Source organism: Rhizobium sp. 2MFCol3.1 (assembly GCF_000377565.1).
Taxonomy (GTDB): domain Bacteria; phylum Pseudomonadota; class Alphaproteobacteria; order Rhizobiales; family Rhizobiaceae; genus Rhizobium.
Genome location: NZ_KB898356.1, coordinates 55062 through 168155, shown reverse-complemented (window position 1 = coordinate 168155; position 113094 = coordinate 55062). Strand labels below are relative to the sequence as shown.

Annotated in this window: 109 protein-coding genes, 2 tRNA genes and 1 pseudogene (1 of these 112 cut by a window edge); 59 read left to right on the top strand and 53 right to left on the bottom strand. The window is 62.3% G+C overall.

Annotation, left to right across the window (positions count from 1 at the left end; all coding sequences use genetic code 11):
- From pstC to phoR, 3 genes are all read right to left on the bottom strand, one after another.
- A protein-coding gene (gene pstC / locus D460_RS0109470; RefSeq protein ID WP_026282966.1) for a phosphate ABC transporter permease subunit PstC crosses the window boundary here: on the bottom strand, window positions 1–398 show its 5' end (the start). 1084 nt of this gene lie to the left of the window's left edge; 398 of the gene's 1482 nt are visible here — the first part of the coding sequence; it begins with the start codon at window positions 396–398; its stop codon lies off the left edge, out of view.
- Window positions 399–551: 153 nt separating this feature from the next.
- A complete protein-coding gene (locus D460_RS0109465) occupies window positions 552–1586 on the bottom strand; it encodes a substrate-binding domain-containing protein (protein WP_018898302.1) in 1035 nt (344 codons plus the stop codon).
- Window positions 1587–1784: 198 nt separating this feature from the next.
- Window positions 1785–3056, bottom strand: coding sequence for a phosphate regulon sensor histidine kinase PhoR (gene phoR, locus D460_RS0109460; RefSeq protein WP_018898301.1), 1272 nt, complete (start codon window positions 3054–3056; stop codon window positions 1785–1787).
- Window positions 3057–3262: 206 nt separating this feature from the next.
- On the opposite strand from phoR, the gene ppk2 reads away from it, so the two are divergent.
- Window positions 3263–4144 carry a polyphosphate kinase 2 gene (ppk2, locus tag D460_RS0109455; protein WP_018898300.1) on the top strand — a complete coding sequence of 294 codons (882 nt, stop codon included), beginning with the start codon at window positions 3263–3265 and terminating at the stop codon, window positions 4142–4144.
- A gap of 40 nt (window positions 4145–4184) precedes the next feature.
- On the opposite strand, the gene D460_RS0109450 is transcribed toward ppk2, so the two are convergent.
- On the bottom strand, window positions 4185–5372 hold the full coding sequence (locus D460_RS0109450) for a hypothetical protein (protein ID WP_018898299.1): 1188 nt from the start codon (window positions 5370–5372) through the stop codon (window positions 4185–4187).
- A gap of 246 nt (window positions 5373–5618) precedes the next feature.
- Here D460_RS0109450 and D460_RS0109445 point away from each other — a divergent pair, with 246 nt between their 5' ends.
- Window positions 5619–6590: a nitronate monooxygenase family protein gene (locus tag D460_RS0109445; RefSeq protein WP_018898298.1), complete on the top strand. Its 972-nt coding sequence runs from the start codon at window positions 5619–5621 to the stop codon at window positions 6588–6590.
- A 131-nt stretch (window positions 6591–6721) separates the two neighbouring features.
- Window positions 6722–6797, top strand: a tRNA-Thr gene (locus D460_RS0109440).
- Between the two features lie 192 nt (window positions 6798–6989).
- Here the strand turns inward: D460_RS0109440 and D460_RS36725 are convergent.
- The 3 genes and pseudogenes from D460_RS36725 to D460_RS0109425 form a co-directional block, all read right to left on the bottom strand.
- Window positions 6990–7298, bottom strand: coding sequence for a flagellin (locus D460_RS36725; protein WP_280741328.1), 309 nt, complete (start codon window positions 7296–7298; stop codon window positions 6990–6992).
- A 1080-nt stretch (window positions 7299–8378) separates the two neighbouring features.
- Window positions 8379–8774, bottom strand: a pseudogene (locus D460_RS36720) (flagellin/flagellar hook associated protein); the annotation flags it as partial.
- 856 nt (window positions 8775–9630) lie between these two features.
- The gene (locus D460_RS0109425; protein WP_018898295.1) at window positions 9631–10542 is read right to left on the bottom strand and encodes a GntR family transcriptional regulator; all 912 of its coding nucleotides are present in this window, start codon (window positions 10540–10542) and stop codon (window positions 9631–9633) included.
- A 239-nt stretch (window positions 10543–10781) separates the two neighbouring features.
- On the opposite strand from D460_RS0109425, the gene D460_RS0109420 reads away from it, so the two are divergent.
- From D460_RS0109420 to D460_RS0109390, 7 genes are all read left to right on the top strand, one after another.
- Complete coding sequence (locus tag D460_RS0109420) at window positions 10782–12284, top strand: altronate dehydratase family protein (RefSeq protein ID WP_018898293.1); 1503 nt, start codon at window positions 10782–10784, stop codon at window positions 12282–12284.
- A 32-nt stretch (window positions 12285–12316) separates the two neighbouring features.
- A complete protein-coding gene (locus D460_RS0109415; protein ID WP_018898292.1) occupies window positions 12317–13336 on the top strand; it encodes an aldo/keto reductase in 1020 nt (339 codons plus the stop codon).
- A gap of 11 nt (window positions 13337–13347) precedes the next feature.
- Entirely contained in the window at window positions 13348–13794 is a 447-nt protein-coding gene (locus D460_RS0109410; protein WP_018898291.1) for an RbsD/FucU domain-containing protein, read from the top strand.
- Between the two features lie 350 nt (window positions 13795–14144).
- Complete coding sequence (locus D460_RS0109405; RefSeq protein WP_018898290.1) at window positions 14145–15131, top strand: ABC transporter substrate-binding protein; 987 nt, start codon at window positions 14145–14147, stop codon at window positions 15129–15131.
- Between the two features lie 118 nt (window positions 15132–15249).
- Window positions 15250–16800 (top strand): sugar ABC transporter ATP-binding protein, encoded by a 1551-nt coding sequence (locus tag D460_RS0109400; protein WP_018898289.1) that lies wholly within the window; start codon window positions 15250–15252, stop codon window positions 16798–16800.
- A gap of 23 nt (window positions 16801–16823) precedes the next feature.
- Complete coding sequence (locus D460_RS0109395; RefSeq protein WP_018898288.1) at window positions 16824–17798, top strand: ABC transporter permease; 975 nt, start codon at window positions 16824–16826, stop codon at window positions 17796–17798.
- Between the two features lie 60 nt (window positions 17799–17858).
- The gene (locus D460_RS0109390; RefSeq protein WP_018898287.1) at window positions 17859–18875 is read left to right on the top strand and encodes a zinc-binding alcohol dehydrogenase family protein; all 1017 of its coding nucleotides are present in this window, start codon (window positions 17859–17861) and stop codon (window positions 18873–18875) included.
- Here the strand turns inward: D460_RS0109390 and D460_RS0109385 are convergent.
- Complete coding sequence (locus tag D460_RS0109385) at window positions 18872–19594, bottom strand: copper homeostasis protein CutC (RefSeq protein ID WP_026282964.1); 723 nt, start codon at window positions 19592–19594, stop codon at window positions 18872–18874. The two genes, D460_RS0109390 and D460_RS0109385, sit on opposite strands and share 4 nt — an antisense overlap.
- Before the next feature lie 286 nt (window positions 19595–19880).
- Here D460_RS0109385 and D460_RS0109380 point away from each other — a divergent pair, with 286 nt between their 5' ends.
- The 6 genes from D460_RS0109380 (at window position 19881) to D460_RS0109355 (ending at window position 26611) form a co-directional block, all read left to right on the top strand.
- A complete protein-coding gene (locus D460_RS0109380) occupies window positions 19881–20789 on the top strand; it encodes an ABC transporter substrate-binding protein (protein WP_026282963.1) in 909 nt (302 codons plus the stop codon).
- Between the two features lie 64 nt (window positions 20790–20853).
- A complete protein-coding gene (locus D460_RS0109375; protein ID WP_018898284.1) occupies window positions 20854–22020 on the top strand; it encodes an ABC transporter permease in 1167 nt (388 codons plus the stop codon).
- Window positions 22017–22961, top strand: coding sequence for an ABC transporter ATP-binding protein (locus tag D460_RS0109370; protein ID WP_018898283.1), 945 nt, complete (start codon window positions 22017–22019; stop codon window positions 22959–22961). Before D460_RS0109375 ends, D460_RS0109370 begins: the two co-directional genes overlap by 4 nt.
- Complete coding sequence (locus tag D460_RS0109365; RefSeq protein ID WP_018898282.1) at window positions 22958–23707, top strand: ABC transporter permease; 750 nt, start codon at window positions 22958–22960, stop codon at window positions 23705–23707. Before D460_RS0109370 ends, D460_RS0109365 begins: the two co-directional genes overlap by 4 nt.
- Before the next feature lie 45 nt (window positions 23708–23752).
- Window positions 23753–24148 carry a VOC family protein gene (locus D460_RS0109360; RefSeq protein WP_026282962.1) on the top strand — a complete coding sequence of 132 codons (396 nt, stop codon included), beginning with the start codon at window positions 23753–23755 and terminating at the stop codon, window positions 24146–24148.
- Between the two features lie 9 nt (window positions 24149–24157).
- Complete coding sequence (locus tag D460_RS0109355; RefSeq protein ID WP_018898280.1) at window positions 24158–26611, top strand: glycoside hydrolase family 2 protein; 2454 nt, start codon at window positions 24158–24160, stop codon at window positions 26609–26611.
- A 111-nt stretch (window positions 26612–26722) separates the two neighbouring features.
- Here D460_RS0109355 and D460_RS0109350 read toward each other — a convergent pair whose 3' ends face one another.
- Window positions 26723–27115 (bottom strand): PRC-barrel domain-containing protein, encoded by a 393-nt coding sequence (locus tag D460_RS0109350; RefSeq protein ID WP_018898279.1) that lies wholly within the window; start codon window positions 27113–27115, stop codon window positions 26723–26725.
- Between the two features lie 270 nt (window positions 27116–27385).
- Between D460_RS0109350 and D460_RS0109345 the strand changes: the two genes are divergently transcribed.
- Both D460_RS0109345 and pgi read left to right on the top strand, forming a co-directional pair.
- A complete protein-coding gene (locus tag D460_RS0109345) occupies window positions 27386–29086 on the top strand; it encodes a long-chain fatty acid--CoA ligase (RefSeq protein WP_018898278.1) in 1701 nt (566 codons plus the stop codon).
- Between the two features lie 420 nt (window positions 29087–29506).
- Entirely contained in the window at window positions 29507–31132 is a 1626-nt protein-coding gene (pgi, locus tag D460_RS0109335; protein WP_018898277.1) for a glucose-6-phosphate isomerase, read from the top strand.
- Between the two features lie 97 nt (window positions 31133–31229).
- Here pgi and D460_RS36360 read toward each other — a convergent pair whose 3' ends face one another.
- Both D460_RS36360 and D460_RS0109325 read right to left on the bottom strand, forming a co-directional pair.
- The gene (locus D460_RS36360; RefSeq protein ID WP_018898276.1) at window positions 31230–31373 is read right to left on the bottom strand and encodes a hypothetical protein; all 144 of its coding nucleotides are present in this window, start codon (window positions 31371–31373) and stop codon (window positions 31230–31232) included.
- Window positions 31374–31469: 96 nt separating this feature from the next.
- Entirely contained in the window at window positions 31470–32333 is an 864-nt protein-coding gene (locus tag D460_RS0109325) for a DMT family transporter (RefSeq protein ID WP_018898275.1), read from the bottom strand.
- 90 nt (window positions 32334–32423) lie between these two features.
- Here D460_RS0109325 and D460_RS0109320 point away from each other — a divergent pair, with 90 nt between their 5' ends.
- Together D460_RS0109320 and D460_RS0109315 are read left to right on the top strand one after the other, a co-directional pair.
- Window positions 32424–33854 carry a PLP-dependent aminotransferase family protein gene (locus tag D460_RS0109320; protein WP_026282961.1) on the top strand — a complete coding sequence of 477 codons (1431 nt, stop codon included), beginning with the start codon at window positions 32424–32426 and terminating at the stop codon, window positions 33852–33854.
- 83 nt (window positions 33855–33937) lie between these two features.
- Entirely contained in the window at window positions 33938–34738 is an 801-nt protein-coding gene (locus D460_RS0109315; RefSeq protein ID WP_026282960.1) for an alpha/beta hydrolase, read from the top strand.
- Window positions 34739–34741: 3 nt separating this feature from the next.
- On the opposite strand, the gene D460_RS0109310 is transcribed toward D460_RS0109315, so the two are convergent.
- Together D460_RS0109310 and D460_RS0109305 are read right to left on the bottom strand one after the other, a co-directional pair.
- Window positions 34742–35668, bottom strand: coding sequence for a carbohydrate kinase (locus D460_RS0109310; RefSeq protein ID WP_026282959.1), 927 nt, complete (start codon window positions 35666–35668; stop codon window positions 34742–34744).
- 91 nt (window positions 35669–35759) lie between these two features.
- On the bottom strand, window positions 35760–36449 hold the full coding sequence (locus D460_RS0109305; protein WP_018898271.1) for an orotate phosphoribosyltransferase: 690 nt from the start codon (window positions 36447–36449) through the stop codon (window positions 35760–35762).
- Window positions 36450–36871: 422 nt separating this feature from the next.
- On the opposite strand from D460_RS0109305, the gene D460_RS0109300 reads away from it, so the two are divergent.
- Complete coding sequence (locus D460_RS0109300) at window positions 36872–37774, top strand: GGDEF domain-containing protein (RefSeq protein WP_018898270.1); 903 nt, start codon at window positions 36872–36874, stop codon at window positions 37772–37774.
- On the opposite strand, the gene D460_RS0109295 is transcribed toward D460_RS0109300, so the two are convergent.
- Window positions 37775–38431: a TetR family transcriptional regulator gene (locus tag D460_RS0109295; protein ID WP_018898269.1), complete on the bottom strand. Its 657-nt coding sequence runs from the start codon at window positions 38429–38431 to the stop codon at window positions 37775–37777.
- A gap of 115 nt (window positions 38432–38546) precedes the next feature.
- Here D460_RS0109295 and D460_RS0109290 point away from each other — a divergent pair, with 115 nt between their 5' ends.
- Both D460_RS0109290 and D460_RS0109285 read left to right on the top strand, forming a co-directional pair.
- Entirely contained in the window at window positions 38547–39029 is a 483-nt protein-coding gene (locus tag D460_RS0109290; protein ID WP_018898268.1) for an anthrone oxygenase family protein, read from the top strand.
- Window positions 39030–39119: 90 nt separating this feature from the next.
- Window positions 39120–40391, top strand: a complete 1272-nt coding sequence (locus D460_RS0109285) for an MgtC/SapB family protein (protein WP_018898267.1) — start codon at window positions 39120–39122, stop codon at window positions 40389–40391.
- 44 nt (window positions 40392–40435) lie between these two features.
- Here D460_RS0109285 and D460_RS0109280 read toward each other — a convergent pair whose 3' ends face one another.
- The 7 genes from D460_RS0109280 to D460_RS0109250 form a co-directional block, all read right to left on the bottom strand.
- Entirely contained in the window at window positions 40436–40978 is a 543-nt protein-coding gene (locus tag D460_RS0109280; protein ID WP_018898266.1) for a glyoxalase superfamily protein, read from the bottom strand.
- Window positions 40979–41166: 188 nt separating this feature from the next.
- Window positions 41167–42345, bottom strand: a complete 1179-nt coding sequence (locus tag D460_RS0109275) for a GGDEF domain-containing protein (protein ID WP_026282958.1) — start codon at window positions 42343–42345, stop codon at window positions 41167–41169.
- A 182-nt stretch (window positions 42346–42527) separates the two neighbouring features.
- A complete protein-coding gene (gene pyrC, locus D460_RS0109270) occupies window positions 42528–43568 on the bottom strand; it encodes a dihydroorotase (protein WP_018898264.1) in 1041 nt (346 codons plus the stop codon).
- A 104-nt stretch (window positions 43569–43672) separates the two neighbouring features.
- Complete coding sequence (locus tag D460_RS0109265) at window positions 43673–44299, bottom strand: nucleoside triphosphate hydrolase (protein ID WP_018898263.1); 627 nt, start codon at window positions 44297–44299, stop codon at window positions 43673–43675.
- A complete protein-coding gene (locus D460_RS0109260) occupies window positions 44296–45078 on the bottom strand; it encodes an ATP-binding cassette domain-containing protein (RefSeq protein WP_018898262.1) in 783 nt (260 codons plus the stop codon). The genes D460_RS0109265 and D460_RS0109260 overlap by 4 nt, the downstream gene beginning before the upstream one ends.
- The gene (locus D460_RS0109255) at window positions 45078–46157 is read right to left on the bottom strand and encodes an ABC transporter permease (RefSeq protein WP_018898261.1); all 1080 of its coding nucleotides are present in this window, start codon (window positions 46155–46157) and stop codon (window positions 45078–45080) included. Before D460_RS0109255 ends, D460_RS0109260 begins: the two co-directional genes overlap by 1 nt.
- A 265-nt stretch (window positions 46158–46422) precedes the next feature.
- The gene (locus D460_RS0109250) at window positions 46423–47448 is read right to left on the bottom strand and encodes a sugar ABC transporter substrate-binding protein (RefSeq protein WP_018898260.1); all 1026 of its coding nucleotides are present in this window, start codon (window positions 47446–47448) and stop codon (window positions 46423–46425) included.
- A gap of 233 nt (window positions 47449–47681) precedes the next feature.
- On the opposite strand from D460_RS0109250, the gene D460_RS0109245 reads away from it, so the two are divergent.
- Complete coding sequence (locus tag D460_RS0109245) at window positions 47682–48929, top strand: ROK family protein (protein WP_018898259.1); 1248 nt, start codon at window positions 47682–47684, stop codon at window positions 48927–48929.
- Entirely contained in the window at window positions 48913–49389 is a 477-nt protein-coding gene (locus D460_RS0109240) for an RbsD/FucU domain-containing protein (RefSeq protein ID WP_018898258.1), read from the top strand. Before D460_RS0109245 ends, D460_RS0109240 begins: the two co-directional genes overlap by 17 nt.
- A gap of 18 nt (window positions 49390–49407) precedes the next feature.
- Here D460_RS0109240 and D460_RS0109235 read toward each other — a convergent pair whose 3' ends face one another.
- Window positions 49408–50445 (bottom strand): 4-hydroxyproline epimerase, encoded by a 1038-nt coding sequence (locus D460_RS0109235; protein ID WP_018898257.1) that lies wholly within the window; start codon window positions 50443–50445, stop codon window positions 49408–49410.
- Between the two features lie 60 nt (window positions 50446–50505).
- Window positions 50506–51753 (bottom strand): FAD-binding oxidoreductase, encoded by a 1248-nt coding sequence (locus D460_RS0109230; protein ID WP_018898256.1) that lies wholly within the window; start codon window positions 51751–51753, stop codon window positions 50506–50508.
- Between the two features lie 190 nt (window positions 51754–51943).
- On the opposite strand from D460_RS0109230, the gene D460_RS0109225 reads away from it, so the two are divergent.
- Window positions 51944–52327 (top strand): hypothetical protein, encoded by a 384-nt coding sequence (locus D460_RS0109225; RefSeq protein ID WP_018898255.1) that lies wholly within the window; start codon window positions 51944–51946, stop codon window positions 52325–52327.
- A gap of 342 nt (window positions 52328–52669) precedes the next feature.
- Here the strand turns inward: D460_RS0109225 and D460_RS0109220 are convergent, their stop codons facing one another.
- Together D460_RS0109220 and D460_RS0109215 are read right to left on the bottom strand one after the other, a co-directional pair.
- Entirely contained in the window at window positions 52670–53041 is a 372-nt protein-coding gene (locus D460_RS0109220) for a hypothetical protein (protein ID WP_018898254.1), read from the bottom strand.
- 167 nt (window positions 53042–53208) lie between these two features.
- Complete coding sequence (locus D460_RS0109215) at window positions 53209–53535, bottom strand: hypothetical protein (protein WP_018898253.1); 327 nt, start codon at window positions 53533–53535, stop codon at window positions 53209–53211.
- A gap of 137 nt (window positions 53536–53672) precedes the next feature.
- Here D460_RS0109215 and D460_RS35885 point away from each other — a divergent pair, with 137 nt between their 5' ends.
- Window positions 53673–53882 carry a hypothetical protein gene (locus tag D460_RS35885; protein WP_026282957.1) on the top strand — a complete coding sequence of 70 codons (210 nt, stop codon included), beginning with the start codon at window positions 53673–53675 and terminating at the stop codon, window positions 53880–53882.
- Between the two features lie 31 nt (window positions 53883–53913).
- Here D460_RS35885 and D460_RS0109205 read toward each other — a convergent pair whose 3' ends face one another.
- From D460_RS0109205 to D460_RS0109185, 4 genes are all read right to left on the bottom strand, one after another.
- On the bottom strand, window positions 53914–54081 hold the full coding sequence (locus tag D460_RS0109205; protein ID WP_018898251.1) for a hypothetical protein: 168 nt from the start codon (window positions 54079–54081) through the stop codon (window positions 53914–53916).
- 493 nt (window positions 54082–54574) lie between these two features.
- Window positions 54575–54651 (bottom strand) — tRNA-Arg (locus D460_RS0109195).
- A 122-nt stretch (window positions 54652–54773) separates the two neighbouring features.
- Window positions 54774–56288, bottom strand: coding sequence for a HAMP domain-containing sensor histidine kinase (locus D460_RS0109190; protein WP_018898249.1), 1515 nt, complete (start codon window positions 56286–56288; stop codon window positions 54774–54776).
- A gap of 155 nt (window positions 56289–56443) precedes the next feature.
- Window positions 56444–58441, bottom strand: a complete 1998-nt coding sequence (locus tag D460_RS0109185) for a methyl-accepting chemotaxis protein (RefSeq protein ID WP_026282955.1) — start codon at window positions 58439–58441, stop codon at window positions 56444–56446.
- Window positions 58442–58890: 449 nt separating this feature from the next.
- Here D460_RS0109185 and rpmH point away from each other — a divergent pair, with 449 nt between their 5' ends.
- From rpmH to yihA, 4 genes are all read left to right on the top strand, one after another.
- Entirely contained in the window at window positions 58891–59025 is a 135-nt protein-coding gene (rpmH, locus tag D460_RS34995) for a 50S ribosomal protein L34 (protein ID WP_065689331.1), read from the top strand.
- Window positions 59026–59045: 20 nt separating this feature from the next.
- Window positions 59046–59447 carry a ribonuclease P protein component gene (gene rnpA / locus D460_RS34990; RefSeq protein ID WP_081619887.1) on the top strand — a complete coding sequence of 134 codons (402 nt, stop codon included), beginning with the start codon at window positions 59046–59048 and terminating at the stop codon, window positions 59445–59447.
- Window positions 59447–61234: a membrane protein insertase YidC gene (gene yidC / locus D460_RS0109175; RefSeq protein WP_018898246.1), complete on the top strand. Its 1788-nt coding sequence runs from the start codon at window positions 59447–59449 to the stop codon at window positions 61232–61234. Before rnpA ends, yidC begins: the two co-directional genes overlap by 1 nt.
- Before the next feature lie 141 nt (window positions 61235–61375).
- On the top strand, window positions 61376–62032 hold the full coding sequence (yihA, locus tag D460_RS0109170) for a ribosome biogenesis GTP-binding protein YihA/YsxC (RefSeq protein WP_018898245.1): 657 nt from the start codon (window positions 61376–61378) through the stop codon (window positions 62030–62032).
- 58 nt (window positions 62033–62090) lie between these two features.
- Here the strand turns inward: yihA and D460_RS0109165 are convergent, their stop codons facing one another.
- The 3 genes from D460_RS0109165 to D460_RS0109155 form a co-directional block, all read right to left on the bottom strand.
- Window positions 62091–62648 carry a fasciclin domain-containing protein gene (locus D460_RS0109165; RefSeq protein WP_018898244.1) on the bottom strand — a complete coding sequence of 186 codons (558 nt, stop codon included), beginning with the start codon at window positions 62646–62648 and terminating at the stop codon, window positions 62091–62093.
- A gap of 105 nt (window positions 62649–62753) precedes the next feature.
- On the bottom strand, window positions 62754–63482 hold the full coding sequence (locus D460_RS0109160; protein ID WP_018898243.1) for an anti-sigma factor: 729 nt from the start codon (window positions 63480–63482) through the stop codon (window positions 62754–62756).
- A complete protein-coding gene (locus D460_RS0109155) occupies window positions 63479–64018 on the bottom strand; it encodes a sigma-70 family RNA polymerase sigma factor (RefSeq protein ID WP_018898242.1) in 540 nt (179 codons plus the stop codon). The genes D460_RS0109160 and D460_RS0109155 overlap by 4 nt, the downstream gene beginning before the upstream one ends.
- 163 nt (window positions 64019–64181) lie before the next feature.
- Here D460_RS0109155 and argB point away from each other — a divergent pair, with 163 nt between their 5' ends.
- Window positions 64182–65069: an acetylglutamate kinase gene (argB, locus tag D460_RS0109150; RefSeq protein ID WP_018898241.1), complete on the top strand. Its 888-nt coding sequence runs from the start codon at window positions 64182–64184 to the stop codon at window positions 65067–65069.
- 195 nt (window positions 65070–65264) lie between these two features.
- Here the strand turns inward: argB and D460_RS0109145 are convergent, their stop codons facing one another.
- On the bottom strand, window positions 65265–66035 hold the full coding sequence (locus D460_RS0109145; RefSeq protein WP_018898240.1) for an isocitrate lyase/phosphoenolpyruvate mutase family protein: 771 nt from the start codon (window positions 66033–66035) through the stop codon (window positions 65265–65267).
- Window positions 66036–66155: 120 nt separating this feature from the next.
- On the opposite strand from D460_RS0109145, the gene D460_RS0109140 reads away from it, so the two are divergent.
- From D460_RS0109140 to D460_RS0109130, 3 genes are all read left to right on the top strand, one after another.
- Entirely contained in the window at window positions 66156–66875 is a 720-nt protein-coding gene (locus D460_RS0109140; RefSeq protein WP_026282954.1) for a pyrimidine 5'-nucleotidase, read from the top strand.
- Window positions 66876–66985: 110 nt separating this feature from the next.
- Window positions 66986–67627, top strand: a complete 642-nt coding sequence (locus tag D460_RS0109135) for an EF-hand domain-containing protein (RefSeq protein ID WP_018898238.1) — start codon at window positions 66986–66988, stop codon at window positions 67625–67627.
- Window positions 67628–67736: 109 nt separating this feature from the next.
- On the top strand, window positions 67737–68156 hold the full coding sequence (locus D460_RS0109130) for a DUF2442 domain-containing protein (protein WP_018898237.1): 420 nt from the start codon (window positions 67737–67739) through the stop codon (window positions 68154–68156).
- Between the two features lie 7 nt (window positions 68157–68163).
- Here the strand turns inward: D460_RS0109130 and D460_RS0109125 are convergent, their stop codons facing one another.
- On the bottom strand, window positions 68164–69030 hold the full coding sequence (locus D460_RS0109125; protein ID WP_018898236.1) for an LOG family protein: 867 nt from the start codon (window positions 69028–69030) through the stop codon (window positions 68164–68166).
- Between the two features lie 189 nt (window positions 69031–69219).
- Between D460_RS0109125 and dapD the strand changes: the two genes are divergently transcribed.
- The 3 genes from dapD to D460_RS0109110 all read left to right on the top strand — a co-directional run bounded on the left by dapD (window position 69220) and on the right by D460_RS0109110 (window position 72014).
- Window positions 69220–70080, top strand: a complete 861-nt coding sequence (gene dapD / locus D460_RS0109120) for a 2,3,4,5-tetrahydropyridine-2,6-dicarboxylate N-succinyltransferase (protein ID WP_018898235.1) — start codon at window positions 69220–69222, stop codon at window positions 70078–70080.
- A 157-nt stretch (window positions 70081–70237) separates the two neighbouring features.
- Window positions 70238–71431 (top strand): succinyl-diaminopimelate desuccinylase, encoded by a 1194-nt coding sequence (gene dapE, locus D460_RS0109115; protein ID WP_018898234.1) that lies wholly within the window; start codon window positions 70238–70240, stop codon window positions 71429–71431.
- Window positions 71418–72014: a hypothetical protein gene (locus D460_RS0109110; RefSeq protein WP_018898233.1), complete on the top strand. Its 597-nt coding sequence runs from the start codon at window positions 71418–71420 to the stop codon at window positions 72012–72014. Before dapE ends, D460_RS0109110 begins: the two co-directional genes overlap by 14 nt.
- Here D460_RS0109110 and D460_RS0109105 read toward each other — a convergent pair.
- The 9 genes from D460_RS0109105 to D460_RS0109065 all read right to left on the bottom strand — a co-directional run bounded on the left by D460_RS0109105 (window position 72011) and on the right by D460_RS0109065 (window position 77787).
- Window positions 72011–72472, bottom strand: coding sequence for a DUF2442 domain-containing protein (locus D460_RS0109105; protein ID WP_018898232.1), 462 nt, complete (start codon window positions 72470–72472; stop codon window positions 72011–72013). The two genes, D460_RS0109110 and D460_RS0109105, sit on opposite strands and share 4 nt — an antisense overlap.
- Window positions 72462–72692: a DUF4160 domain-containing protein gene (locus tag D460_RS0109100; RefSeq protein ID WP_026282952.1), complete on the bottom strand. Its 231-nt coding sequence runs from the start codon at window positions 72690–72692 to the stop codon at window positions 72462–72464. The genes D460_RS0109105 and D460_RS0109100 overlap by 11 nt, the downstream gene beginning before the upstream one ends.
- Window positions 72693–72769: 77 nt before the next feature.
- A complete protein-coding gene (arsC, locus tag D460_RS0109095; RefSeq protein ID WP_018898230.1) occupies window positions 72770–73171 on the bottom strand; it encodes an arsenate reductase (glutaredoxin) in 402 nt (133 codons plus the stop codon).
- On the bottom strand, window positions 73149–73955 hold the full coding sequence (gene truA / locus D460_RS0109090) for a tRNA pseudouridine(38-40) synthase TruA (RefSeq protein ID WP_018898229.1): 807 nt from the start codon (window positions 73953–73955) through the stop codon (window positions 73149–73151). The genes arsC and truA overlap by 23 nt, the downstream gene beginning before the upstream one ends.
- The gene (fmt, locus tag D460_RS0109085; RefSeq protein WP_018898228.1) at window positions 73955–74890 is read right to left on the bottom strand and encodes a methionyl-tRNA formyltransferase; all 936 of its coding nucleotides are present in this window, start codon (window positions 74888–74890) and stop codon (window positions 73955–73957) included. The genes truA and fmt overlap by 1 nt, the downstream gene beginning before the upstream one ends.
- 40 nt (window positions 74891–74930) lie before the next feature.
- Window positions 74931–75350, bottom strand: a complete 420-nt coding sequence (locus D460_RS0109080; RefSeq protein ID WP_018898227.1) for a type II toxin-antitoxin system VapC family toxin — start codon at window positions 75348–75350, stop codon at window positions 74931–74933.
- On the bottom strand, window positions 75347–75607 hold the full coding sequence (locus D460_RS0109075) for a hypothetical protein (RefSeq protein WP_018898226.1): 261 nt from the start codon (window positions 75605–75607) through the stop codon (window positions 75347–75349). Before D460_RS0109075 ends, D460_RS0109080 begins: the two co-directional genes overlap by 4 nt.
- 65 nt (window positions 75608–75672) lie before the next feature.
- Window positions 75673–76191 carry a peptide deformylase gene (gene def, locus D460_RS0109070; RefSeq protein ID WP_026282951.1) on the bottom strand — a complete coding sequence of 173 codons (519 nt, stop codon included), beginning with the start codon at window positions 76189–76191 and terminating at the stop codon, window positions 75673–75675.
- Window positions 76192–76287: 96 nt separating this feature from the next.
- Window positions 76288–77787, bottom strand: coding sequence for a globin-coupled sensor protein (locus D460_RS0109065; RefSeq protein WP_018898224.1), 1500 nt, complete (start codon window positions 77785–77787; stop codon window positions 76288–76290).
- Between the two features lie 196 nt (window positions 77788–77983).
- On the opposite strand from D460_RS0109065, the gene D460_RS0109060 reads away from it, so the two are divergent.
- The 3 genes from D460_RS0109060 to D460_RS0109050 all read left to right on the top strand — a co-directional run bounded on the left by D460_RS0109060 (window position 77984) and on the right by D460_RS0109050 (window position 82742).
- Window positions 77984–79207 (top strand): DNA recombination protein RmuC, encoded by a 1224-nt coding sequence (locus tag D460_RS0109060; RefSeq protein ID WP_018898223.1) that lies wholly within the window; start codon window positions 77984–77986, stop codon window positions 79205–79207.
- A 49-nt stretch (window positions 79208–79256) separates the two neighbouring features.
- Window positions 79257–80156, top strand: a complete 900-nt coding sequence (locus D460_RS0109055) for a ribokinase (protein WP_018898222.1) — start codon at window positions 79257–79259, stop codon at window positions 80154–80156.
- A gap of 225 nt (window positions 80157–80381) precedes the next feature.
- Window positions 80382–82742, top strand: a complete 2361-nt coding sequence (locus D460_RS0109050) for a methyl-accepting chemotaxis protein (RefSeq protein WP_018898221.1) — start codon at window positions 80382–80384, stop codon at window positions 82740–82742.
- A gap of 76 nt (window positions 82743–82818) precedes the next feature.
- Here the strand turns inward: D460_RS0109050 and ptsN are convergent, their stop codons facing one another.
- The 6 genes from ptsN to lptC form a co-directional block, all read right to left on the bottom strand.
- Window positions 82819–83283, bottom strand: coding sequence for a PTS IIA-like nitrogen regulatory protein PtsN (gene ptsN, locus D460_RS0109045; protein WP_018898220.1), 465 nt, complete (start codon window positions 83281–83283; stop codon window positions 82819–82821).
- A 62-nt stretch (window positions 83284–83345) separates the two neighbouring features.
- Window positions 83346–83921, bottom strand: coding sequence for a ribosome-associated translation inhibitor RaiA (raiA, locus tag D460_RS0109040; protein WP_026282950.1), 576 nt, complete (start codon window positions 83919–83921; stop codon window positions 83346–83348).
- A 256-nt stretch (window positions 83922–84177) separates the two neighbouring features.
- Window positions 84178–85743 (bottom strand): RNA polymerase factor sigma-54, encoded by a 1566-nt coding sequence (gene rpoN, locus D460_RS0109035; protein WP_018898218.1) that lies wholly within the window; start codon window positions 85741–85743, stop codon window positions 84178–84180.
- A gap of 178 nt (window positions 85744–85921) precedes the next feature.
- Complete coding sequence (gene lptB / locus D460_RS0109030) at window positions 85922–86704, bottom strand: LPS export ABC transporter ATP-binding protein (RefSeq protein ID WP_018898217.1); 783 nt, start codon at window positions 86702–86704, stop codon at window positions 85922–85924.
- A gap of 37 nt (window positions 86705–86741) precedes the next feature.
- A complete protein-coding gene (locus D460_RS0109025; protein WP_026282949.1) occupies window positions 86742–87359 on the bottom strand; it encodes an LptA/OstA family protein in 618 nt (205 codons plus the stop codon).
- An 11-nt stretch (window positions 87360–87370) separates the two neighbouring features.
- Window positions 87371–88036 carry an LPS export ABC transporter periplasmic protein LptC gene (lptC, locus tag D460_RS0109020; protein WP_018898215.1) on the bottom strand — a complete coding sequence of 222 codons (666 nt, stop codon included), beginning with the start codon at window positions 88034–88036 and terminating at the stop codon, window positions 87371–87373.
- Window positions 88037–88246: 210 nt separating this feature from the next.
- Here lptC and sppA point away from each other — a divergent pair, with 210 nt between their 5' ends.
- From sppA to D460_RS0108995, 5 genes are all read left to right on the top strand, one after another.
- Window positions 88247–89197: a signal peptide peptidase SppA gene (gene sppA / locus D460_RS0109015; protein ID WP_018898214.1), complete on the top strand. Its 951-nt coding sequence runs from the start codon at window positions 88247–88249 to the stop codon at window positions 89195–89197.
- Between the two features lie 29 nt (window positions 89198–89226).
- Window positions 89227–89526: an integration host factor subunit beta gene (locus D460_RS0109010; protein ID WP_018898213.1), complete on the top strand. Its 300-nt coding sequence runs from the start codon at window positions 89227–89229 to the stop codon at window positions 89524–89526.
- A gap of 120 nt (window positions 89527–89646) precedes the next feature.
- On the top strand, window positions 89647–89979 hold the full coding sequence (locus tag D460_RS0109005; protein ID WP_018898212.1) for a LapA family protein: 333 nt from the start codon (window positions 89647–89649) through the stop codon (window positions 89977–89979).
- Window positions 89979–90416 carry a GNAT family N-acetyltransferase gene (locus tag D460_RS0109000; RefSeq protein WP_018898211.1) on the top strand — a complete coding sequence of 146 codons (438 nt, stop codon included), beginning with the start codon at window positions 89979–89981 and terminating at the stop codon, window positions 90414–90416. The genes D460_RS0109005 and D460_RS0109000 overlap by 1 nt, the downstream gene beginning before the upstream one ends.
- Window positions 90417–90571: 155 nt before the next feature.
- A complete protein-coding gene (locus D460_RS0108995; protein ID WP_018898210.1) occupies window positions 90572–91477 on the top strand; it encodes a S1C family serine protease in 906 nt (301 codons plus the stop codon).
- A gap of 5 nt (window positions 91478–91482) precedes the next feature.
- Here the strand turns inward: D460_RS0108995 and D460_RS0108990 are convergent, their stop codons facing one another.
- Both D460_RS0108990 and D460_RS0108985 read right to left on the bottom strand, forming a co-directional pair.
- On the bottom strand, window positions 91483–91920 hold the full coding sequence (locus D460_RS0108990; protein ID WP_018898209.1) for a GNAT family N-acetyltransferase: 438 nt from the start codon (window positions 91918–91920) through the stop codon (window positions 91483–91485).
- Window positions 91921–91982: 62 nt separating this feature from the next.
- The gene (locus D460_RS0108985; RefSeq protein WP_018898208.1) at window positions 91983–92435 is read right to left on the bottom strand and encodes a carbon monoxide dehydrogenase subunit G; all 453 of its coding nucleotides are present in this window, start codon (window positions 92433–92435) and stop codon (window positions 91983–91985) included.
- Window positions 92436–92552: 117 nt separating this feature from the next.
- Between D460_RS0108985 and D460_RS0108975 the strand changes: the two genes are divergently transcribed.
- The 5 genes from D460_RS0108975 (at window position 92553) to D460_RS0108955 (ending at window position 98321) form a co-directional block, all read left to right on the top strand.
- Window positions 92553–93656 (top strand): class I SAM-dependent methyltransferase, encoded by a 1104-nt coding sequence (locus tag D460_RS0108975; RefSeq protein ID WP_018898207.1) that lies wholly within the window; start codon window positions 92553–92555, stop codon window positions 93654–93656.
- On the top strand, window positions 93653–94513 hold the full coding sequence (locus D460_RS0108970; RefSeq protein ID WP_018898206.1) for an RNA methyltransferase: 861 nt from the start codon (window positions 93653–93655) through the stop codon (window positions 94511–94513). Before D460_RS0108975 ends, D460_RS0108970 begins: the two co-directional genes overlap by 4 nt.
- Window positions 94510–95013 carry a signal peptidase II gene (lspA, locus tag D460_RS0108965; RefSeq protein ID WP_018898205.1) on the top strand — a complete coding sequence of 168 codons (504 nt, stop codon included), beginning with the start codon at window positions 94510–94512 and terminating at the stop codon, window positions 95011–95013. Before D460_RS0108970 ends, lspA begins: the two co-directional genes overlap by 4 nt.
- 55 nt (window positions 95014–95068) lie before the next feature.
- Window positions 95069–97336 (top strand): ATP-binding protein, encoded by a 2268-nt coding sequence (locus D460_RS0108960; protein ID WP_018898204.1) that lies wholly within the window; start codon window positions 95069–95071, stop codon window positions 97334–97336.
- Window positions 97337–97445: 109 nt separating this feature from the next.
- Window positions 97446–98321 carry a GNAT family N-acetyltransferase gene (locus tag D460_RS0108955; RefSeq protein WP_018898203.1) on the top strand — a complete coding sequence of 292 codons (876 nt, stop codon included), beginning with the start codon at window positions 97446–97448 and terminating at the stop codon, window positions 98319–98321.
- Window positions 98322–98516: 195 nt separating this feature from the next.
- Here D460_RS0108955 and D460_RS0108950 read toward each other — a convergent pair whose 3' ends face one another.
- The gene (locus tag D460_RS0108950; RefSeq protein WP_018898202.1) at window positions 98517–100799 is read right to left on the bottom strand and encodes an NADP-dependent malic enzyme; all 2283 of its coding nucleotides are present in this window, start codon (window positions 100797–100799) and stop codon (window positions 98517–98519) included.
- Between the two features lie 289 nt (window positions 100800–101088).
- On the opposite strand from D460_RS0108950, the gene mutS reads away from it, so the two are divergent.
- The 4 genes from mutS to murJ all read left to right on the top strand — a co-directional run bounded on the left by mutS (window position 101089) and on the right by murJ (window position 108741).
- On the top strand, window positions 101089–103821 hold the full coding sequence (mutS, locus tag D460_RS0108945) for a DNA mismatch repair protein MutS (RefSeq protein ID WP_026282948.1): 2733 nt from the start codon (window positions 101089–101091) through the stop codon (window positions 103819–103821).
- Between the two features lie 4 nt (window positions 103822–103825).
- Window positions 103826–104101, top strand: coding sequence for a hypothetical protein (locus tag D460_RS0108940; RefSeq protein ID WP_018898200.1), 276 nt, complete (start codon window positions 103826–103828; stop codon window positions 104099–104101).
- Between the two features lie 110 nt (window positions 104102–104211).
- On the top strand, window positions 104212–107109 hold the full coding sequence (locus D460_RS0108935; RefSeq protein WP_018898199.1) for a [protein-PII] uridylyltransferase: 2898 nt from the start codon (window positions 104212–104214) through the stop codon (window positions 107107–107109).
- Between the two features lie 48 nt (window positions 107110–107157).
- On the top strand, window positions 107158–108741 hold the full coding sequence (gene murJ, locus D460_RS0108930) for a murein biosynthesis integral membrane protein MurJ (protein ID WP_018898198.1): 1584 nt from the start codon (window positions 107158–107160) through the stop codon (window positions 108739–108741).
- Between the two features lie 20 nt (window positions 108742–108761).
- On the opposite strand, the gene D460_RS0108925 is transcribed toward murJ, so the two are convergent.
- On the bottom strand, window positions 108762–109190 hold the full coding sequence (locus D460_RS0108925; protein WP_026282947.1) for a DUF882 domain-containing protein: 429 nt from the start codon (window positions 109188–109190) through the stop codon (window positions 108762–108764).
- A gap of 968 nt (window positions 109191–110158) precedes the next feature.
- Between D460_RS0108925 and trpS the strand changes: the two genes are divergently transcribed.
- The 4 genes from trpS (at window position 110159) to D460_RS0108905 (ending at window position 113032) form a co-directional block, all read left to right on the top strand.
- Entirely contained in the window at window positions 110159–111223 is a 1065-nt protein-coding gene (gene trpS, locus D460_RS0108920) for a tryptophan--tRNA ligase (RefSeq protein ID WP_018898196.1), read from the top strand.
- A gap of 120 nt (window positions 111224–111343) precedes the next feature.
- Window positions 111344–111775 carry a cupin domain-containing protein gene (locus tag D460_RS0108915; protein WP_018898195.1) on the top strand — a complete coding sequence of 144 codons (432 nt, stop codon included), beginning with the start codon at window positions 111344–111346 and terminating at the stop codon, window positions 111773–111775.
- A gap of 88 nt (window positions 111776–111863) precedes the next feature.
- Window positions 111864–112355 (top strand): universal stress protein, encoded by a 492-nt coding sequence (locus D460_RS0108910; protein ID WP_026282946.1) that lies wholly within the window; start codon window positions 111864–111866, stop codon window positions 112353–112355.
- 110 nt (window positions 112356–112465) lie between these two features.
- Complete coding sequence (locus D460_RS0108905; RefSeq protein WP_018898193.1) at window positions 112466–113032, top strand: NifU family protein; 567 nt, start codon at window positions 112466–112468, stop codon at window positions 113030–113032.
- Window positions 113033–113094 lie beyond the last annotated feature (62 nt).

Here is a 113094-nt window from a genome sequence, read left to right as displayed (position 1 = left end):
AGCGGAACGCCCTTGGCGGCGAGCTTGGCCTGGAGACCGGCGGGATCGCCGACGCCTGCGGCAACGTCTTCGCTTGCGAGCTGAGGCAAACCGCGGGCGATGGCGCTGACCATGCCGTAGTTCAGGTTCTGCTGAGCCGCAGACTGAGCCTTGACGTCTTCGGGAAAGCCGCCGCGAACGGAGGATTCGATAATGGAGGGGCTGATCGCAAGCCAGGCGCACAAAACGATGAGCGCAGGCAGGATAGCCCAGATTGCGGCATAGGCACCGTAGTAGCCAGGCCGGGAGTGCAGCGCCGAGGATTTACCTCCGGCAAGCACCGTCGCGCGGCTGCGTGCTGCCACAAAGGCAACCGCGCCAAGCACAACGAGGCACAAGAGTAAGACGGATGTACTCATTCGTTAAGGTCCCCCAGGCCCTCGGCCCCCAAGAGCGAAACGGCGCTTCGGCCATCTCGGCTTCCAATCATGGAGTAGTTCAGCTTCACCGCCCCCTTAGAGCGGACAAAGGCGATGCCGGCGCGACCCTTTGGATCGCGCCGGCAAAGTTTATTACATGGTCTTGCCGTCTTCGACTGCCTTGCGGGTCGCTTCGCGCTCAGCGTCCGGAGCAGCAACCAGGCCGTACTCGACGAGCGGGCTGTCAGGGCCAACCATCTGGTCGGATACGAAGAAGTTTACGTATTCCTTCAGGCCCGGGATAACGCCCAGGTGAGCCTTCTTCACGTAGAAGAACAGCGGACGGGAAACCGGATAGGTGCCGTCAGCGATCGTTTCCGGGTTCGGAACGATACCCTTGACGGTAGCGACCTTCAGCTTGTCAGCGTTGTTTTCGTAGAAGGAGAGGCCGAATACGCCAACGCCGGTCTTGTTGGCAGCGATGCGTGCCAGCGTTTCCGGATAGTCGCCGTCGATGTCGACTGCAGCGCCGTCCTTACGAACTGCAACGCAAGCCTTGCTCTGGGCAGCCTTGTCAGCGATTTCCTTGGAGATCACGTCGAGGGCGCCGCTATCCTTGCAGCCAGCAGCGAGAACGTTCAGTTCGAACACTTCGCGGGTGCCGTGCTTTTCGCCTGGGATGTAGGCAGCGATATCAACAGCCGGGAGCTTCGAGTTGACTTCAGACCACTTCTTGTAGGGGTTTGCGACGAGCTTGCCGTCGACAACAACCTGAGCAGCGAGAGCCTTGTAGAGGTCGGCCGGCTCGTAAGCGACGTCAGGGTTGGACGAGTCGGTTGCGAAGACGATGCCGTCGTAGCCGATCTTGACTTCCTGGATGTCGGTAACGCCAGCGGTCTTGCAGGCTTCCAGTTCCTTGGCGTTGATCGGACGCGAAGCGTTGGCAACGTCGATCGTATCAGGGCCTACGCCCTTGCAGAATTCCTTGAGGCCAGCGCCCGTACCACCGGATTCAACGACCGGCGTCTTGAAGTCCTTGAAGGTTTCGCCGAAGGTTTCGGCAACGATCTTGGCGTAAGGCAGAACGGTGGACGAACCACTGACCTGGACCTGGTCGCGAGCAACAGCCGCGCCTGCGAAAGCGGCGGAAGCAGCAAGTGCAGCGACCGTGAGTTTAAAAGCGTTCATAATAGTCTCCCGGGCTTATAACTGTCTGGGTGGGGCCTGAACGGCCCTTTGACGGTGCCGTCTCTGTCAGCGGCACGCATTCTTTAGCCTCTGATGACAAGAGCTTTTATGTCAGTTCAGTGAAACATTTATGACAGTCTATGCAATTGAAATTCATAGATAAAATCATGACCCACAAAGACCGGACGGCCTTTTATGTCAAAACCGGACGGTAAAGCTCGTTCCCTTGCCGACCTCGGACTTGACGATCAGGCGGGCGCGGTGGCGCGTGAGGATGTGCTTGACGATGGCAAGCCCAAGGCCGGTGCCCTTCTTGGAGCGGCTATCCTCGATGCTGACGCGATAGAAGCGCTCCGTCAGGCGTGGCACGTGTTCGGCCGGGATACCCGGCCCCTTGTCGACGACGGTGACCTCGACGGGTCCGCTGGGGCCATTCTTCAGGAAGACCTCAACTAGTTTGCCTTCCTGGCCATACTTGCAGGCGTTTTCGATCAGGTTTTCAAACACCTGGACAAGCTCGTCGCGATCGCCCGCCACCTCGGCTCGGCCTTCCGGCAGGTGCAGCTGGATATCGACGCCGACATCATTGGCAAGAGGCAGAAGCGCATCCCGGACATGGCCGAGCAGAGGGACGAGATCCACCTTCTCATCCGGCGCGATATGCGACTTCAACTCCAGACGTGACAGGGACAAGAGGTCGTCGACCAAGCGGCTCATGCGCGTGGTCTGGTCGAACATGATGCCGAGGAAGCGTTCCTGCGCCTTGAAATCGCTTTTCGCCGGCCCCTGGATGGTTTCGATGAAGCCGCGCAACGAAGCGAGCGGCGTGCGCAGCTCGTGGCTGGCGTTGGCCACGAAATCCGAGCGCATGCGATCGATGCGGCGCACTTCCGATATGTCGCGGAAGGACAGGACAAACAGGCGCTCGCTTGCGCCATGGTTGGCACCGCCGACGGCGCCGAGCTCGACCGGCGAGCTGCGGACAATATAGACGCGCTCTGACGGCAGGCGTTCGGAGTGCTCGATCTGGTTCGGCGCGTTGGTGACGATGGTTTCGCGAACCATGTCGAGAATGCCTGGCGAGCGAAGGCGCGCCGAGATATGCGCACCGATGACCATCTCTCCGAAGGCTTTTTCAGCGGCGCGGTTCTGAAACAGCACGGAAGCATCGCCAGCCAGCACCATGACGGGAATGTCGAGCGCCGAAAGCGTCGCCGACACCTCGGGCAGAAGACTGCGCGCGGCCGGCTCTTCGATCTCGGACGCCGGCGGGGACGAGGCGACCCGGGGGCGCGGCTCGGACGAACACATGATGGCAAGCAGCATGATCGCCAGCAAGCCGAGCACGCCCCAGCCGTTCATGCCAGCGGTCACCGCAATGAAGGCAATCGCCAGTGCGACGAGAAGCACGAAGCTCTCCCGACGGAGCTTCGCCGCCAGTTTGGCCGTCCATGGCGTTTGCTGTTCCAAGTGCCCCTCGCGACGTCGATTCGTTCTTCGTTGGCTATCAAACTTCGCCTGATAGCGCTCTTTCATGACAGAATTTTACCGATGCCGCCAGCAAACCGACAATGCACCCCGACTGCGCACATAATTTTTACCGATGACGAGAGGTTTGATTTTCAAAAGGAAATATGTTCGCCTTGGCGGCTACGCACATACCGAGGAGGATCGCCATGTCGGAAGACGTCGAAAGCAGAGCAGTCGAACTGGATATCAGGGGCAAGAAGCGCGTCTTCGACGTGGACGATCCGGTGCTGCCCGACTGGGTGGACGAGGAGGCGCTGAAATCGGGCGACTTTCCCTATAACAAGAAGCTCAAGGAAGAAGAGTATCTTGAAGAGCTGAAGGCGCTTCAGATCGAGCTGGTGAAGGTGCAGTTCTGGCTGCAGGCGACCGGCAAGCGCGTGATGGCGCTGTTCGAAGGCCGCGACGCCGCCGGCAAGGGCGGCGCGATTTCCGCGTCTTCCGCGCACATGAACCCTCGCCTTGCACGCGTGGTGGCGCTGACCAAGCCCACCGACCGCGAGGCCGGGCAATGGTATTTCCAGCGCTACATCGCGCAGTTTCCGACGGCGGGCGAGTTCGTGCTCTTCGACCGCTCCTGGTACAACCGCGCCGGCGTCGAGCCGATCATGGGCTTCTGCACGCCGAAGCAATATGAGGATTTTCTCGCGCAGGCGCCGCAGATCGAGAAGGTGATCAGCCACGAGGGCATCTTCTTCTTCAAGTTCTACCTGGATATCGGCCGCGAGATGCAGCTGAAGCGGTTTCATGACCGCCGCCATGATCCCCGAAAGGTGTGGAAGCTGTCGTCGATGGATATCGCGGCGCTGACCAAGTGGGACGACTACAGTGAAAAGCGCGACCGGATGCTGAAGGAAACGCACACGGAATTCGCGCCCTGGACCGTGGTGCACGCCAACGACAAGCGCCGCGCCCGATTGAACCTAATCCGCCACATACTGAAGACCATCGATTACGACGGCAAGGACAAGGACGCTATCGGCAAGCTCGACGACAAGATCATCGGCCAGGGGCCGAAGTTCCTGAAGTGATCGTGGCCAAGCGTACTAACTGAGCGGGCTGCCGACCGCCTTATTGGCCGGGCAGGATGCGCACGGCGTAGAGGTTGATGCCCCTCGCCTTGCCGTCCACGTCGCTGTTGATCAAAAGCGTGCCGGCCGAGGTCGGCGCGAGCGAGCGATCGAAGCGAACCTGCAGGAGAACGTCCGACTTCTCGCGGTTGACCGTGAAGCGGTGACGGGCGCAATCGCCGAGCGACTGGAAATCGCATTCGACGGTGATCTGCGTGGGCTCATCGGAGGTCGATTGCAAAGTGACGGCGATCGTCGAGGATTTGCCGGCGAGTTGCTGCAGGATATCGGGCGGAACCGTAATTCCGACATTACCATCGGCGCCGGCGCTTTGCGAGGTGAGGCGGACCGCCGGACCATCGTTTTCGGCAATGCTCTCGACGCGCGACTGCGGACCTTTGACGATCTTGTTGGCATCCGACGGCTTGAAGATTTCGAGCCAGGCGGCGGAGAAGGAATTCTGCGGATCGATGACCGGCGCCTGGCTGGCGTCGCTGTCGGCCGTGTGATTGTCACTCGCGCCGTTGAAATCCTCCGGCGCGGTCGTGGCGGGCGGATTGGCGACGCTGGTATCGCGCTCGGCCGCCGTCATCAGCAGGCCTGATGTGTGCGCCCACCAGGCGCCCATGCCGATGAAGGCGAGCAGGACGCACCAGACGAGCAGACGCGAGAAGAACTTGCGCGGCTTGCGCCGGGCGACGGCGCGCTCGGGCCGGAAATCCATGTTGGCCGGCTTTTTCTCGGCCACGAAGGGTTCGGGAGCGGCCGCCAGATGATCGGCATCGCCGGCATGCAGGCCACCGAGGCCGGAGTCCTCTTCGTAGCGATTGTCGGCAACCATGACGTCAGGCGCCGGCGCGCGCGTTTCGCCGCCGATGGTGGGGCTGTCGAAATCGTCAGGCGCGCGAGGCGGTGGTGGTGGCGGGATATCGACCACCGGCGGCACCGGCACTTCGGGCGGCCCCTGGCGCGGGTGAAGGCGCTGTCGCTCCTCCGCCTCGATCATGTGGATCGTCGTTTCCAGGCGGTGGCGATGATGGGCAATCGCGTTGGTATCGGTGACGTCCTGCTTGCGCAGGCCGGCTTCCAGCGCCTGGCGCGCGGATTGATAGATCTTGGCTCGGACTTCGGGATTGTCGCGATCGGCATTGTCTAGCGCCGTTCTGATAGCCGTTTCTAATCCGCTCACGTCCGGTCCTTCGTGCTGATGACAGGCGTCATATGCTTAACAATATGCAACTGCGGTAGCGGCTGAGGCCGCAAACCGCAAGGCTGAGGCTGCCGACGGCGCCCGTTCAATAGGGGATAATACCGAAAGGCAGGCCTTTTTATAGAGCAACCGATGTTGGCGGAACCGCGACACGGTCTTTTCCTGGCGAAAACTCTCTGCTATCACATTGACGTTTTCGTAAACGTCAATTCTTCACGGTGACCCATGGCCCTGCCCTCGATCCTGACGCGAAACCTCAGACTGCCCGTGGTGGCCTCTCCGCTGTTCATCATTTCGCACCCGGCGCTGACGCTGGCGCAGTGCAAGGCGGGCGTGATCGGCGCGTTCCCGGCGCTCAACGCGCGGCCGGAGAGCCAGCTCGACGAATGGCTTGCGATGATGACCGAGGATCTCGCAGCGTACGACGCCGCCAATCCGGACCGGCCGGCCGCACCCTTCGCCGTCAACCAGATCGTCCACACGTCGAACAAGCGGCTGGAGCACGACCTGATGCTCTGTGTCAAATACAAGGTGCCGATCGTCATCTCCTCGCTCGGCGCGGTGCCCGAGGTGAACGCCGCCGTGCATTCCTATGGCGGCATCGTGCTGCATGACGTGATCAACAACCGGCACGCCAACTCGGCGATCCGCAAGGGCGCCGACGGGTTGATCGCGGTGGCGGCGGGTGCCGGCGGCCATGCGGGAACGCTCTCGCCGTTCGCGCTGGTGCAGGAGATCCGCGAATGGTTCGACGGCCCGCTTCTGCTTGCCGGCGCGATCGCCAATGGCGGCGCGATCCTGGCGGCGCAGGCGATGGGCGCCGACATGGCCTATATCGGAAGCCCCTTCATCGCCACCGACGAGGCGCGCGCCTCCGACGCCTACAAGCAGGCGATCGTCGAAGGCGCATCCGGCGATATCGTCTATTCCAACTACTTCACCGGCGTCGCCGGCAACTACCTGAAACCTTCAGTCAAGGCCGTTGGCCTCGACCCCGACAACCTGCCGGTCGCCGACGCCTCGAAGATGGATTTCGAACAGGCCGTGGGCGGCGCCAAGGCCTGGAAGGACATATGGGGCAGCGGCCAGGGCATCGGTGCCATCAAGGCCGTCGAACCCGTCGAGGCGCTCGTGGACCGCATGAAAAAGGAATATGACGCGGCGCGCGGCCGACTGGCGCTCCCCTCGCCGGCTTGAACGGCGCGGGGCATGTTTCCACAGCCGCGTTCTTTTTTGCCAAAGACGTGACAGGGCGCTTGAAATCTTCCGGCAATGCCTGTATCAGCGCCATGCAAATCGCGGGCCGAACACAAATCACCCGCCGGATTGCCGCTTTAGCTCAGGTGGTAGAGCACATCATTCGTAATGATGGGGTCGCAGGTTCGAGTCCTGCAAGCGGCACCATTTTTCTCTATGCCAACGTCAGATAGATATTACAGATCAGTCCTGTGACATAGATGACAAGCCCGTTCCACACGGGTTGCCATTGGTTTGCGGTGTTATCCGTTCGAGATCAGTATATCCGAGATCATAGCGGAGGAAGCTGACGAGCCAAATGGCTATGCCTTAGGTCGGAAGGAATAGCCGGCTAATTATTTAGCGAAACAGGCTTTGAATGAAGCTTGGCGTTGCATTCGCGATAGACAAGACTTGAATGGATAGCTGCTGTTGCGTCTGAAGGGCGGACAACCGCGAGGATTCTTCTTCCATGTCCGCGTCAACCAGCCGACCAACGCCGCTATCTATACTATCCATGAACCTGCTGGCAAAGTCGGTTTGCATCTCGATACCCTTCTGCAACGATCCGAGGACCGACGCCGCCGAAGTGATATCGCGCGTCACAATTTCGATGTAGCTGGTATACACGCCGACCATATCCGGGTTTGATGCGATATCGATGTCCATGAAGTTCAGGTCGGGCAGTGGCTCAATGCTCACGGAGATGTTGGTAAAGCCAATGGCTGTCTTGTAACCGGCTAGGCGATCGACGTCTTTGTCTGAGCGGACGGATATCGTGTTGCCGCCTGTGTTCTCGATGATCACGTCGGGCCAATCGCTGCTCATCAGCGATTGGAGCAGTGTCACCATCTCATCCGCAGTCTCGACCTTGCCGGTATCCTTGCCTAGCAGTTCGTTCACATAGGCTCGATCGAATGAATAGCTCTTGCGCGCGGCACCGTTGACGCCGAACGAAAAGCTCACCTCGACACCAGCTGGATTTTCACCATCCTTGTAGAGCGTGAACGGTTCAAAATTCAAATCATCCCAGGAACCGCGAGTACCCCAGTCGAAACTGTTGCCCAGCCCACCTGATCCAACGTTTTCGGTGAAATCGCTAATTTCGACATATGAACCAGCGAGGCCGGAGCGTTCCGTGGTCTGGATCCCTATCGCATCGACTTCGGGAATGTAACGTTGCAGGGGGGAACTCCAGACAGTGTATCCGTGCGCCACGGCGTCGACATTCTCTTGGCTCAGAGCATGTCCGATCACACCCATGTAATCGGTGTAGGTTGAAATCACACCGTTGAGGCTGGCTTTGTAGCCGTCGACCGTCGCTCGATTGATGGTCACTTGTTTTGTCGTACCGGCATTCAACGGCGCATCGACGTTGGCGGGATTGTCGGCGTCAACGGTCACCTTGAATGAGATCTGGTCCGCCGGGTCATCAAAGGTTATCGGGCCATCGAAATAGAATTTGACGTCGCCGGCAACGCCGTGGTTGGTGTTGGTCGTATCCATCCAGATCAGACCGTCATTGTCCATGTAGGTGTCGTAGTCCCTGATGCCGCCAAGCGTTCGCATCTTGCGCGAATCGGCCTCCAGAAGCCCGCCACCGTTGCTGTTAAAGAGCGCTATCTCGCCAAGATGGACCTCGCCGGTGGTTACCGACACATCGCCGGAAGCCGAACGTACAAAAGCCGTCGGTACGTTTACGACATCAAGCTCGGGGTCCTTTATATCCTCGACGTCGGCGCTGAGCCAATTCTGCCCACTGAAGGTTGCCGACTTCGAAATACCCAGGACCTGTTGCTTCAGTTGATCGAGCTCGTCCTGGATTTTCGTCTTGTCCACACCGTCCTCCGCAGCCGCCACGAGCTTGGCCTTAAACCGACCGAGCACCTCTACGACGGAATCCAGCCCCGCATAGGCGGTGTCGATCTTGGCAGCGGCAAGGCCCAACGCATCATGCACGGCCGACACGGCCGACCGGTCCGAGCGCATGGTCGTGGCGATCGACCAGTAAGCCGCGTTGTCGGCCGCCGTGGCGACACGCAGGCCGGTGGCGACGTGGTTTTGGGTGTCTTGCATCCCTGAGTTGATGGAGCGAAGTGTCTGAAGCGCAGCGACGGCTGACACGTTGGTAAGCAACGACGACATAAAAGGCCTCTAAATAAAACCTTGAATTAAAACGAAGAGCGTTACGACTGATTCTTACAGCCTATGGGTGCCAAACTAAGAAATTCGCGGTTAATAAAGTATGGATGTGATTAGCTAAATCTGATGAAAATGGCACAACTCGGGAGTTGTTCTTACGGCACTTGCGTAGAATTTCGCAAAAGCCGCGCTAACAAGTAGTTCACAAGAGCTTCTCAGATATTTCCGATAAAAAAACTTGGGAACTGAACCTGACAACAAGAATGCAGCCAGCGGAAAATATTGCGCGTCAGAACATAATTCGCTCTCACGATTTTGAGCTCTCATGCGCACCGTAAAGTGATGCGCCAAACGGCCACATCCCCAGAATTCGCGATACCGCGACGCATTGATGTCGCATATGAGTGCGATCGTCCTGAAACGTGATGGCGGTCGCGTTTGGATTGGGCGGGCCGTGTCATGAGGGGTCTGAGGCACGGCCCGCAACGCAACTGGGGAGAGCGCACATGTGGGATATCCTGACGATCTTGGGCATCTTCGGCCTGCTCTTCCTGGGGCGTGAGGCGCAGATCGTTTTTGCGAAGGCGCGCGCTTCCGGATGGAATGATTTTCCCCGGCGCTAAGCCGCTTGCGATCGAGCTTGCTCAGATCAGCCGAGACGAATGGCGCGGCAAGCGGTGCCTGCTCCCATTGCCTGATGCCAGCCTGCGAACCTCATCCGAATGAGCGAAGTGCAAGGCGGGGCGCGGGGTGGTAGGTTGAGCTGTCTCGTTGGTATTGCGTTATCGATTGTATTGAGTTCGCGAGACGTGGCCCGCCTTGAGCGGGCTTTTTTTCGCCTGCATGGTGCCGCACGGCACTATTTCGCGAGTGTTTCCCCGTCGGCCGAAGTCTGCGGCAAAGACTGCAGCAAGGTCTGGCGCGCGGAGCGCAGGTGCACCCTGCAGGCGGCGTCGATCGCGGCGGGATCGCCTGCTTCAAGGGCTGCGATATAATCCAGATGCTCGTGGATGGCGCGTTCGTTGCGCTGGCGGGCGAAGGCCTTGTTCCACTGGTAGTGATAGTGGAAGACGATGGCGATGGCGTCGTAGAAATCGGCGATGAAGCGGTTCTTCGCGGCACCATGGATCAGCAAATGGAAGCGCTCGTCGAGGGCTGAGAATTCCTTGTAGCGACCGTCGAGATCATCGAGCAGGGCGTGGTGCTCGGCCTTGATCTCCGCCAGCGCGCGCCAGGCCTCGTTATCCTGAGGCAGCCGGCCGAATTCGGCGGCGGAGTGGAGTTCGAACATCTCGCGCACTTCGGCAAGCTCCAGCGCGAATTCGCGGGTAAAACCCTTCAATATCCAGTGGCTGTTCGGCCGCTTCTCGATCAGCCCGAAACGCGAGAAGCGGATCAGGAACTCGCGTACGCTGGTCGTGCCGGTGCCGATGTCGCGGGCGAGTTCCAGCTCGTTGATCTGCGTGCCGGGGGCTGCATCGTCCGACAGGATGCGCTGCATGAAGCTGCGCTCGATGATGTTGTGCAGGGAATCGGTTTCTTCCGAGGGAAAGAGATCGGCCTCAGTCGGCGTGCGCAACACCACCTTCTGGCGCTTGTTCCAGCTGATGATGCCTTCCTCATCGAGCCGGGTCAGGATGGCGCGGGCGGTGCTGCGGCTGATGCCGAGCTTGGCGGCAATATCGGGCTCGGACGGCAGGGTCTCGTCGGCGCGCAGGGCCGCGACATAGCGATTATACGCTTCCTTGAAGACCGTGTTTTGCCGCGCCATGCACACCCCGCCTTGTTGCCCTGCGGCACACGGCGAAAGCCCGCGAATGGCGGGCGCCGGCGCGTGGCAGGAGCTTATCTCTCGGCGATCCTTATCTTATTTTGGATCGTCCGCGGCTGTTTGCCTCCCTCGTCCACAGGATCAATAATCCCGTTGACTTGAAAATGTTTATTGTAGATAAAAAACAAAAGCAATGCGCATTCGCCGATGCAGCGAGTGTTTCCCTAGGGAGAAGATCGTTGAAGAAAGAGCCTTGGATCATCCTGTCATCAGGCGACAATGTCGCGGTGGCCACGGCCCCGATCGCCGCCGGCGAGACGGTGGCAGGGATAACGACACTGGAGAAGATCGACCCCGGCCACAAGATCGCGCTGACAGACATCGCGCTCGGTCAGCCGGTGGTGAAGTACGGGCAGGCGATCGGGCGCACGACATCAGACGTCAAGGCCGGCCAGCACATCCATAGCCAGAACCTGCATTTCGAAAACGACCGCCTGGCCGCCACCGCCAATTCGGCGCCGGAAGAAGCGAGTCCGGCCGACCGCGCGCGCACCTTCATGGGCTACAAGCGCGCCGACGGGCGCTCGGCGACACGCAACTATATCGGCATCATCGCCAGCGTGAACTGTTCCACCACGGTCTGTCGCGCCATCGCCGACCAGGCCAACCGCACCATCCTGCCGCATTACGAGGGCATCGACGGTTTCGTGCCGATCGTGCATGACCAGGGCTGCGGCATGAGCTCGACGGGCGACGGCATGGCCGTTCTGCACCGGACACTTGCCGGCTATACGAGGCATGTGAATTTCGGCGGCGTGCTGATGATCGGGCTCGGTTGCGAGGTCAACCAGCTGACGCTCTACGGCCAGAGCGGGGCCGGCAATTCCAAGCGTCATTTCAACATTCAGGATGCCGGCGGATCGCGTCGCGCCGTCGAACGTGCCATGGGCATGCTGAAGGAAATCGCCGACGATGTCGGGCGCGAGCGGCGCGTGCCGCTGCCGATCAGCGATATCATCATCGGCATGCAGTGCGGCGGTTCCGACGGCTTCTCGGGCATCACCGCCAATCCGGCGCTTGGTGTCGCGGCCGATCTTCTGGCTGCTGCCGGCGGCACGGCGATCCTGTCGGAGACCTCCGAGATCTATGGCGCCGAGCATTTGCTTCGCAGCCGCGCGGTCAGCGAAGAGGTCGCCCGCAAGCTCGACGAGAAGATCGTCTGGTGGGAGAAATATGTGGCGATGCACGGCGCCTCGCTCGACAACAACCCCTCGCCCGGCAACAAGCGCGGCGGGCTGACCACCATCCTGGAAAAGTCGCTCGGCGCTGTCGCCAAGGGCGGGCGTTCGCCGCTGACGGCGGTTTATGGCTATGCCGAACGGGTGACCGCGCCCGGCCTCGTCTTCATGGACACGCCCGGCTACGATCCCGTCTCGGCCACCGGCCAGGTCGCGGGTGGAGCCAACATGATCGCGTTTACCACCGGCCGCGGCAGTTGCTTCGGCTGTCGCCCGGCACCATCGATCAAGCTCTCCAGCAATTCGGCGCTCTATGCCTCGATGGAAGAGGACATGGACATCGACTGCGGCACGATCGCCAGCGGCGATGCGACGATATCAGGCAAGGGGCGCGAGATCTTCGATCTGATCATCGATACGGCCTCGGGCAAGAAGACCAAGAGCGAGGAGTTCGGCTACGGCGATAACGAATTCGTGCCTTGGCATCTCGGAGCAACGCTTTAATCAATAACATCGACAGTCTTCAGGGAGGAATGATGAAGACGAGGAGGATCGGCCGGACCGAGCTTGAGGTGACCGAAGTGAGCTTCGGCGCCGCAGCCCTTGGCGGCCTCTACCGCGCCTGCCCGCGCGAACAGGCAATGCAAACGCTCGACGCGGCATGGGATAGCGGCATCCGCTATTTCGACGTAGCGCCCTGGTATGGATTGGGGCTCGGCGAGCGCCACGTCGGCGATTTCCTGCGCGGCAAACCGGAAAGCGAATGGGTGCTCTCCACCAAGGTCGGGCGGCTGCTGCGCCCGGTGCCGACGGGGACGGTTCCCGACTATTCCTACGTCGATCCGCTCTCCTTCGATGCCGATTACGACTACTCCTATGACGGCATCATGCGCTCGGTCGAATTCAGCTACGCACGGCTGGGGCTGAACCGGATCGATATCCTCTATGTCCACGATATCGGCGGCTATACGCATGGCGCGGCGAAGAATGCCGTCTATCTCAAGCAGTTCCTCGATACCGGTATCAAGGCGCTGGAAGAACTGAAGACATCGGGCGCGATCAAGGCCTTCGGGCTTGGCGTCAACGAGGTGCCCGTCTGCCTCGACGTGATGCGCAATGCCGATATCGACTGTATCCTGATGGCCGGGCGCTACACGCTGCTCGACCGATCGGCTGAAGCCGAACTGCTACCGCTCTGCCGCAAGAAGGGGACGTCGCTTGTGGTCGGCGGCGTCTTCAACTCCGGTATTCTCGCGACCGGTGCGGTGGCGGGGTCGAATTTCGACTATATGCCGGCGACCGAAGAGGTGCTCGCCAAGGTGCGCGGCATGGAAGCGGTCGCAGCCAAGAATGGTGTCGCGCTCGCCGCGCCGGCGCTGCAGTTCGCGCTGCGCGACCCGCTCGTCTCGTCGGTGCTGATCGGCACCGGCAAGGCATCCAGCGTGACGCGCAACATGGACCTGTTCTCACCGATTTTGCCGGAGACGATCTATCCGGAATTCGATAGCTTCACCCTCGTTGCGCCGCCACTCGGCGACGATGCTGTTCGCGTTTAAGGAAAAACAGAATGCTTAAAGGAATTCATCCCGTCCTCAGCCCCGACCTGTTGTGCGCCATCGCGCGCATGGGCCATGGGGACGAGATCGTCATCGCCGACGCCAACTTCCCGTCTTTTTCCATGGGCCCGGAAATGATCCGTGCCGATGGCGTCAGTGCCACGACCATGGCGGAAGCGATCCTGACGCATATGCCGCTCGATACGTTTGTGCCGGAATCGGCCTGGGTCATGGAAGTGGTGGGCGATCCGACCGCCGTGCCCGAAGTTTGCAAAGAATTTCAGACCATTGTGTCCAAGCGCGCAGGCGATTTCGGCATTTCGACGCTTGAGCGTTTTGCCTTCTACGAGCGGTCTCGCAAGGCAGCCTATATCGTCGCGACCACCGAGTTTCGGCTCTATGGCAACATCATCCTGAAGAAAGGCGTCGTGCTGCCGGAAGAGGTATTCTGGGGGTAAGGATAGAAACGGAATAAACGTTCCGTATTGACATTCACGCGGAACCTATGTTTCATAAATCGAACTCGATACCTTTTCGGCCGGATGTCTTGGAGGGACGTCTGGCCTTAGAGGAAAAGGCAACGAGACTGGGAATGGGGAGTTGCCGGCGCCTAGGTGCCGGCGGCTCGATCGATAAGCGAGTGCAGGACCGGTCCGGAAGGAGCCAAAGGGCTTACCCGGCGCCGTCTTGCAAACAAGGCAGGCCTCGGCTAGCTTCGACCTCGTAAATGTTTTTTATCGATAAAAGTCTCTCGTTCGCGTTCGCGAGAGATTTCCTGGAGGAAGAACGCACTTGGAGGAGAACCAACATGCGCATGAAGTCCATTCTTTCGCGTCGCACCTTTACCGCTCTCGCGGGCGCCGCCGTCATGGCGACAGCCGTGCCGATGCCGTCCTTTGCGGCAGACGTGACCATTCCGATTATCGTCAAGGACACCACGTCCTTCTACTGGCAGATCGTGCTGGCCGGTGCCCGCAAGGCAGGCCAGGATCTCGGCGTCAAGGTGCCGGAGCTTGGCGCACAGGCCGAGTCCGACGTGAACGGCCAGATCAGCATTCTTGAGAACGCCGTTGCCGGCAAGCCGGCCGCGATCGTCATCTCGCCGACCGAATTCAAGGCGCTGGGCAAGCCGATCGATGAAGCCGCCAAGTCCGTTCCGATCATCGGTATCGACTCCGGCGCGGATTCGAAGGCCTTCAAGTCGTTCCTCACCACCGATAACGTTCAGGGCGGCCGCATCGCAGCCGACGGCCTGGCCGCGGCGATCAAGGAAATGACCGGCAAGGAAGAAGGCGAAGTCGTCATCTTGACCAACCTGCCCGGCGTCGGCTCGCTCGAGCAGCGCCGCGAAGGCTTCCTCGATCAGCTGAAGACGAAGCATCCGGGCCTGAAGCTTATCGCCGACAAGTATGGTGACGGCCAGGCAACGACCGGCCTCAACATGATGACCGACCTGATCACCGCCAACCCGAACCTCGTGGGTGTGTTCGCTTCGAACCTCATCCTCGGCCAGGGCGTCGGCCAGGCGATCGCCGAAAACAAGCTCGGCGACAAGATCAAGGTCATCGCGTTTGACAGCGACGACAAGACGGTCGGCTTCCTGAAGGACGGCTCGCTTGCCGGCCTCGTGGTGCAGGATCCCTATCGCATGGGCTATGACGGCGTGAAGACCGCGCTTGCTGTATCCAAGGGCGAAAAGGTCGAGGAGAACGTCGATACCGGCGCCAACCTCGTAACCAAGGCCAACATGAGCGACCCGAAGATCGACGCTCTCTTGAACCCGAAGATCAAGTAACGACCTGACGAGCGCCGTGCGGGAGCGATCCCGCACGGCCCTTCTTCCCTTCGGCCGAACTCCTCAAGGGGAGCGGACGGCGAAGGACGACATGGTAATTCGCGAGGAGGAGACGCAAATGAGCCTGGAAGAGGTCAGTCATCGCCACGATGACAGCGCCAAGCTGAAGGAGGCGAACCGCGTACCCGCGGGTGCCCCGATCCTCGAACTCAAGGGATTGCAGAAGAATTACGGATATGTGCAGGCGCTGAAGCCGGCAACTGTCACCTTTCTTGCCGGAGAGATCCACGCGATCGTCGGCGAAAACGGCGCCGGCAAGTCGACGCTGATCAAGCTTCTGACCGGCGTCATCACCCGCACGGCCGGCGAAATCCACTGGTGCGGACACCCGGTCGCGCTGGCGACGCCCAACGAGGCGATCGCGCGCGGCATCAACGCAGTGCACCAGGAAGTGGTTCTGTGTCCGCATCTCAGCGTGGCGGCCAATCTTTTCCTCGGCGACGAGGTCAACCAATTCGGCCTAATGCGCAAGCGCGAGATGGAGAAGATGGCGCAGGCCGTTCTCAACGATCTCGGCTTCGGCCTGCCGGCCGGCGTTCCGCTTAGCGATCTCACGATCGGCCAGCAGCAGCTGGTTGCGACCGCGCGCGCGGCCATGCGCGGCACGCAGTTCCTGATCTTCGACGAGCCGACCGCTTATCTGACGCGCCAGGAATCGGCGCAGCTCTTCAAGCTCATCCGACGCCTGCAGAGCGAAGGTGTCACGATCGTCTACATCAGCCACCGCATGGAAGAAGTCTTCGAGCTGGCGGACCGCGTCTCGGTTCTGCGCGACGGCACCCATGTCGGAACGCGCATTATCGGCGAGACCAACGAGAACGAGCTGATCGCGCTGATGATCAACCGTTCGATCGAGCAGATCTATCACAAGGAAGAGATTGCGATCGGTGAGACCATCGTCGATGTGCGCGGCTTGTCCGGACCGGGCTTCGAGAACGTGTCGCTTTCGGTGAAAGCGGGACAGATCGTCGGCCTCTACGGCTTGATCGGCGCCGGGCGCAGCGAGTTCGCGCTCGGGCTATACGGCCGCGAGAAGACCACGGCCGGCGAAATCCACTGGATGGGCAAGAAGGTCAACATCAAGGACGAGCGCACAGCGATGGAGCTCGGTATCGCGCTGGCGCCGGAAAGTCGCCGCGACCAGGGCCTTTGCCTCAACCTGCCGATCGGCCTCAACATCAACCTGCCGGTCTTCAAGCGGCTGAGCAAGGGCCCCGTCATCAGCCACAGCGAGGAGACGCAGAACGCCGACCAGCAGATCCGCGACCTCGCGATCAAGACGCCCAGCCGGCGGGTGCTGGTGTCGGCGATGTCTGGTGGCAACCAGCAGAAGGTCGTCATCGGCAAGTGGCTGAGCCATGGGGCGCGGCTCTTCATCTTCGACGAACCGACCGTCGGCGTCGATGTCGGCACCAAGGCTGAAATCTACCGTCTGTTCGCCAAGCTTCTGAAGCAGGGCGCGGGGATCATTCTGATCTCCTCCTACCTGCCCGAGGTCTACGAACTGGCGGACCGGCTGCATGTGTTCCGCAGCGGCCAGCTCGTGGCCAGCCACGACTTCCACGCCGCCACGCATGAAGAAGTGCTGAGCGAAGCGATCGGCGTCTAAAAGAACAAGAGGGAGAGAGAAAAATGACCGTAACCCCCACCGAGATCGCCGCGCCACCGCCGCGCCGCAAGGTCAACATCCTGTTCGGCCTGACCCTGATCGGTCTTCTGGCCTTCCTGTGGATCCTGCTCGGCGTCGTCACCGCCAGCTTCTGGACGCCGCTCAATATCTCCAACCTGCTGCGCCAGGGCGCGATGACGGCGATCTTGGCGCTTGGCCAGACCTTCGTGATCATCACGGCCGGCATCGACCTTTCCGTCGGCGCGATTGTGGGCTTCTGTACGGTTATCCTGGCATGGTTGCTGCAGGCGGGCTTCCCGGTCTGGGCAGCGATCCTGATCACGCTTTTGATCGGCGTCGGCATCGGGGTGTTTCATGGCTTCGGCATCGTCAAGATGGGTCTGCCGCCCTTCATCATCACGCTGGCGACGCTGACGTCGCTGCGTGGCATCGGGCTTCTGATCACCAACGGCTCGACCATCAACATCGTCAACGAGCCCTTCACGAACTTCGCCCGCGCCGACTTCCTCGGCGTCCCGAGCCTGTTCTGGATGGTCGTGCTGGTCGCGATCCCCTCGTACATCTTCCTGCATCTCAGCCGCTGGGGCCGCTATCTCTTCGCGGTCGGCTCCAATCGCGAGGCAGCGCGCCTCTCGGGTGTCCGGGTCAATGCCATCATTTACATGGCCTACATCCTGTCGGCGACCTTCGCAGCCTTTGTCGGCGTGTTGCTCGCATCGCGTATCGCCATCGGCAACGCCACGCAGGCGGACGGTTGGGAACTGCAGGCAATCGCCTCGTCGGTCATCGGCGGCACCTCGCTGTTCGGCGCGGTCGGCTCCGTGCATGGTCCGCTGATCGGCGCCTTTATCCTGGCGACGATCAACAACGGCGCGAACCTGCTCAACGTCAACTCGTTCTGGCAGCGCATCATCACCGGCCTGCTGATCATCGTGATCGTCTACTTCGATCAGCTGCGCCGTCGCCGCAGCTCCTAAATGCCAATATTGGGGGCCGGCCACTCGCCGGCTTCCTTTCAATCGAATGCAGGAACCATCATGAAAGCCGTGCTTTGCCAACAACCGGGCGTTCTCGAGATCGTCGAGCGCCCCTCTCCCGGCACGCCTGAAGCCGGCTGGGCGCGGCTTGCCGTCAGTCATGTCGGCATCTGCGGCACCGACTATCACATCTTCGAGGGCAAGCATCCGTTTCTCGAATATCCGCGGGTGATGGGCCACGAGATCTCGGCAACCGTGGTGGAAACCGGTGTCGGCGTCGAGATCGCCGTTGGAACGCCTGTGATCGTCAACCCGTATATCTCCTGCGGCCGATGCGTCGCGTGCCGCAAGGACAAGGCGAATTGCTGCACCGACATCAAGGTCCTCGGCGTCCACACCGATGGGGCATTCTGCGAGGAGATCACGGTACCGGCGGGCAATCTCTATGCGGCGCAGGGGCTGAGCCTGGAAGCGGCGGCGACCGTGGAATTCCTGGCGATCGGGGCGCATGCCGTGCGTCGCTCGCTTTCGCCCACAGGCTCGCGCGCGCTCGTGATCGGCGCAGGCCCGATCGGCCTTGGGGCCGCGATCTTTTCGCGGATCGCCGGCCATAAGGTGACCTTGCTCGACACCAGTGCGGAGCGGCTGGAGATGGCCGCCGAGCGTTTCGGATTTACGTCAGGTATCGTCGCCAATGATGCAACGCTTGATGCGGTGAAGGCGAGGACCGGCGGGGATGGTTTCGACGTCGTTTTCGACGCGACCGGCTATGGCCCCTCGATGGAGAAGGCGTTCCAGTTCGTCGCGCATGGCGGCGCGCTGGTTCTGGTCAGCGTCGTGAAGGATGATATCCGCTTCTCCGACCCCGAGTTTCACAAGCGCGAAATGATGGTGATCGGTAGCCGAAACGCCACGCGGATCGACTTCGAGCACGTGGCGGCCTCGATCGCCAATGGCCTCGTGCCGGTGGATCGGTTGATCACCCACCGCACGACGCTCGCCGATGCGCCGCGCGATCTGGCGCGTTGGGCGCATGAAAAGAGCGGCCTGATCAAGGCCGTGATCAAGGTCGGCTAAAGACTGTCGATCGCCTCGCGCATCTGGCGCACGATGGACGCGTCCGTTCGGTTGGGCGACGCCGCCTCGAAGCCGAAGGCGACCGCGCGGGGATCAACGCTTGCAACGGGCGAGCTGCAGGAGCCGTGAATTTCGCGGGCACCCGTGGCGCGCAGGATCTGCGGCGCGTTGGCGGGGCGCACGCCGCTGCCCGGCATGATCGAGATCCGCCCGGCTGCCTTCTTCGTCAGCCGCGCCAATGTCTCCAGGCCATCGATGGCCTTGGGGATGCAGCCGGAGGTGAGGATGCGCTCGCAGCCGAGTTCGACGGCCTGCTCCAACGCGGCATCGGGATCGGGGACGAGATCGAAGGCGCGGTGCAGCGTCGAGCCGAGCCCTGCGGCGTGTGCCTTCAAGCGTCGCAGCAGCGGCATGTCGAGCGTGCCATCTGCAAGGTTTGCCCCAATGACCACACCGGCGAGGCCGAAGGCCCTGACGGCATCGATATCCGCCATCATCGCCGCTTCATCGCCGCTGTCGAACACGAAGGGGCCGGCATGCGGGCGGATCATCGCGTAGACGGGGATGGGGGCGGCAGCCGCCGCTTTCATCATGCCGGCGACGGGCGTCAGTCCGCCAATCTCAAGCGCCGAGCACAGTTCGATACGATCAGCGCCGCCTTCGATGGCCGCCGCCAGACCGCGCGGGCTATCCACGCATACCTCAAGCAAGATTGTCACGCTTTCCTCCCTCGTCATCTCATGATCGTCCAAGCCTGAGCCTTTCCTTCCGGTTAGCATCGCAGCATCGGATTTGCGAGCTGAGACTGGAATGCGATCGGCCACCGATCGATTGGACAGTGTCGTGAACAGTATTTTCGCAATCGCATCGATTTTTCAATCGTGCACACTATGTCAGTTACGCATTGGATCGGTCGCCGACAGTCCGCTGTCTTCGCCGGGGAGTTTCGAGCGGTTCGCCTTGCGCCAAGGCTTTCCGCGCCTTTGAAGGAATAAGGGGATGGTCATGCTGAAAAGAATAGCCCTTGCCGTATCGCTCTGCGCCCTGACGGCAGGTGCGGTGCAGGCCGCGGATGTCGTGGTGTCGTCGAAGATCGACACGGAGGGCACGCTGCTCGGCAACGTGATCGCGCTGGCGCTCAACGCCAACGGCATCAAGACGAAGGACCGCATCGCGCTCGGCGCCACGCCCGTGCTGCGCAAGGCGATCACCGCAGGCGAGATCGACATCTATCCCGAATACACAGGCAATGCCGGCTTCTTCTTCAACAAGCCCGACGATGCGGCCTGGAAGAATATCCAGCAGGGCTACGACATGGCCAAGAAGCTGGATTACGACGCCAACAAGATCGTTTGGCTGACGCCCTCGCCCGCCAACAACACATGGGCGATCGCCGTGCGCAACGACGTTGCCGGGAAAAACAACCTGAAGAGCATGTCCGATTTCGGCAAGTGGGTCGCCGGTGGCGGCGAAGCGAAGCTCGTGGCCTCGGCGGAATTCGTCAACACCGCCGGCGCACTGCCGGCGTTCCAGACGACCTACGGCTTCACGCTGAAGCCGGAGCAGGAAATCGTGCTCTCGGGCGGTGATACCGCCGCCACGATCAAGGCCGCAGCAGACCAGACGAACGGCGCCAATTCCGCGATGGTCTACGGCACGGATGGCGCGATCGAGGCCGCCGAGCTTACCGTCCTCGAAGACGACAAGAGCGTGCAGCAGGTCTATGCGCCGACGCCGATCATCCGCGAGGAGGTGCTGAAGGCCAACCCGAAGATCGAAGAAATCCTGGCGCCGATCTTCAAGAGCCTGACGGCCGACGAGCTGCGCAAGCTGAACGGCAAGATCCAGGTCGATGGCGAGCCGGCGAAGAGCGTTGCCGAGGCCTACCTGAAGGAAAAAGGCTTCCTGAAGTAATCGCCGACGCTCCGTATCCAGCGATGGATGCGGAGCCGTTTTCCTTCCAGGCTGGGATGGATCGATGGAAGAAACCTTAGCGGTCCGCAGACTGGACCGGCTCGGCGTCGTTCTCGTCGTCGCGGGCGTCGCGGCGGCGGCATTGCTGCCATTCATCTATGTGAAGGCGAACCGCATCGCATCGGGCAAGCCGATATTGCTGATGCAGCTTCTGGACCAGCCCTCCGCCATCATCCTCACCCTGCTCCTCGTTTTCTCGGCCTGCGCGGTGCTGTTTCTCGAAAACGCCTATGCGCGGCTTGCGATCTCGACGCTCTGTCTGGCGGCATTGCTGGCGGCGATCGGCTTCGTGGCGACGTCCTTTACGCCAGAGGGCAGCACGGCGGCGCGCATGACGCCGGGCGGCGGCTTCTGGGTGCTGCTTGCGGTTACATCGCTGATCATATCGGATGCGCTGGTGAAGGTGCGGCTGAAGCCGTGGATGCGGGTCGCGGCGCTCATCGCCTATGCGTGTCTGCTCGGCATTTTTCTATGGTCGGGGCTGCTCGACAGTCTCTCGATCATGCGCGAATTCGCCAATCGCGGCGACCAGTTCTGGGCCGAGGCATGGACGCATGTGCAGTTGGCCTTCGGGTCGCTGGCGATCTCGGTGGCGATCGGGCTGCCGCTTGGCATCGTCTGCTTCTGGGTGCCCAAGCTCCGGGCTGCGCTCTTGCAGGGGCTGAGCCTGATCCAGACGATCCCGAGCCTCGCGCTCTTCGGCCTTTTAATGTTGCCGCTCGGTTATCTCGCGGCGCATGTGCCGCTGGCGGCGGCGATCGGGATCAGCGGCATCGGCGCGGCACCCGCGCTAATCGCGCTGGTGCTCTATTCGCTGCTGCCGATCGTGGCCAATACCGTTGTCGGCCTCGAGGGCGTCGACCCCGCCGTGCGCGACGCAGCCGCCGGCATGGGGCTCACCCGTCGGCAGATTCTTACCGGCATCGACCTGCCGCTGGCGCTGCCGGTCATCCTCACGGGCATTCGCATCGTGCTGGTGCAGGCAATCGGGCTGGTGACGGTGGCGGCGCTGATCGGCGGTGGCGGGTTCGGCGTCTTCATCTTCCAGGGGCTAGGCCAGACGGCCATGGACCTCGTTCTTCTCGGCGCCGTGCCGACCGTCATCTTCGCCTTCTCTTCGGCCGTCATTCTCGATGCGGTCGCCGACAGCATACGGGGACCTGCCGCATGAGCATGATCGACATCCGCAACGTCACCAAGCGCTACGGCGATACGACCGTGGTCGACAATGTGTCGATGGCGGTCGAGAAGGGAGAGATCACCGTCATCGTCGGAACTTCGGGGTCCGGCAAGTCGACGCTGATCCGGATGATCAACCGGCTGGTGCCGATGACGTCTGGCGAAATCCGCGTCGGCGGGCGCAACGTGGCCGATGTGCCTGAGACGGAACTGCGTCGCAATATCGGCTACGTGATCCAGGGCAACGGCCTCTTTCCGCACCGCACAGTGGCGCAGAACATCGCGACGGTGCCGCAGCTGCTCAGCTGGGAGCGCGGCAGGATCGACGCCCGCGTCGATGAACTGCTCGGCCTCTTCAATCTCGACCCCAAATCCTTCGCCAAGAAATACCCGCATCAGCTTTCCGGCGGCGAACAGCAGCGCGTCGGCGTTGCGCGAGCGCTGGCGGCGGGGCCGGAGGTGCTGATCATGGACGAACCCTTCGGCGCGCTCGATCCCGTCATTCGCGGCAAGGCGCAGGACGATCTTCTGGCGATCCAGAAGCAGTTCGGCACGACCATCATTCTCGTTACCCACGACATGGACGAAGCCTTCCACCTCGGCAACCGGATCGCGGTGATGCGCGGCGGCAGGCTGCTGCAATATTCGACGCCGGAAAAGATCATCACCGAGCCCGCCGACCCCTTCGTGCAGCAGTTGACGGGAACGACCGACCGGGCGCTGAAGCGCATGTCGCTGCTGCCGCTGACATCGGGCATGGCGCCGGCCAAGGCCGGGCTCGACCATGGCTTGCCGCAATCGCTCAGCCTGCGCGACGCACTGGCCGAAATGATCTGGCAGGGGATCGACGAAGCCGCCGTTGAGAACGAGAAGAAGGCGGCGATCGGGTCGATCTCGATGTCTCACCTCCTGGAGCTGGGCCGTAAGGAATGAAGCTCCTCACCGCCAACCTCTTCCGCGTCGCGGCGCTGGCGCTGCTCCTGATCCTGTTGTTCCGGACGGAGTGGCTGTCCTTCCTGCTGACGCCGCTCACCAAGAACAACGCGCCGGCCGTATACACGCAAAGCAGCCTGCCGCTTCTGGCGCTCGGGCATCTGCAGCTGGTGCTGATCTCGATTGTCGGGAGCGCCGTGGTCGCCATTCTGGGCGGGGTCTTCGTGACGCGGCGGAGCGGCGCCGATTTCCTGCCGCTGTCGCGCGCCATCGCCAATGCCGGACAGACCTTTCCGCCGGTCGCGGTGCTGGCGCTGGCAGTGCCGGCCATGGGCTTCGGCGCCGGGCCGACGCTGGTGGCGCTGTTTCTCTACGGGCTGCTGCCGATCTTCGAAAACACCATTTCCGGCCTGCGGCAAGTCTCCCCCGCCGTGCTCGATGCCGCCGACGGCATGGGCATGAACCCGACGCAGCGGCTGTTTCAAGTGGAGCTGCCGCTGGCGCTGCCGCTGATCATCGAGGGCGTGAAGGTGGCGACCGTGATCAATATCGGAACGGCCACGATCGGCTCGACGGTGGCGGCCAAGGGGCTGGGGGAAGTGATCATCGCCGGGCTGATATCTGATAACACCGCCTTCATCCTGCAGGGCGGCCTGATCGTCGGGCTTATGGCGCTGTTGATTTATGATGCGGTGGGATTGGTGGAAAGCGCGATGACGCGAAGAATGGGCTTGCGCACCGCCTAAGGCAGCAGCTACCAAAGCGGCCTGATACGCACGATGGAGGCAGCCTTGGCCAAGATGATTCACTCGATGATCCGCGTTCTCGACGAAGCGCGCTCGGTCGAATTCTACGGCAAGGTCTTCGGGCTCGAGGTCGCCGACCGCATCGATTTCGACACCTTCACGCTGATCTATCTCAGCAACCGCGAGACCGGCTTCGAGCTGGAGTTGACCATCAACAAGGGCCGCGTTGAACCCTATAATCTCGGCGACGGCTACGGGCATCTGGCGGTGTCGGTCGACGAGGTCGCGGTCGAGCACAAGCGGCTGACGGAAGCCGGGCTCAATCCCGGCAAGCTTGTGGAACTCAACCGCGACGGCAAGCTGCTTGCCCTGTTCTTCTTCATCACCGATCCCGACGGCTACAAGATCGAAGTCCTGCAGCGCCACGGCCGCTACCTCTAAGAGAACCCGATGATTTCCAAGACAGACCTGCATACCGGCTGGACCCTCAACTGCAACGTTGCAGGAAAGCCTAATCTGCCGAAAACGGTGCCGGCGCATGTGCCCGGATGCGTGCATCTGGACCTGCTGGCAAGCCGGCTGATCCCCGACCCCTATGTGGACGTCAACGAGATCACCAATGACTGGATCGGCCGCGAGGACTGGACCTACAGTTGCCGCTTCGACGCATCGCCCGATGCCGATCTCGTGCAGGAGCTTGTCTTCGACGGGCTGGATACGGCGGCGACGATCTCGCTCAATGGCGAAGAGATCGGCCAGACGTTCAACATGCACCGCACCTACCGCTTCGCCGTTTCCGATCGGCTGAAGGCAGAGGGCAACGAGCTGGTCGTGACCTTCCGCTCGGCCTATGCCTATGGCGCGGAGATGGAAGCGCATTACGGCTACCGGCCGAACAACTATCCCGGCCCCGGCAACCTGATGCGCAAGATGGCCTGCAATTTCGGCTGGGACTGGGGACCGACGCTGGTGACGGCGGGGATATGGAAGCCGGTGCGGCTGGAGCGCTGGGCGAAGGCGCGGCTGGCCGAAACGCTGGTCTCGGCGACGCTTGCCGGTGGAGACGGGTTGGTGACTGTGCGGGCAAAGATCGCGCGCGCGGGTGACGCCGGCGACTGCCGCATCACGGCCAGCATCGGAGGCGTCACGCATAGCGAGATCGTCGAGACCGGGACCGACGAGGTCCGCTTCCAGGTGCGCGTGCCTTCGCCGCAAATCTGGTGGCCGCATCATCTCGGCGCGCAGCCGCTTTATCCGCTGCAAATCGAACTGCGCGACGGCGAGAGCGGTGAGTTGCTCGACGATTACGCCAAACAGATCGGCTTCCGCTCGGTGCGGCTCGACACCTCCGCGGACGAGCATGGCTCGGCCTTCACCTTCGTGATCAACGATGTGCCGCTGTTTCTCTGCGGCGCCAACTGGATCCCCGACGATTGCTTCCCATCGCGGGTCACGGCCGAGCGCTATGCTTCGCGGATCGACGAGGCGAAGGCCGCCAACATCAACCTTTTGCGGGTATGGGGCGGCGGTATCTTCGAGCGGGATGAATTCTACGAGGAGTGCGACCGCGTGGGCATGCTGGTGTGGCAGGATTTCCTGTTTGCCTGCGCCTCCTATCCCGAGGAAGAGCCGCTCCGTGGCGAGGTCGAGGCGGAGGTGCGCGACAACGTCGCGCGGCTGATGCCGCATCCCTCGCTGATCGTCTGGAACGGCAACAACGAGAATATCTGGGGCTTCGACGAGTGGGGCTGGCGGCCGATCATCAAGGAGGGCGAGAGCTGGGGGCTCGGCTACTATCTCGATATCCTGCCGGGGCTCTGCGCCGAGCTCGATCCCGAGCGACCCTACTACCCCGGCAGCCCCTATTCAGGCACGATGGAGATCGAGCCGAATGCAGATGCGCATGGGTGCAAGCACATCTGGGATGTGTGGAACGACGTGGGCTACGAGGTCTACCGCAACTATATCCCGCGCTTCTGCTCCGAATTCGGCTGGCAGGCGCCGCCCAACTGGGCGACGCTGGAAGAGAGCGTGCACGACGCGCCGCTGACGCCCGTCTCCAACGGCGTCTTCCATCATCAGAAGGCCACGCAAGGCAACGACAAACTGATCCGTGGGCTGGCCGGCCATCTGCCCGAGCCACTGACGATGGACGACTGGCATTTCGCCACGCAGCTGAACCAGGCGCGCGCCATCCGCTTCGCGGTCGAGCACATGCGCTCGCACCGCGACATCTGCAAGGGCGCGGTCGTCTGGCAGTTCAACGATTGCTGGCCGGTGACCTCCTGGGCGGCGCTGGATTCGGCCGGGCGGCGCAAGCCGCTGTGGTACGCGATGCGCCAGGCTTTCGATCCCCGGCTTCTGACGATCCAGCCGCGCGAAGGCGGGCTCGCCGCCGTTGCCGTCAACGAGCGGACGCTGTTCTGGCGGGCGAAGATTTCGGGCAAGCGGCTGCGGCTCGATGGAACCGTGCTTACCGAGTTCGAATTCTGGCGGCTGCTTTGCGACCGGTTCGAGGCGAAGGCATTCACGCTGCCTCGGGATATCGCGACCGCAGACGATCCAAACAACGAAGTGGTTGTCGTCGACATGCTGGACCGGCGGGCGTTTCACTATTTCGTCGAGGATATCGACCTCAAGCTGCCGAAGCCGGAGATGAGGATCGAGGTCAGCAAGCGGGAGGGCGGTTACGCGGTCGCGGTGACCGCCGTCAGCCTGCTGAAGGATCTCTGCCTGATGGCTGATCGGCTCGATCCGGATGCGGTGGTGGATACGATGCTGATCACGCTTCTGCCGGGCGAGACGCATGTGTTCGAGGTGGATACGCAGGCGGCGATCGGTGTGGCCGATATCGTGGTGGGGACGGTGCTGCGCTCGGCCAACGATCTCGTGTCCGCGGGTTGAACTAGGCCGGCGTAACTCATGCAAAAACCTCCGACTTTCGCCGGAGGTTTTTGTGGCCGTCGGTGGGTCCCGCACGCGGCGGGACCCTTCCTTTCCGGCCTCGCGGGAGACTTACATCCAGTAGGGCGGCACGCCGTAGTAATCGTAGACCCGGCGGCCGTTATCGTTGTACCAGGTGTCGTCATCATCCGCGTAGCTTGGCGCGCCTTCGATCTGTTCTTTGGTCAGATCGATGCGGTAGCCATCCAGCTGCGTATCGTAGGACAGCTTATCCCAGGGCAGCGGGTAGTGATCGTGACCGATGCCCATGAAGCCGCCGAAGCTCAGCACGGCATAAGCGACGCGGCCATCTCTCTTGCCGAGGATCAGGCGCTCGATCGAGCCGATGTGCTTGCCATCGGCGCCGTAGACGCGGGTGCCTTCCACACGGTCGCTGGCGATCAGCGAGTGCGTATCCTTGACGTTCGGGTCACGGAGGGTCTTGTCGTTGTCCTGTTGCAGCATGTCTCTACTCCCTTTCGGTTGGTTCCTCGTGCCTGGCGTTGTTCCTCGTGCCAAGCGTGTGAATTGAAAACGTCGCCCGCTGCCCGTTGTTCCCGAATTTGATCCGCAATTTTGGCGGGCGCCGCAATATTGACGTTTACGTCAAGGTTATTGTAGCCTGATGCTGCTTGAACCATTCGAGCAATGACATAAGCTGCCGTATTGGAGGATGGAGGATCATCCAATAGTTTCGACGGGCGCCCCGCCGGCAGCGACAGGGAGAGAGACACGATGAACAGCATTTCCGCCCATCCTGGCGGTGACAGGCCCGACAAGCCGTGGCTTGCCACCTATCCGGCGATCGTACCGGCCGAGCTTCCGGCGCTGGAATACGAATCACTGGCGGAGCTGCTTGAGAAATCCTGCGCGCGCTATGCCGACCGCATCGCCTTTTCCAGCATGGGCAAGACGCTCACCTACCGCCAGCTGGAAAGCCAGACGCGCAAGGTCGCGGCATGGCTGCAGGCAAGCGGACTGCAGAAGGGCGATCGCGTCGCGGTGATGATGCCGAACGTGCTGCAGAACCCGATCGCCGTCTATGGCATCCTGCGCGCCGGGCTCGTGGTGGTGAACGTCAACCCGCTCTATACGCCGCGCGAACTGGAGCATCAGCTGCGCGATGCCGGCGCCAAGGCGATCTTCGTTCTGGAAAACTTCGCCCATACCGTTCAGCAGGTGCTCGGCCATACCGATGTGCGCCATGTGGTCGTCACGTCGCTCGGCGAAATGCTGGGCACCAAGGGGCTGATCGTCAATCTTCTCGTGCGCAAGGTGAAGAAGCTCGTTCCCGCCTGGTCGATCCCCCGACACAAGACATTCAAGCAGGTGCTTGGTGAGGGTGACGGCGCGACGCTGAAGCCATCAGGTCTTGTCGGCAGCGATATCGCCTTCCTGCAATATACCGGCGGGACGACTGGCATCGCCAAGGGTGCGGTGCTCACGCACAAGAACCTGTTGTCGAACAAGCTGCAGCTGGAACTCTGGCTGAAATCCGCCTTCGAGAAGCGCCAGCGGCCGGATGTGCTAAACTTTCTCTGCGCGCTGCCGCTCTACCATATCTTCGCGCTGACGGTGAACTCGCTGATGGGCATGTCGCTTGGCGCCCATAATATTCTCGTCGCCAATCCGCGCGACATCCCTGCCCTCGTGCGCGAATTCTCGAAATCCAACGTCCACGTCTTCCCCGGGCTCAACACGCTGTTCAACGCGCTGATGAACAACCCGGAATTCGCCAAGGTCGATTTCTCCTCGCTGGTGATTTCACTGGGTGGCGGCATGGCCGTGCAGCGGCCGGTGGCCGAGCGCTGGCTGACGATCACCGGCAATCACATCACCGAGGGATACGGGCTTTCCGAGACGTCGCCCGTCGCCACCGCCAACCGCTTCGATTCGCCCGAGTTCACCGGCGCGATCGGCCTGCCGATCTCCTCCACGGATCTCGATATCCGCAACGAGGACGGCGCATCGCTGCCGCTCGGCGAAGTTGGCGAGATCTGCATTCGCGGGCCGCAGGTGATGGCCGGATACTGGAACAAGCCGGATGAGACGGCGCGCGCCATGACCCCCGACGGCTATTTCCGCACCGGCGACATGGGCTTCATGGATGCCCGCGGCTACACCAAGATCGTCGACCGCAAGAAGGACATGATCCTAGTCTCCGGCTTCAACGTCTATCCGAACGAGATCGAGGAAGTGGCGGCGATGCACCCGGGCATCCTGGAGGCTGCCGCCGTCGGTGTTGCGGACGGGCATTCCGGCGAGGCGGTGAAGCTCTTCGTGGTGCGCAAGGATCCCAACCTGACCGAGGCGGATGTGAAGGCGCACTGCGTGGCCAACCTCACCAACTACAAGCGGCCGCGCTTCATCGAGTTCCGCACCGAACTGCCGAAATCGCCGGTCGGCAAGATCCTGCGCAAGGATCTGCGCGCGTAATATTTTCGCAATTGAGCACAACCCAAAACTGTGCTGCTATCGCCTTGTTTTGAGGCAGAAGCAGCACAGGCCGCGGCGACGCGGCCTATCGGCGAGGATGGGCCGCGCCGACTTCGGCAAGAGCCTTGCCATCAGAACGGGAGGTGATGATATGTGGTTTCGACCGCTTAGCATCACGCTTACGGTAAGGAGAACCCGGACAAGCTGGTCAATCAGCGTCCGGGTCGCATTCCATACCTAAGTAAGCGCAGCAGGTGGAGTTACAGCTCCGCCTGCAACCTCTCCAATATAGCCTGACAGCGCTGCCGCATCAAGCGCGACGTGCGCACCCTTTTTATGAATAATTTCAGACATAACTTGATTTGCACCCGGTAAAGCGAATAGTTTCCGCGACCCTCACGCCCTGCAAAGGAGCCTCCCATGAATGCCATCGTCGACCAACTGAAAAGCACCGCGGCTGCCACCAAGGCCACCGATATCCGTGCTGCCTTCGCGGCCGATCCGAAACGCTTTTCGCGCTTCACCGCCTCGCTCGACGACCTCCTGATGGATTTCTCGAAGACGGCCGTGAACGACGAAGTGCTGGCCCTTCTGGTCAAGCTCGCCGAAACCGGCGGTGTCGAGGCCAAGCGCGACGAGATGTTCTCGGGCAAGGCGATCAACTTCACCGAAAACCGCGCCGTGCTGCACACGGCCCTTCGCAACCGCTCGAACACCCCGGTTCTCGTCGATGGCAAGGACGTGATGCCTGACGTCAATGGCGTGCTCGCCGCCATGGGCAAGTTTGCCGACGGCATTCGCTCGGGCGCGCTGAAGGGCGCGACCGGCAAGAAGATCACCGACGTCATCAACATCGGCATCGGCGGCTCCGACCTCGGCCCCGTGATGGCGACGCTGGCGCTGGCGCCTTATCACGACGGCCCGCGCGCGCATTTCGTTTCCAACATCGACGGCGCGCATATCGCCGACATCCTGAAGCTGGTGCAGCCGGAAACGACACTCTTCATCGTCGCATCCAAGACCTTCACCACCATCGAGACGATGACGAACGCCCAGACGGCGCGCAAGTTCGTTGCCGACGCGCTCGGTGAAGCCGCCATTCAGCATCACTTCGCAGCCGTTTCGACGGCGCTCGACAAGGTTGCCGCCTTCGGCATCGAGAGCGAGCGCGTGTTCGGCTTCTGGGATTGGGTCGGCGGTCGCTACTCGATCTGGTCGGCCATCGGCCTGCCGCTGATGATCGCTGTCGGTCCTGAGAACTTCGGCAAGTTCCTCGATGGCGCGCACTCGATCGACAACCACTTCCGCACGGCGCCGATCGCCAAGAACCTGCCGATCCTGCTCGGCCTGATCGGCTTCTACAATCGTAACGTTCTCGGCTACGCCACCCGCGCGATCCTGCCCTACGATCAGCGCCTGTCGCGCTTCCCTGCTTACCTGCAGCAGCTCGACATGGAATCGAACGGCAAGGGCGTCACGATCGACGGCACGCCGGTCGAAGGCAATTCCGGCCCTGTCGTCTGGGGCGAGCCCGGCACCAACGGCCAGCACGCCTTCTACCAGCTGATCCACCAGGGCACGAGCGTGATCCCGGCCGAGTTCATGATCGCCGCCAACGGCTTCGAGCCGGAGCTGCGCCACCAGCACCAGCTTTTGATGGCAAACTGCATCGCGCAGTCGGAAGCGCTGATGAAGGGCCGCACCTTCGAGGAAGCCAAGAAGCAGCTGACCGACAAGGGCATGGACGACAAGCAGGCCGATTTCATCGCGCCGCACCGCGTCTTCACCGGCAACCGCCCGTCGATCACCTTCGTTTACGACAAGCTGACGCCGTTCGCATTTGGTCGCCTCGTGGCGCTCTACGAGCACCGCGTCTTTGTCGAAGGCGTGCTGTTCCGCATCAACTCCTTCGACCAGTGGGGCGTCGAGCTCGGCAAGGAGCTGGCGACCGGCCTGCTGCCCGTCATCGAAGGCAAGGAAAGCGCTGCCGGCCACGATTCGTCGACGCAGGGCCTCGTTGCCGAACTGGCGAAGCTCGCGAAGTAACGAGCGCAACGTTCAAAAGACGCTCCCGTGGTGACCGCCGCGGGAGCGTTTTCTATTTGGTTGAGATGACTGCCCTCAGGACCACCCTTTTTGGCGGTCAGGGCCTGGCGCCCTTGCTTGAAGGTACGGTGCTCGCGGCCTGCTTGACCTGCGAGCCCGGCTGCGAGGCGACTGCCGGAGCGGACTTGTCTTTCTTCGGCTTGCGCGCTTCACGCGTGCCGCGGAGTTGACCCTTTGCCATTTCAAGCTCCCTGGTTGGGCCACATCAAAGGATGTGACGCCAAACAGCAGGCGCGCTTATGCGGCAAAATGCAAATCCATTCTCACCTGCAACGCCCTAGCGGGCGAACTTCTTGGCGCCGGCGACGCAGCCGACGATGGCGATGGTGACGACGAGCATGATCGGGCTCACCTGCTCATGCAGCAGCGTTGCCGCCAGGAGCAGGCCGAAGAAGGGCTGCAGCAGCTGCAACTGGCCGACACCGGCAATGCCGCCCTGCGCGAGGCCGCGATACCAGAAGAAGAAGCCGATCAGCATGCTGAACAGCGAGACATAGACGAGGCCCGCCCAGGCCGGTGTTTCGATCGCCGCGAAGGACGGCGGCAGATTGAAGAGCGCAAGCGCGAGCATGACGGGCAGCGAGAGAACCAGCGCCCAGGAGATGACCTGCCAGCCGCCGAGCCTGCGCGACAACTTGGCGCCCTCGGCATAGCCCAGCCCACAGGCGATGATGGCGGCGAGCATCAGGAGATCGCCGAGCGGGGCCGCGGTCACGCCTTGCGACAGGGCAAAGCCTGCGACCAGCGCGCTCCCCACGCAGGAGAATATCCAGAAGGCCGGCTGCGGACGCTCGCCGCCCCTGATGACGCCGAAGATCGCGGTCGAAAGCGGCAGCAGGCCGATGAAGACGATGGAGTGCGCCGAGGTGATGTGGGTGAGCGCCAGTGCGGTCAGCAGCGGAAAGCCGATGACGACGCCGAAGGCGACGATAACAAGCGACAGAAGATCGCTGGCCGCCGGCCGCTTTTCGCGAAACAGTACGAGCAGCGCCAGTGCGATCAGCCCGGCGATCGCCGCGCGGGCGACGGTCAGGAACACGGGATCGAACCCCATCACCGCCATGCGCGTCGCGGGCAGCGAGCCGCTGAAGATCAAGACACCGATAAAACCATTCAACCAACCGGCCGCCGTGCGGTCCATGGCACACTCCTTCACGATCAATAGCCATCTTATGATCCCTCGTGGCGTGGCCATGCCAGCTACGGTATGGTACGGTTCTGCCAAACTGTTATGCATCGGAGAGCAGTACGGATGGCTGACAATGTGATCGTCGGGACGACCCGCGTGGCGACGGTGATGAACACGATCAAGCAACGCATCGCCGGCCGCAGCCTGACGGCGGGGGCGAAGCTGCCTTCGGTGCGGGCGCTTGCGGGGTCGCTGAAGATTTCGACCTCGACCGTGGTCGAGGCCTATGAGCGGCTGGTCGCCGAGGGCGCGATCCTGTCGCGGCCGGGTTCCGGCTTCTACGTCGCAAACCAGGCGGCCCCCTTCGCGCTGTCTGAAGTCGGGCCACGGCTCGATCGCGAAATCGATCCGTTCTGGGTGTCGCGCCAGTCTCTCGAGGCGGGCGATATCGGGCTGAAGCCGGGCTGCGGCTGGCTGCCGCCCGCGTGGCTTCCCGAGGATGGCGTTCGACGCGCCGTGCGGGCGCTGGCGCGCGCCGATGGGCCGGTGCTGCTTGCATACGGATCGCCGCTCGGATTGCCGCCGCTCAGGCAGCTGATCGCGCGGCGTATGGCCGACAAGGGGATCGGCGCCTCGCCCGACCAGATCATCCTCACGGAATCAGGCATTCAGGCGATCGACCTGCTCTGCCGTTTTCTGATCGAGCCCGGCGATACCGTGATGGTCGACGATCCCTGCTATTTCAATTTCCACGCGCTGCTTCGCGCCCACCGCGCCAAGATTGTCAGCGTGCCTTATACGCCCTCCGGCCCCGATATCGAGGTCTTCGCCCGCGTGGTGGCCGAGCACCGGCCGAAGCTCTACGTGACCAATTCGGCGCTGCATAACCCGACCGGGGCGATCCTCTCGCCGGTGACGGCGCATCGGGTGCTGAAGATCGCCGAACAATTCGACCTGACGATCATCGAGGACGATATCTTTGCCGATTTCGAGCACGTCACGGCGCCGCGGCTCGCCGCCTTCGACGGGCTGGATCGCGTCATCCATATCGGCAGTTTCTCGAAGACGCTGTCGGCCTCGGCGCGCTGCGGCTTCATCGCCGCCAAGCCGGAGTGGATCGGCGGGCTGACGGATCTGAAGATCGCCACCTCGTTCGGCGGCGGGCGGCATGCGGCGCAGCTGGTCTTGAGCGTGCTCAGCGACGGGAGCTATCGCAAGCATATCGAGACACTGCGCAGCCGGCTATCGAAGACGATGTTCGAGGTCTCGGCCAAGCTCAAGAACCTCGGCATCGTGCCCTGGCTTGAGCCGCAGGCGGGGATGTTTCTGTGGTGCCGGCTGCCTGATGGCATCGACGCCGCCGATGTGGCGCGAGCGGCACTGGAGCGGGACGTGGTGCTGGCGCCGGGCAATGCGTTCAGCCTGTCGCAGACGGCGACGGACTTCATGCGGTTCAATGTTTCGCAGACGGAAGACCCGAAGGTCTTCGAAGTACTTCGCGAGGCCATGTGGGCGGCGCGAGGGAAAGCTTAGGTCGGGCGGCGCGGTGACTATTTCGGAGGAGGTGTCGAGATGGGGCCGCGTTATCCGTCTAGAGAGAATGAGGGATTGGGAGGATCGACATGACAGACGACGAGCTGGAGCGATTTGCAGCGCAGGGAGCGGAGGCGCTGCCTGACGGTGACGACGGGGTGGTTACGCATGACGGCGCCGATATCTGGTACAGCGCCTATGGTTCCGGGCCGGCTGTGATCCTGCTGCATGGCGGGCTTGGGAACAGCGGCAACTGGGGCTATCAGGTGCCGGCGCTGCTGCGATCAGGGCGGCGCGTGGTGGTGATCGACAGCCGTGGACACGGCCGCAGCACGCGGGATGAAAAGCCCTACACATACGAGCTGATGGCATCGGACGTGCTTGCGGTGATGAATCATCTGGAGATCGAGAAGGCAGCGCTTGTCGGCTGGAGCGATGGGGCGTGCACGGCGCTCATTCTCGCCGACAAGCACCCCGAGCGCGTCAACGGCGTGTTCTTCTTCGCCTGCAGCATGGATCCGTCGGGCGTAAAGCCCTTCGTGCCGACGCCGGTCATTGACCGCTGCTTCAATAGGCATCGGATGGATTACGAGGCGCTGTCGCCGACGCCGGACCAGTTCGACCGCTTCGTCGAGGATGTGAGCCTGATGATGTCGACCGAGCCGAATTATTCGGCCGCCGACCTGAACCGCATCCGCGTGCCGGTGGCGGTGGTGCTCGGCGACAAGGACGAGTTCATCAAGCCGGAGCATGCCGCGCATCTGGTGCGCAGCATTCCCGGCGCGACATTCGTTCCGCTTGAAGGCGTCAGCCACTTCGCGCCGCTGCAGCGGCCCGATGACTTCAATCGGACCGTGCTCGCGTTTCTTGACCAATTGGTGTGAGGCTTAGAGGCCGATTTCGTTGGCCCATGGCGGGTTGGCGCCGGCGCGGGAGACCGTGACGGCGGCGGCCTTGGCGCCGAGCGAGAGCGCGTTCTGAAGCGCGTTTTCGTCGAGCGAGGCGACCTGCGCCTTGGTGAGCAGGCCATCCATCTTCAGCGAGGCGAGAACGCCGGCATCGAACGTATCGCCGGCACCGACGGTGTCGACCACGGTGACGCGCTGGCTGGGGACGGTGACCTTGCGTTCACTCGTGTAGCCCGTCGCGCCCTCGGCGCCCTTGGTGATGACGACGAGCTTGGCGCCGTGCTGCAGCCAGTGGGCGGCGAGATCGTCATGGCTGCCTTCCATGCCGAACCATTCCAGGTCCTCGTCGGAGAACTTCAGGATATCGGACTTGGCGGCCATGCGCTTGATGCGCGCCATATGCGCCTGCTTGTCCTTGATGAAGCCGGGGCGGATGTTCGGGTCGAGCGAGATGACGCGCTCGGCCGCCTCGCGGTCTAGCAGCGCCTCGTAGGTTTCGCCGCACGGGCTGGGGATCAGGCTGATGGCGCCGAAGTGCAGCGCCTCGCAATCGTCGCCGAGAACAGGAAGGTCATCGGCGGTGATCATGCGGCCGGCGGTGCCCTCGTCATAGAAGGCGTAGGTCGCCTGGCCGTTGACCAGCTTGACGAAGGCGAGCGTCGAGGGGCGCTGCGCGATGGCGCAGAGGCTGAAGTCGACATTGCTCGCCTTCAGCGTATCGCAGAGGATTTCGCCCATCATGTCGTCGGCGAGACCGGTGAAGAAAGAAGTCTGAATGCCCAGGCGCCCGAGCGCGATCGCCGTGTTGAAGATGGCGCCGCCGGCATAGGGCGCGAAGCCCTTTTCGCCGAGCGTCGTCTCCCGCGGCAGCATGTCGATCAACGCTTCTCCACAGCACAAAATCATGTCCGTCTCCCAAGGGCATTACGATCTGTCGATGCCCAACTGGATTAGATAACTTCGTGGCAAAAGCAAAGCGCCGTGAGCAATTATTCACTCAAAGTGATGAAATACCACCGTTGCGGCCGGACCATGCGAGCGGCGCGTCAAGGAAGGATTCCACCTCGTTCAAGGTGTTCTGATCGAACAGCTGCTGCTCCTTGGCGACAGCCAGAACATCGCGCCATGTGGCGATGTAGTGCAGCTTGACCTTGCCGTCGGCGAAGCGCAGCGCGCCTTCGTCGAAGATGCCGTAGTAGAAGAGCGCGATGCCATGATCGACAATGCCGCCGGCGGCGCGCACTGCATCGATGAACTTGAACATGCTGCCGCCGGCCGTCGTCAGGTCCTCGATGACCAGCACGCGCGAACCCTCAGGCATGTTGCCCTCGATCTGGGCGTTGCGGCCGTGACCCTTCGGCTGCTTGCGGACATAGATCATCGGCAGGCTAAGGCGGTCGGCGAGCAGCGCCGCAAAGGGAATGCCCGCGGTTTCACCGCCGGCGATGCAATCGAACTTCTCGAAGCCCGCCTCGCGCAGCACGACGCTGGCGGCGAAATCCATCACCGTCGAGCGGACGCGCGGGAAGGAGAGAAGCTTGCGGCAGTCGATATAGACGGGGCTCGCCATGCCGGAGGCGAACTTGTAGGGCTTGGTGGCATTGAAGTGAACGGCCTTGATCTCCCAGAGCATCTTGGCCACCAGTTCGGCCATGACTTTGCGGTCGGTGAATGTTGCCTGGATCATCGTTCTCTCCTTCGCCGGGATCTTGTGCTCAAACTTATGGGCCAATAGCAGCAAGTGGGGCAAGTTTCCAGAACGCGAGCGGCTCAAACGCAAGAATGGCATTTGCACGCGCCTACGTTGCCGTTGGTGCCGCTTCTCGCTCTGTTAATTTCGTTGTGTCAGGACGCGGTGATTCACCAAAAGCGCGAGGCGCGCCGGGTGGCGAAAACCCTTGATGGTATTTCTTTTGCGGACAACTTAAATTTCCACAACCCATTCATAATTTTAGACATTCGTCATACGTATTGTTCGGCAGGCACTTGCATGGTGCCTAATGTCCTGCGGCCCTAAAGACATTCAAATTTGAATGATTTCATTAACAACGGGGTGAAACTTCCCGCGCCATTTTCCCAGCGCCCAAAGACACCATGAAGGAGTCCAGAATGCGCCTCACGAGGTTCACACCGTTCCAGCAGTTCAACCAATCGCTGACCCTCAAAATCTTCTCCATTTGCTTTGTCTCGACGCACGTGCCGCTTTTGGCGCTCGTCGTCTATCTCGTGACCGGCTTTCGGAGCGAGGCGATGCCTGTGCTTATCCTGGTGCTGGGAGCGACGCTGATCGGGACTGCCTTTTGCCTGGCCTGCGTCTGGGCGTTCATCCGGCCGCTGCACCAGATCGCCGGCGTGGTCGAGACCTACCGCTCCACCGGCGTCGTGAAGTCGGTGCGCAGCAAGCGCAAGGACGAGGTCGGGATCGTCACCAACGGGATCTCGATCCTGATCAAGGAACTCGACGCGACGCTGGCACAGCTGCGCCGCCAGGCGACAACGGACGTGCTGACCGGCCTCGGCAACCGCCGCTGGCTGAAGGATATCGGGGCGCTGGAGATTGCTCGCGCCGCGCGTGAGCGCACGCCGATCTCCGTCGTGGTCTTCGATCTCGATCACTTCAAGTCGATCAACGACCAGTTCGGCCACGATGTCGGCGACCAGGTGCTGGTCATGGCCGGTGCCACGATCCAGCACAATCTGCGGCCCTATGACATCGCGGCGCGCATCGGCGGCGAGGAGTTCTGCCTGGTCCTGCCGCGCACGGATATCGATGTAGCGGTCAACATCGCCAACAGGCTGCGCATGCAGTTCGAAAGCAAGGCCGTCGGCCCGTTGCCGGCAAAGCGCGTGACAGCAAGCTTTGGCGTCTATCGTGGCGATCCCGCCAGCGAAACGCTGAAATCCATGCTGACGGCGGCAGACAGGGAGCTCTATGCCGCCAAGAATGGTGGTCGCAACATGGTTCGCTCGGCGGTCTCGTTGTCGATCAGGGACGCGAAGATCCGTGCCTGATCACTCCGCTACCAATTCGCCGATATCGGCGGGCAGCATCTTCTTGTAGAGCGCGATTGCTGCCCGTCCCTCGTCCTCGCCCAACGCGGCGGCGTATCTGACCGCCGCCGCCAGGAGCTGCATGGCGAGCCTCGCAAGCGCGAGCAGCGCGGGCTTGCGGCGATCCGGATAGACCTGCTCCAGCACCGCGAGCAGCGCCTGGGCGTGAAACTCCATATCGTCAGCATCGATTTCCTGCAGCAGCCGATCCGCCTGCGTGGCGAACCATATGTCGCGCATGACGGGCTCGCTGCGAAAGAACGCGTGGTATTCGTCGGCGATCCGGCAGAGCGCCGCACGCAGCGTGGCGGCATCCGTTGCCTCCGCAAGCGCCGCGACCACGCAGGCGCGGCCCTCCTCGTTGAAGCGCTCGGCCAGCGTTGCGAAGATCGAGCTCCTATCCGGGAAATACTGATAGAGCGCGCCGAAGGAGAGATCGGCCTTTTCGACGATCTCGCTCATCTTCAGCGCATCGCTTCCCTTCGCCTCGATCAGTTGCGTGGCAACAGCGAGAATCTTTTCGAAGCGCTCGCGGCCTCTCTGCTGACGGGGAATGCGCCGGGGCTGCCTGATGGCGCCCGCCTTGGTTCGCGATCCCACAGCCGTTTCGTCCGCCATCTAACACTCCATTCCGGTTGACAGGAGAAATAAGAGAGTTTATCTCATTTTGCAAATGAGAGAGTTTCTCTGTTATTGGCTTTTGGCTTAGCAGCCAAAATGGGAGGTCATCGGCATGGTAATCATTCTCGTATTGGCGCTTGTCGCCGCCGCGATCGGCAGCGGGCTCGTCGCCGGCACATTCTTCGCGTTCTCGACTTTCGTGATGCCGGCGTTTTCGCGCATCCCGACGGAACAGGGGATCGCTGCGATGAACTCGATCAACGTCACGATCCTGCGATCGCCCTTCATGATGTTGTTCGTGCCGACGGCCATTCTCTGCCTGTTGATCGGGGTGCTCGCGGTGATGAGCTGGCGGGAGGGGGCGAGCCTCTGGATGCTCGCCGGCGCTATCATCTACATCGTTGCCTCCTTCGCCTCGACGATCATCTTCAACGTGCCGATGAACGATGCGCTGGGGCAGGTTTCCGGCAGCGGCCCGGAGGCCTCCGCGCTGTGGCAGAGCTACCTGCGCGACTGGACGTGGTGGAACCATGTGAGGACGGTGGCGTCGCTTCTGGCATCGGCCGCGTTCGTTCGGGCACTCATGCTGATCTGATCTCCCGCCCGAGCGGCAAAATCTCTAATGCGCCAATGGTTTCAGATGTTTGCGCTTGCTTAGCGGCGCGGCGGCGATATCGTGCAGGACATGGAACATATCGAAGTCTTCCGCCGTCTCGGCGTGGCGCTTGCCATCGGTCTGCTCGTCGGCGTCGAGCGGGGCTGGACCGAGCGGGACGTGCGCGTCGGCGGGCGCACCGCCGGACTTCGGACGTTCGGTCTCACCGGCTTTCTCGGCGGTATTGTCGGCACGCTGCAGCCGCTGACAGGCCCGTTCTTCCCAGCCACGATAGCGGTCCTTCTCGGGGTCGTCTATATCGCCGGCAAGTGGCAGGAGGCGATCGAGGACAAGGATTACGGCATCACCTCGATCATCGCGGCCCTTTGCGTCTTCGCGCTCGGCATGCTCGCCACGCTTGGCGATCTCATCACGGCGGGAGCCGGCGCGGTCGTGGTGACCGTCGTGCTCGCGGCCCGCACCAGTCTTCACGGTTTCCTGCAAGGGCTGACCTGGGTGGAGCTTAGGTCGGCGCTGATGCTGCTCGCCATGACCGTGATCGCGCTGCCGCTGCTGCCCGACAAGCCGCTCGATCCCTGGGGTGCTCTCAACCCCTATGCGCTCTGGCTTCTGACGATTACCATCGCGGCACTGTCCTTTGCCGGCTATGTGGCGATACGGCTCATGGGATCGAGCCGCGGGATACTGCTTGCAGGCGCTGCCGGCGGGCTCGTCTCGTCCACCGCGCTGACGCTCTCCTTCGCGCGCTATTCGATGGAGGCGCCGCAAGGGGCGCGGCATCTGGCGGCGGGTGCGGCGATTGCCGGCGCGCTTTCCTTCGCGCGCGTTCTCGTCATTGCGAGCGCGCTTTCGCTGAGCATGCTGGCGCCGCTTTCGTCGGCACTCGTACCCGCCATCATAGGCTTCCTGGCGACCAGCCTGTTTCTGGCCTGGCGATCAGGCTCAAGCACACAGGCGCCGGAGATCGGGCTGACCAATCCGTTCGAACTGAAGACGGTGATTTCCTTTGCGCTGCTGCTCGGCCTGATCAGCCTCGTCTCGAAGATGGCGACCGAATATGTCGGCGCGTCGGCGCTTTATGTCGTCGCCGCCATTTCGGGTCTTGTCGATGTGGACGCGATCACGCTCTCGACCGTGCGCCTCGTCGGCTCGGCGATCACCGCCACGACGGCGGCCGATGTCACGCTGATCGCCGTGTTCGTCAACATGGTCACCAAGGTCGCGCTGGCCTTTACGGCGGGCCGCCGCGAATATGCCGTGACGCTCGGCCTCGCCTCGGCGGTCGCCATCCTTTTCGGCGCGGTCGGCTATCTCTCGACGCGCGGGATTTGGGCTGTCTGAGGCGGCAGGCTTGCCCAGCATGCCGCCGCAGACCCTGCCGGCCTTTATCCGTCGTTGCGTTCGCAGAAGGTCAGGCGATTGTTGAAGGGATCGATGACCTCCATCTCCAATCCCCATGGCGCTTCCTGAAGCCCCGGCTTCATGTAGCGATAATCCTTGGCCGCCAGCTCCGCCTGAAAGGCGCGAACGCCTTTCACGGGAACGAAGGCCCTGGCGCCGGGGCTGGCGTCTCCGGAGTGCTCGCTGAGGTGCAGGATCATGCCGCTTCGCGAGACCTGGCAATAGAGCGGGAAATGTTCGCCGAAGCGGTGCTCCCAGTCGAGTGCGAAGCCCAGGAAACCGCAGTAGAACTCCTTGGCCTTGTCGACGTCGAAGATACGAAAGATCGGGATCGGCGGCTCTATGCCGACCGCTGGCGGCGGCGCCGTTGTCTGCTCGAGTTTCGCAGACAGGATGTTCCATTGTTCAAAGCCGAACTGGCGGGCGACGATCTCCAGCGTCTCGCTGTGAGAGAGATCGACATCGCGGTCGGCAAGTGCCTGGCGCAACGCCTTGGCCATCAGTTTCGCATCGCGAAAATCACGCATGTTGCATTCCCTTCGTTGGCGGCGAACAGGACGATCAGTGCCCGCGTCTGCTGACCCGTTCGCCATCAGTCGCCAAACAGCAAGGGATGTGAAGGATATGCGTGGATGCATTCACCATCGTGCTTTCGCACCGCGGGGCGGCTGGCTGCATCCGGCCAACCAGACCATACGAAGGGAATTGCCGACGATCAAGAGGCGGTGCGTGCGGTGTCCGTGGGGACTGCCTGCAGGTGGCTCGCGAGCTCGACCCGGTTGCGGCCGGCGCGCTTGGCGGCGTAGAGCGCCTTGTCGGCAGCGGTCAGCATGGCGTCGAATGGCAGCGGCTTGGTGCGGCCGGTGGCGACGCCGACGCTGACGGTGCATTTGCAGATCTCGCCGTCGATATCGAGCTCGCGCCCCTCGAAGGCCTTGCGGATGCGCTCGGCCACGACTTCGGCGCGGCCCGGCATCACCTCGTGCAAGACCATCGCGAACTCTTCACCGCCGAGGCGCGCAACCGTGTCGCTCAGCCGGCAGCTCGCGGTCAATTCGGCCGCGAAGACCTTCAGCACGCGGTCACCGACATCGTGACCGAAGTTGTCGTTGATCGATTTGAAGTGGTCGATGTCGAAGACCAGCACGGCCGTGGTCGGGCCCATGACGCCGGCGCCGTGGCGATCGAACAGAGCGCGGCGATTGAGCAGGCCGGTCAGCGGATCGGTTGCCGCGTCGATGCGGTGGCGGGCGGCCATGCGCCATTGGTGCAGGGCCAGCGACAGCGCGCCGATGCCGGTCATGCTGGCGATGCAGACGGCGAGGCTCAAATCCTCCGACCAGTTGTCGGGTGCCGCACCCAGCACAAGCTTGCCCTGATAGATCAGCACGGCGGCGCAGAGGACGAAAGAGAAGCCGGTCAGGCAGTAGAGGCTGGTGATGCCCGTCAGCGGGACGATCGCTTCGGCGCGGGCGCGCCAATACTGGTAGGCCGTGGCGAACATGAAGGAGGCGATGGCGATATTGTCCATGATGAAGGACAGACCGTCATAGCCGAGCAACATCGGCAATGCGGTCGCCACCACGGCCACGGCACCAAAGGCAGCGACACGCGCATGCGGCAATGTTCCTGTCCGGAACTGGCAGCCGGCACCCCAGACGATCGCGAAGCCGGGAAACAAAAGTGCAAAACAGATGGTGCCGACGATCGCATCAGGCGTGTCGACATAGATGCCATAGGCAAAGATGCCGCTGACGATCAGGATCAGGCCGACGCCACAGGCCAGCAGAAATGTTTCGGTCCGCCGGGCAATCCAGCTCGCCAATAAAGTAATGGCGAGACAAGTCGCCGAGACCGCCAACGCGGTCAGCAATGAATTATAGTCAAGCGTCATGCTTTGAACTTCGTGGCTTCTGCCGCGCTTTCGTTTTCAGAAAATGGAATTCGCCCGACAGCGAATGTGTTATCAATTTCGTTAAAAAAACATGTATTTAAAGCTTAGATGTTAGCGCAGTAACATATCTCGACGGATGCGCATCCTTCTTCCAGTAAAAAATGAGGGGTTTGCGAGCGCTATTAGCGCTCGACATCCCAATGAAGCGGGAACATGGGGTCGAATACCGTGACGGGACCGGCGCCGGTCTCGATCTTGGCAGGGAACGACACGAGCTCGGCGCGCTTCACAAGCGTTATTACTTCTTCGTTTATCGGAAGGCCGTACCAGGCCGGGCCATTCAACGAAGCGAAAGCTTCCAGTCTGTCGAGGGCATTGTCCTGTTCGAAGACGTGAGCAAGGCAGCTCATCGTGTTGATCGACGTATAGATGCCGGCGCAGCCGCAGCCGCATTCCTTCAGCGGATCGACATGCGGCGCGGAATCGGTGCCGAGGAAGAAGCGCGCGTCGCCGCTGGTGGCTGCCTGGCGCAGCGCGACACGATGGTGTTCGCGCTTGGCGACCGGCAGGCAGTAATAGTGCGGGCGAATGCCGCCAACGAGGATGGCGTTGCGGTTTATGATCAGGTGGTGGGTCGTGATCGAGCCGGCGAGGTTGCGCTCGGCCGACTTGATGTAATCGATGCCATCCTTGGTGGTGACGTGTTCCATCGTCACCTTCAGTTCCGGCAGGCGCTTGCGCAACGGGTCGAGCACGGTTTCGATGAAGACGGCTTCGCGATCGAAGATATCGACGTCCGATGTCGTGACTTCACCATGGACGCAAAGCGGCAGGCCGATCTTGGCCATGCGCTCGAGCACCGGCATGGCCTTGTCGATATCGCGCACGCCGCCATGCGAATTGGTGGTGGCGCCGGCGGGGTAGAGCTTGACGGCGGTGATCAGGCCGCTGGCCTTGCCCTTCTCCACATCATCCGGATCGGTGTGCTCGGTCAGATAGAGCGTCATCAGCGGCTCGAAGCGGTCGCCCTTCGGAAGTGCGGCCATGATGCGGCCGCGATAGGCCTCGGCATCCGCTGTCGTGACGACCGGCGGCACGAGGTTCGGCATGATGATGGCGCGGGCGAAGTCGCGGCTTGAATCGGCGATCACGCCTTCCAGCATCGCGCCATCACGCAAGTGAAGATGCCAATCATCGGGGCGGCGGATGGTGATCGATTGCATGACTTAAACTCCGGCAAGGCTGCGCTTTAGGGCTCAGCCTTGGGAATTACATCCAAGCATGGGGGATGGCAAATGGTTTGCCCATCGCTACCGGGCAAATGCGATCAGGCGATCTCGAGGGTGACGTCGGCGCGGCGGCGATTGCCGAGAATGAGGCGACCGTTCGGAAGGTCGTTCTCATAGACCTTGCGAGCAGACTCCTCCTCGCTCAGCTTGTAGCCGCGCCAGCGCGCCCACAGCCGCTCCTCCAGCACCTCGATCGGCGGGGCGAGCATGATCGAATAATCGAACACGCCTTCGAGCTCCGCCCACTTACCGAGGCTGAAAAGCAGGTAGTTGCCCTCGACGATGATGAAGCGGTGCTCCGGGCCGATGGGACGCGCCGAGGCGATGGCAAGCTCCCGCGAGCGATCGAACACCGGCACCAGCACTTCCTGATCGGCCAGGCGAACGGCGCGGATGATATCGAGGAAGCCGCGCACGTCGAAGGTCTCGGGGATGCCCTTGCGGGCAAGCTGGCCTCGCTCGATCAGGATGGCATTGTCCATGTGGAAACCATCCATCGGCAGCACCGCCGCCGTTTCGCCGCCGGCGCGCAAGGCGTCGGCGATGTGGTCTGCCATGGTGGATTTGCCGGCGCCGGGCGGGCCGGCGATAGCGATCAGAAAGCGCTTCTTGTCGCCGGCGCGGGCAAGAACCTCGCCGGCGATATCCTCGATCGTCATCGTCATGCGGCAACTGGCTCCGTAGGAACTGACTTGGCGCCGGTCATGAAGGCGACGGCATCCGACATTGTGTATTCCTTCGGATTGATCACCGTCAAGCGACGGCCGAGGCGGTGGATGTGGATGCGGTCGGCCACCTCGAAGACGTGCGGCATGTTGTGCGAGATCAGCACGATCGGGATGCCGCGCGAGCGGACGTCGAGGATGAGTTCCAGCACGCGCCGGCTTTCCTTGACGCCCAAGGCCGCCGTCGGCTCATCGAGAATGATGACCTTGGAGCCGAAGGCCGCCGCGCGGGCGACAGCCACGCCCTGGCGCTGACCGCCGGAGAGGGTCTCGACCGCCTGGTTGATGTTCTGGATGGTCATCAGGCCAAGCTCGGTGAGCTTCTGCCGCGCCATCTTTTCCATTGCGGAATGATCGAGCTTGCGCATGAACTTGCCCATGAAGCCCGGTTTGCGGATTTCGCGGCCGAGGAACATGTTGTCGGCGATGGAGAGCGCCGGCGACAGGGCAAGGTTCTGATAGACGGTCTCGATACCGGCCTTTCTGGCTTCCATCGGTGAATGGAAGTTGATCGGCTGGCCCTCGAGGCGGATCTCGCCTTCGTCGGGGCGGATGGCGCCGGAGATCGCCTTGATGAGCGAGGACTTGCCGGCGCCGTTATCACCGATCACCGCCAGGATTTCGCCCGGATAGAGATCGAAGTCGGCATGGTCGAGGGCGGTAACGCGGCCGTAGCGCTTGACGAGACCACGTGCCATGAGAAGGGGTTCGGTAGCCATCAGCCTGCTGCCTTTCTGATCCACTGGTCGATTGCGACGGCGACGATGATGAGTACGCCGATCAAGAGGTAGGTCCATTGCACGTCCGTGCCGAGCAGGCGCAGACCGAGCGAGAAGACGCCGACGATGAGCGCGCCGAACATCATGCCGAGAACGGAGCCGCGGCCGCCGAAGAGCGAGATGCCGCCGATCACCACCGCGGTGATGCTTTCGATGTTGGCGAACTGGCCGGCGGTGGGCGACACCGATCCGATGCGGCCGATGAGGGCCCAGCCGGCGAGCGCGCAGATTATGCCCGAGAGCACATAGACCGAGATCAGCATGCGCTTGACGTTGACACCCGACAGTTCGGCCGCCTCAGGATCGTCACCCACAGCGTAGAGATGGCGGCCCCAGGGCGTGTGGTTCAGCACATACCAGAGGAAGGCAACGAGCAGCACCATGGCGATGACGCCGTAGGTGAAGACCGCGCCGCCGATGCGGAAGGTATCACCGAAGAGCTGAAGGAGCGGCGCCGTGGTTTCGATTTCCTGGGCGCGGATCGTCTCGTTGGCGGAATAGAGGAAGTTCGTCGCCAGAACGATCTGCCACATGCCGAGCGTGACGATGAAGGGCGGCAGCTTCATGCGGGCGACGAGCCAACCATTGATGAAGCCGCAGAGCGCGCCGACGGCAAAGCCACAGAGGATCGCGAGTTCGACCGGAAGACCGTAGCGGAAGACGAACTGGCCCATGACGACCGAGGACAGCACCATGATGGCGCCGACCGAGAGATCGATGCCCGCCGTCATGATGACCAGCGTCTGCGCGGCGCCGACGATGCCCGTGATCGCCACCTGCTGAAGGATGAGCGTCAGCGAGAAGGCGGAGAAGAACTTGGTGCCCAACAGGGCGCCGAAGATGACCAGCGACAGCACGAGCACGATCAGCGATACCGCCGATGGGCTCGAATGCAGGAAATGCCGGAACTTTTGAAGGAAACTCTTGTCGTCCGTGTCGAACGAGGCGACGTCGGTCGAACTGTCCTTGAGGACTTTTTCGTAATCGTGATGCGGCGATGCCGCGGTTGGCTCACTCATGGATGTTCCTCCCGGAATCCTGTCCGCCGTGCGTGCGCGGGACGATTGCATGTGAGTGGTGGTCTTTCCCCAGGCCTGCCCTTCGGCCGCCTGGGGTCACAGTCGATGCATCGGGAAAGTCCCCCTCTGGCCTGCCGGCCATCTCCCCCACAAGGGGGGAGAAGACTTGCGGCACCCACCTGCCCCAGTCAGGGCTCAACGGGACCGGCCGGGTTAGACCCTCCCCCTTGTGGGGAGGGTTGGGAGGGGTCTTAAAGCCGATCGCTTAGCCCCAGCACTTGCCCAGGCCTTCCTTGGTGTCGATCGACTTGACGCCGGAGACCGGCTTGTCGGTAACGAGCGTCACGCCGGTGTCGAAGAAGTTCTTGCCTTCGGTCGGCTTCGGCTTTTCGCCGCTGTCGGCGAACTTCTTGATCGCCTCGATGCCAAGTGCTGCCATCTGCAGCGGATACTGCTGCGAGGTGGCGCCGATGACGCCGTCGGCGACGTTCTTGACACCCGGGCAACCGCCGTCGACGGAGACGATCAGCACGTCCTTCTCGCGGCCGACAGCCTTCAGCGCTTCATAGGCGCCGGCGGCAGCCGGTTCGTTGATGGTGTGGACGACGTTGATGGTCGGATCCTTCTGGAGAAGGTTTTCCATCGCGGTACGGCCGCCTTCTTCGTTGCCGTTGGTGATGTCGTGGCCGACGATGCGCTTGTCATCCTCGTCGCCGATCTTGTTCGGATCCTTCGGGTCGATACCGAAGCCCATCATGAAGCCCTGGTCACGCAGAACGTCGACCGACGGCTGCGACGGCGTCAGGTCGAGGAAGGCTACCTTGGCGTCCGCAGCCTTGTCGCCCAGCGTTTCCTTGGCCCACTGGCCGATCAGCTTGCCGGCGAGCAGATTGTCGGTGGCAAAGGTCATGTCGGCGCTGTCGATCGGTTCCAGCGGGGTGTCGAGCGCGATGACGAGCAGGCCGGCGTCGCGGGCCTTCTTCACGTTCGGCACGATGCCCTTGGTGTCGGAAGCGGCAATCAGGATACCCTTGGCGCCATCGGCGATGCAGGTTTCGATCGCGGCCACCTGGCTTTCACTGTCACCATCGATCTTGCCGGCATAGGACTTCAGGTTGACGCCGAGTTCCTTGGCCTTTGCGGTCGCGCCTTCCTTCATCTTGACGAAGAAGGGGTTGGTGTCGGTCTTGGTGATCAGGCAGGCGGAAACGTCCGCGGCCTTTGCGGGCGCCGAGAAGGCGACGCCGAGGGCCAGCGCGGCGAGCGCTGCGGAAAGCACTGATTTCTTCATTTACTCCTCCCAGAGTGTAGCCGGACCGCCCCATGGCTGGCCGGAATTTTAAAGCACGAACGCCGCCTTCGAATACCGCCGATGGCTTCCTCCAAGCCGTTTCGTGCTGTTTACGACGCTAATTAAGGGCGAAAGAATTTGGCTTGTCAATAAATAAATCCAATTGAATTATTAATTCCTTGTGGCATGCTCGGCGAAAATAACGCATAGGCCGATCAAGGGAGGAATGGCCAATGTCGTCGATGAGAGGTCCGGTTCACTTGCCGGCCCAGCTGCCTGGCGTCAGTCCGGCAGGCGGTGCGAACCAGGTTCGGGTTCGCGCATACAATGAAAGATTGGTGCTTTCGCTGGTGCGCCTTCATGGCGCCCAGTCGAAAGCGGATATCGCGCGCCGCACGGGCCTTTCGGCGCAAACCGTGTCGGTGATCATGCGCGTGCTGGAAAAGGAAGGGCTGCTTTCGCGCGGCGAGCCGGTCCGCGGACGCGTGGGGCAACCCTCGGTTCCGATGCGACTCAATCCCGATGCCGTCTATTCCTTCGGCGTGAAGATGGGGCGGCGCAGCGCCGATCTGGTGCTGATGGATTTCGTCGGCAAGATCCGCATGCAGCTGCATGTGACCTACGCCTACCCCCTGCCCGACCTGTTTCTGAACTTCATCGTGTCAGGTATTCAGGAGCTGGAAAGCCGGCTGAGCGACGACGAGCGCAGCCGGATCGCCGGCGTCGGCATCGCGGCACCTTTTGAGCTCTGGAACTGGGAAGAGGAAGTGGGCTCGCCCAAAGGCGCGATGGACGTCTGGCGCGATTACGACCTGCATGCCGAGGTGGCGGCGAGCCTCCCCTACCCCGTCTATCTGCAGAACGACGCGACCAGCGCCTGTGGCGCGGAACTCGTCTTCGGCATCGGTCCGCAACATCCCGATTTCGTCTATTTCTTCATCGGCTCCTTCATCGGCGGCGGCATCGTTTTGAACTCGGCCATCTTTTCCGGCCGCACCGGCACGGCCGGCGCGATCGGCCCGCTTCCCGTGCGCGGCAAGAACGGCGAGACGCTGCAGCTGCTCGAGGTCGCCTCGATCTTCGTGCTCGAAAACATGCTGCGCGAGCGCGGGATCGATCCGGAGCCGCTCTGGTATTCGGCCGACGACTGGATCGACTTCGGCGAGCCGCTCGAATTGTGGATCCAGGATACCGCCAAGGCGCTGGCACAGGGCATCGTCGCGGCCGCGTCGATCATCGATTTCAGCGCCGCCGTCATCGATGGCGGCTTTCCGGGCTGGGTTCGTGAGCGGATCGTGCAGGCGACGATCTACGAAGCGGACAGGCTAGACCTGCAGGGCGTCGTCATGCCCGATATCATCGAGGGCGCGGTGGGGGCGCATGCGCGTGCCATCGGCGGCGCCAGCCTGCCGATCTTCGCCCGCTATCTCACGGACCAGAACGTGCTCTTCAAGGAGGTGGAGAATGCTGAAGGGACTTAACCCGATCCTGAGCCCCGAGTTGCTCTCGACGCTGCGCGCCATGGGCCATGGCGACGAGATCGCCATCGTCGACGGCAACTATCCGGGCCTCGAGGATGCGCGGCGGCTGATCCGGCTCGATGGGCATGGCATCATCCCCGTGCTCGATGCCGTGTTGAGCGTGTTGCCGATCGACGAGTTCGTGCCGGAGGCGATCTTCCGCGCCACCGTGAAGGGCGAGCGCGACAAGCTCGACCCCGTGCACGAGGAGATGATCGACTGCTGCGCGCATTACGAGCCGCATCGGCAGGTGGTGCCGCTGGTGGGGCCCGATTTCTACAACAGGGTGAAGGCAGCGCATGCGCTGATCCAGACCAGCGAGCCGCGCCTTTACGGCAATATCATCCTGCGCAAGGGCGTGATCCATCCGGGCAAGCCGGGCGACAAGAGCAAAGCCCAGGTCGACCCATTTCCCTACTGACGACGGCTCAGCCGGCGATCAGATCTCGCCGGCCAGCGGTCCCCAGACATCCGTCAGCGCGAAGCCGCCGGGGTGCGGATCGAAGGGATCGAGCGCCACCTGCGACAGGCCGAAGGTGAAGCCGCGACCCGTGATCGTCGGGATGACGGCGGGGCGGCCGGCGACGATGGTCTCGGCCAGAAGCCCGACCTCGAACTCAGAATCGATGATCGAGCGCGACTTGAAGACATCGCCGACCTTCGCCTTGCCGCGCGCATGCAGCGTCGCGAGATTTGCGGAGTTGCCGGTGCCGCAGGGCGAGCGATCGGCGCGGCCGGGCCACATGGTGGTGCAGGTGCGCACCGTGCCATCGGCTTCGAGATCGCGGAACATCACATAAGCGACGCCCGAGATCGCCGGGATCTCAGGGTGCACGACCTTGATCTCGCGGTTGATCTTTTCCTTGATCACCATGCCGGCGCTGACGAGGGCGGCGGCATTGGACTTGGCGATCGTCAGGCCGATCTGGCCGACATCGACAAGCGCATAGAAGATGCCGCCGTAGCAGAGGTCGAGCTTGATCGTGCCCCACTGCTCGGTCTCCAGCGAGACGTCGAGCTCGTGCACGAAGGACGGCACCATCGTGAGCTTGACCTTCTCGCAGCGGCCATCGCGGCAGGTGGCGGTCGCCTTGACGAGGCCGGCCGCCGTTTCCAGCGTGACCACCGTTTCCGGCTCGTTCATCTCGACGATGCCTGATTCGAGCAGCGCCGTGGTGACGCAGATCGAGTTCGAGCCGGAGCTGGCATGCGCCTGATCCGGCTGCAGGATGATGAAGGCGGCATCGGCATCCGGGTGCTTGGGCGGCAGCAGCAGATTGACGGAGCCGATCGGCGCGCCGCGCGGCTCGAGGCAGAGGAAGCGGCGAAGCTCCTGGCCCTTCGGATCGGTGTTCAGCCAATGCAGCTGCTCGGCAACGGTGTTGCCTGGGATTTTCGGAACGCCGCCGATCGCGACCTTTCCGATCTCACCTTCGGCGTGGACATCCAGAAGCTGGATCGTGCGCTTCCATCTCATCGGCGTCTCCCATCATCCGCCGGCAGAGCGACCTCGTCGTCGCCGGCACTCTGTTATGTCTCAATAGCGGTTAATACGGAACGGCGTCATGTCGATGGCGGGTTTGGCCCCCGTCACCATATCCGCGATCAGCTGCGCGGTGGTGGCCGAATAGGTGAGGCCGAGATGGCCGTGACCGGTCGCATAGTAGACGCCCTGCATTTTCGACGACGGCGAGATGATCGGGATCGTGTCGGGCAGCGACGGACGATGCCCCATCCACTCTGTCGCGTCCTTGACCTGAAGGCCCGGGACGGCGCGCTGGGCATGGCGAACGAGGACGCGGGCGCGGCGGAAATCGGGCGCGGCATCGAGCCCCGCCAGCTCGACATTGCCGCCGACGCGGATACCGCCCGCCGTCGGCGTGATCATGAAGGCGCGGTGCGGCCAGATCACCGAATAGCGCATGGAGACGCCGGGCTGCATGATCTGGGTGTGGTAACCGCGCTCGGTCTCGAGCGGGATCGGCTCGCCGAGCTTTTCCGTCAGGAAGCGGGTGTGGACGCCGGCCGCCAGCACGACGAAATCGGCCGCGATACGCTCGCCGCTTTCGAGCAGCACGACGGACGTGCCGTCGGCGTTTTTCTCTACGGTGCGAACGGCGCCGGACACAAAGGTCGCGCCGCGTTCGCGGGCCGCGTCGGCGAGCTTGACCACCAGGCGATAGGGATCGCGAATGGTCTTGTTGTCGGGCAGCAGGACCGCCTTGGCGATCGACGGCGAGAGCGAGGGCTCCAGATCGCGGATGGCAGCACCTTCGAGCACGTCGAAATCGAATCCGTAGCGGCGCATGAAATCGATGTGGCCGCGATCGCCTTCGAATTCCGCCTCGGTCTCGTAGATCGCCAGGCAGCCTTCGTCGGTCATCAGCTCGGGTGCCGCGATCGTATCCAGCATGGCGCGGAAATCGGCGAGCGCAGGATTGGAGAGGCTCATGCCCGCATCCTCGATGTCACGCAGCCGCGAGGGCCGACCGGCGGCGATGAAACGCAGGAACCATGGCGCCATCTTCAAGGCGTAGGCGGGGCGCAGCCAGACGGGGCCTTCGGGATCGAGCAGCCAGCGGGGGATCTTGCGCCAGGTATTGGGGCCGGAGCCGGCCGCGAAATCGAGCGCGATGCTGGCCATGTTGCCATAAGAGGTGCCGCGCCCGGGCTCGCCCTTGTCGATCAGCGTGACCTGCAACCCGCGACGCTGCAATTCGAGCGCGATCGCCGCACCGATGACACCTGCGCCGACAACCGCGACCGTCTGTTTCTTCTCGTTCATCCCTCACCGCCCATTCGCGCGGCGGACCACACCACCGACAGCACTGTGATATATCAGAACACAGGCGACTTCCATCTGAATTTTTAGCGATGAGAGACAAGACTCAGCCGCGCGGTTAGCGCAAGTGTCATGAAACTTTCCGAGCGTTGTTTCCGTTTATTGCGGAAGGATATCAACCAAGGACCGCGCCATGAAGGCAGTGCCCAGCATCCTTCTTACGATCGCCCTGCTCTGCCCGTCGCTCGCCTTCGCCGGCGCGCTTGAGGAGGATGCGATACGCCATGACATCATCGGCAGGACCATCTATCTCGCGACGCCGCTCGGCGGCGAATTGCCGCTGAACTACCACACATCAGGCGTGGTCGACGGCAGCGGCGAGGCGATCGGGCTTGGAAAATTCTTCAAGCCGAACGACCAGGGCAAATGGTGGATCGATTCGAACCGGCTCTGCCAGAAATTCCGGACCTGGTACGACGGCGCGCCGATGTGTTTCGAGCTGGAGACGGCGGGGCCCGGGAAGGTGAAGTGGACGCGCGACAACGGCCAGACGGGCGTGGCGAGGATCGGCAACTAGCTAGGAGATCGAAGGTCCAGAATGGAAAAGAGCCCGGTGCGGGAGGAGGTGCACCGGGCTCTTGATCCTGACTGACAACTGGGAGGAGGAGTGTTGTCAGTCCGATGAAGGAGCGCTGGGAGGAGGAGTGCGCTGCCTTCGAGGGGATAGATAGCCCATGGTTTCGATCAGGAATAGGGAGAATACCGCAACGCAGCAATGCGCCAAGCGCATAACACAACCCCTTAGATCGTCATTCGCATTCGATTCATGCACATCATTTCATCAAACCTGCCAGGATATGAGCAATTCCAGCCACATGGGCCGAAGGCGGCGGCCTTTGCCGTCGCCTTCGAGACCGACTCACCACTCGTTGCCGCATGGCATGGAGCCGTCGCCATTGGTGCCGCCGAAGGTGCCCTGGCAATAGGTCTGCCTGTGCATCTGCTGCATTGGGGGCTGCATCGGGCGCTCGCCGATCGAGCCTGTGGTCTGGCGGTCGACGCCGAAGGCGGCATCGGGATACCAGTAGCCGTCGTGGCGGCGGGTGCCGGGCCGCTCCGTGCGCGAGCCGTGATAGCCGTGCCAATAGCCCGACTGGGTCTCAGCCACCTGAATAACTTGAGCCTGCGGCATGGACTGGTCGGCAGGTGCCGCCTGAACAGGCACCGCGGCCGAGAGTGCGGCGATGACGCCAAGCGACAGGACGGACGGGATGTAACGGGAGATTTTCATGATAAACCCTCCTTCAGGATTCACATGAAGAAAATGCCGTCTCAGCTTGCAAAGTTCCGCGCTTGCAAGCGCGCTCCAACAGTCGTGATCACAGGCGATTGCGCGTGATCCCGATTACGCCTACGGCGTGATCCCGATTGCGCTTTGGGCGTGATATCAGGCCGCTCCTACTGGTCGTAGACGGCGCGGTAGCCCTGGCTGGAGATGCAGGTGACATATTGACGGCGCGCGGCCGCCCTCGCCTGCGCTTCCTCATTGGCGGGATCGATCGCATAACGCGACATCTGCGCCCGCGCCTCGTATTGCTTGCGCGCCTCGTTATACATGACGTTGCCGTCGGCGACGCAGATGTTGTGGGCGATGCCGGGTGGATTGAGCGGCGGGTCGAGCGTGTTGACGGGCGTCAGCATCGGGCCGTTGGCATGATCGACGCAACCGGCCAAGGCCGCCACCGACGCCAGAAACACCATTCCACGAACCATATTGCTCAGCATTCAATCTCTCCGGCCCACGGCCACGGCATGTCCTGCCCCAAAGGCATCTTGCCGAGACAATCGTCTGGCAACATTGTGCCAAGCTAGCGCCACGCCCGCATCGCGCAGGTGCCAACATCAAGATGGAGGATCAGACAGTGTCAGCTCTTCAGGACGAACGTGCACAAGACGTCCCCACTCACCCGGAGGAAATGAAATCGGTCTTCGACCTTCGCGTCGGAAAGCACATCACGCTGCAAGGCAGCGCCAGGACCACACCCGCCGGCGTCATCAGCACCGGGATCGCGGTGGCCGCGATGACGTTTGCCGTGGGGTATCTGATTTCGTCGGTCGGCCGGCGGCGGTAGGGCGATTAGTTAGACGCGTTCGGCACGCCCCTCAGACATAGATCCACCCTTTGCGCACCGCCTCTATAAGCTCGAGCTCGTAGCTATATTCGGCGGCCACGGCAAATACCTTGATATCGCTGCTGGTCATGCCGATCCCGTGCCGTCGCGAGACGTATTCGAAGGTCTCGATCCAATCGAGGCCCGACAAATGCAGCATGGCTATCTCCAGGGTGAAAGGGGCTTCCCGCTTCTTCTTTCGGCGGGCCATCAAGGTTGGAACCCGTGCCGATCGAGCAACGCGCGCTCCTGCTCAAACATGCGGGCGGTGAGTTCCTCGAAATCGATAAGACCGGCGGCCGCAAGCGCATAGCAGGCCGCATCCGACGCACACCGGTCCCGCTCGAATCGATCTCGCAGAGATGCTCCCACATGACGAGAGCGGTTCGTCAAAACGTCAGTGGCTAGCTGCGCATAGAAATCTGAGTCCATCGGCCCGACCTCGCAACGAATGCGCGGACACACCTGCCCTGCATTCCGTGAGGGAATGCCGGCCTGTGCAACGCTCTGGTGATCGTATGGATTTCGTACCGGGGAAGTGTCTCACGACTCGCGGAGAATGGGAATCGCGGAGATCGGCTTTAAAAATTTAGACGAGCAGAATTCGACCTTGCTTGAGGTCATCGTGCTAAATTTTCATGAGAAAAGAGAAGTGGCGCACCCGAAGAGATTCGAACTCCTGACCCCCAGATTCGTAGTCTGGTGCTCTATCCAGCTGAGCTACGGGTGCGTCTGCAGCGGTGTGTCCCGCTGGCGTGAGCGGTTCTCTAAAGGGTCATCTGGATGAATGCAATAGGGTTTGTAAAAAAAGTGACGTCTTTCTTCGCGAGCTGCCGGGAACGCGGGATTGCATCACTTTTCCAAGAGGCTGCGGCCGCGGTAATCGTCCAGCGACACAGGGCGATCGGGGATTTCGATCCGGAACTGGGTGCCGATCGATGGTTTTTCCACAAGCGCGATGGTGCCGCCGTGGGCGAGCACCAGTTCGCGGGCGATGGCGAGACCAAGCCCCGTGCCGCCGGAGCGAGCGGAGCCGCGAAACGCGGTGAAGAGGTTCTGGCGGGCCTTCTGCGGCATGCCGGGGCCGGTGTCATCGACGGTGATGCTGACGACGCTGCCGATGCGATGAGCGGCGACGGTGATGCGTCGCGGGCCCGCGCCTGCATTGTTTGACGTCAGCGCCTGCAGGGCGTTGCGGCAGAGATTGTGGATGACGCGGAACAGCTGCTCGTTGTCGGCATCCACTTCGAGATCGGCGTTGATCTGCTCGACGAACTCCACATCGCTCTGCGGATCGATCGCCAGCATGTCCCTGACATCCTCGACAAGCGTCGTCACCCTGACAAGGCGGCGGCGGGGGGCCGATTCGCTGGCCTGGCCGTAGGAGAGAACCTCGGTGGTGTAGCCGACGGCGCGGTCGATGGTGCGGAGCAGCTTCGGGGCGAAGCGCTTCACCATGGGGTCGTCGACATCAACCAGGCGGTCGGACATCAGCTGCGCGGAGGCGAGGATGTTGCGCATGTCATGGTTGATCTTGGAGACGGCCAAGCCGAGGGCCGCGAGGTTGCTCTGCTGTTTCAGCGTCTTCTGGAGCTGCAGCTGCATGGCGGTCAGGTGGCGGCCGGCAATGCCCAGTTCGTCGCGCCCGCCATCGCCAACGAAGACATGCTGCGGATTTTCGGGATCGGCGGAAAACTGCTGCATGCTGCCCGTCAGTCGGCGGATCGGCCGGATCAGAATACGGTTGATCGCGAAGAAGACGAGCGTGGCGGTAAACAGCGAGATCAGGATCGACAGCAGGAAGACGTTGCGGGAGTAGAGCAGCATCGCATTGCGCAGATGCTTGTCCTTCATCAGCACTTCGACACCGATATTGGTGTCCTGCACCGGCCCATAGACGCGGATCATCCGGTCGCCGCCGAAAATCAGCGTGTCGAGCGCATCGCGCATGGCGGTGACGGCTGGCACGCTGGTGAGATCATATTGCTCATCGACGGATGCCGGCATGTCCCAGGTGGCGAGCAGCCGCGAGGTACCGTCCTTGCGCAGCACGATCGCCTTGGTGCCCGTCGCTTCCAGGGTCTGGCGCTGCAGGTCGCGCGGCAGCTCCACCGGCTGCAGGCCATCGATGGCGATGGCGGCGGCGGCGGCGGCGTTGAGCCGCTCATCCAGCCAGCGGAGGCGCATCGAGGCCACCGAGGGAAAGAAGATCAGCACTTCTGCGAGCATGATGCAGACGACGGTCAGCCACAGGAGCTTGCCGGAGATGCCGCCGAACATCCCGGCGGGCCGGCATGACGAGCGCGCGGCATCGGTCGCCGTCGTGAGTGCTTCGGGAACAGTTTGGCCTTGATCAGGGGCGGGCATCGCTTCTCGTCCAACCGGCGCCATGCGCCACGGATTCAATCTCTATATTAGACGAAACCGCGTCGCTTTCAAATCTTTGCGAGCGGTGCGACATATTGCCGAAACGCGAACGCCGCCCGAAGGCGGCGCTCTTGTTCAGTTTGCAGACCGAGAGATCAGAATTCTTCCCAGCTCTGGTCGACCGCGGCGTTGCCGTTGAAGGCGCGGGCAACGCTGCCCATGGCGCGGCGGGCTGGCGAGGCAACGGGGCGGTGCTCCTCGTAGCGGGCGACGGCAACGGGCGCCGCATGCTGCGCGTTCGACACCTTGAAGCGTGAGATCAGGCGCACGAGGCTGTCTGCTTCCGACGACAGCTTGTGGGTGGCCGCCGAGGTTTCCTCGACCATGGCGGCGTTCTGCTGCGTCACCTGGTCCATCTGGTTGACGGCGGTGTTGACCTCCTTGAGACCGGTCGACTGCTCCTTGGCGGCCGTGGCGATCGAGTGGATGTGGTCGTTGATGGCGTTGACGCGGCGCTCGATCTGCGAGAGCGCCTCACCGGTTTCCTGCACCAGCTTGACGCCGATCTGGACTTCGCCGCCGGACTTGGTGATCAGGCCCTTGATATCCTTGGCGGCTGTTGCCGAGCGCTGCGCGAGTTCGCGAACTTCCTGGGCGACGACGGCAAAGCCCTTGCCCGCTTCGCCGGCACGCGCGGCCTCGACACCGGCGTTGAGCGCCAGCAGGTTGGTCTGGAAGGCGATCTCGTCGATGACGTTGATGATCTGGCTGATTTCGCGCGAGGCCTGCTCGATGCGGCCCATGGCATCGACGGCGTTGCGAACGACAACGCCCGACTTGCCGGCATCGTCCTTGGCCTCGGAAACCATGACGCTGGCTTCCTGGGCGCGATCGGTCGAGTTGTTGACGACGGCGGTGATCTCGTCCAGCGCGGCCGAGGTTTCCTCAAGGGCAGCCGCCTGCTGTTCGGTGCGCTTGGAGAGGTCGTCGCTGGCGGCGCGCAGTTCGTTGGTGTTGCCGTGGAAGCCCTCGGCGGTCTCGCGCACTTCGCGCATGGTCGATTGCAGCGTGGCGAAGGTGCTGTTGACGTTCTTCTGCAGCTCGGCGAAGGCGCCCTGGAAGTTGCCGCGCATGGTCTGCGTCAGATCGCCTTCAGACAGGCTCGCGATAACACGGCGGGTTTCGCCGACGCCGCCATCGACGCCCGAGAGCAGCTGGTTGATGTTGCTGGCGAACTGGTTGAGATTGTCGTCCTGGTAATCCTTGTCGATCCGGCGCGAGAAATCGCCGGCGGCAGCGGCGGCCACGACGACGGACATGCTCGACTGCAGGTCGTCGCTCTTGGCGCGCATGGCGGCTTCCTGGGCGTTCATGCGGCGAACGGCGAGGCCATTCTCCTTGAACACCGCGACGGCAGCAGCCATTTCGCCGATCTCGTCGTTGCGGCCGGGGAAAGGAACATCGGTGTCGAAGTTGCCGTCGGCGACGTTCTTGATCGCCTCGGTGACCTTCTTGATCGGACGCGAGAGATGGATGGTGCCGACATAAAGGCCCATGCCGATGCCGGCCGCGATGCCGAAGCCGGTGATGCCGAGAACCAGCCAGAGAACCGAGGTGCGGAAGCTTTCGACTTCCTGGTTGACGGCGTCGAGCGTGGCCTTGTCGGTGGCGACGATCGCGTCGATCTCGGCCTGGAAGGCCTTGCGGTTGGCGCGGTTGGCGTCGTTGTTGCCCTGCTCGTTGGCGGCCTGCGGGCTGACCTCGGTGCCGAGGCGCGCGGTTTCGGCGCGGAAGGTGCGGAATTCGGCCGAGCGGGCCTTGAGCTTGTTGAACGCATCCATCTGGTTGTCGGGAACCAGCGGCGTCCAGGATGTGATGGTGGCGTCGATCTGGTCGAGTGCTGCGAGCAGACCCTTGGCGAAGCTTGCGGCGTCCTTTGTCGAGGCAGCGCCATAGATGCCGCGCGCTTCCATGACGGTCGCGGTCACGTAGCGGTTCAGGCGCTCGCCGGAATAGGCGCGGCTGGCGGCATCCTCATAGGCGGAGAGATTGTTGTTGTAGCGCTGCACGGCCCAAAGTGCGGTCGCGCCGATAACCAGCGCGACACAGGACATGGCGCATACGAGTATGTTGATCTTGCCTCGGATTTTCAAAGGATCCCCCCAATAAGACTAGAGGCCGAAAACTGGATGCCCGGCCGTTAGATCAAATTGCGCTAAAACAATTAATGTTGAATTTCCGATATTTTCGCCGGCTACTATAAAAAATCATCCATGAACGATGGTTGCCGACGCGATTTTTTGCGCGAAAAACGCACAGAGGCTGGATAAGCGCACGTTTGGGCTGCGGAAACGGAATAAAATGATAGCGGCCGCGATGTGCGCCCGACGGCGCAATCATTAACAGCATCTGCTAATTTTCACACCCAAGAGGCGAGCAGAGCGGATTCTCCCTGCGATAATTGACTTTCGCGACCTTCGTCCGTATAAGCCGCCGCACGTCCGGTCATATAAGGCTTTTTGAGCCTCCCGCCGTTCGAAAAACAACGCTCCTTGCATTATGCAAATTCAAGAAGGGCCGCACTCCGCGGTGATTAAAATAAATGAAGCGTACTTACCAACCTTCCAAGCTTGTTCGCAAGCGTCGTCACGGTTTCCGTGCACGTATGGCTACCAAGGGCGGCCGTAAGGTCATCGTTGCTCGTCGCGGCCGCGGCCGCAAGCGTCTTTCGGCCTAAGGCCGGAAGTGCCCGATCAGATGACGGGCGATCCGACGACCAAAGATCCCAAAATAACTGCCGGGCGGCTGAAAAGCCGCCCGCAGTTTCTTGCTGTTCGCAATGGCGAAAAACGCAGGGGTGGATTCTTCCTTCTCGAGGTGCTCGACAGGAAGGAACCCGATACCGAAGCCCGCGTCGGCTTCACCGTCACCAAGAAGCATGGCAACGCGGTTGAAAGAAACCGCATGCGTCGGCGCCTGAAAGAGGCGGTACGGCTGCATGCAGGGTTTGCAATGAAGCCCGGACACGACTATGTGGTTGTCGCGCGAAGGGACGTGCTCCAAGCATCCTTCCATCAATTAGCCGCTGAGCTTACGGCTCGCGTCGAGACGAAGCCGAAACACAAGCGGTCCGGAGACGGCCGCCCCAGGAACGTATGATGCAAAACAACCGCAACTACTTCATTGCGATCGCTCTCTCCGTGCTGATCGTTCTCGGGTGGCAATTCCTTTACATGAATCCGCGCATCGAAGCGCAACGCAAGGCCGAGCTTGCCCAGAAGGCACAGCAGACGACCCAGCAGACGCAGACGCCGGCAGCGAATGGCGCGCAGACGAATGGCGCTGCTCCGACCGGCCAGGCGCCGGCGACCACGTCGCTGGCCGATGCCCTTGCCAAGAACCCGCGCGTCATCATCGACACGGCAGCGCTTTCCGGCTCGATCAACCTTGCCGGCGGCCGCCTCGACGACCTGAAGCTCAAGGGCTACCACGAGACAGTGGATGACTCGAGCCCGATCATCACGCTGTTCAGCCCGTCGGAAACCAAGGACGGCTACTTCGCCGAACTCGGCTACATCGGCGACGCCGCGACCGGCAACGTCCCCGGCCCCTCGACGCTCTGGACGGCTCCCGAAGGCGCGAAGCTGACCGAAAAGACCCCGGTCACGCTGACCTACACCAATGACAAGGGCATCACATTCGCCCGCACGATCTCGGTCGACGAACGCTACATGTTCACGATCACCGACAAGATCACCAATGCCGGCCAGGCACCTGCGGCGCTGTCCTCCTACGGCCGCGTGACGCGCTACAACAAGCCCGCCGTCGCTTCGACCTACGTGCTGCACGAAGGCTTCATCGGCGTGATCGGCGAAGACGGCCTGATCGAGAGCAAGTATGCTTCCGTCGAGAAGGAAGCCGTGACGCCGGCAACGGCGACTGGTGGCTGGCTCGGCATCACCGACAAGTACTGGGCCGCGACGATCATTCCGCCGCAGACGACCGCCTACGACGCCCGCTTCAGCCACTTCACCGATGGCCAGCCGCGCTTCCAGGCCGACTACAAGCAGAACGCCGTCACCGTCGCGCCTGGCCAGTCGCTCGAACTGAAGAACCTTGTCTTTGCCGGCGCCAAGGAAGTTCCCGTCATCGACGGCTACGAGGCAACCTACCAGATCCCGCGCTTCGACCGCCTGATCGACTGGGGTTGGTTCTACTTCCTGACGAAGCCGATGTTCAAACTGATGGACTTCTTCTTCCGTTACTTCGGCAACTTCGGCGTCGCGATCCTGATGACCACGATCGTCGTCAAGGCGCTGTTCTTCCCGCTCGCCAGCAAGCAGTACGCTTCGATGGCGAACATGAAGCGCGTGCAGCCGAAGATGGAAGAGCTGAAGGCGAAGTTCGGCGACGACCGCATGGGCCTACAGCAGGCGACCATGGCGCTCTACAAGGAAGAGAAGATCAACCCGATCGCCGGTTGCTGGCCGATCGCGCTGCAGATCCCGATCTTCTTCTCGCTCTACAAGGTGATCTACATCACCATCGAGATGCGCCACGCGCCGTTCTTCGGCTGGATCCAGGACCTTTCGGCGCCCGATCCGACCTCGTTCATCAACCTGTTCGGCCTGCTGCCGTTCGCCGCTCCGACCTTCCTGCATCTCGGCGTATGGCCGCTGATCATGGGCGTCACGATGTTCCTGCAGATGCGCATGAACCCGACTCCGCCGGATCCGACGCAGGCGATGATCTTCAACTGGATGCCGCTGGTCTTCACCTTCATGCTGGCAAGCTTCCCGGCCGGTCTGGTCATCTACTGGGCCTGGAACAACACGCTGTCAGTCATCCAGCAGGGCGTCATCATGCGCCGCCACGGCGTGAAGATCGAGCTCTTCGACAATCTGAAGGGGCTGTTCAAGCGAAAGCCGGCGCCGACAGAGAAATAGCAAAAAGCCCCGGTTCGCCGGGGCTTTTTCTTTTGTGGCACCGGGATGCTTCTCGCGACAATCAGGCCTGCCGGTTGACAAAATCGCCCGAAACCTGAATGCCATAGGTTCACTGGAATTGGACGCGCTGGAAAAGGCCGAATGACCGACAATAAAGACAAGCCGCTCTTCGGCCGCCCCTGGATCTTCATCCGTGGCGTGCCCTCCCTGAAGTTCCTGCCGCCGGAAGGGCCGGCCGAGGTGGCCTTTGCCGGCCGCTCGAATGTCGGCAAGTCGTCGCTGATCAACGCGCTCGTCGGCCAGCATGGTCTGGCGCGCACCTCGAACACGCCGGGGCGTACGCAGGAACTGAACTATTTCGTGCCCGAGGGCTATTCCGGCGAGGCCGGCGATCTGCCGCCAATGGCGCTGGTCGACATGCCGGGCTACGGCTACGCCAAGGCGCCGAAGGAGCATGTCGATGCCTGGACCAAGCTGGTGTTCGACTATCTGCGCGGTCGCGCGACGCTGAAGCGCGTCTATGTGCTGATCGACAGCCGCCACGGCATCAAGAAGAACGACGACGAGGTTCTCGACCTGCTCGACAAGGCCGCCGTCTCCTATCAGGTGGTGCTGACCAAGACCGACAAGATCAAGCCGCCGGCGGTGGTGAAGCTGCTTGCCGAGACGGCCGAGAAGATCAAGAAGCGCCCCGCCGCCTATCCCGGGATCATCGCTACCTCGTCCGAAAAGAGCGAAGGGCTGGACGATCTGCGCGAGGCGATCGCGCTCACCGTGGGCGCCGATCACTGGAAGTGAGGTGGAGGCGCCCCAGTGGTGTTGACAGGGCGCCCCCGTTTGCTGCCTGAACTCAAGATTACATCTTCGGCAGCAAGACCTTGTCGATGACGTGAATGACGCCGTTCGACTGCTTGACGTCGGCGATCGTGACATGGGCAACGCCGCCGCTTTCGTCGGTCAGCGTGATCTTGCCCATGTCTTCCTTGGCCTTCAGCACGCAGCCGCCGACCGTCTTGATGTCATGCTCGCCGCCATCGTCCTTGATCATCTTGGCGACGGTCTTGGCCATGGCATCGGCAGCCACCACGTGGCAGGTGAGTATCTTGGTGAGCTTGGCCTTGTTCTCAGGCTTCAGCAGCGTATCGACGGTGCCGGCGGGGAGTGCGGCGAAAGCTTCGTTGGTCGGCGCGAAGACCGTGAACGGACCCTTGCCCTCGAGCGTCGAGACCAGGCCGGCTGCCTTGACGGCGGCGACCAGCGTCGTGTGATCCTTCGACTTCATGGCATTCTGGACGATGTTCTTGGTTGGATACATGGCGGCGCCACCGACCATCGGGTTCTTGGCCTGCGCGGCAAAGGCGATTGCGGATACGGCGACTGCAAGGGCTGCCGTGCGCAGTGCGGACTTGATCATGACTGTTCTCCTCATCCGTCCGCTCGCGGGTCGCCGGCTGAATGCATCAGCGTCGCTGGGACATGAGGATCTACGGAAGGTTGCCAGAAAAAGTTTCAGCCGATCTTACGGCCGGTGCGCGGCACCGCTTGCAACGACGGGGCCGGTCGGCGCGCCCGTCGGCGAGCCGCCGAAGGGTTCGAGGCTGACCGCGAAGCTCGTGCCCTCGCCGATGGCGGAACGCATGTCCACGGGGATGACCAGTTCGCCATCGCCGCCCTCTCCCGCCGCGAAGATGCCGAGCGACTTCGGCGTGCCGCCTTCGGGCAACAGCCACAGCTCGAGCGACTTCTCCTCCGGCTTGCCTGCGGCGACCGGAATGATCCGCATCCGGCCGGTTTGGGCCTCATAAGACGCCAGCAGATTGACCTGGCTTGCAGGTCCCGACAATTGCGCGACCAGCGGCGGGACGGTCGGCTTCAGCGGCGATACCGTCGCGACCGTCAGCGACAGGGCAGCCGACGTGATGACGAGCGAGACGGCGGCGAGACAGCGCCAGAAGAAAAGGGAATTCCAGACACCTCTACCCGGCACGGCTGCCTGCTGCGGGGTGCCGAACAGGCGGGCTTCGACCTGCTTGAAGGTTTCCTGGCCGGGGGTGACGGCGTCATAATCATCATTGAAGGTGGAGAGGTTCGCCTCCCAGCGGCTGACGATCGCGGCGAACTGCCGGTCGACCCGCATGCGGTCCTCTACGACACGCCGATCCTGGAAAGAGAGAACACCGAGAACATACTCACCGGCGAGTACCTCATCGCGGGAGCGACCTCCCTTGCTTTGATCGGACGACGTCATCGTTCCAGGCACTCTCTCAGCTTCAATAGGCTGCGCCGCAGCCATGTGCGCATCGTGTTCAGGGGCACGCCGAACTCACCGGCCAGTTCCTGATAGCTCAGCCCTTCGACATAAGCCCGTCTGACCGCCACCGCACGATCAGCTTCCAACTGTTCCATGCAGGTGTCAATCCGCCTTCCTTCATCGCGGATCACAGTTGTCGCTTCCGGATCAAGTTGGCTGTCTGCGAGATCATAGGCGCTGTCCAATTCGTCGGCTACCGGCTTGCGGCTTCTGAGCGTATCGATCGCCTGGTTGCGCGCGATCGCCGCAAGCCAGGACGAAGGCGTTCCCGAAGAGATCGCAAAGGCGGAAGCGCGTTGCCAGACCTTGATATAGACCTCTTGCAATGCTTCCTCCCCCTCCGTCTTGTCCTTCAAGATACGCAGGCAGATCGCAAAAAGTTTCGGGCTTGTTTCACGGTACAGAGCCACGAAAGCCTTTCGGTCGCGCATTGCAACCCGGCCGATCAGTTCGGCGATTTCCTCGCTCGTCATGCCGTGTCTCTTCCCCAATGTCCTACCCTAACTATGGGTGTTCGCTCACGCTTGGCAAGACGGCGGGGTGTGGGCAAATTGCGCGAACTATCGGGCCATTGATTATTCCATCTGTCAAAAACTTGGGATAAAAGGCCGCAACCATTTTTCTGCGGGGTATCCGATGACCGAGACCGAAAGCGAAATCCAGGCACGGCTGCTGGCGCAGGCGCTGCCCTTCATGCAGCGTTACGAAAACAAGACGATCGTCGTGAAATACGGCGGCCATGCCATGGGCAATCCCGAGCTCGGCAAGGCCTTTGCCAGCGATATCGCGCTTCTGAAGCAGTCGGGCGTCAACCCGATCGTCGTGCACGGCGGCGGCCCGCAGATCGGCGCGATGCTGACGAAGATGGGTATCGAATCGAAATTCGAAGGCGGCCTGCGCGTCACCGACGCCAAGACGGTCGAGATCGTCGAAATGGTTCTCGCCGGCTCGATCAACAAGGAAATCGTCGCGCTGATCAACCAGACGGGCGAATGGGCGATCGGCCTTTGCGGCAAGGACGGCAACATGGTCTTCGCCGAAAAGGCGCGGAAGACCATCAAGGACCCCGACAGCAACATCGAGCGCGTTCTCGACCTCGGCTTCGTCGGCGAAGTGGTTGAAGTCGACCGCACGCTGATCGACCTTCTGGCCCGCTCGGAAATGATCCCCGTCATCGCCCCGGTTGCTCCGGGCCGCGACGGCGCGACCTACAACATCAATGCCGACACGTTCGCAGGCGCCATTGCCGGCGCGCTCAACGCGACGCGCCTCTTGTTCCTCACCGACGTTCCCGGTGTCCTCGACAAGCAGGGCAACCTGATCAAGGAACTCTCGGTCTCGCAGGCCCACCAGCTGATCGCCGACGGCACGATCTCCGGCGGCATGATCCCGAAGGTCGAGACCTGCATCGACGCGATCAAGGCCGGCGTGCAGGGTGTCGTCATCCTCAACGGCAAGACCGCGCATTCCGTGCTGCTCGAGATCTTCACCGAGCGCGGCGCGGGTACGCTGATCGTTCCTTAGGGGCGGTCGTTTTTCTGTTGCGGTCGGGGTGAAGTCCCCTCCCCAACCCCTCCCCACAAGGGGGAGGGGCTTGCTGGGCGCACCCTCCCCACTAAGGCGAAGCCTCTCAACGAACTTTAGTTGTGCGAGTTTTCGCGGACGTTGCCACGACTTAGCCCCTCCCCCTTGTGGGGAGGGGTTGGGGAGGGGTCTACCTCATAGCGTCCCGTAAACCGCCGCGGCTGCCTCTTTCAGCTTCTCCATCATCGCCCGATACGGCCCCGGCCCATAGCTGACACGGCTGACACCAAGCTCCGCCAGCATCTTCACATCAGGCGCGCCCGGCCGCATCATGATATTGACAGGCAGCGGCGACGCGGCGCAGATCTTCTCGATCAAGGCTTCATCGATCAACCAGGGCACAAAGAAGCCATCGGCACCGGCGGCGGCATAAGCCTTGCCACGCTCCAGCGCCTCCTCGACTAGACCAGCATGCTTGGCAAGATCACCTTCGCGCAAGAACAGGTCGGTGCGCGCATTGATGAAGAACGCGATGCCGCGGCGATCCGCCATCTCGCGGATGGCGCGGATGCGGGCGGCCTGTTTCTCGACCGGATGCAGCCCGTCACCACCCACCACCTGATCCTCGAAATTGATGCCGATCGCGCCGGCATCGAGCAGCTTTTCGACATTGGCGGCAGCGCGTAAGGGATCGGTGGAATAGGCGCCCTCGAAATCGACGGAGAGCGGCAGATCGTTGACCGCGGTGATCTGGCGGGTGGTTGCGACCAGCGCCTCCATCGGGATTTTCTCGCCATCGCCATAGCCCTGCGCGGCGGCGACCGACCAGCTGCCCGTCGCCAGCGCCTTGGCGCCCGCCTCGGTCACGGCCTTTGCCGTTCCCGCGTCCCACACATTGTAGAGAACGACGGGATTGCCCTTCTGGTGTAGCGCGCCGAACGTCTTTGCCTTTTCAGCCTGATTCATCTTCGCCTCCTCGTTTCTTGTGCCGGAAAACTAGTGCGATCACGTCAGGCGATCAATCGGCCGGCGTGAATGGTCGCATTCCGGATTTCAATCGAAGGCGACGCGTGGCATAAGGCAAGGATGAGCAAGATCGATCGCACGCCCACCCATTCCGACTTCTCGCATGTGACAGAGTGGGTCTTCGACCTCGACAACACACTCTATCCGCATCACGTCAATCTGTTCGCGCAGATCGACAAGAACATGACGGCCTATGTCTCGACGCTGCTGCAGATGGAGCTGGACGAGGCGCGCAAGCTGCAGAAGCAGTATTATTACGATCACGGCACGACGCTGCAGGGGCTGATGATCCACCACGGCGTCGATCCCAACGACTTCCTCGAGAAGGCGCATGCGATCGACTATTCCAGCCTGACGGCCCAGCCGGAACTGGGTGCCGCGATCAAGGCGCTGCCCGGCCGCAAGTTCATCTTCACGAACGGCAGCGTCAAGCATGCGGAGATGGCGGCCGGCGCGCTTGGGATTCTCGACCATTTCGACGATATCTTCGACATCGTGGCCGCCGAGTTCGTGCCGAAGCCGGCGCAGCAGACCTATGACAAGTTCACCCAGCTGAAGCGCGTCGAGACGCAGAAGGCTGCAATGTTCGAGGATCTGCCACGCAACCTGATCGCGCCGAAGGCGCTTGGCATGCAGACCGTTCTGCTGGTGCCCAACAATCTCGAGGACACTGTCGTCGAGTGGTGGGAAAAGACCAGCGGCGAGGACGATCACATCGACTTCGTGACTGACGATCTTACTGATTTCCTTGGCAAGATTACGCCCAATATTACCGGCTAAATTACGAAAGTTTCATCCAGCTTACCGATGTTTAACTGGGTAATCGGGCTTGTCCGCCATACCTTTTCGTCTGTGATCCCCAATGAGATTGCACACTGAAAGGAACCCAAATGTCTCGGAACAAGCTGATACTGGCCGCACTTTCCTCCGTCTTGATTGTCGGTACCGCAGCCGGCAGCAGTTTTGCCGCGCCCGGCGACAAGCACAAGCATCCGCCAAGGCCACACCACGCGATGATGGGCGGCGGAATGCGCGGGCCGGTGATGCGGGAAGTCGTCTTCGTGCGCATGCTGCAGCAGTTCGACACGAACAAGGATGGCCAGATCTCCAAGGACGAAGCCCAAAAGGGCATGGAAGCGATCTTCGCGGCGATCGACACCAACAATGACGGCTCGCTGACACCGGGCGAAATCCGCAAGTATCACGAAGCGCAGATGGCCAAGATGAAGGCGCCTGCCGAAGACATGGCGGCCGATGACGAAGCCCCGCCCGCCCCGCCGCCGGCCGATGCCGACGCAGGCCAGCCCGCACCGCCGCAGGACGAAGCCGGTCGTGGCCCAGGCCGACACGGCATGCGCGGCCCAGGCATGATCCGCGAACTCCTGATCATGCAGCGCATCGACACGGACGAGAACGGCCAGATTTCCAAGCAGGAAGCCGAAGCCGCCTTCGAGAAGTTCTTCACGCGGATGGACACCAACAAGGACGGCGTCATCTCGATCGCCGACATGCCGCAGCGCCCATTCCTGTAAAAACGGGCTCGCGAGACGGGAACCGATAGACATCCGAGCCCGCCGCGACGATCGCGGCGGGCTTTTTCGTCTGATTGAAATACCCAAGTTGTTGGGTTATTCTTTCCACATGGTCAAGAACAAGATCACCGACGCCGAACTCGCGCAGGCAAAGCAGCGCTGGGAGGCGGAGCGCGCCGAGCGACCGATACCCGCATCAGTTCGCTTCGATGCCGCTTCGGAGCGCATCATCCTCGATTTCACCAATGGCGCATCGTTTATCTTCCCTGCGCGGGCTTTACAGGGACTGGAAGAAGCGACCGTGGCCGAGCTTGCGGAAGTCGGATTGCTTGGAGAGACCGGCCTTCACTGGGAAAGCCTTGATGCCGACTACCCGTTTTCAGGTCTGATGAACGGCGTGTTCGGCACCAGGAGTTTCATGGAAGCGCAACGCCGTGGCGGGCAATCCCGCTCGCCCGCGAAGGCGGCCGCAAGCCGGGCGAACGGCGCCAAGGGCGGCCGGCCGAAGAAGGCCGGCGACGCCCCCTGAGCGCACCCTATTCCGGGTGTTCGTAGAATTCCTGGATGATCTTCCAGGCGGCGTCGGCGGTGTCGACGAAGCTGATCAGGTCGACGTCATCGGGCGCGATCGTGCCGAATTCGGCCAAAGCCTCGAAATTGATGATGCTCTTCCAGAATTTTTCGCCGAAGAGGATGAGCGGCATCTTTTCCATGCGGCCGGTCTGGATCAGCGTCAGGCATTCGAAGAACTCGTCCATCGTGCCGAAGCCGCCAGGGAAGACGGCAATCGCCTTGGCGCGCACCATGAAATGCATCTTGCGGATGGCGAAGTAGTGGAAGTTGAAGCTGAGCTCCGGCGTCACGTAGACATTCGGCGCCTGCTCGTGCGGCAGCACGATGTTGAGGCCGATCGAGGGCGCGCCCTCGTCGGCAGCACCCCGGTTGCCTGCCTCCATCACACCCGGGCCGCCGCCGGTGACGACGACGTACTCGTGGAAATCGAAGCCGGCCGCGTATTTCGAGCACAGGCGGGCGAACTTGCGCGCTTCGTCGTAATAAACGGATGCGGCTTCCAGATTGGCGCGCTGCGTGTCGTTGCGGGCCGCCCAGGCGCTCTGGCCGGGCGCCGGAATGCGGGCGCCGCCGAACATCACGACAGTCGACTTGATGCCGCGCTCGGTGAGCAGCATTTCCGGCTTCATCAGCTCCAGTTGCAACCGGATCGGCCGCAATTCCTCGCGGCACAGGAAGTCTTCGTCGGCATAAGCAAGGCGATAGGCCGGCGACAGGGTCTGCGGCGTTTTCGGCACGGCTTCGGCGCGCTGCTTGTCGGTCTCGCTTGATTTCAACGGATCCCAGACGCCGTCCTTGCGCCGCAGTCTGCCGTTTTTCGCCTTTGCCATTCCAATGCCTTTCAGTCCTGCCGGCAGTGCAGCCGGTATGTCGTTTTGTAGCAGTGATCGGGAGCCGAACGGTCCCGAAAAATCATTCCATTTTAGCCCTGCATGCGATAGAGCAGATCGCATCCCGCCAATCACAATTCCCGGAGGCCTCCGCCTCCAACGATAAAGATCGAAGTTTAAGGAATTCTCATGAGCGCCACCGACCTCTCCGCCCTCGAAAAGACACTCGAAGCCGCCTTCGACAACCGCGACAGCGTCAACACCTCGACCAAGGGCGAAGTACGCGACGCGGTCGAAACCGCGCTCGAGCTTCTCGATGGCGGCAAGGTGCGCGTTGCCGAACGCGGCGCCGATGGCGCGTGGAAGGTGAACCAGTGGCTGAAGAAGGCCGTTCTCCTCTCCTTCCGCCTGAACGACATGGAAGTCGTCAAGGGCGGCTCGGGCAACTCGACCTGGTGGGACAAGGTGCCGTCGAAGTTCGAGAACTGGGGTGAGACCGAATACCGCGCCGCCGGCTTCCGCGCCGTGCCGAACTGCGTCGTGCGTCGCTCGGCCCATATCGGCAAGAACGTCGTGCTGATGCCTTCCTTCGTCAACCTCGGCGCCTTCGTCGACGAGGGAACAATGGTCGATACCTGGGCCACCGTCGGCTCCTGCGCACAGATCGGCAAGCACGTGCATCTCTCGGGCGGCGTCGGCATCGGCGGCGTGCTTGAGCCGATGCAGGCCGGCCCGACCATCATCGAAGACAATTGCTTCATCGGCGCCCGCTCGGAAGTCGTCGAAGGCTGCATCATCCGCGAGGGCTCGGTTCTCGGCATGGGCGTCTACATCGGCAAGTCGACCAAGATCGTCAACCGCGCCACCGGCGAAGTCTTCTACGGCGAAGTACCGCCCTACTCGGTCGTCGTCGCCGGCTCCATGCCGTCGGGCAACGCCACCATGCCGAACGGCCTTGCCGCGCCGCACCTCTACTGCGCCGTGATCGTCAAGACGGTCGACGAGAAGACCCGTTCGAAGACCGGCATCAACGAACTGCTGCGCGACTAATTCAGCTTCTATCCGGTGCCGCGCATGGCTTACCCTTAGCGCGGCACCGAACCATTTCCTGCCTAATATCAGGCTGCCGTAAGCGAACGGCGCATTTCGCCTGATGCAACTCTCCCTTGCCTTTTCTTTGCCATTACCGCCGGATAGTTCCACTGTCATGACCGCTACCGATCCCGTCGCCAATCTCCAGACCCTGATCCGCTGCCCATCCGTTACGCCCGCCGAAGGTGGCGCGCTTTCGGCGCTGGAGGCGATGCTGTCGCCGCTCGGCTTCAAGGTGGACAAGGTGAAGGCAACGGAGCCGGGCACGCCGGATATCGAGAACCTCTACGCCCGTCTCGGCACTGACGGCCCGCACCTGATGTTTGCCGGCCATACCGATGTCGTGCCTGTCGGCGACGAAGGCGCGTGGACACATCCACCCTTTGCCGCCGAGATCGCGGGCGGCGAACTCTTCGGTCGCGGCGCTGTCGACATGAAGGGCGGCGTCGCCTGCTTCGTGGCCGCCATCGCCCGCCATATCGAAAAGCACGGCGCCCCGAAGGGTTCGGTCTCGTTCCTGATCACCGGCGACGAGGAAGGCCCCGCCGTCAACGGCACGATCAAACTGCTGCAATGGGCCGCCGAGCGCGGCGAGCGCTGGGACGCCTGCCTTGTCGGCGAGCCGACCAACCCGAACACGCTGGGCGAGATGATTAAGATCGGCCGCCGCGGCTCGCTGTCGGGAAAGATCACCGCCCATGGCGTGCAGGGCCACGCCGCCTACCCGCATCTGGCCGACAACGCCGTGCGCGGGATCCTGCAGCTGACGCAGGCGCTGATGCACCCGCCCTTCGATGCCGGCACCGAGAACTTCCAGCCTTCCAATCTCGAAGTGACGACGGTCGACGTCGGCAATCCGGCGACCAATGTCGTGCCGGCCAAGGCGACGGCGAGCTTCAACATCCGCTTCAACGACACATGGACGGCCGAGACGCTGCAGCAGGAGATCATTCGCCGCCTCGACGCTGCCGCCAGCGACGGCGTTCTGCGGCCTGACCGCGCGCCGTTCAAATACGATATCGCCTGGGCCGAGCGCCCGAGCCACGTCTTCCTCACCCGCAACAACGCGCTGATCGCTTCGCTGTCCTCGGCCATCGAAAGCGTGACCGGCCAATCGCCGACGCTGTCGACCACGGGCGGCACCTCGGATGCGCGCTTCATCAAGGATTACTGCCCCGTCGTCGAGTTCGGCCTCGTCGGGCAGACCATGCACATGGTCGACGAACGCGTCGCGGTGGACGATCTCGAACGGCTGACGGTCGTCTATGAAACCTTTATCGCGCGCTGGTTCGAGAATGCCGGGGTTTAGGGAAGTCCAGTATTATCTGGCCGGCCTCTGGTTGCTGATCCGAATGGATCCGGCCGGCTTCCGGTTTCTCGACATGTCGGATCGCGGCGTCAACCGCTCCTTCTGGGCCTTCGTCTGGTGCCTGCCGCCGATGGGGATTTCCTGGCTCTGGTGGCGCGAATCCTTCCTGCGCACCATGCCGCCGCACACGGATGTCGGGCTGGTCTTCTATGTTCGCTTAGGCCTGGTCGAGGCGGCAAACTGGTTCGTGCCGCTGGTGCTGGCGGGGCTCCTGCTGCTTGCCATGAAGAAGGGCGAGCGCTTCTCAGCCGTCGTCGTCAGCGTCAACTGGCTGGGCGTGCCGCTCTCCTATATCAACGGTCTGCTGCTGGCGCTGGTGTTCTTCCTGCCCGGCACGATCGGCATCGTCTCGCTGCTGCTGCTTGCCTTCATGCTGGCCCAGGTCTTCGCCATCGCTCGGATCCTCCGGATGATCTTCAACGGCAACGGGCTCTTGATCGGCGCGATGACACTGGTGCTCTTCGTGCCGGCGCTGATGCTGTCGGAGTTCATGCAGCGGTTTTTGGGGATTTATCCGGTTTAGACCGCGTGCTTCAGCCGATGCTCGAGCATGTAGCGCGTCGCGAAAGCGATGTGGCGTGGGATCGGCTTGTCCTTGCGGTAGTCCGCGACCAGCCGCCTCGAAATCTGCAACGCCGCCGCCATGCCATCGAGGCTGTTGCCGAGCTCATCCATCGCCGCCCGAAAGTCCGCATTCGAGAACTCGATCGGCGGAAGGCTGGCGAGCCACACGGCGGAGAACTCCAGATCCTCGCCCGGCCATAAGATGCCATCGCCATCCTCGTTGACGGCCACGCGGCTGAAAAGCACATCATCGGCGCGCAGCGGAATGTAGATGCGTCGGCTCTGCAAGGCGGGGGCGAGGTCGAGAACGACCGTTTCTCCCGACGTCCAGTCTATCCTGACACTGCGCGCATCAAGCGCTTCGACCGCCGCGATCCTCGGGAGCGGCTCACCGACAACAATGATGTCATCGCGCATTGAGACGTTGCCACTCATGTTCCAGACGCTCCCTGTTTTCAGACGCCCATTTCACGGCGATTTCATAGCTGCGGCGGTCGATCGAGCCACGCAGCACTGCGAAATCGGAGATCCTGACCAGTGCTTCGTGATCCGGCGTCAACACGTGGAAATGCGGCGGATTGTGATCATCCGCAAACATACGCACCTTGATGTTGCCGATCGTCACGAGGGTCGGCATCGCTGTCCTGTTGCGATCTACGTTGATGATCACGAGAATAGTGCATCATGCGCACTATTTCAAGCTGGCTGCGTGATCTAGCGGCTGCCGACGATCTCGCCGTCTTCCTTGATGAAGACGGCGATCGGGTTCTCCAATATCTCCAACACGATTTCCGACGGGCGGCAGAGGCGGGTGCCTTTGGTGGTATGAACGATCGGGCGGTTGATGAGGATCGGATGGGCGAGCATGGCGTCGAGGAGGTGCTTGTCGCTGAGATCAGGGTCGGCAAGGCCGAGGTCGTCGTAGGGCGTGCCCTTCTCTCGAAGCAGTGCGCGGATGGGGATGCCCATTTCGGCGATCAGCGCGACAAGGGTCTCGCGGCTTGGCGGGGTCTTCAGATACTCGACGATAACGGGTTCCTCGCCCGACTGGCGGATCATGGCCAGCGTGTTGCGCGAGGTGCCGCAGGCGGGATTATGATAGATCGTCGTCGGCATCGGGTGTTTCCGTTTCCTGTCTGCGATCGACGATCACGTCGGGATAATCGACCTGCATGAAGTAAAGACCGTCGGGCGGGGCGACGGGGCCGCAGGCCTTGCGATCCCTGGCCTCCAGCGCCGCGCGCACATCATCCGGCGTCCAGCGCCCCTCGCCTGCAAGCTTCAGCGTGCCCGCGAAGGAGCGGATCTGGTTGTGCAGGAAGCTTTGGGCGGTGGCGCGGATTTCGATGAGATCGCCTGATCGCGTCACATCCAGACGGTCGAGCGTGCGGATCGGGCTGTTCGCCTGGCAATGGGCGGAGCGGAAAGTGGTGAAGTCGTGCTTGCCGACCAGCGTCTGGGCGGCGGCGTGCATGACCTCGTGATCGAGCGTCTTCGCCACGAACCAGGCCTTGCCGGCCTCCAGCGCCAGCGGCGCGCGGCGGCTGATGATGCGGTAGAGATAGTGGCGGCGTAGCGCCGAGAAGCGCGCATCGAAGAACTCGCTGGCACTCTCGACATCGAGGATCGCGACGCGCTCGCCTGATAGCCTCAGATGCGCGTTGAGCGCATTCTGCAGCTTGAAGGGCGACCATTCCCTGGAGAGATCGGCATGGACGACCTGGCCCATGGCATGCACGCCGGAATCCGTGCGGCCGGCGCCGCGGATGGAGACGACCTCGCCGCTCGCCGACAGAATGGCTTTCTCGATCGCGCCTTGTACCGAGGGACCATTCTCCTGCCGCTGCCAGCCGACATATTGCGAGCCGTCATATTCGACGATCATGCGGTAGCGAAACATCAGGCGAGCCTCGTGCCCTTGGCAAGCGGCGTGCCGCGCAGGAAGTCGGCGGCCTCCAACGGCTTGCCGCCGGCCTTCTGCAGCCTCGTCAATCTCACGGCGCCGGTGCCGCAGGCAACGACGAGATCATCGCTCAACAGTTCGCCCGCTGCACCCGATCCCTCGGCGCACTCGGAGCCCAGCACCTTGACGCGCTCCGGCTTGCCCGAGATTTCGAGCTCGAACCAGGCGCCCGGGAACGGCGCCAGGCCGCGAATGTGATTGTGGACGTCGGCGGCATCGCGGGAGAAATCGATGCGGGTTTCGGCCTTGTCGATCTTCGATGCATAGAGCACGCCATCCTCGGGCTGCGGCGTCAGCGGCAGGTCGCCCATCTCGAGCTTGACCATGGCCTCGGCCATCGCCTTGGCTCCAGCAAGCATCAAGCGGTCGTGTAGCTCGCCTGCCGTCATGTTTTCGCCGATCGCGACTTCGCTGGTGATGGCGACGGCGCCGGTGTCCAGGCCCTTGTCCATCTTCATCACCATCATGCCGGTCTTCTCGTCTCCGGCCATGATCGCGCGCTGGATGGGGGCCGCACCGCGCCAGCGCGGCAGCAGCGAGGCGTGGCCGTTGTAGCAGCCATAGCGCGTGCCGTTGAGGATCGCTTCAGGCAGCAGCAGCCCGTAGGCGACGACGACGGCGACATCGGCCTTGTGGGCGGCGAAGCGCTCACGCTCTTCCGGATCCTTGAAATTGACAGGCGTGAAGACCGGCAGGCCCAGGAGCTCGGCTGCCTGATGGACCGGCGACTTCTGCAAATCGAGCCCGCGACGCCCGCCGGGACGCGGCGGCTGGGTATAGACCGCCAGGATCGTGTGGCCGGCGTCGACCAACGCGCGCAGCGTCGGAACGGAGAAGTCGGGCGTGCCCATGAAGATGATGCGAAGAGACATACTATGCCGCCAATTCCTGGCTCGAGGCCAATCTTGAAGATCAGCCGCCTTCAAACGGGTTTACGAGCTTGAGATCAAGCCCTTCGAAGTCTTTTGTGTTGCGCGTCGCAAGCGTGGCGCCGTGGATGAGGCAGATTGAGGCGATCATGGCGTCCTTGGTCTCCATGGAACGGCCAATGTTTCGGCGAGCGGCGGCCAGTGCGCCGTAGCGGCGCGCCGCCTCGATGGAGAAGCCAAGAACACGGCCAGTAAAATCAGCCTCGATCCGGGCGAAATCCGCGAGCAGCAAGGCCTTGCGGCGACCTTCGTCGAGCAGATGCAGACCATAATACATCTCGCCAATGGAAATGGTCGTCAGGAATAAGGACTCGATCTCGAACCCGTTGAGCCAGGTCAGGATACGTTCGCTGTTCAGCCGGCCCTGGATCTCGGAGATCACGTTTGTGTCGAGAACGATCATGGTTCGAAGCGCGGCGGATCGCGATCGGTATCATGACGGAGCTCGGAAAAGGTCTCGACCTCATCCGCCGTCAGCCGTTCATCTCCCAGCAACCCGCGCAACCGGTTTCCGGCAGGCACGAGAGATTGCTCCCGCAGGATCTGGCCCCGCATCATTTCGATCGCTTCCTGCGAAAGACTGCGACCGTTGCGGATCGCACGTTCCTGCAGATGCGCTTTCAAGTCGTCATCAAGGCCACGGATCAGAAGATCACCCATTTGGCACCTCCACTACGATATCACTGATATCATAGCGCTTCGGTGCCGGATTATCAACGCGAGGATCAGAGCGCCTTGGTGGTCTTGGCGGCCTTGGTGAACTTCTTGATGACCATCTCGCGCTTCAGGCGGGAGATGTGGTCGATGAAGAGCACGCCGTTCAGATGGTCGATCTCGTGCTGCAGGCAGGTGGCGAGCAGGCTGTCTGCTTCCATCGTCTGCTCCTTGCCGTCGCGGTCGAGATACTTGACGCCGACGGTGGCCGGGCGTTCGACCTCGGCATAGTAGTCCGGGATGGAGAGGCAGCCCTCTTCATAGACCGAGCGCTCGTCGGAGGACGACACGATTTCGGGATTGATGAACACGAGCGGCTGCTTTTCCTCGCCCTCGCGTGCAACGTCGATGACGAGCATGCGGCGGGCAACGCCGATCTGGATGGCGGCCAGCCCGATACCCGGAGCATCGTACATGGTCTCCAGCATGTCGTCGGCGAGACGCTGCAGATCGCTATCGACGCGCTCGATCGGCTTGGAAACCTGACGGAGCAGCGGATCGGGAAGAATGATGAGTGGCTTGATGGTCATGGCGTTCCCATAACCCATCTTTTTGCGGGATGGAATTATCCGATGGCCGGAGGCGGCGCTTTTTTACGCCGCCCTCCCAATTTCGACGCTTTTGCCTCAGGCGGCGCGGCGCGACGCCTGATAGCCGGAGTGGCTGGCGCTGTCGGTGCGGAACCGCTCGAGCAGGCCGACCAGGCCTTCCACCTCGTTGCGCAGGCGACGGGTTTCCGAGGAGGTGCGCTCCACCATGCCCGAATTCTGCTGGGTGATGGTGTCCATGTTACGGATGGCGACGCTGACCTCGTTGACGCCGGTCGCCTGATCGCGTGCGGCAGCCGCGATATCGGCAACGAAGCTGCTGATGTTGTCGATGCGATTGATCATGTCGCTGAGCGACTCGCCGGTGCTGCTGACGATGTCGACGCCCTGGTTGACCTGCGCGGAGCTCTCGGAGATCAGCTTCTTGATCTCCTTGGCGGCATCGGCCGAGCGCTGCGCCAGCTGGCGGACTTCCTGGGCGACGACGGCAAAGCCTTTTCCGGCTTCACCGGCGCGCGCGGCTTCAACGCCGGCGTTCAGCGCGAGAAGGTTGGTCTGGAAGGCGATATCGTCGATAACGCCGATGATCTTGGTGATCTCGCTCGACGACCGTTCGATGCCGGCCATGGCGGAGACGGCGCTGGTGACCAGTTCGCCGGAATTCTTGGCCTTCTGCTGCGTTTCGCGCACGGCAGCGGAGGCCTTTTCGGCGTTGGATGCCGTCTGGCCGACGCTGACGGAGAGCTGCTGCAAGGCGGCCGAGCTTTCCTCGACGCCGGCGGCCTGCTGGGCGGTGCGCAGCGCCAGATCGTCGGAGCCCTTGGCTATCACATCGGTGCCGCGCAGGATTTCGCCTGAGGTGGCGCGAACGGATGCGAAGGAGGCGCGAAGGGCCGCGACAGCGCGGTTGTAGTCGTCGCCCATGTCCTTGAAGTTTCCCGGCAGATCAGCCGGCAAGGTGGCTTCGAGATCGCCGCGCGACAGCGCTTCGAGACCGCGACGGAGATGGCTGAGCGCCATCGCCTGGTCGGCTTCCGCCTTTTGGCGTTCCTCCTCAAGCTTCAGCCGCTTTTCTTCCAGCGCTTCCAGATAGACCGAGATCGAATAATCCATATCGAGCATCGCGGCCTTGACGACGGCGGTGAGCTTTTCGCCGAGCAACTTGCCCTGGCCGCGGCCGAAGCGCGACGGCCATTCCTTCGCCATCAGGCCCTTGATCAGATCGCTCATCAGAAGCGCGTAGCCGCCGATGTACCAGCGCGGCTCGAGGCCGATGCGCGCGTGGGTCTTCCCGACCGCGACGACGCCCTTGACATAGGCCTCGTCGAAGTTGCCGCCGGCGAGATTGGCCCAATGGGCTTCCTGCCGGGTCTTGGCGCTATTCATGTGCGACTTGTCGGAGAAGAAGCTTGCGACCGAGGGCGTGCGCGCCAGCTTCCCGTAGAATCGTTCGAGCGCGCCGCTCAAGAGCTCCGAAATCGCCGGGCGCATCTGGCGCAGCGATTGCCGCGCGTTGTCGTCCAGTTCGATGAAATCGAGGCGTTGCTTGAGACCGTTTTCAGGCTGCTGGCTGCTCATAATATATTTCTGCTTTTTCATTTGACGAAGGGCAATTTTCGCGCAGCTTTTGCCGAATATAGTTTCGCAAGCGTTAAATTATGCGGTTATTTCTTAGCTAGCGCTCGAATGAGCAGTTCGCTTATCGCCTGACAGACCATTTACGATGTTCACGTTTTGATCTGGAAATATAGCGCGACTTTGCTATGGTGCCGAGATGACAACCAGCACCGACTCGTTTTCCGCCACCCTTTCCGGCCTTAGCCCCATGTCGCTTGCGCTTGCCGGCGCGGCACTGGCCATCGTGATCGTCTTGATGCTCGCCTTGCTCGTTCGTGGCGGCCAGGCGCGGCGCGAGCAGGCGGAAGAGGCGCTGGAGCGAGCCGCCGAGGCGGATGCGCGGATGATGGAGCTGTTGCGGATCCAATCGGAAATGCAGGGCCGGATGGCGGCGATGGCCGAGGTGTTCGGCTCGCGCCAATCGGAACTCAACCAGGCGATCAGCCAACGCCTGGACGGCATGTCGCAGCGGGTCAACTCGACCATCACCGAGCAGACCAAGTCGACGCATGAGAACCTGAGGAAGCTGCAGGAGCGGCTGGCGGTGATCGATGCGGCGCAGAACAATATCCAGACGCTCGCCAAGGACGTCGTCGGGCTGCAGGCGATCCTGTCCAACAAGCAGACGCGCGGCGCCTTTGGCCAATCGCGGATGGAAACGATCGTTGCCGATGGCCTGCCGATCGGCGCCTATGCCTTCCAGCAGACGCTGAGCAACGGCTCCCGTCCGGATTGCACGATCCGCATGCCGAACGGCGCGCCGCCGCTCGTCATCGACGCCAAGTTTCCGCTGGAGGCATGGAACGCCATTCGCGACGCGGGCGGGCCGGAGCTTGCCAAGGCCGCATCGCAGCAGTTTCGGCGCGACATGGAGACCCATATCCGCGATATCGCGGAGAAGTATCTGATCCAGGGGGAGACGCAGGATACCGCCTTCCTGTTCGTGCCGTCGGAATCGATCTTCGCGGAAATTCACGAGAATTTCGAGGCGATCGTGCAGAAGGCGCATCGCGCCCGCGTGGTGATCGTCTCGCCCTCGCTGCTGATGCTGTCGATCCAGGTCATCCAGGCGGTTCTGAAGGATCAGCGGATGCAGGCGCAGGCGCATGTCATCCAGGGCGAAGTCGCTAATCTGATGGACGACCTCGGCCGTCTCGACGACCGCGTGCGCAAGCTGCAGGGGCATTTTGCCATGGCGCAGAAGGATGTCGACATGATCGTCACCTCGGCCGACAAGCTGACCAAGCGCGGCGCCAAGATCGAGGCGCTGGAATTCGAGGGTGCGGATGCAGGTCGCGTCCCGGATGAAAGTGCGCCGGCGTCGAAATCCGTGGAAAGCAGAACGGGGCTTCTCAAGCTAAGGGTGGTTGACGACGAGTGAGGCCTTCGGCAGTGTCGCGCCCGACAAAACACTGGGAAGGACACCTCGCATGATCACCGTTTTCGGCTCCATCAACATGGACCTCATCGCCACGACGCAACGGCTTCCGAAGCCGGGCGAGACGGTGGCCGGCAACGGCTTTTCGACGGCCGCCGGCGGCAAGGGCGCCAACCAGGCGCTGGCCGCGCGTCGCGCCGGCCGCAGCGTGACCATGGCGGGTGCCGTCGGTCACGATGGCTTTTCGGACGAGGCGCTCGCGCTCCTGAAGGACGCCGGCACGGATCTCCAGTCCGTCAAGCGCGCGGACCAGCCGACCGGAACCGCGATCATCCTCGTGGGTGGAGACGGCGAGAACATGATCGCCGTCGTGCCGGGCGCCAACGGTACGGTCACCGCGCAGGATGCGGATCAGGCCGTCGGCGCGATGAGCAAGGGCGACACGCTGATGCTGCAGCTGGAAATCCCGGTTCCGGCCGTTGAGCAGGCTCTAGCTGCCGCTCGCGCCAAGGGCGTGACCACCATTCTCAATCTCGCACCGCTTATCGACGATGCCGCGCGCCTCGGGCGCCTCGCCGATATCGTCATTGCCAACGAGACCGAGTTCGAGCTCCTGGCCGGGCAGGAAAACATGAGCGCGGCGGACCGTGAAGCCGCGCTGAAGCGCCTCAACACCGAGACCGGGCAGACGTTGATCGTGACGCTTGGCGGCGATGGCGTGGTCGCGATCCGCGACGGCGTGATATCGCGAGCAAAGGGCCTCAAGATCGAGCCGGTGGATACGGTCGGCGCGGGCGATACCTTCTGCGGCTATTTCGCCGCCAGCCTCGATGAAGGGATCGATTTCGAGCCGGCGTTGCGCCGCGCGGCCGTTGCCGGGTCGCTCGCATGCCTCAAGGCGGGCGCCCAGCCGTCCATTCCCTCGCGCGAAGACGTCGCAAACAAACTATAGGCGTTATCCGCCGACGACATCGGCGATGCGTTTGCTTGCGATGGGTCAAATTATCATCGCATTTCACTTAAATTTAATAGGTTTCCGGCGATCTTCCGCGTGATCGCCGGCTCCCTCTCCAAGGGGACGCGGCACTCGCCACGGCGGCTTCATGATGTAGCCGCCCTCGCTTCTTGTGCCGGCGGATGCTTCGCCTGGCCCATCCTTGATCCCCCCGAGGAATGCATGTTCATCTTTCGCATGAAATCGCTTGCGGCCAAACTCATTGTGATTACCGGCAGCGCGATCGCACTGGTTCTCCTGATCTCCAATTTCTTCCTCATCGGCGAAACCCGTGATCGCGTGGAGACGCTGACCATGGATCAAGCCAATCTCGAGGCGAAGGCCATCGCCAACGAAGTCGCGTCCTCGGTCGGCGAACTCGCGGGCGCCGCGCGCTCGATGGCTGGCGTTATTGGCCGCGGCCACGAAGGCAAGTATCTGGATCGCAAGGCGATCGTCGATATGCTGAAGGCCAATGTCGAGCGCAACCAGTTCGCCTTCGGCAGCTGGTTCGGCGAAGAGCCAAACGCATTCGACGGCCAGTCGCCGTCGCTTGCCGGCCGCACGGATCTCGGATCGGACAAGACGGGCGCGTTCAACGCCTATTGGACCAAGAAGAAGGATGGCGGCTTCACGTTCTCCGTGTTCGCATCCGACTACAAGGCCGAATGGTACAGCCTTGCCGCGGCCAGCAAGAAGGGCGCAATCTCCTCGCCTTACGCTGAAAGCACTACCGGCGAAAACACCGCGATGACCTCCATCGGCTACCCCGTCATGTCCGGCGGCAAGATGATCGGCGTCAGCGGCGTCGATATTTCGCTGAAGTCGCTCGCCGACAAGCTCGGCGGCCTGCATCCCTTCGGCACCGGCCGCGTGACCCTGCTCTCGCAGGGCGGTAACTGGATCGTCGCGCCGTCCAAGGATCTGGCGATGAAGCCCTACGAGGGTGAAGGTGTCGATGCGGTCAAGACCGGCCTCTCGACGCTTGCGCCTGCCGTCGTCAAGAACCTCTCGATCGATGGCGGCGAGCAGTTCGACCGCGTGGTCTATCCCTTTGCGCTCCCCGACGTGAACACCAACTGGGTCATCCTCGTCGACGTGCCGCACAGCGCGATCAACGCGCCGGTGCAGGACCAGACTTTCATGATGATCGTCGCAGGCATCGTCGTATTGGCAGCTGTCATGCTGGCACTCTACTTCGCTGTCCGCGCCTTCGTGCAGAAGCCGCTCGGCGGCCTCGTCGCCAGCGTCAAGATGCTGAGCGAAGGCCGCTACGAGCAGCCGGTCGTTGGCCAGGATCGCTCGGACGAGACGGGTTCCGTCGCCAAAGCGCTCGAAGGCTTCCGCCATGCGCTCGCCGACAGCCGCCGTCTCGAAGCAGAAGCCAAGAGCCAGCGCCAGGAAGCGGAAGACGAACGCGGTCGTTCGGAAAGCGAACGCCAGCAGTCGGTTTCGCTGCAGCGGCACATCGTGTCCATCGTCGGCGCCGGTCTGTCGGAACTGTCGCAGGGCAATCTTAGCCACCGCATTACCGATGAATTCCCGGGCGAATACGGCAAGCTGAAGCAGGACTTCAACGCGGCGCTGGCCGCTCTTGAAGAAACCATCACGACGATGAACCTCAGCGTCGTCAATATCGGCTCCGGCACCAGCGAGATCAGCGGCAGCGCGTCTGATCTGGCCAAGCGAACGGAACAGCAGGCGGCAAGCCTGGAAGAAACCGCAGCAGCGCTGAACCAGCTGACCGCGCAGGTCAATTCCAGCGCCGACAATGCCCGCACGGCCGCCGACAACGTCAACCACGCCTGCGAGGATGCCGAACGCTCCGGCGATGTCGTGCGCAAGGCGATCGCCTCGATGCACGGGATCGAACAGTCCTCCACCGAGGTTTCGCGCATCATCGGCGTCATCGACGAGATCGCTTTCCAGACCAACCTGCTGGCGCTCAATGCCGGTGTCGAAGCCGCGCGTGCCGGTGAAGCCGGCAAGGGCTTTGCGGTCGTTGCCCAGGAAGTTCGCGAACTGGCACAGCGTTCGGCGAATGCCGCCAAGGAGATCAAGACGCTCATCAACACCTCGGCCGTCCAGGTCAAGGAAGGCGTCGATCTCGTCGGCCGCGCCGGCGATACGCTGCACAACATCTCCGAGCAGGTGATGCGCATCAATGGCCTGATCCGGGAAATCTCGGCATCGGCCAGCGAGCAGGCGATCGGCCTCAAGGAAGTCAGCCAGGCGATGAACCAGATGGACCAGGTGACGCAGCAGAATGCGGCCATGGTCGAGGAGACCACCGCGGCCAGCGTCACGCTGAACGAAGAGGCACAGACGCTGCAGCATCTCGTCGCCCGCTTCCGCGTCAGCAACGCCAACCATGGCGCATCGCTGCGCTCCACCGCTCAGCAGATGCGGACACCGGCGGCACCGAGCTATCGTCCGTCGTCGCAGCCGAGCTATCGCCAGGCAGCCGCCCCTGCCCCGCGCCGCGCTGTCGCGCAGTCACACGGATCGGCGGCCGTCGCGCAGGATAGCTGGGAAGAATTCTGAGCCGATCGGCTGAGCCAAAACAAAAAAAGAGGCGCCGGAGCGATCCGGCGCCTCTTTTCATTTGAATCGAATAGGATCAGGCCGCGTTGGAGGTCTGCTCTTCATTGAGGAAGGCATAGATCGCCGAGGCGCTGTCGGTGGCGCGCAGCTTGGCGACGAGATCGTGGTCGCGCAGCACGCGGGCGATGCGCGATAGGGCCTTCAGGTGATCGGCGCCGGCGCCCTCGGGCGCCAGAAGCAGGAAGACGAGATCGACCGGCTGATCGTCCAGCGCTTCGAAATCGACCGGCTGGTCGAGACGCGCGAAGATGCCGACGATGGAATTGACGCTTGCCAGCTTGCCGTGCGGAATGGCGATGCCATTGCCGACGCCGGTGGAACCAAGCCGCTCGCGCTGCAGGACAACGTCAAAAATCTCGCGCTCGGACAGCCCGGTGACTTTCGACGCCTTGGCCGACAATTCCTGCAGGAGCTGTTTCTTGGAGTTGACCCTGAGAGCGGGAATGATCGCATTCTGCTGCAGCAAATCTGCCAAAGCCATTTCTTTTTCCTTTTGTGCCAAGCCGGGGGAGCGGCAGATGCCTGCCGCTCCGCTCCGTTTTCTCAGCTTTTGATGTTGGCTGCGTCTATCCAGCCAATGTTGCCGTCGTGCCGACGGTAAACGATGTTCAACTGTTCGTTACCCGGGCTGCGGAAGAGCAGCAGGGGCTCGTCCGTCATGTCGAGCGCCATCACGGCGGTCGCGACGGACATGGTCTTCATCTGCTTGGTGCTTTCGGCAACGATCGCTGGTGCGAAATCATCGGCGATCTCGTCGTCATGATCCGGCATGCCATCCATGACGGTGTAGGCGACTTCTGCAAAACCATTCAGATGATTCCCGGCATGGTGATCCTTGAGCTTGCGCTTGTAACGGCGAAGTCGCTTCTCGATACGCTCGGAAGCGGCGTCGAATGCCAACTGCGGATCCATTGCCTCGCCGGCCGCGTGCAAAATCACGCCACTGTCGAGATGAACCTTGCAATCGGCGGCGAAACGGGCGTTGGCCTTTTGTACGATCACTTGACCAGAATACCCTCCGTCGAAGTATTTCGTGACGGCCACGGCAATTTGGTCCTCTATCCGCTGACGGAACGAGTCACCAATTTCCATATGTTTACCGGATACACGCACACTCATGGAGTTTCCCTTCTTATGTGGTTTGCGAGTACCAGTTTACGCCAAGCCTGACTCTCATCCAAGCACTTCGCGCAATCTCAAGCAAGATCGGCCGAAGTTCTCGGCTGTGGGCGCCCTTAGGATTGATGGGGATAACCTCTGACACCCTTCACAGCGTCAATTTGGCGCGGCTTCTAGCCAGAAGTTACCAAAAAGTCAACACACGCCCTGTTTTCTCGCGGGGGCGGGACGCGTCGGCCGCAACAGACCGAACTCCTCAGAAGCCCGCGACCTTCGCGAGCGCCCGCTTTTCCCGCCGGCGCTGGACGGAAGAAGCGATATTCATGGCTTCACGATACTTCGCGACCGTTCTGCGGGCAAGCTCCACCCCACTCCCCTTTAGGATGTCCACGATATCATCATCTGAGAGTACGGCGTCGGGGCTTTCCTGCGCTATAAGTGCGCGGATCTTGTGACGGACGGCTTCCGCCGAGTGACTATCGCCGCCTTCGACCGCGCTGATCGACACCGTGAAGAAGTATTTGAGCTCGAACAGGCCGCGCGGCGTCAGCATGTACTTGTTCGACGTGACACGGCTAACGGTGGATTCATGCATCTTGATGGCGTCGGCCACGGTCTTCAGATTGAGCGGGCGCAGATGGTCGACACCGTGGAGCAGGAAGGCATCCTGCTGGCGGACGATTTCGGTTGCCACCTTCATGATCGTCTTGGCGCGCTGATCGAGGCTGCGCGTCAGCCAGTTGGCCGTCTGCAGGCACTCCGACAGGAAGGCGTGATCATCGCCGGTCTTGTTGACCTTGGCGAAATAGGCCTGATTGACGAGCACGCGCGGCAGCGTATCCGGGTTGAGCTCCACCAGCCAGCTGCCATCGGCGCTGGGACGAACCACGACGTCGGGCATGATCGCCTCCGACACCGCGGTCTCGAAGCCACTGCCCGGCTTGGGGTTCAGCTGGCGGATCTCGCTCAGCATGTCGAGCAAATCCTCTTCATCGACACCGCAAAGCCGCTTCAGCGTCGCGAAGTCGCGGCGGGCCAGCAATTCGAGATTGCCGACGAAAGCCTGCATGGCCGGATCGAGGCGATCCTTCTGGCGCAGCTGGATCGCCAGGCATTCCGACAGGTTGCGCGCGAAGACGCCGGGCGGATCGAGCGTCTGCAGTGACGCCAGGACCCGCTCGACATCCGCCATGCCGGCACCCAGCCGTTCGGCCGCTTCCGCGAGATCGGCATGGAGATAGCCTGCCTCGTCGAGCTGATCGGCGAGATACTGGCCAATCAGCTGGTCGGCCATATCGGGCAGGACGAAAGGCATCTGCTGGGCGAGATGATCGCGCAGCGAGACCTGGCCGGCGACAAAATCGTCGAGATCATAGCCATCGGCACCGCCCTCTCCGCCACCCGGCATCGATTTCCATTGGCTGATCAGTTCGGGAGCGTCGGCGCGCTGCGGCACGCCGTCATCGGGGAAGACGTTGGCGTAGTTGGCGTCGAGTTCGTCGCTCATCCTGCCAGCGCCGGCGCCATCGGTGCGATCGGACCAATCGCCGGACATCACTTCCGAGCGGCTGTCGTAATCTTCGTCGAAGCTTTGTTCTTCGGCCTGGCGGGAGTGAGCATCGTCGTCATCGCCGGCGCGATCACTGCCTGTTTCGGCGTCATTTGACGGAAACTCAAGCAGCGGGTTCTTTTCGACTTCCTGGGCGATGAACTGGTTGAGCTCGAAGTGCGTCATCTGAAGCAGCTGGATGGACTGCATCAGCTGTGGTGTCATCACCAGCGATTGGCTTTGGCGCAGGTATAAATTGGCCGAAAGTGCCATGATGGACGCAAAACTCCCGCTCGGTTCCTCCGGGAAACAGTGTCCTATAACGGGGCTAAGGCCACTGATATCCAAGTTGGCCCAAAAATTGCTTTTTTATTCTATTTGGTCAAGCAGAAGTATGCGGCAAGGTGAATTTCCGCTGCCGAGATCCCATGATCAAAGGGACGATGTGCCCTTAGAGGCTGAAGTTGTCGCCGAGATAAAGCCTGCGGACTTCGGCATTGTTAACAATGTCGTTTGCCCGGCCATGCGTCAACACTTCGCCCGCATGGATGATATAGGCACGGTCGATCAGCCCCAGCGTCTCGCGCACATTGTGGTCGGTGATCAAGACACCGATGCCACGCGCCGTCAGGTGATGGACGAGGTTCTGGATGTCGGAGACCGAGATCGGATCGACGCCCGCGAAGGGTTCGTCGAGCAGCATGAAGGTCGGGTCGGTCGCCAGTGCGCGAGCAATTTCCAAGCGGCGGCGTTCACCACCGGACAGGGAGACCGCAGCACTCTTGCGCAGCTTGCGAATGTGGAACTCGTCGAGCAGCTCGTCGAGCTTCTTCTCGCGCTCAGCCCTATCCTTCACATGCACTTCGAGAACGGCGCGGATATTCTCCTCGACCGTCAGCCCGCGAAAGATCGAGGCTTCCTGCGGCAGATAGCCGACGCCGAGGCGCGAGCGGCGATACATCGGCATCGACGTCACGTCGTTGCCGTCGATCTCGATCGTGCCTTCATCGACAGGGACCAGGCCCGTGATCATGTAAAAACAGGTCGTCTTGCCGGCGCCGTTCGGGCCGAGCAGGCCGACGGCCTCGCCACGACGCACGACCAGCGACACGCCGTTGACGACGCGCCGGGTGCTGTACGTCTTCGTCAGACCGCGCGCGATCAGGGTGCCCTGATAGCGGCTCTTGTCAACGGCGCCATCTGCGGCGGCCTGTTGCCCGGTCTTGCCGAACATATTCGATAGCGAGAATAATTTCACGTGGCAGCCGGGGTCAGTTCTTTTTCTGGGATTGCGGATCGAGCTGGATCTGGACGCGCCCCCCGCAGCTGTCCAACTGTGCCTGACCCGTTTCCATGTGCACCGTCAGCTGGCAGCCGGTGAAGACATTGCCGCCGTCGGTCAGAACGACCTTGTCGCCCTTCAGGATGAAGAGCTGCTTTGCCATGTCGAACGAGCCGTTATCGGCGGTCGCGGTCTGCGTGCCCGAGGTGAGGTACACCTTGTTCGTCACGATGATGTGGTCGATGTCGGTGTTGCCCGACGACATCGAGGATGTCGGCGTCGTGGTTTCCGACGCCTTGGTCGCGGGCGTGCTGCCATCGGCTGCGGCCTTCGCCTTGTAGAAGACGGTCATGTGGCCGGCCTGCAGCGTGGTCGTTCCCTGAACGACCTTCACGTTGCCGGTGAAGTCGGCGGTGTGATCCTGGTCGTGGATCTCAAGCTTGTCGCTTTCGATCTGGATCGGCTGATCCTTGTTGAGCTTCAGTCCGCTCATCTGGCTGGTCGTCGCCTGCGCCATCGCGGCTCCGGCCAACAGCAGGAGTGCAAGCGCACCGTTCGTGAATACTGCGCCCGCCTTGCGGGTAGAAATGCGACAATCTTTTGCCATGGTGACCCGGGTTAAGTGCCCTGTTTGCGGATAGCGGTGGGGTTCACATTCATTCGAACGTTCCCCTCGAATGTGATCGTCCGTCCCTTATCTGTCATCTTGAGCGAGCGCGCAACAACCGATGCGCCATCTTTTTTGATGTCGACAGGGTCGCTGGTTGTAAGCTTTCCGCCCTTCACATCGACCTGCGCGGTCTGGAATTTGGCGGTCATGCCGTCGCTCATGTTGATGACGAAGGGAGACGTGATGTTCAGATTGTCGGTCGCGCGATCGTAATCGGCGGTCGTCGCCTCGACGCGGGCGACCAGATCGTCCTTGACCGGAACCACTGCCTTGACGGTTTCCAGCGAGATCAGGTTCGGGTTCTTGATGTCCTGCAGCGCCCGTTCGGCGAGCATGGAATAGTTGATACCGGAAGCGTTGCGGCCTGCGATCGCCGGCTTCAGCATCACGACCTTGCCGTTTTCGATCTTGGCGCCTTCGATCTTGATGTTCTCGGGCAGATAGGTGCGGATAACCGACACGCCGATAAAGGCGAGCGACACGATTACGGCGGCGACCGGCAGCAGAACCTTCAGCCGGCGAACGCGGGCGGAGTGAAACCGCGCGGCGCCATAGGCACTTTGCGCGGGCTTCGCATAGGCAGCCTGTCCGCCATTATCCAAGGTGTTGAGCATTCATTCGGTCCGTGTCGATGATAGGACGGCGTATATAGGGAGCGCTTTCGCCCGATCACAGTTCGTTTCGCATTATTACACTGACTTGCCAATATGGATTTTTTTCTGCAACAAGCAAGAAAACCGCAAAACCAATCGACACAGCGTTAACGCATATCTATGCACTCTACGTAAGAAGAGTTGCGTCAGACTTGCCGACCGGAGGAATAAATGGACAGCTCCATGATCGCAGATCGCCGCAGGCTGCGCCGCAAGGTCGGCTTCTGGCGCGTGGTGGCGGTACTGCTTCTTCTCGCGCTTGCGCTGGCTATTTACGGCTTTCTGTTTGCCGACAATGCAAACCGCCGCCCGCACGTTGCGCATGTGACGATCTCCGGCCTGATTACCGACGACAGCGAATTGCTCGAGCGGCTTGCCAAGATCAAGGACGAAGACGCGGTCAAGGCGCTGGTCGTCTCCATTTCCTCGCCCGGCGGCACGACCTATGGCGGCGAGCGGATCTTCAAGGCGATCCGGGCGATCGCCGCCAAGAAGCCCGTAGTCTCCGATGTCCGCACGCTTGCGGCGTCGGCCGGCTACATGATCGCGACAGCAGGTGACACGATCATTGCCGGCGACAGCTCGATCACCGGCTCGATCGGGGTCATCTTCCAGTATCCGCAGGTCAAGCCGCTGCTCGACAAGATCGGCGTCTCGATGGAGGAGATCAAATCCTCGCCGCTGAAGGCGGAGCCCTCGCCCTTCCATCCGGCCAGCGAAGAAGCCAAGGCGATGATCAACAACATGATCGTCGACAGCTATGCCTGGTTCGTCGACCTTGTGGCCGATCGCCGCAAGCTGCCGCGCGAGGATGTGCTGAAACTCGCCGACGGCACCATCTTTACCGGGCGCCAGGCGCTGAAGATGAAGCTCATCGACCAGCTCGGTGGCGACGACGAAATCCGCGCCTATCTGGCCACCAAGAACGTCAGCAAGGACCTGCCCGAGATCGATTGGAACAAGAAGAGCAGCACGCCGTTCCTGCTTGCGGGTGCTGCCTCGCAGATCATCACGCTTCTCGGTTACGGCGATCTCGCCAGAAGCCAGGACCTCCAAGGAATTCTGCCGCAGAAGTTGCTTCTTGACGGGCTCGTTTCAGTTTGGCAGGTTGGCCATGATTGATAAGAAATCAATAATTTAAGGGGGCCACCGTGATCAAGTCCGAGCTGGTGCAGATAGTTGCGGCTCGCAACCCGCATCTTTACCATCGCGATGTGGAAAATATCGTGAACGCGGTTCTCGACGAGATCACCGATGCGCTGGCGGCGGGCAACCGCGTCGAGCTGCGCGGTTTCGGCGCCTTTTCCGTCAAGAACCGTCCATCGCGCTCGGGCCGCAACCCGCGCACCGGCGACACCGTGTTCGTCGAGGAGAAGTGGGTCCCCTTCTTCAAGACCGGCAAGGAGCTGCGCGAGCGGCTGAACCCGGGACAGGCCGATCAGGACGACTGATCGCCGCCTTCAGGTCCGGCTGCGGCGAAACCGCACTTGAACTTCACGAGGTCTTTTCTATCCTGTGGCTGAACAACGCGCCGCTTACCATGAGCGTGCGTGAGCATGTGGAGGCCTGCGATGGCGAAGAAGATTATCAACCTCCTGATCTTGCTGCCGCTCGGCATCATACTGATCATTTTTTGCGTGGCCAACCGCCAGAGCGTGACGCTGGCGTTCAATCCGTTCCGCCCCGAGGATCAGGTGCTGTCGCTCTCGGCGCCGTTCTTCGTGTTCCTCTTCATCGCACTGATCATCGGCATGTTCGCCGGCTCGGCGGTGACCTGGATGAACCAGGGCAAGCATCGCAAGCGCGCCCGCAGCGAGGCCAAGGAGGCCGTCCGTTGGCAGGGTGAAGCCGACCGCCACAAGGCACGCTCGGAAGAAATCGCCGGACAGTTGCCGTCGCGGTGATGGTGCCTTTCGTCGATATCGTCGATGGCGAGCCGGATGATCACGACACGGACCGTCTCCTAGAGATCCTGCTCGAATACAATGCACCATGGACCGCGCATATCGCTGAGAAGCCTCATCTCGCTATTCTCCTTCGCAAGGAAGAGCGAGGAGAGGTGATCGGTGGGCTCTACGCTCGTGATGAATACAATTGGCTGTTCATCAAATACCTGGTGGTGCCGCAAGAATTCCGCGGCATGGGGCTGGGATCGCAATTGATGCGCCACGCAGAGGCCATCGCGCGCGAACGCGGTTATCTTGGCTTGTTTCTCGATACCTTCGAATTTCAGGCAAGACCGTTTTACGAGAAGCTCGGTTTCGAGGTCTTTGGAAGCCTTGAGGGTGATCAGGAGACGCCTGCCAGGTTCCTCCTGAAGAAGCGACTTGCAGCCACCTAAGCGCGTCGGAGACAACACCTCCGCAAGACATATTTCGGCTTGCCAAGCCCTTGCGCCGCGCCATCTGTCTTCATAGCTATGTCCAAAGAACCCGCTGCGCCCTTCTCCCAAAGCAGTTTCACTGCCTCAGCGCGTCGCTTCATGAGGATGAAACCATGAACACAGATCAGATCCTGAAATCGGTCGTCGCCGTCCGCGGCATCATTCCCGATGATGCCTATACCGCCGATACGCTCGGTACCCGGCGCGAGGGCAGCGGCGTGGTCATTAAGGACAGCGGCCTGGTGCTGACGATCGGCTATCTGATCACCGAGGCCGAGGAAGTGTGGCTCACCGCCCATGACGGACGGGTGGTGGCGGCGCATCCGCTCGGCTACGATCAGGAAACGGGCTTTGGCCTGCTTCAGGCGCTTGGCCCCCTCAACCTGCCGGCGCTTGAATTCGGCGATGCCACGTTGGCCGAGCTTGGGCAATCTGTGACGCTGATCGACGGGATCGGCGAGTTCGTCGATGCCAAGATCGTCGCCAAGCAGGAATTCGCCGGTTATTGGGAATATCTGCTCGACGAGGCGATCTTCACCACGCCCGCGCACCCCTCCTGGGGCGGAGCGGCGTTGGTCGATGGCGACGGCAAGCTCATCGGAATCGGTTCGCTGCGCTTGCAGATGAGCCAGGGTGGCGAGGTGGCGGATATCAACATGATCGTGCCGATCAACCTCCTGACACCGATCCTCGACGACCTGACCACGCGCGGACAGGTCAACAAGCCGGCGCGCCCCTGGCTCGGCGCATTCTCCGCCGAAAGCAACGGCGACGTGATCGTAATGAGCGTTGCGGAAGGCAGTCCGGCGGATCAGGCGGGACTGAAACGCGGTGACGTCATCTCGGAAATCCGCGACGGCGAGGTCGATGGGCTGGCCGATTTCTACCGTAAGATCTGGAGCAGCGGCCCCGCCGGCGCCGAGATCCCGATGCGTATCCTCCGAGACGGCCGCGAGGCTTGGCTGCGTGTGCGCTCGGCCGATCGCAATAGCTTCCTGCGCAAGCCGCAGATGCAGTGACGGGGTCAGCGCTCGGGGAAGAAGGTCATCTCTTCGTATTCGCCTTCACGCGATGAACCCTTGCCTGTCACCACGAACCCCCGAGCGCGATAGAAGGCCTTGGCGTTTTCGTTGCGGTCGAGGCACTTCAGCCGGTAAGTCTTGTCAGGCCAGTAGGGCAGCGCCTTCAGGAGAGCCTGGCCGATGCCGAGGCCGCGATACTGTTTCCTGATGTAGAGCATGTGGATGAAGTCATCGGGCGACCACAGCGTCATGAAACCCGCGATCTCGCCATCCGGCATCTCGGCGAGCCACAGAAGTTCGCCCTGCGTATGCGCGTGGAAATCCTCGTGGCGGAAAACCTGCGGGTCGACCCAAGTGAAGGTGTCGCGACGCACCGCGAGATAGATATCCGCGAGTTCTTCCAGGTCGGCCTTTTCTGGCGATCGGATGGTCCACTGCATGGTTATGGATGTAGCGGAGACGGGATGGGCTGCCAATTACCTCGTTGGACGGCAGCGGCCTTTTATTCGCCTGCCTTGGCGCTGACCGCCGCGTTGAAATCGGAGAAGAACCGCTGCGCGAGCTTCTGGGACGAGGAATCGATCAGCTTGGCGCCAAGCTGGGCGATCCTGCCGCCGACATCGGCGCCGGCGCGATAATGCAGGATGGTTTCGCCGCTATCGTCCTCGAGCGTCACATCGGCCGATCCCCTGGCGAAGCCGGCGATGCTACCCTTGCCTTCGGCAGACAGCGTGTAGCTCAGGGGTGCATCGATGTTGGAGACGCGGATTTCGCCGGTGAAGGTGAGCGGCACCATGCCGATCTTGACCCGGATCGTGGCGACGAGCTCGTTCGGACCGGTAAACTCCAGCGATTGGCAACCGGGAATGCATCCCTTGAGGATATCGGGATCGTTGAGGCCGGCCCACACGACGTCGCGCGGCGCGGTGATCCGCTCTTGTCCGACGAAGTCCATCACAATCCTCCCATTTTCACCTTGTCGAACATATCGCGGCGGGAAAGCGCTTTGCCAAGGTGAAAATGGGATGCTATTTGCACGGGCTCTATCAAATTCAGCACGCGGAACACCACGTTGAGACAAAAAGAACGCCGGCCGGGCCAGAAATCCGGCACCGGCCCCGCCAGTGGACGACGCGGCGACGAGCGCGGCAACAGCCGCCCGCCGAAGCCCGCGAACAAACCCGCAGCGCCGCAACAGGCCGCGCGCGAGCCCGCCTCCGCGCCTGCGGCACTGGAGCGCCCATTGATGGAGCGCACCGGTGAACGGCCGCCCGAGCGCGTTCCGATCATTCTCGAATCCCTCGGCGCCGGCGATTTTCATCTGATCGACAGCGGCAATGGGGAAAAGCTCGAGCAATACGGCCCCTACCGGATCATTCGTCCGGAAGGACAGGCGCTGTGGAAGCCATCGCTTCCGAAACATGTCTGGGACAAGGTCGATGCGGCCTTTACCGGCGATACCGATGAAGAGGGCACCGGCCGCTGGCGTTTTCCCAAGGAAGCGCTGGGAGAGACCTGGCCGCTCAACCTTCTCGGCGTCGACTTTCTCGGCCGCTTCACCTCGTTTCGCCATGTCGGCGTGTTTCCCGAGCAGATCGTTCACTGGACGTGGATGAAGCAGCAGGTCGAAGCCGCCGGCCGGCCGCTGAAGGTGCTGAACCTCTTCGGCTACACCGGCGTTGCATCGCTGGTCGCGGCTGCCGCGGGCGCCGAGGTCACGCATGTCGATGCCTCGAAGAAGGCGATCGGCTGGGCGCGCGAGAACCAGGCGATGAGCGGGCTTGAAAAGGCGCCGATCCGCTGGATCTGCGAAGACGCGATGAAGTTCATCCTGCGCGAGGAACGTCGCGGCAACACCTACGACATCATTCTGACCGACCCGCCGAAATTCGGCCGCGGCCCGAATGGCGAAGTCTGGCATCTGTTCGAGCACCTACCCGTGATGCTCGACATCTGCCGCGAGATCCTGTCGCCCAAGGCTGTCGGCCTCGTGCTGACGGCCTACTCGATCCGCGCCAGCTTCTATTCCATCCATGAGCTGATGCGCGAGACGATGCGCGGAGCCGGCGGCGTGGTCGAATCCGGAGAGCTGGTGATCCGCGAGGCCGGGCTTGATGGCAACACGCCGGGCCGCGCGCTCTCCACATCCCTCTTTTCCCGCTGGGTGCCGAAATGAGCCACGAACACCGCGACAACGGTCCGCGCAGGGTCGGCCAGGTGAAGGAAGTCACCTCGCTTGCCAATCCCATCATCAAGGACATCAAGGCGCTCAGCGACAAGAAGACCCGCGAGCAGAGCGGCACCTTCATGGCCGAGGGGCTGAAGCTCGTGATCGACGCGATCGAGCTTGGCTGGACCATCCGCACGCTGGTTTACGCCAAGGCCGCCAAGGGCAAGCCGCTGGTCGAGCAGATGGCGGCGAAGACCGTCGCCTCCGGCGGGCTGGTGCTCGAGGTCAGCGAGAAGGTTCTCTCCTCGATCACCCGCCGCGACAATCCGCAGATGGTGGTCGGCGTATTCGAAAACCGCTGGAAGCCGCTGCGCGACATTCGCCCGGCCAAGGGCGAGACGTGGATCGCGCTCGATAGGGTTCGCGATCCCGGCAATCTCGGTACGATCATCCGCACCGCCGACGCGGCCGGCGCTTCCGGCGTCATCCTGGTCGGCGAGACCACGGACCCGTTCTCTCTCGAGACCGTGCGTGCCACGATGGGTTCGGTCTTCGCCATGCCTGTGTCGCGCGCGACGCCAGAGGAATTCATCGCCTGGAAGAAGCAGGCGGGCGTTTCGCTGGTCGCCACGCATCTGGCCGGCTCGGTCGATTACCGCACGATCGACTACAAGGCGAAGCCCGTCGTCATCCTGATGGGCAACGAGCAATCAGGCCTGCCGGACCAGCTGGCGCGTGAAGCCGATGCGCTTGCCCGCATTCCGCAGCAGGGCCTGGCGGATTCGCTCAATCTGGCCGTCGCCAGCGCCGTCATGATGTTCGAGGCACGCCGCCACCTTCTCTCACTCACCGAGGCCAAATGACCGATCAGACGCTAGACCGCCCGACGCTGTTTTCGCGCCCGCTGCCGATCCTGATCTTCGTCGTTCTTGCCGTGGTGCTCGACCAGATCATCAAGATCGTGGTCGATCACACGCTGCCGCTTCAAGAGGCGGTGCACGTCATCCCGATGCTGGCGCTCTACCGTACCTATAATCTCGGCGTCGCCTTCTCGATGCTCTCAGGCATGGATGGGTGGTTCATCGTCGGCATGCGGCTGATCATCGTGGCCTTCGTGCTCTGGCTCTGGCACCGCACGGGCAAGCAGCGCACCTTCGCCCATCTCGGCTACGCACTGATCATTTCAGGCGCGCTGGGCAATCTCATCGACCGTTTCCTTTATGGACACGTCATCGATTACATCCTGTTCTATACCGAGACATGGTCGTTCGCGGTTTTCAACTTGGCCGATAGTTTCATCACCATCGGCGCGGGATGCGTGATTTTGGACGAGCTATTGCAACCCAAGACGGCCGATAAGTAAAATCTTAGCGGTTTGCTGAAGGCATTTGGAACAGCCGGCGTGCTAATTTGAACCTATGGTCGGACTGGGTCAGTTACACGAGAAGCTTGCCGCTGCCTTCGGCGCGCCTGCCGCTCATCCTCAAGATGAGCAGGCCGCGATCCCGGCTGACATGTCCCCTGCTACCCCCGAACACAGCCCCGTCGTCGCCCCCTCGGCGCGCAAGCTGATCTCCTATTGGCTCGGCGGCACCGGCATTCTCGCCGCTATCCTCTTGCTTGCGCTCGGCTATATGGGCGGTCTGCTCTGGGTGTCGATCGGCATCGGCGCGCTGGTGCTTGCCGCGATCGTCTGCTTCGCGATTGTCTCCACGCGCCGCCATCATATCAAGACGCGCGCCAGCGACGACACCGCGCGCGGAGGAAGCGATGCGGCGCTGTTCGCCTGCATCCACGATGCGCTCGGCGATATCACCGTGACCCGGACGATGGATCGGCGGATCGTTGCCGCGAACGACATGTTCCGACGGCTGACCGGGCGGCTGAACCCGATCGGGCAGACCTGCGAGGAGATCGGCATCGCCTTTCGCCCCGGCACGGAGCCGCATCGCTACGATGTCGAGATGTCGACGCCCGAGGGTCAGCGGATCTTCTTCTGGCGCGATGTCGTGACGCGCAACCCCTCGGACGGAAAGCTTTTGCTGCACAGCATCGCCCGCGACGTGACGGCTGATCGCATCGCGGCGCAGGAGCGCGAGGAGGCGCGGCAGAAGGCGGAGTTCAACAGCGCCTCGAAGTCGCGACTGCTTGCGACCGTCAGCCACGAACTGCGCACGCCGCTCTCAGGCATTCTCGGCATGACGCATCTTCTGACCGAGACGCGGATGACGCAGGAGCAGGACAACTACCTGACCGGCATCCGCCAGTCGGGCCATGCGCTGACCCAGCTGGTCGAGGATCTGCTCGATTTCTCGACCATCGAGGTCGGGCGCTTCCAGCTGCGCCCGCGCTCGGAATCGGTGCGCAAGCTCTTGGAGAGCGTGGTCGAGATGCTTGCCCACCGCGCCCACGAGAAGGGCATCGAGATCGGCTCGACCGTGTCGTCGGATGTTCCCGAGCTCATGAATTTCGACGCGGCGCGCCTGCGCCAGGTCTTGTTCAACGTCATCGGCAATGCGGTGAAATTCACCCAGGTCGGCGGCGTGTTCATTCGCGTGTCGCTGCAGGATGGCGAGCTTGCGATCACCGTCACCGATACCGGGCCGGGCATGACGGAAGAAGAACAGGCGCGTGTCTTCGGCGAATACGAACAGGCGGGCACCATGGTGGAGAAGAGCAACGGCACCGGCCTTGGCCTTGCCATCTCGGCGCGCATCATGCGCGAGTTCGGCGGCGCGCTGACGGTTGCCAGCGAAAAGGGCACGGGCACGGAGTTCTGCATCCGCTTCCGCACCGAAGGGGATGAGGAGCCCGCGGCCCGCCGCGACACGCTGCTTTCCGGCAATCTCGTCGTGCTCTTGGCGCCCGCCGGTGCCGCGCGCATGGCGATCTCGGAGACCATCCGCACGCTCGGCGGCCAGTGCCACTTCGTCGAGGATGGCGAGACGGCGCGCTGGATCCTGCTCGACATGGCGGCCAATGGACGGCGGCCGACCGACATCATCGTCGACCACCGCATGTCGGCCGAATTCGCCGCACACCTCGCCGACCGGACGGATATCGCGGCCCTTGGCCTGCGCAAGATCTTCCTGGTCAACCCGGAAGAGCGCAACGCCCATTCGCTCGATCTCTTCGACGCCTGGCTGATCCGGCCGCTGCGCGAACAGTCGCTGATCGACGTCTTGCGCGGGCGCATGCGCGGCATGGAAAAGCGCGATGCGCTCAACGACAACCAGCCCGGCTTCAGCCCCGGCATCCCGGAGGCGGGCATTCAGAGCGGGCTGAAGATCGTGCTCGCCGAAGACGATCCGATCAACGCCATGCTGATCCGCGCTATGCTGGAAAAAGCCGGCCACAGCGTGCAGCATGTCGAGCATTTCGAGGCGCTGCTCGATGCAGCGCTGGCGGAAGGCAGCGTGCGGCCGGATATCGTCATCAGCGATCTTTCCATGCCCGGCGGCGACGGGATCGAAATGATTGGCCGGCTACGTGGCCATGAGCGCCGGCTTGAGGTTCCCTCGGTGCCGATCATCGTTTTGACTGCTGACAAACGCGATGAATCGCGTCGTCAAGTCTTGCTGAACGGGGCAAACCGCGTCATGCTGAAACCCATAGACCCCATACGGCTGCTGACGGAAGTTCAGGCTGTCGCCGCGCTTTCGGCACGTCGCGCAGAAGCACTGTAGCTCCACCGCCACCCATGTGTTTCTTGCGTATCTGGGGGTTTAAAATGTCACTTTGCTGTCGCATATAAGTGTTTTATGGCGTCCTAAAGCCGGCAATGAAAGATTCGTCATGTCCGTAGATATCTGCAACCGTGACACCCTCGTCGAGGCTCTTCCCCCTGCGCGGAAAGCCGAACAGATCGAGAGCGACGTGTTCGGCCGGATCGGCAATTTCGAGACACGCCTTGCCCGTACGCCCGGCGAAATCGATGCCGCGCAATCCGTGCGCTACCGTGTTTTCGTGGACGAGATGAAGGCCGAGCTGCCTGCGGAAGCGATGCGCCGCAAGCGGGATTTCGACGCCTATGACGACTTTTGCGACCACCTTCTGGTGCTCGATCGCTCGATCGAGGGCGACAGTGAGGATCAGATCGTCGGCACCTACCGCCTGCTGCGGCAGGAGGTGGCGATGGCCAATGGCGGCTTTTACTCGGCTTCCGAATTCGACATCGACGCGCTGATCGCGCGCCATCCGGATAAGCGTTTCATGGAGCTCGGCCGCTCCTGCGTGCTGCCGGACTACCGCACCAAGCGCATCGTCGAGCTTCTTTGGCAGGGCAACTGGGCCTATGCGCTGAAGCACGGCATGAGCGCGATGTTCGGCTGCGCCTCCTTCCCGGGCATTCACCCGGAACAGCATGCGCTGGCACTCTCCTTCCTGCGCCACAACGTCGCGGCCAAGGACGAGTGGGCCGTCGACGCGCTGCCGCATCTAGCCCGCGACATGGACCTGATGCCGGTCGAAGCCGTCAATCCGAAGCGCGCGCTGATGGCCCTGCCGCCGCTGATCAAGGGCTACCTGCGCCTCGGCGCCATGGTCGGCTCGACCGCAGTTGTCGACAAGGCGTTCAACACGACGGACGTGCTGATCGTTCTGCCGATATCAAGCATTTCGGATCGGTATGTGAATTATTACGGTGCCGATGCTGGGCGGTTTGCCAGCTGATTGGCATAGCTAATCTTTAGCCTTTCGCCGTGTAGCCCCCTCATCCGACCCTTCGGGCCACCTTCTCCCCGCTGGGGAGAAGGGAGAGATTGGGGCGAGCGGTCCGCCACACACCCCTTCTCCCCAGCGGGGAGAAGATGGCGGCAGCCAGATGAGGGGGCCACACGGCACACCCTCACCTTTTCAAAACCCACCTCACGACCCCGTATAAGCCGCAATCGCGGCCATGTTGACGATGTCGCTGTCCTTCGCTCCCATCGAGGTGATCTGTACCGCCTTGTCGACGCCGACGAGGATGGGGCCGATGACGGTGGAGCCGCCGAGTTCCTGCAGCATCTTGGTCGAGATCGAGGCCGAGTGGAACGCCGGCATGACCAGCACGTTGGCGGGGCCGGACAGGCGGCAGAAGGGGTATTGCTCCATCGCCTTGCGGTTCAGCGCCACATCAGCCGCCATCTCGCCGTCATACTCGAAATCCACATGGCGGCGGTCGAGGATGGCGACGGCTTCGCGGACGCGCTCGGAGCGCTCGCCGGAGGGGTGGCCGAAGGTGGAGTAGGCGAGCATGGCGATGCGCGGATTATAGCCCATGCGGCGTGCGAAGCCGGCTGCCTCGACCGCGATATCGGCAAGCTCCTCGGCCGACGGCATGTCGTGGACCGCGGTGTCGGCCACGAAGACGGTGCGGCCACGGCAGAGCGCGATCGATACGCCTATCACCCGGTGGCCGGGCTTTTCGTCGATGCAGCGGCGGACATCCTCGAGCGCCGTCGAGTAGTTGCGGGTGATGCCCGTCACCATGCCGTCGGCATCGCCCAGCGCCACCATGCAGGCCGCGAAGTGGTTGCGGTCGTTGTGGATCAGACGCTGGGCATCGCGGTGCAGATAGCCTTTGCGCTGCAGGCGGGCGTAGAGATAGTCGATATAGGCTTCCACCCGGGTCGAGATGCGGGCGTTGACGATCTCGAGGCCCGGGCGGTTGAGATCGATGCCGGCACGCTCTGCGGTCGCATGGATCAGATCCTCGCGGCCGAGCAGGATGGCGGTGCCGAGCTGCTGGTTGGCGTAGGAGAGTGCGGCGCGCATGACCTGCTCCTCCTCGGCCTCGGCGAAGACCACGCGCTTGGGATGGCGGCGCACGCGCTCATAGAGGCTCGCCAGCGTCGAGGCGATCGGATCGCGACGCGCCGACAGTTCGCGGGCGTAGGCGGCCATGTCGGGGATCGGCTTGCGGGCGACGCCGCTTTCCATGGCGGCCTGAGCGACAGCCACGGGGATCGCCGAAATCAGGCGCGGATCAAAGGGGACCGGGATGATATATTGCGGGCCGAAACGGGGACGGTTGCCCTGATAGGCGGCGGCGACATCGTCGGGAACGTCTTCACGGGCGAGGCTTGCCAGCGCCCGGACGGCCGCGATCTTCATATCGTCGTTGATCGTCGTGGCGCGGACATCGAGCGCGCCACGGAAGATATAGGGGAAGCCCAGCACGTTGTTGACCTGGTTCGGATAATCCGAACGGCCGGTCGCCATGATGGCGTCGTCGCGAATGCGCGCAACCTCTTCCGGCGTGATCTCAGGATCGGGATTGGCCATGGCGAAGATGATCGGGCTGTCGGCCATCGACAAGATCATCTCCTCGGAGAAGGCGCCCTTCTGCGACAGGCCGAAGACGACGTCGGCGCCCTTCATCGCTTCTTCCAGCGTGCGCGCCTTGGTCTTGACCGCATGCGCCGACTTCCACTGGTTCATGCCCTCGGTGCGGCCCTGGTAGATGACGCCCTTGGTGTCGCAGAGCACGATATTCTCAGGCGCGAAGCCCATGGCCTTGATGAGCTCGACGCAGGCGATCGCGGCGGCACCCGCGCCGTTGCAGACGAGCTTTGTGGTCTTCAGGTCGCGGCCAGTCAGCTCCAACGCGTTGATGAGGCCGGCGGCGGCGATGATCGCGGTGCCGTGCTGGTCATCGTGGAAAACCGGAATGTCCATCAGCTCGCGCAGGCGGCTCTCGATGATGAAACAGTCCGGCGCCTTGATGTCTTCGAGATTGATGCCGCCGAAGGAGGGGCCGAGAAAGCGGACGCAGTTGATGAACTCGTCGACATTTTCCGTATCGACCTCAAGGTCGATGCTGTCGACATCGGCGAAGCGCTTGAAGAGGACCGACTTGCCTTCCATGACGGGCTTCGACGCCAGTGCACCGAGATTGCCGAGGCCGAGGATGGCGGTACCGTTGGAGATGACCGCCACCATGTTGCCGCGCGAGGTATAATCATAGGCGGTGGCGGGATCGGCGGCGATGGCCTTGACGGGAACGGCGACGCCCGGCGAATAGGCAAGCGAGAGATCCCGCTGCGTGGCCATCGGCTTGGTCGGGTTGACTTCGAGCTTGCCGGGTTTTCCCTGCGAATGGAAGTCGAGCGCTTCCTTGTCGGTAATGCCGTTGGCGGGGCGCTGCTTGCTGTTCATGTCGGGCATATCTCCTCCAAATCTCCTGACAACCGGCCTTCGATTGCGCTAGTCGACCCTCTATAGACACGCTGTTTGGGGCTGACACGACGCCTTGCGAAAAAGCCGTACGGCTACAATCGATTAAAATATCCGGTGGAACTGACAGGCGCCCCTAAGGGGTTCCTGACCTTGCGGTTCTACGACGACCTCCTCAATCCTCCTGTGGGCTAACGGCTCCCATTTCCCGATAGCTGTTGTCTTCTATAGCCGCGCTTCGATAGGGTGGCACCCTGTTTTTTAGGGAAAAGCCCACTCCGTGAACGATCGAATGACCTTGAGACACGAAGCCTTTTCGGCTGCCGAGCTTGCAACGGAAGAGAGCCGCGCCTCGGCCACGCCGATGATGGAGCAGTTCATCGAGATCAAGGCGAACAATCCGGATTCGCTTTTGTTCTACCGCATGGGCGATTTCTACGAGCTGTTCTTCGAAGACGCGCTCGACGCATCGCGCGCGCTCGGGATCACGCTGACGAAGCGCGGCCAGCACATGGGCCAGGATATCCCGATGTGCGGCGTGCCGGTTCATGCGGCCGACGATTATCTGCAGAAGCTGATTGGGCTCGGTTTCCGCGTGGCGGTCTGCGAGCAGGTCGAGGACCCCGCGGAAGCCAAGAAGCGCGGCAGCAAGTCGGTTGTGAAGCGCGACGTGGTGCGGCTGGTGACGCCGGGAACGATCACCGAGGAAAAGCTGCTTTCGCCTTCGGAATCGAATTACCTGATGGCGCTGACCCGCATTCGCGGCGCCTCCGAGCCTTTGATGGCGCTTGCCTGGATCGACATTTCCACCGGCGTTTTCCGCTTGGCGGAGACCGAGGCGTCGCGGCTGCTGGCCGATATATTGAGGATCGATCCGCGCGAGCTGATCGTCCCGGATACGATGTTCCATGATCCAGAATTGAAGCCGGTGTTCGACGTGCTTGGTCGCACCGCCGTGCCGCAGCCATCCGTGCTGTTCGACAGCGCCACGGCGGAAGGCCGGATCGCGCGCTATTTCGGCGTCTCGACGCTCGATGGCTTCGGCACCTTCTCGCGCTCCGAACTCGCGGCAGCGGCAGCGGCCGTCGCCTATGTCGAGAAGACGCAGATCGCCGAACGGCCGCCGCTCGGCAAGCCGGAGCGCGAAAGCGCTGCCTCGACGCTCTTCATCGACCCGGCGACACGGGCCAATCTCGAGCTTGCACGCACGCTTTCCGGCGACCGCAATGGCTCGCTGCTCAAAGCCATCGACCGCACCGTCACCGGTGGCGGCGCACGGTTGCTCGCCGAGCGCCTGATGTCGCCGCTGACCGATCCAGTGCGGATCAACGAGCGGCTGGATTCGATCGGCTTCCTGATCGAGGAGCCCTCGCTCTCGGGCGACCTGCGTGATCTCCTGAAGCACGTTCCCGACATGCCGCGCGCGCTGTCGCGCCTGGCGCTCGAGCGCGGCGGTCCGCGCGATCTCGCGGCGATCCGGCAGGGGCTGAATGCCGCCACCGACGTGGCGCGGCTCTTGGAAACCGCCATGCTGCCCGAGGAACTGGCCGATGCGCTGGCCGGCCTCATCGCCCTTCCCCATCAGGTGGCAGCACTGCTCAGCGAAACGCTCGGCGACGAGCTGCCGCTTTTGAAGCGCGATGGCGGTTTCCTTCGCGACGGCGCCAATGCAGAGTTGGACGAGGTGCGCGCGCTGCGCGACCAGTCGCGCCGGGTGATCGCCGGGCTGCAGCTGCAATATGCCGACGAGACCGGCATAAAGTCGCTGAAGATCAAGCACAACAACGTGCTCGGCTATTTCATCGAGGTGACGGCGGGCAATGCCGGGCCGATGACCGACACGCCGGAAGCCAAGGCGCGGTTCATCCACCGCCAGACGATGGCGAACGCCATGCGCTTCACCACCACCGAGCTTGCCGATCTCGAAAGCCGCATCGCCAATGCCGCCGACCAGGCGCTGTCGATCGAGCTTGCCGCTTTCGACCAGATGAGCGCGGCTGTCGTCGCCGAGGCAGAAACCATCAAGGCCGGCGCGCGGGCGCTTGCTGTCATCGATGTCGCCGCAGGCCTCGCGCTGCTCGCCGACGAGCAGGCCTATTGCCGGCCGCTGGTCGATGGCTCGACCATGTTCGCCATCGAGGGCGGGCGGCATCCTGTCGTCGAGCAGGCGTTGCGCCGCCAGTCCACCGGCCCCTTCGTTGCCAATAATTGCGACCTCTCGCCCGAGGGAGACGGCAAGGATGGCGCGATCTGGCTTTTGACTGGCCCGAACATGGGCGGTAAATCGACCTTCCTGCGCCAGAACGCGCTGATCGCCATTCTCGCGCAGATGGGCTGCTTCGTGCCGGCGACGTCGGCGCATATCGGCATCGTCGACCGGTTGTTTTCGCGCGTCGGCGCCTCGGACGATCTGGCGCGCGGGCGCTCGACCTTCATGGTCGAGATGGTGGAGACCGCAGCGATCTTGAACCAGGCGACCAGCCGTTCGCTCGTCATCCTCGACGAGATCGGGCGCGGCACCGCCACCTTCGACGGCCTGTCGATCGCCTGGGCATCGGTCGAGCATCTGCATGAGGCCAACCGCTGCCGCGGGCTGTTTGCCACGCACTTCCATGAATTGACGGTGCTATCGGAGAAGCTGGCGCGGCTTTCCAACGCGACGATGCGCGTGAAGGAATGGGACGGCGACGTGATCTTCCTGCACGAAGTCGGCCCCGGTGCTGCCGATCGCTCCTACGGTATCCAGGTGGCGCGGCTTGCCGGCCTGCCCGCCTCCGTCGTTTCGCGCGCCCGCGATGTGCTGACGCGGCTCGAAGACGCCGACCGCAAGAACCCGGCGAGCCAGCTGATCGACGACCTGCCGCTGTTCCAGGTGGCGGTGCGGCGCGAGGATGTGGCGCGCGGGCCTTCGAAGGTCGATGAAGCGCTGAAAAACATGAGCCTAGACGACATGACGCCGCGCGAGGCGCTGGACGCGCTCTACGACCTCAAGAAGAAGCTGAAGCAGGGGTAAGCGCATGTTCATGGACCGCCTGCTTCGCGAAACGCAGCTGCTCGCCAACATCTTCACGGCGATCGAGGCGCTTCGCCTTGCCGACGAACACGGCAATCCGCGTGGCTGGGACACGCCTTTCGGGCTGCTGCAGATCATCGCCTGCTGCTCGCGCATATCGGATCTGACGGCATCCATCGCCAAAGCGGGCTACCGCGAATGCGACAAGGAGATGCTCGAAGAGATCGCCAGCGAAAACCGCAAGGTGCTCTACTCGGTCAACGCGCAGATCGCCGCCTAAGCCGGGCTGCGCCACACGCCGTCTCGGCGCACGATCACCTTTTCGCCAAAATTAAAGGTTCTTGCAGTATGAAAGCCCGTGTCAAACAGCGGGCAAAGAGGCTATAGCGCATGCAGACGAAACGAGAGGCGCAGCAGATGGCCGCGCCGCGCGAACAGGAAGCCGCCCAGCGCATGGCGCCGACGAACGATATCGATTTCTCCGACATTCTCGACACCGACTATCTGCGCAAGCAGTGCGACGCCGTGGTGGAGGCCAACAAGAACCGGCCGGACGCGATGCGCTCCGATCTGCTTGGTATCTTCAAGAAGGCCAGCACGGATGGGCGCAACAAGGCGCGCGAACTGCTGTCTGCCGACGGCAGCGGCCTGAAATGCGCACGGCGGATCTCCTGGCTGCAGGACCAGATCATCACGGTTCTCTACGAATTTTCCACCGACCACGTCTTTCCCAAGCAGAAGGACAAGTTCTCGGTCACCGCCGTCGGCGGCTACGGCCGCGACACGCTGGCGCCGGGCTCGGATATCGACCTGCTCTTCCTGTTCCAGCCGAAGCCGGCGGAAGAGACGCACAAGGCGGTCGAATTCATCCTCTACATGCTGTGGGACATGGGCTTCAAGGTCGGCCACGCCACGCGCACCGTCGAAGAATGCATCGCGCTGTCGAAGTCCGACATGACGATCCGCACGGCGATCCTCGAGATGCGCTACATTTGCGGCCTTCGCTCGCTCGAAACCGAGCTCGAGGCGCGCTTCGACAAGGAGATCGTCACCGGCACCGGACCCGAATTCATTGCCGCCAAGCTTGCCGAGCGCGACGAGCGCCACCGCAAGGCAGGCGACACGCGCTATCTCGTCGAGCCGAACGTGAAAGAGGGCAAGGGCGGGCTGCGCGACCTGCACACGCTGTTCTGGATCTCCAAATATTATTACCACGTGCGCGACACCGCCGAACTGGTGGCGCTCGGCGTTCTCTCCAAGCACGAATATCGCCTGTTCGAAAAGGCCGACGACTTCCTCTGGGCCGTGCGCTGCCACATGCATTTCCTCACCAACAAGGCCGAGGAACGGCTCTCCTTCGACATCCAGCGCGAGATCGCCGCAGCACTCGACTATCATTCGCGCCCCGGCCTTTCGGCCGTCGAGCGCTTCATGAAGCACTACTTCCTGGTCGCCAAGGACGTCGGTGACCTCACGCGCATCCTTTGCGCCGCACTCGAGGACCAGCAGGCGAAATCGACGCCGGGGCTTTCGGGCGTGTTCAGCCGCTTCACCCACCGCACCCGCAAGATCGCCGGCAGCACCGACTTCATGGAGGATCGCGGCCGCATCGCGCTCGCCAGCCCCGATGTGTTCAAGCGCGATCCCGTCAACATCATCCGGCTCTTCCATGTCGCCGATATCAACGGGCTCGAATTCCACCCCGATGCGCTGAAGCGCGTGACGCGCTCGCTCAGCCTGATCGACAACAGCGTGCGCGAGAGCGAGGAAGCCAACCGGCTGTTCCTCTCGATCCTCACCTCGAAGCGCGATCCGGCTCTGATCCTGCGGCGCATGAACGAGGCCGGCGTACTCGGCCGCTTCATTCCCGAGTTCGGCAAGATCGTCGCGATGATGCAGTTCAACATGTATCACCACTACACTGTCGATGAGCATCTGCTGCGCAGCGTCGATGTGCTGTCGGAGATCGACAAGGGCAAGGCCGAAGAGCTGCACCCGCTCGCCAACAAGATGATGCCCGGGATCGAGGATCGCGAGGCGCTCTATGTGGCAGTGCTCCTGCATGACGTCGCCAAGGGCCGCCAGGAGGATCACTCGATCGCCGGCGCCCGCGTCGCCCGCAAGCTCTGCGCCCGTTTCGGCCTGTCGCACAAGCAGACGGACACCGTGGTCTGGCTGATCGAGGAGCATCTGACCATGTCGATGGTGGCGCAGACGCGCGACCTCACCGACCGCAAGACGATCACCGATTTCGCCGACCGCATGCAGTCGCTTGAGCGGCTGAAGATGCTGATGATCCTGACGGTCTGCGATATCCGCGCCGTCGGCCCGGGCGTGTGGAACGGCTGGAAGGGTCAGCTCTTGCGCACCCTCTATTACGAGACCGAGCTTCTGCTTGCCGGCGGCTTCTCCGAGGTGTCGCGCAAGGAGCGCGCTGCCGTGGCCGCCGAGGCGCTGTTCAACGCGCTTGCCGACTGGAGCCAGAAGGATCGCAAGATCTACAGCAAGCTGCACTACCAGCCCTATCTGCTTTCGGTACCGCTGGAAGACCAGGTGCGCCATGCCGGCTTCATCCGCCAGGCCGACAAGGCCGGCCAGGCGCTGGCGACGATGGTGCGCACCGACAGCTTCCACGCCATCACCGAGATCACCGTGCTCTCGCCCGACCACCCGCGCCTGCTCGCCGTCATCGCCGGCGCTTGTGCCGCGGCCGGCGCCAATATCGTCGACGCGCAGATCTTCACGACCTCAGATGGCCGGGCGCTCGACACGATCCATGTCAGCCGCGAATTCAAGGACGATGCCGACGAGCTTCGCCGCGCCGGCACGATCGGGCGGATGATCGAGGACGTGCTTTCCGGCCGCAAGCGGCTGCCCGAGGTGATCGCGACCCGCACCAAGAACCGCAAGAAGAGCAAGGCCTTCTTCATTCCGCCTTCGGTGCATATCTCCAACAGCCTGTCGAACAAGTTCACCGTCATCGAGGTCGAGTGCCTCGACCGTCCGGGCCTGTTGTCCGAAGTGACCGCCGTTCTGTCCGATCTCTCGCTCGACATCCAGTCGGCGCGGATCACCACCTTCGGCGAAAAGGTGATCGACACCTTCTACGTCACCGATCTCGTCGGCCAGAAAATATCGGGCGACAGCAAGCGCTCCAACATCACCGCCCGGATGAAGGCGGTGATCGCGGAAGAGCAGGACGAGCTGCGCGAGCGCATGCCATCAGGCATGATCGCGCCGGCGGCCACACCACGCACCCCCGGCCCCACCCAGGAGACGGCGGAGTGAGCCGGTTCCGGCCGATCCGTCTGAAACAACCGTCATGAGAGCGTCCGCATGAGCCTCGTCAAGAAATTCGCCACCGTCGGCGGCGCCACGCTGGGCAGCCGGTTGTTCGGCTTCGCCCGCGAAACGCTGATGGCGGCAGCGCTCGGCACCGGGCCGATGGCCGACGTGTTCTACGCGGCCTTCCGCTTTCCGAACCTGTTTCGCCGGCTGTTTGCCGAGGGCGCCTTCAACGCCGCCTTCGTGCCGCTCTTCGCCAAGGAAATCGAGGCGAACGGCACTGACGGAGCCAAGCGTTTTTCCGAGGAAGTGTTCGGCGTTCTCTTCTCGGTGCTGCTGCTCATCACCATCGTGATGGAACTCTCGATGCCGCTTCTGGTGCGCTTCATCATCGCGCCGGGCTTTACCGACGATCCGGAGAAGTTCTCGATCACCGTGCGCATGGCGGCGGTGATGTTTCCCTATCTGATGTGCATGTCGCTGACGGCGATGATGAGCGGGATGCTGAACTCGCTGCATCACTTCTTCGCCGCCGCCGTGGCCCCCGTCTTCCTCAACGTCGTGATGATCGGGGCGCTCTTCTACGCGCTCTACACCGGCGCTGAGCCGCTGCAGACCGCCTGGTATCTCTCCTGGGGCGTGCTGGTGGCCGGTGTCCTGCAGCTCGCCGTCGTCTATGTTGGCGTGATGCACGCGGGCATGAGCATCGGCATCCGCTTTCCGAGGATCACGCCCAACGTCAAGCGGCTGCTGATCCTTGCCATCCCCGCCGCCGTAACCGGCGGCATCACGCAGATCAACCAGATGATCGGCCAGGCGATCGCCTCCAGCAAGGAAGGCGCGATCGCCGCCCTTCAATATGCCGACCGCATCTACCAGCTGCCGCTCGGCGTGGTGGGCGTCGCCGTCGGCGTCGTGCTTCTGCCTGAGCTCGCGCGGGCGCTGAAAGGCGGGAACCTGCGCGAAGCGGGCAACCTGCAGAACCGCTCGATCGAGTTCGTGATGTTTCTCACGATCCCCGCCGCCTTCGCGCTGTGGATCCTCTCCGACGAGATCATCCGCGTGCTCTACGAGCGCGGCGCGTTCCATCAGGAAAACACCATGATCGTCGGCTCGATCCTGGCGATCTACGGCATCGGCCTGCCGGCCTTCGTGCTGATCAAGGCGCTGCAGCCTGGCTTTTACGCCCGCGAGGACACCAAGACGCCGATGCGCTTTTCAGCGGTCGCCGTCGGCGTCAATTGCGCCACGGCACTGACGCTGTTTCCCTATCTCGGCGCGCCGGGTATCGCGGTCGCGGAAGCCACGGCCGGATGGATCAGCACGGTTCTTCTCTTCTCCACACTCTTGAGACGCGGCCACCTGACATGGGAATGGGCGCTGGCGCGGCGCACGGCGCTGCTCGTCGTGTCTGCCGCCGTCATGGGCGCTGTCATCATGTATCTCCAGCACCGCTGGGAGCCGTGGCTTGCCTCGAGCGCTTCGCTTGCCACCAAGGTCGGCACGCTCGGCATGCTGATCGGGATTTCGATGGTGGTCTATTTCGCCACCGCGTTTCTGATCGGCGGCGCGAACCTCGGCATGATCCGCCGCAACCTCAACCGCAAGCCGGCGGTTACCAAGACCGACGGCTGAGCTCCCCGGCTGGCGCAGCTCTAACAGTGCGTCCAGCGGCGCTTCGGGCCGACATCGACATGAATGATGCCGTTGCAATAACGGCCGATGCCACCGATGCCGGGCGCCTGCGCGGCAATGGCGATGATCGTCTTGTCGGACACACCGGGCACCCGGATGTCGGCGGCGGCGCAATGGCGGTGCTGCGAATGCGAGCGGCCGGAATGCGCCCGCAGCCCCGAGGTGACCAGTGGCCGGCGGCCCGTCTTGTCGGCGATATAGGTGAGGATGCCCCTCAGTTTCGGCGGAAAGCAGCCGGCGCGGACGCTGACGGTCTGCAGACTATAGGCAAGCGTTTCATTTTTCTTCAGCGGCCCGATCGAGAGTTTTCGAACATTCTGGGCGGTGGCGCCATTGAGGCTGGAGAGGCTGAACAAGCCGGCGAGTGCGATTGAGAATGCAGGATGCATCATGTCGTCCCCCAGTTGGGAGCGCCGCAAAAGGCGGCGCTCGCGTTTGCGGGCGGAAAACTCTCCTCAAAAATGGCCAATTTAAGGAAACTCCTACCTAGTACATCAGGAGAGCGCCTTATTTTACGTCGAATTGTTACATTCAAGATACCTAAAATGAAGTATGAATTGCCCTTTTCGCGAGAGCGCCTGAGCATGTTCACAAAAAATCGCCCGTTGATTTTCCCCACCTCGAAAACCCCGCCTTACACTGTCGGCGTCCCATCATCGGATACCCCGGCAGGCGTGCCGGCGAGGCGGGATCGGCGCGGAGCGTGAGGGGATGACGCAAAACCTCACGATCCGGGTCCGCGGAAAATGATCTCCCTCCGGTGACGGCGGGTTCTGTCGTGAGATAGTGCCTGAGTTGAGCCCGGACGTGCCTGTGAGGCACACATGGTCTCGCCGCGAAGTTGGGCGAGAAGGCAGAGAGATCGAAGTCGCGGATAAAAACCGCCGAACGGGGCGCTGGGAAGCGCCATATTCTACTTACCCAATCGAGGTGATTTCCAGCGCCCCGTCCGAGTGAAGATTGGAATGATGGAGACACGGGCTTTCGGGCGGCGTGGGGGTTTGGTGTGTTTGTGGATTGGGGTTTGATGATCGAGAGGTTTTGCCGTGTGGCCCCCTCATCCGACCCTTCGGGCCACCTTCTCCCCGCGGGGGAGAAGGGGAGGTTGAGCGAGCGGCCCACCCCGAGTCTCTTCTCCCCCGCGGGGAGAAGGTGGCGGCAGCCGGATGAGGGGGCCACACGGTACAATGCTGAACATCCAGCCGAGCAAAGAGGACCAGCCGCAACACCTCCAACCCCATCCGCAGCCACACCACCACAACCCCTTGATCACAAGCCATCCGACGTGCATAAGCCGCGACGTTAGCAACATGGGCCGTTGGCCCTGGGGCCCTCCACAAGCCTAATCGAGGACATGATGAACGAATTCAAGAAACTGGTCTTTTCGGGCGTTCAGCCGACCGGCAATCTCCATCTCGGCAACTATCTCGGCGCGATCCGCAAGTTCGTGGCGCTGCAGGACGGCAACGACTGCATCTATTGCGTCGTCGACATGCATGCGCTGACCGCGCAGCTGGTGCATGAGGACATGCCGAACCAGATCCGCTCGATCGCCGCCGCCTTCATCGCCTCCGGCATCGACCCGGTGAAGCATATCGTCTTTAACCAGTCGGCCGTGCCGCAGCATGCGGAACTCGCCTGGATCTTCAACTGCGTGGCACGCATCGGCTGGATGAACCGCATGACGCAGTTCAAGGACAAGGCCGGCAAGGACCGTGAGCAGGCCTCGCTCGGTCTCTACGCCTATCCGAGCCTGATGGCCGCCGACATTCTCGTCTATCGCGGAACGCATGTTCCCGTCGGCGACGACCAGAAGCAGCATCTGGAACTTGCCCGCGACATCGCGATGAAGTTTAACCTCGATTACGCCGAGCATATCCGCAAGGCCGGATACGGGGTGGATATCACCGTCGGCAAAGAGCCGGTGCATGCCTACTTCCCGATGGTCGAGCCGATGATCGACGGCCCGGCGCCGCGCGTCATGTCGCTGCGCGACGGCACCAAGAAGATGTCGAAGTCTGACCCGTCGGATCTGTCGCGCATCAACCTGATGGACGACGAGGACGCGATCTCGAAGAAGATCCGCAAGGCGAAGACCGATCCGGATGGCTTGCCGAGCGAACTCGACGGCCTGCAGGGCCGCCCGGAGGCCGACAACCTCGTCGGCATCTATGCCGCACTCGCCGACAAGTCGAAGGCCGAGGTGCTTGCGGAGTTCGGCGGACAGCAGTTCTCCGTGTTCAAGCCGGCGCTGATCGACCTCTCGGTCAAGGTGCTATCGCCGATCACCGCCGAGATGCGCCGCCTGATGGCCGACACCAGCCATATCGACGCGATCCTGCGTGATGGCGGCGAGCGGGCACGCGCCCGGGCCGAAGTGACGATGAAGGAAGTCCGCGACATCGTCGGCTTCCTCTACTAGCAACAACAGCCGGGCGGCTTCGGCCGCCCGAGCCTATCAACGGGCCAGACTTGTCGAAGGCCCGCACTTGTCCAAGACTGGACTGCGGCGTACTCTCCTCAGAGCCATGAGGAGGCCAAGATGCGCAACCGGAACCTCATTCAGATTGGCATGATGGAGGTTCGGCTGCTGGTCGATGAGGACCAGAGCGCGGGCAGCATGGTCATGTTCGAGTTCGTGGTCCCCTACCAGTCCCGCGTGCCGGCGGCGCATTATCACGAAGATGTCGACGAAGTGATCTTCGGTCTCTCCGGAACGATGACGACGACCGTCGACGGCGAGCGCTGCGAGGTGCGGGCCGGCGACACGGTGTTCATTCCGCGCGGCACCGTCCACACGCATGAGAACCTGCATCAGGAAACGGCACGCGCGCTGATCACCATGACGCCGGGGCTGATCGGCAGGCGTTTCTTCGAGGAGATTGCATCGGCCATCAATGTCATCGGCAAGCCCGACATCGAGCATGTGAAGGAAATCATGCTGCTCTACGGGCTCGTTGCAGCACCACGATAGCCTCGGCCGAACACCTGTCGGTGAGCGGACAGTTTGCGGCAAAACGGGGACTTGCAAATCTCCCGGATCAAGTGTCAGAGTCGCGCTCATGGTATCAAAACGACTCTCACGGCTCGAAGGTCACCGCCGCAAGTTCATGGCCGTGATCGATGACACGCCCGAATGCCAACGCGCCGTCCATTATGCCGGCCGGCGCGCCAAGAATTCCAATGGCGGATTGGTGCTCGTCTACGTGATCCCCGATGGCGACTTCCAGCAGTGGCTGGGGGTCGAGGAGATCATGCGGGCCGAAGCACGCGAGGAAGCCGAAGCGGTTGTCGCCAAGTCGGCCCAGCTGGTGCGCGAGAATATCGGCATCGAGCCGGAGATCGTCATTCGCGAAGGCGGTGCTGCCGAGCAGATCAACGCCGTCATCGAGGACGACCGCGACATCGCCATTCTGGTGCTGGCCGCAAGCTCCGCCAAGGAAGGTCCGGGGCCGTTGGTGGCATCGGTCGCCGGTCGTGGTGCGGCCTTTCCCATCCCCGTCACCGTCTTGCCTGATACACTGAGCGATGAGGAACTGGACGCGTTGGCATAAAGCGCTTTCTTGAGTATCAATCTCTTGAATAGCGAGGCCAAACGGCTTATTTCTACTTTTGAAGAATTCTAAATACGTCGCGGGCGCGCGCCTGCCGCACGGAGAGCACCATGTTTATCCAGACCGAAGCCACGCCGAACCCGTCCACGCAGAAGTTCCTGCCGGGCAAGATCGTCATGGAGAGCGGCACCGCCGAGTTCCGCAATCGCGAGGAAGCGGCTGCCTCGCCGCTCGCCGCGCGCCTGTTCGAGATCAACGGCGTCACCGGCGTCTATTTCGGTTACGATTTCATCAGCGTCTCCAAGGAAGACCAGGAGTGGCAGCACCTGAAGCCCGCCATCCTCGGCTCGATCATGGAGCATTTCATGTCCGGCAAGCCGGTGATGGGCGCTTCCTCCGTTCTTGGTGAAGCAGCCGATGCCGATGGCGAATTCTTCGACGAGGGTGACGAGACGATCGTTCTGACCATCAAGGAACTGCTGGAGACGCGTGTGCGTCCGGCCGTTGCCCAGGATGGCGGCGACATCACTTTCCGCGGCTTCAAGGACGGCACCGTCTATTTGAACATGAAGGGCTCGTGCGCGGGTTGCCCGTCCTCGACGGCAACGCTGAAGCACGGCGTTCAGAACCTTTTGCGCCATTTCGTGCCGGAAGTTCAGGAAGTCGAAGCCGTCTGACGCGCTGAACCGACATTCGCGATGATGCGGCGTTTGCAAACGCGGCGTTTTGCGATGTATGG

Excerpts from the sequence above, each read along its gene's own strand:
- D460_RS0109465 (WP_018898302.1), bottom strand. The coding sequence starts at position 1,586 with ATGAACGCTTTTAAACTCACGGTCGCTGCACTTGCTGCTTCCGCCGCT.
- ppk2 (WP_018898300.1), top strand. The coding sequence starts at position 3,263 with ATGTCGGAAGACGTCGAAAGCAGAGCAGTCGAACTGGATATCAGGGGC.
- D460_RS0109445 (WP_018898298.1), top strand. The coding sequence starts at position 5,619 with ATGGCCCTGCCCTCGATCCTGACGCGAAACCTCAGACTGCCCGTGGTG.
- D460_RS36725 (WP_280741328.1), bottom strand. The coding sequence starts at position 7,298 with ATGGACATCGATATCGCATCAAACCCGGATATGGTCGGCGTGTATACC.
- D460_RS0109425 (WP_018898295.1), bottom strand. The coding sequence starts at position 10,542 with ATGGCGCGGCAAAACACGGTCTTCAAGGAAGCGTATAATCGCTATGTC.
- D460_RS0109415 (WP_018898292.1), top strand. The coding sequence starts at position 12,317 with ATGAAGACGAGGAGGATCGGCCGGACCGAGCTTGAGGTGACCGAAGTG.
- D460_RS0109410 (WP_018898291.1), top strand. The coding sequence starts at position 13,348 with ATGCTTAAAGGAATTCATCCCGTCCTCAGCCCCGACCTGTTGTGCGCC.
- D460_RS0109405 (WP_018898290.1), top strand. The coding sequence starts at position 14,145 with ATGCGCATGAAGTCCATTCTTTCGCGTCGCACCTTTACCGCTCTCGCG.
- D460_RS0109400 (WP_018898289.1), top strand. The coding sequence starts at position 15,250 with ATGAGCCTGGAAGAGGTCAGTCATCGCCACGATGACAGCGCCAAGCTG.
- D460_RS0109395 (WP_018898288.1), top strand. The coding sequence starts at position 16,824 with ATGACCGTAACCCCCACCGAGATCGCCGCGCCACCGCCGCGCCGCAAG.
- D460_RS0109390 (WP_018898287.1), top strand. The coding sequence starts at position 17,859 with ATGAAAGCCGTGCTTTGCCAACAACCGGGCGTTCTCGAGATCGTCGAG.
- D460_RS0109380 (WP_026282963.1), top strand. The coding sequence starts at position 19,881 with ATGCTGAAAAGAATAGCCCTTGCCGTATCGCTCTGCGCCCTGACGGCA.
- D460_RS0109375 (WP_018898284.1), top strand. The coding sequence starts at position 20,854 with ATGGAAGAAACCTTAGCGGTCCGCAGACTGGACCGGCTCGGCGTCGTT.
- D460_RS0109370 (WP_018898283.1), top strand. The coding sequence starts at position 22,017 with ATGAGCATGATCGACATCCGCAACGTCACCAAGCGCTACGGCGATACG.
- D460_RS0109365 (WP_018898282.1), top strand. The coding sequence starts at position 22,958 with ATGAAGCTCCTCACCGCCAACCTCTTCCGCGTCGCGGCGCTGGCGCTG.
- D460_RS0109355 (WP_018898280.1), top strand. The coding sequence starts at position 24,158 with ATGATTTCCAAGACAGACCTGCATACCGGCTGGACCCTCAACTGCAAC.
- D460_RS0109350 (WP_018898279.1), bottom strand. The coding sequence starts at position 27,115 with ATGCTGCAACAGGACAACGACAAGACCCTCCGTGACCCGAACGTCAAG.
- D460_RS0109345 (WP_018898278.1), top strand. The coding sequence starts at position 27,386 with ATGAACAGCATTTCCGCCCATCCTGGCGGTGACAGGCCCGACAAGCCG.
- pgi (WP_018898277.1), top strand. The coding sequence starts at position 29,507 with ATGAATGCCATCGTCGACCAACTGAAAAGCACCGCGGCTGCCACCAAG.
- D460_RS36360 (WP_018898276.1), bottom strand. The coding sequence starts at position 31,373 with ATGGCAAAGGGTCAACTCCGCGGCACGCGTGAAGCGCGCAAGCCGAAG.
- D460_RS0109325 (WP_018898275.1), bottom strand. The coding sequence starts at position 32,333 with ATGGACCGCACGGCGGCCGGTTGGTTGAATGGTTTTATCGGTGTCTTG.
- D460_RS0109320 (WP_026282961.1), top strand. The coding sequence starts at position 32,424 with ATGCATCGGAGAGCAGTACGGATGGCTGACAATGTGATCGTCGGGACG.
- D460_RS0109310 (WP_026282959.1), bottom strand. The coding sequence starts at position 35,668 with ATGATTTTGTGCTGTGGAGAAGCGTTGATCGACATGCTGCCGCGGGAG.
- D460_RS0109305 (WP_018898271.1), bottom strand. The coding sequence starts at position 36,449 with ATGATCCAGGCAACATTCACCGACCGCAAAGTCATGGCCGAACTGGTG.
- D460_RS0109300 (WP_018898270.1), top strand. The coding sequence starts at position 36,872 with ATGCGCCTCACGAGGTTCACACCGTTCCAGCAGTTCAACCAATCGCTG.
- D460_RS0109295 (WP_018898269.1), bottom strand. The coding sequence starts at position 38,431 with ATGGCGGACGAAACGGCTGTGGGATCGCGAACCAAGGCGGGCGCCATC.
- D460_RS0109290 (WP_018898268.1), top strand. The coding sequence starts at position 38,547 with ATGGTAATCATTCTCGTATTGGCGCTTGTCGCCGCCGCGATCGGCAGC.
- D460_RS0109285 (WP_018898267.1), top strand. The coding sequence starts at position 39,120 with ATGGAACATATCGAAGTCTTCCGCCGTCTCGGCGTGGCGCTTGCCATC.
- D460_RS0109280 (WP_018898266.1), bottom strand. The coding sequence starts at position 40,978 with ATGCGTGATTTTCGCGATGCGAAACTGATGGCCAAGGCGTTGCGCCAG.
- D460_RS0109275 (WP_026282958.1), bottom strand. The coding sequence starts at position 42,345 with ATGACGCTTGACTATAATTCATTGCTGACCGCGTTGGCGGTCTCGGCG.
- pyrC (WP_018898264.1), bottom strand. The coding sequence starts at position 43,568 with ATGCAATCGATCACCATCCGCCGCCCCGATGATTGGCATCTTCACTTG.
- D460_RS0109265 (WP_018898263.1), bottom strand. The coding sequence starts at position 44,299 with ATGACGATGACGATCGAGGATATCGCCGGCGAGGTTCTTGCCCGCGCC.
- D460_RS0109260 (WP_018898262.1), bottom strand. The coding sequence starts at position 45,078 with ATGGCTACCGAACCCCTTCTCATGGCACGTGGTCTCGTCAAGCGCTAC.
- D460_RS0109255 (WP_018898261.1), bottom strand. The coding sequence starts at position 46,157 with ATGAGTGAGCCAACCGCGGCATCGCCGCATCACGATTACGAAAAAGTC.
- D460_RS0109250 (WP_018898260.1), bottom strand. The coding sequence starts at position 47,448 with ATGAAGAAATCAGTGCTTTCCGCAGCGCTCGCCGCGCTGGCCCTCGGC.
- D460_RS0109245 (WP_018898259.1), top strand. The coding sequence starts at position 47,682 with ATGTCGTCGATGAGAGGTCCGGTTCACTTGCCGGCCCAGCTGCCTGGC.
- D460_RS0109240 (WP_018898258.1), top strand. The coding sequence starts at position 48,913 with ATGCTGAAGGGACTTAACCCGATCCTGAGCCCCGAGTTGCTCTCGACG.
- D460_RS0109235 (WP_018898257.1), bottom strand. The coding sequence starts at position 50,445 with ATGAGATGGAAGCGCACGATCCAGCTTCTGGATGTCCACGCCGAAGGT.
- D460_RS0109230 (WP_018898256.1), bottom strand. The coding sequence starts at position 51,753 with ATGAACGAGAAGAAACAGACGGTCGCGGTTGTCGGCGCAGGTGTCATC.
- D460_RS0109225 (WP_018898255.1), top strand. The coding sequence starts at position 51,944 with ATGAAGGCAGTGCCCAGCATCCTTCTTACGATCGCCCTGCTCTGCCCG.
- D460_RS0109220 (WP_018898254.1), bottom strand. The coding sequence starts at position 53,041 with ATGAAAATCTCCCGTTACATCCCGTCCGTCCTGTCGCTTGGCGTCATC.
- D460_RS0109215 (WP_018898253.1), bottom strand. The coding sequence starts at position 53,535 with ATGCTGAGCAATATGGTTCGTGGAATGGTGTTTCTGGCGTCGGTGGCG.
- D460_RS0109205 (WP_018898251.1), bottom strand. The coding sequence starts at position 54,081 with ATGCTGCATTTGTCGGGCCTCGATTGGATCGAGACCTTCGAATACGTC.
- D460_RS0109190 (WP_018898249.1), bottom strand. The coding sequence starts at position 56,288 with ATGCCCGCCCCTGATCAAGGCCAAACTGTTCCCGAAGCACTCACGACG.
- rpmH (WP_065689331.1), top strand. The coding sequence starts at position 58,891 with ATGAAGCGTACTTACCAACCTTCCAAGCTTGTTCGCAAGCGTCGTCAC.
- rnpA (WP_081619887.1), top strand. The coding sequence starts at position 59,046 with ATGACGGGCGATCCGACGACCAAAGATCCCAAAATAACTGCCGGGCGG.
- yidC (WP_018898246.1), top strand. The coding sequence starts at position 59,447 with ATGCAAAACAACCGCAACTACTTCATTGCGATCGCTCTCTCCGTGCTG.
- yihA (WP_018898245.1), top strand. The coding sequence starts at position 61,376 with ATGACCGACAATAAAGACAAGCCGCTCTTCGGCCGCCCCTGGATCTTC.
- D460_RS0109165 (WP_018898244.1), bottom strand. The coding sequence starts at position 62,648 with ATGATCAAGTCCGCACTGCGCACGGCAGCCCTTGCAGTCGCCGTATCC.
- D460_RS0109160 (WP_018898243.1), bottom strand. The coding sequence starts at position 63,482 with ATGACGTCGTCCGATCAAAGCAAGGGAGGTCGCTCCCGCGATGAGGTA.
- D460_RS0109155 (WP_018898242.1), bottom strand. The coding sequence starts at position 64,018 with ATGACGAGCGAGGAAATCGCCGAACTGATCGGCCGGGTTGCAATGCGC.
- argB (WP_018898241.1), top strand. The coding sequence starts at position 64,182 with ATGACCGAGACCGAAAGCGAAATCCAGGCACGGCTGCTGGCGCAGGCG.
- D460_RS0109145 (WP_018898240.1), bottom strand. The coding sequence starts at position 66,035 with ATGAATCAGGCTGAAAAGGCAAAGACGTTCGGCGCGCTACACCAGAAG.
- D460_RS0109140 (WP_026282954.1), top strand. The coding sequence starts at position 66,156 with ATGAGCAAGATCGATCGCACGCCCACCCATTCCGACTTCTCGCATGTG.
- D460_RS0109135 (WP_018898238.1), top strand. The coding sequence starts at position 66,986 with ATGTCTCGGAACAAGCTGATACTGGCCGCACTTTCCTCCGTCTTGATT.
- D460_RS0109130 (WP_018898237.1), top strand. The coding sequence starts at position 67,737 with ATGGTCAAGAACAAGATCACCGACGCCGAACTCGCGCAGGCAAAGCAG.
- D460_RS0109125 (WP_018898236.1), bottom strand. The coding sequence starts at position 69,030 with ATGGCAAAGGCGAAAAACGGCAGACTGCGGCGCAAGGACGGCGTCTGG.
- dapD (WP_018898235.1), top strand. The coding sequence starts at position 69,220 with ATGAGCGCCACCGACCTCTCCGCCCTCGAAAAGACACTCGAAGCCGCC.
- dapE (WP_018898234.1), top strand. The coding sequence starts at position 70,238 with ATGACCGCTACCGATCCCGTCGCCAATCTCCAGACCCTGATCCGCTGC.
- D460_RS0109110 (WP_018898233.1), top strand. The coding sequence starts at position 71,418 with ATGCCGGGGTTTAGGGAAGTCCAGTATTATCTGGCCGGCCTCTGGTTG.
- D460_RS0109105 (WP_018898232.1), bottom strand. The coding sequence starts at position 72,472 with ATGCGCGATGACATCATTGTTGTCGGTGAGCCGCTCCCGAGGATCGCG.
- D460_RS0109100 (WP_026282952.1), bottom strand. The coding sequence starts at position 72,692 with ATGCCGACCCTCGTGACGATCGGCAACATCAAGGTGCGTATGTTTGCG.
- arsC (WP_018898230.1), bottom strand. The coding sequence starts at position 73,171 with ATGCCGACGACGATCTATCATAATCCCGCCTGCGGCACCTCGCGCAAC.
- truA (WP_018898229.1), bottom strand. The coding sequence starts at position 73,955 with ATGTTTCGCTACCGCATGATCGTCGAATATGACGGCTCGCAATATGTC.
- fmt (WP_018898228.1), bottom strand. The coding sequence starts at position 74,890 with ATGTCTCTTCGCATCATCTTCATGGGCACGCCCGACTTCTCCGTTCCG.
- D460_RS0109080 (WP_018898227.1), bottom strand. The coding sequence starts at position 75,350 with ATGATCGTTCTCGACACAAACGTGATCTCCGAGATCCAGGGCCGGCTG.
- D460_RS0109075 (WP_018898226.1), bottom strand. The coding sequence starts at position 75,607 with ATGGGTGATCTTCTGATCCGTGGCCTTGATGACGACTTGAAAGCGCAT.
- def (WP_026282951.1), bottom strand. The coding sequence starts at position 76,191 with ATGACCATCAAGCCACTCATCATTCTTCCCGATCCGCTGCTCCGTCAG.
- D460_RS0109065 (WP_018898224.1), bottom strand. The coding sequence starts at position 77,787 with ATGAGCAGCCAGCAGCCTGAAAACGGTCTCAAGCAACGCCTCGATTTC.
- D460_RS0109060 (WP_018898223.1), top strand. The coding sequence starts at position 77,984 with ATGACAACCAGCACCGACTCGTTTTCCGCCACCCTTTCCGGCCTTAGC.
- D460_RS0109055 (WP_018898222.1), top strand. The coding sequence starts at position 79,257 with ATGATCACCGTTTTCGGCTCCATCAACATGGACCTCATCGCCACGACG.
- D460_RS0109050 (WP_018898221.1), top strand. The coding sequence starts at position 80,382 with ATGTTCATCTTTCGCATGAAATCGCTTGCGGCCAAACTCATTGTGATT.
- ptsN (WP_018898220.1), bottom strand. The coding sequence starts at position 83,283 with ATGGCTTTGGCAGATTTGCTGCAGCAGAATGCGATCATTCCCGCTCTC.
- raiA (WP_026282950.1), bottom strand. The coding sequence starts at position 83,921 with ATGAGTGTGCGTGTATCCGGTAAACATATGGAAATTGGTGACTCGTTC.
- rpoN (WP_018898218.1), bottom strand. The coding sequence starts at position 85,743 with ATGGCACTTTCGGCCAATTTATACCTGCGCCAAAGCCAATCGCTGGTG.
- lptB (WP_018898217.1), bottom strand. The coding sequence starts at position 86,704 with ATGTTCGGCAAGACCGGGCAACAGGCCGCCGCAGATGGCGCCGTTGAC.
- D460_RS0109025 (WP_026282949.1), bottom strand. The coding sequence starts at position 87,359 with ATGGCAAAAGATTGTCGCATTTCTACCCGCAAGGCGGGCGCAGTATTC.
- lptC (WP_018898215.1), bottom strand. The coding sequence starts at position 88,036 with ATGCTCAACACCTTGGATAATGGCGGACAGGCTGCCTATGCGAAGCCC.
- sppA (WP_018898214.1), top strand. The coding sequence starts at position 88,247 with ATGGACAGCTCCATGATCGCAGATCGCCGCAGGCTGCGCCGCAAGGTC.
- D460_RS0109005 (WP_018898212.1), top strand. The coding sequence starts at position 89,647 with ATGGCGAAGAAGATTATCAACCTCCTGATCTTGCTGCCGCTCGGCATC.
- D460_RS0109000 (WP_018898211.1), top strand. The coding sequence starts at position 89,979 with ATGGTGCCTTTCGTCGATATCGTCGATGGCGAGCCGGATGATCACGAC.
- D460_RS0108995 (WP_018898210.1), top strand. The coding sequence starts at position 90,572 with ATGAACACAGATCAGATCCTGAAATCGGTCGTCGCCGTCCGCGGCATC.
- D460_RS0108990 (WP_018898209.1), bottom strand. The coding sequence starts at position 91,920 with ATGCAGTGGACCATCCGATCGCCAGAAAAGGCCGACCTGGAAGAACTC.
- D460_RS0108985 (WP_018898208.1), bottom strand. The coding sequence starts at position 92,435 with ATGGACTTCGTCGGACAAGAGCGGATCACCGCGCCGCGCGACGTCGTG.
- D460_RS0108970 (WP_018898206.1), top strand. The coding sequence starts at position 93,653 with ATGAGCCACGAACACCGCGACAACGGTCCGCGCAGGGTCGGCCAGGTG.
- lspA (WP_018898205.1), top strand. The coding sequence starts at position 94,510 with ATGACCGATCAGACGCTAGACCGCCCGACGCTGTTTTCGCGCCCGCTG.
- D460_RS0108960 (WP_018898204.1), top strand. The coding sequence starts at position 95,069 with ATGGTCGGACTGGGTCAGTTACACGAGAAGCTTGCCGCTGCCTTCGGC.
- D460_RS0108955 (WP_018898203.1), top strand. The coding sequence starts at position 97,446 with ATGTCCGTAGATATCTGCAACCGTGACACCCTCGTCGAGGCTCTTCCC.
- D460_RS0108950 (WP_018898202.1), bottom strand. The coding sequence starts at position 100,799 with ATGCCCGACATGAACAGCAAGCAGCGCCCCGCCAACGGCATTACCGAC.
- D460_RS0108940 (WP_018898200.1), top strand. The coding sequence starts at position 103,826 with ATGTTCATGGACCGCCTGCTTCGCGAAACGCAGCTGCTCGCCAACATC.
- D460_RS0108935 (WP_018898199.1), top strand. The coding sequence starts at position 104,212 with ATGCAGACGAAACGAGAGGCGCAGCAGATGGCCGCGCCGCGCGAACAG.
- murJ (WP_018898198.1), top strand. The coding sequence starts at position 107,158 with ATGAGCCTCGTCAAGAAATTCGCCACCGTCGGCGGCGCCACGCTGGGC.
- D460_RS0108925 (WP_026282947.1), bottom strand. The coding sequence starts at position 109,190 with ATGCATCCTGCATTCTCAATCGCACTCGCCGGCTTGTTCAGCCTCTCC.
- trpS (WP_018898196.1), top strand. The coding sequence starts at position 110,159 with ATGAACGAATTCAAGAAACTGGTCTTTTCGGGCGTTCAGCCGACCGGC.
- D460_RS0108915 (WP_018898195.1), top strand. The coding sequence starts at position 111,344 with ATGCGCAACCGGAACCTCATTCAGATTGGCATGATGGAGGTTCGGCTG.
- D460_RS0108910 (WP_026282946.1), top strand. The coding sequence starts at position 111,864 with ATGGTATCAAAACGACTCTCACGGCTCGAAGGTCACCGCCGCAAGTTC.
- D460_RS0108905 (WP_018898193.1), top strand. The coding sequence starts at position 112,466 with ATGTTTATCCAGACCGAAGCCACGCCGAACCCGTCCACGCAGAAGTTC.